The following is a 115,343-nucleotide window of genomic DNA, read 5'->3' on the forward strand; positions in this document are numbered from 1 at the left end:
CCGCGCGGGCATCTGCCTCGACGGCCTCAAGCGGTTTTGCGGCTTTGTCGGCGGCGACCTCTTCCAGTTTATAGGCTTTGATCTTGTCTAGGATTGTATCTGTCATGATGCCTCCGGGGTTGCCCAGTTTATGGCGGTTTGGCCTTGGGCCTGCAACCAGTCATTGCTGCGCGAAAAAGGGCGCGATCCGAAAAAACCACGCCGCGCAGACAGGGGGGACGGGTGCGGGGTTTCGATTTTAAGGTTCGCCTGCGGGTCGACGTCTTTGCCAACTTTCTGCGCATGTGCGCCCCACAGCAGATAGACACGGGGGCGATCCGACAGACGGTGCAAAATTTGCGTGGTCAGGGTTTGCCACCCAAGTTTCGCATGTGCGCCTGCAGTACCAGCGGGCACCGTCAACGTGGTGTTCAGCATTAATACCCCCTGTTGCGCCCAAAAATGCAGGTCTGCATTGGTCGGCGCATCACCGATATCCTCGCGCATCTCTTTGAAGATATTGGACAAAGATCGGGGTAGCGGGCGGGTGTCAGCCTCGGCTGAAAAGGCCAACCCGTGCGCGTGCCCCGGTGTGGGATAGGGGTCTTGACCCAAGATAACCACACGCACATCATCGGGCTGGGTCTGTTGCAGGGCTGCAAATACCTGATGACGGGGCGGCAGGATCAGCCGGTCGTCTTGCGCCAATGCGGCCTCAATCATTGGCAGGGTGTCGTCGAAAAACGGCAGATCGCGCCATGCGCCAAGGGCGGACAGATCAAACATCAACCGGCGTTCGAAATGCGGGCCACTTGGGTGATCTTGTCGCGGGCGGCCCCGCTGTCGATGCTGGTGCGGGCCATTTCCACGCCTGTTTTCAGGTCGGGGGCCGCATCTGCAACGACCAACGCTGCAGCGGCGTTCAACAGCACCGCATCGCGATAGGCAGAGGGCGCACCATCCAGCAATGCGTTGAAAGCAATCGCGTTTTCTTCGGGTGTGCCGCCAACGATATCCTCGAACGGATGTACCGGCAGGCCTGCGTCCTCCGGCGTGATCTCAAACTCGGTGACTGTGCCATCGGGGTTCAGGGCGGCAACCCAGCTGATGCCCGTAATCGTCAACTCGTCGGTGCCGTCGGACCCGTGTACAAGCCATGCCTTTTCAGAGCCCAAAGCGCCAAGGGTCTCGGCCATGGGCCGGATCAGGTCGCGGCGATACGCGCCGGTCAACTGCCGTTTCACGCCAGCGGGGTTGGTCAGCGGACCAAGGATGTTGAAAATCGTGCGGGTGCCCAGCTCGGACCGCGTTGGCATCACATGGGCGATGGCAGGATGGTGCATCGGGGCCATCATAAAGCCGATCCCGGCCTCGTTCAGGCACGCCTCAACCACTTTGGGGCCGACCATCACCTTGAGGCCCATCTGCGTTAGCGCGTCCGCCGCGCCCGATTTCGACGACAGATTGCGATTGCCGTGTTTGGCCACAACGACGCCAGCCCCCGCCACAACAAAGGCGGTCGCGGTGGAAATGTTCAACGTACCTTTGCCGTCGCCGCCGGTGCCAACGATATCCATCGCGCCCGCAGGGGCCACAACGGCGTTGCATTTCGCGCGCATCACATGGGCGGCGGCCGCGTATTCGTCCACCGTTTCACCACGTGTGCGCAGGGCCATTAGGAAACCGCCGATCTGGCTTGGCGTTGCTTCGCCATCGAACAAGATGCCAAAGGCTTCCTCGGCCTGATCGCGGGTCAGGGGGCCGTTCGCCGCGGCATCAATCAACGGTTTGAGACGTTCGCTCATGCGGGCACCTTTACGAGATCAAGGAAGTTTTGAAGCATTTTGTGGCCATGCTCGGACCGGATGGATTCGGGATGGAACTGAACCCCGTGTAAGGGCAGCTCGCGGTGTTGCAGCCCCATAATGGTGCCGTCTTCCAGCTCGGCTGTGATCTCCAGACAGTCTGGCAATGTCGCGCGATCAACCACCAGCGAATGATAGCGTGTCGCGGCAAAGGGCGAGGGCAGGCCGGCAAACACGCCTTTTCCTGTGTGGTGCATTTGCCCCATCTTGCCGTGCACAATATCATCGGCGCGCACGACCTTGCCGCCGAATGCCTGACCCAGCGTTTGATGCCCCAAACACACCCCGAACAACGGAATGCCAGCGCCTGCAGCGGCCTTGGTCAGCGACAGACAGATGCCGGCCTGATCGGGGTCGCAGGGGCCGGGCGACAGGATAATGCCCGCCGGGTTCAGCGCGATTGCGTCTTGAACCGAAATGGCGTCATTTCGCCGAATATCGACGTCGGCCCCCAAATCGCCTAGATAATGCACAAGATTGTAGGTGAAACTATCGTAGTTATCTATCAGTAGCAGCATAAGGCAATTCTTTGTATTCAGGCGGGGTTTTGGGGCTAGAGGAACGCCGCTAAACCACAGTACAATGTTCGCCAATACATGTTCAGGCTTAAGAGCCATCGTCAAGGGTGCCAGGCCCGCGTAGGGGCCAATGCAAGAACAAATAGCAGGAGTATTTCAGCCATGATCCGCGGATTTCTAGGGGGTATCTTGATCGGCGGCGCGTTCAGCGTTGTCTTGGCTGGAATCGTATCGTTCTTTATCCCGATCAGCACCGCGCCTGAAATTTCCGATGCAGGCCCCGCTGAAATCGACAGTGCCGAAGCTGCGGGTGTTGTGGCCGTTATGCCTGAAATGGACGACCCCCAACCCGTGGCAGAGCCTGTGACGGCGATGGAACCCCCAGCGGATGATGGTCTGGGTGATGTGGCCCCCGATATGTCGACTGCGCCGCTGACGCCGCCCGAGATGGTTCAAACGGTCGAAGCGCCGACACCGGGTGCCGTAAGCACAGCGCCGGAGATTTCGGGCGATGATCCCGTACTGCCCAACCCCATGGCCTTGGCCCCGATGGAGCCGCAAGCCCCCGATGTAGTAGAGGTGGAAACCCAAGCCGCTGATCCCGTTGCAGTCGTCGCCACGGAACCCGAGGAGGATGAAGCGGTTGTCGAGGTGCCCGTAGAGCCCGCGCCAGATACCGCTGACGCACCGGCCGAGACTGAACCGACCGTCGCGCCCATGCCGCTGCCCAAGATCAAGACAGTTGTCGTTGAGGCGGAAGAAACCCCCGCCGAGGAGCCCGAGACGCGCCGCGCCTATAGCGCCTTGCCCACCGTCACCCCGAATGCGACAGACGCGGATGCGGACCTGCCGCAAACCGGCAACAAGGTCACCGTAAACCGTTTGCCCACTGCCAGTTCCGTGGATCAGGTGCAGGCGGATGCAAGCCCGCTCCCGATACTTCGCCCGATTGACCTGTATGCCCAAGCTTTTGTGAACGAGGACCAAAAGCCGTTGATGAGCATTTTGTTGATTGATCAAGGCAGTGACCTTGAAGGTGGCGAAGTGGGGATCGCGGCCTTGCGCAGTTTTCCTTATCCGATCAGTTTTGCCGTTGATGTCACCTTGCCAGACGCTGCCGCGCGGATGGCGATTTACCGTGCCGAAGGGTTCGAAGTCTTGGCGATGGTGGACCTGCCCGAGGGCGCAGAGCCGTCAGATGCCGAAACGACCCTTGCCGTCGCGTTCCAACGCATGCCGCAGGTGGTCGGTGTGTTAGAGGGGCAGGGCGCAGGGTTGCAGCCTAGCCGCGATGTCGCGGATCAGGTGACCGAGATTTTGGCCCAAGGCGGCTATGGGCTGGTCAGTCAGGACAAAGGGTTGAACACCATGCCAAAGCTCGCGGTCAAAGAAGGTGTACCTGCCGCCCCGATTTTCCGCGACTTTGACAGCAAGGGTCAGACACCCACCGTGATCCGCCGCTTTTTGGACCAAGCCGCGTTTAAGGCAGGGATCGAAGGCTCGGTGATCATGCTTGGCCGGATGCGCCCCGAGACAATCTCGGCGTTACTGGTCTGGGGCTTGCAAGACCGCGCGGGCCAAGTCGCCCTTGCGCCGATCTCGGCTGTATTGCTGGCCGCAAACGGCGAATAACGCTAGATAATCTCGTCTTCGTCGAACAGCGGGTCGCTTTCTAGCTGGGTGATCATATCCTCGACCGTGTCGGCAACGGCACGGGGCATCAGCTTGGCAAGGTGAAATACTGCGTCGCCCTCATTCACCACAGGCAGGATCGCGCGGCCAATCAGGATGCCGTCAAACGGGGCTAGGATGTCTTCTTCGGTCTTGCCAAAGGGGTCGGATACCGTGGCAAGCGCATCGCCTGCCTTGACGGTTTCCCCCTCCGCACGAAAGGTGCGCAGCAGCCCGCCCACAGGTGCGCGCAGCCAAGTGGAGCTGGAACAGACATGCGATTGACGGCGCGATTGCGCGATGCCTTTGGCAGGCAACATGTCTTCGGCGCGCATCACACGCAGAATACCCGCGACACCGGCACGTACCGCCATTTCGTCAAAGCGCAACCCTTCGCCCGCCTCGTAAAGCAACACGGGCGTGCCCTTGGCCGATGCAACCGCGCGCAACGATCCGTCGCGCAGCGGGGATGTCAGCACAACGGGGGCGGCAAAGTTGATCGCCATGCGCCGTGTTACAGGGTCGGAGGGCGAAATGCGCACCTGTGGCAGGTTGGTGCGGTGGATCGCGGCGGAGTGCAGATCGATCCCGAAGTCGCAGCGCAGCACCACATCATTCAGGAATATATGCGCCAGCCGTGATCCCAGTGACCCGGAAGGATGGCCCGGAAAACACCGGTTCAAATCGCGGCGGTCGGGCAGATAACGTGACCGGTTCAGAAAGCCAAAGGAGTTCACGACGGGGATCACCAACAACGTCCCGCGCAAGGACTTGAGCTGCGGGGTGCGCAGCAGACGGCGCACGATCTCGACCCCGATCAATTCATCGCCATGCACGGCGGCACTGACGAACATGGTGGGGCCTGAGCGCTTGCCATGGATGACCTCAAGCGACAGACCAACTGGTGTGTGATCAGGCAGGATGGAAATCGGCAGATCGACTTGTTCACGGGTGCCGGGGGCAACCTTTTGACCTGCGATTTCAAAAGGCATTTGGTTCGGCATTGTCAGTTATTACCTTGTCCCGAGAAACGCGCCGCATCGGCAGCCGCACGGCGGATTGCATCGGATTTATGCACGGTTTCCATATATTCAGCCTCGGCATCACTGTCATAGACCACGCCGCCACCTGCCTGAATATACAGGGTTTTATCCTTGATCACGGCGGTGCGTAGGGCGATGCACATGTCCATATCGCCGCCCGCGCTAAAGTATCCGACACCGCCGCCATAAAGCCCGCGTTTTTCGGGTTCCAGCTCGTCGATAATCTCCATCGCGCGGACCTTGGGTGCGCCTGAAACGGTGCCCGCAGGCATGCCTGCAAAGAACGCATCCAGCGCATCACGGTCATCGCGCAGTTCACCCACCACGTTCGATACGATATGCATCACGTGGCTATAGCGTTCGACGATGAATTCCTCGGTCGGGCGCACGGTGCCGATTTTGGCGACACGGCCCACATCGTTGCGGCCCAGATCCAGCAGCATCAGATGCTCGGCCAGTTCTTTTTCGTCGGCCAGCAGATCGGCCTCTAGGGCGCGGTCTTCCTCGGGCGTGGCCCCGCGACGGCGGGTGCCTGCAACGGGGCGAATGGTGATTTCCTTGCCAAAGACCCGGACAAGGATTTCAGGGCTGGCCCCGACAACGTGGAAATCGCCAAAGTTGAAATAGAACATGAACGGCGACGGGTTGGTGCGGCGCAGACTGCGATACAGCGCGAAGGGCGGTTGCGAGAACCCCTGTGCCCAGCGTTGTGACGGCACCACCTGAAAGATGTCGCCCGCAACGATATAGTCGCGCGCCTTTTCGATGGCCGATTTATACCCCTCGCGGGTAAAATTGCTGACGGGGGCGGATTCCTCGTGCGCCTCGCCCAGATCGCGGCTGGTGCCGGGCATGGACCGTTCCAGATCACGCACCGCATCCATCACCCGCTCGCCCGCTTGGGCATAAGCGGCTTTGGCGGATTGGCCGTCGGACACCCATGCGGGCGACACGATTGTGACCTCGCCTTTGACACCGTCCAACACAGCAATCACCGACGGGCGTACCATCATCGCATCGGGCAGGCCCAGCGTGTCGGGGTTCACATTCGGCAGGTGTTCAACCAAGCGGATCATGTCATAGCCGAGATAGCCGAACAGACCAGCGGCGGCTTGAGGCAGGTCGTCAGGCAGATCGATTTTCGATTCCGCGATCAGCCCGCGCAAGGTATCCAGCGGGTTGCCGGGCACGTCCTCGAACGCGTCGCTGTCATAGCGCGCGGCGCGGTTTACGGCCGATGTCGTGCCATTGCAGCGCCAGATCAGATCAGGCTTCATTCCGATGATGGAATAGCGCCCGCGCACCTCGCCGCCTGTGACGGATTCAAGCACAAAGGCGTTTTCCGCAGCCCCCGTCAGCTTGAGCATCAAAGATACGGGCGTATCCAGATCAGCGGCCAGACGGGTGTACACGATCTGGTTTTTGCCTTCCGCATATCCTGCGGCAAAGCTGTCATAGTCAGGGGTCAGTGACATGGGCGGCCTTCGTTATGGGAAGTTCACATGGACGGCGTTGATCGCCTGTTGATCGACCGTCGGACCTGCACGGCGCACGACATCGCTTGCGTAAATCGCAAAGACATCTTGGCCAAGCTGTTGATCCAGCTGACCGGAGAGCTGTGCCAGAAGTTGTTGGTTTTGCGCGTTTTCCTGAGGGTCGGAAATTGCGTCAACACGCAAGATTACCACAGAACCGTCGCCATCGATGACGCGAATATCGCCGATGATGGCGTCAAAAACGGCCGTCATCATGTCGGCAGGTGCCCCATTGATCAGCGCGTCGCGGGTCAGGTCAGTCTGCACTGTGGGCGTCAGCCCCAGGCTTTCGAAATCTGCACCGCTCTCAAGCTCGGTCTTCAACGCCTCGGCTTGCGCGTGCAGCGCTTGCGAAACCTGATCGGCGGTCCATGCGGCCACAACATCGGCGCGCGCATCTTCAAACGGATTGGCGCGTTCGTCTAACGTACCGTCCAGACGCATGGCAAACACACTGCCGTCTTCAAGCTGATCAATCTTGGGGAAATCATCAGCGGTCAGGGCGGCGGCGGCCTCACGGAAACCGGCATAGGCGGCGATATCTTCGTCGCTGTCTTGGGTCCAGTCGATCTGGCCAAGGGTCATTTTCGTTTCTTCGGCCAGTTGCTCAAGCGTGGCACCGCCGGCAAGCTGGTCGTCCAGATCGCGGGCGCGGACTTCGACCTGACGGATGGCACGGTCACCTGCAAGGTCCTGTTGCAGGGCAGGGCGCGCTTCCTCGAATGTAGTGTTCAACGACGGCAAAACGCCATTGATGCGGAACAAGGCAGGGCCAAGGTTCGTGGGCACAGGCCCGATCACATCATTCACGTCACCCGCGAATATCGCCTCACCAGCTGCACCCAGGTCCTGCTGGGCGACATCACCCAGATCCACATCCTCAAGGGTCAGGCCACGGTCCAGAACGAGGGCTTCAAAGGTGGTGCCATTGACCTCAAGCGCTGCTGCGGCTTGATCGGCGCTGGCCTGATCGCCAAAGACCAGCCGTTCGACCAGACGTCGTTCAGGCTGGATATATTCGGCGGCGCGATCCTCATAGGCCTTTTGCAGATCGGCATCGGACACTTCGACCTCGTCCAGCAGATCACCGGGGGTCATCTGGATATAGGTGATGGATTTGCTGGCTGGCAGCATAAACTGGTCGGTGTTTTCATCATAATAGGCCTGCAATTGCGCGTCTGTGGGGGCAGGCACAGGCTCGGCCAGATCAACCTCGTTCAGGGCGGCCCAGGTAAAGCTGCGTTTCGCGCCGACATAATCGACAAGGGTCTTGGCATAGGCATCGGGCATGGCAACGCCGCCCATGATCGCGTTTTGCAACAGGGTGCGGCCCGCTTCTTCACGCAATGACACCTCGAATTCGGCTTCGCTAAGGCCAGATTGCTGCAGGGCAAAACGATACCCCTCGCGGTCGAAACCACCGTTGATCCCTTGGAAAGCAGGGATTTCGACGATCCGTTCGCGCAGGTTTTCATCGCCAATCGACAGACCCATCTGGTCGGCCTCGTTATCAAGGGCGCGCAGGCGGACAAGACGCTGCAAAACGGCGCGGTCCAACCCAATGGCCTGAGCCTGTTGAAAGGGCAGGGTTTCGCCGGTCTGGGATTCAATCGTGCGGATCTGCTGTTGCAACTCCCGAGCATAGTTATCGACCGAGATTTCCTTGTCGCCGACGGTGCCGACGGTGCGCACATTACCGGACAGATTGACCGCGCCAAAGCCGCCAAGGCCAAGGATCAGCAGGCCCATCAGTATCCAGACTGCGGTTTTCGTGAGGCTGTTGCCTTTGGCTTTCATGATCTTACCCTTTTAGCGCGTTTCGACCTTACTATGCGGTGCGCGGCAGGGGGGCAAGAGGGCCGTTAAAGCTGTGCCATTCTGTCAAACAGCACGCCAATACCGTCCGCATCCAGATTGGCAAATGCGATCCGCAACTGACGCGCCCCGCTGGGGTCGTCTTGGGGGCAAAACATCGTGCCGGGCAGGCATAGAATGCTGGCCTCGCGCACCATGCGCTGCGCTAATTGGTCCGATGGTTCCTCAAACGGATGCTCAAGATAGGCGAAATAACCACCTAGCCCCAACAGCTTCCACCCCTTGGCAGCCAGCTTGGGCATGTTGTCGGTGATTGCCTTGCGCCGCGCCAGTATTTCGTCGCGCTCGCCGGCCAGCCATTGCGACAGGTTCTGCATCCCCCACAAGGCCGCATATTGGCCGATCTGGCCCGGGCAAATGGCAACCGTGTCCAGAAACTTTTCAACCTCGGCCAGTCGCGATTGCGATGCGATCAGCGCGCCGACGCGGTGGCCTGTCAGGCGGTAGGCCTTGGAAAAGGAATAGAGATGGATCAGCGTGTCATCCCAATCGGGGTCTTGGAACAGGGCGTGCGGCGGGCCGGAACGGCTGTCAAAATCGCGGTAGGTCTCATCCACGATCAAGGCAATGCCATGGGCGCGGGCCAGATCAAAGAACGCCTGAACCAGCGCGGCAGGGTATTCAGCACCGCCGGGGTTATTTGGCGTTACAATGGCAATCGCCCGTGTGCGATCGGTAATTAACGCAGCAGCGGCGTCGGGATCAGGCAGCAAATCAGGCCCGGTTTTCAACGCGACGGCATTCACCCCCGACATATCAAGCCACATTTTATGGTTGAAATACCATGGCGTCGGCAGAATAACCTCATCGCCCTCGCTGCATAGTGTTGCGATGGCGGCGGCAAACGCCTGATTACAACCTGACGTAATAGCAACCTGAGCGGGGGCGCTTTGGCCAGCATAATGGGCCGAGGTTTGGGACGCTAACTCGGCTCGCAACTCTGACAAACCCAGAACGGGGCCATAAAGATGCGCCTCGTCATTCGTCAATGCAACCTGCGCCATCGCTTCGCGCAAGGGCTGCGGGGGCGGATCGACGGGGGCAGCCTGACTGACGTTGATCAAAGGGCGGTCTGCGGGAAACTCGACGCCGTCCAACCAGCGGCGGGCTTCCATGACAGGGGGGGCAAAGGTGGAAGCGGTGCGCGTCAACATCGGGTGGGGGTTCCTATGATCAAGGGCGGATGCCTTCGGCGAGGATATTTAAGAGCCAGAGAAGAGACCGGCGGTGCGCGTCTTCATTCCAAATGGTCTAAAATCCTCGCCGAAGGCATAGAATCTTTTTTGGCTCAGTCCTTGCCGCGGTATGGTTCGACATATTGCAGGGCCATGTCCCATGGAAAGAAAATCCATGTATCCTGGCTGACTTCGGTGATGAAGGTATCGACCTGCGGGCGGCCTTTTGGTTTTGCATAGACCGTGGCCAGATGCGCATTGGGATAAAGCTTGCGCACCACCTCTAGGGTTTTTCCGGAATCGACCAGATCATCGATGATCAAGATGCCGGTGCCGTCGCCCATCAGTTCAGCGTCTGGCGCTTTGAGAACGACAGCGTCGGATTGATCTTGGTGATCGTAGGATTTGATCGAAATCGTGTCCACGGTGCGAATATCCAATTCGCGGGCGGCGATCATGGCGGGGGCCATGCCGCCGCGTGTGATGGCAACGACCGCGCGCCAGGCACCATTATCCGGGCCCATTCCGTCCAACCGCCAGGCCAATGCACGGCTGTCGCGGTGGATTTGATCCCAGCTGATGTGAAAACCTTTTTCGTGGGGCAGGCGCGAGGGGTCTTTGCTCATCCGTTTAATCCTTTGCCATATCGGGGGCGTCGACTGCCTTCATGCCGACCACGTGATACCCTGCATCCACATGCAGGTTTTCACCCGTGGTGCCTGATCCCAGATCGCTGAGCAGGAACAGTGCCGATTTGCCGACTTCGTCAATCGTGACATTGCGGCGCAGCGGCGAATTATATTCGTTCCACTTCATAATATAGCGGAAGTCGCCGATGCCGGAGGCCGCAAGCGTTTTAATCGGGCCGGCGCTGATTGCGTTGACGCGGATACCGTCCTTGCCCAGATCCTCGGCCAGATATTTCACCGATGCCTCAAGCGCGGCCTTGGCGACACCCATGACATTATAATGCGGCATGACTTTTTCAGCACCATAATAGGTGAGGGTGACGGCGCTGCCGCCTTTGTTCATCATCTTTTCCGCACGCTGCATCACGGCGGTAAAGGAATAGACCGAAATATCCATCGACATGGCGAAATTGCCACGGCTGGTGTCAACATAACGGCCGCGAAGTTCGTTTTTATCGGAAAAACCAATGGCGTGGACGACGAAATCAATATTGTCCCACCGCTTTTTGATGCCGTCGAACAGGGCGTCAATCGACTCTTCCGATCCCACGTCGCAGGGCAAAACCATGTCGCTGCCCAATTGCGCGGCCAGTGGATCAACACGTTTTTTCAGCGCATCGCCCTGATAGGAAAACGCCAGCTCGGCACCCGCGTCTGCCAAGGCGCGTGCGACGCCCCAGGCAATAGACTTGTCATTCGCAAGACCCATGATGAGCCCACGCTTGCCTGCCATCAGGTCATTTGCCATTCTATTTCCTTCGAATTGCGCATTAAGTTTACGATGGTTTATGCGATTGATTGTTTTTCGGCAAGGCTGTGCATCTACAGTGTGTTGTAAGCAACCCATGCGAGCATTTATTGTTTTACGCGCGGCTTTTCGTTGTTTGACTTTGTCAAATGTTATAGACGGCTGCAAATACCGGCCTGAGCCTAGGGAGTGAGAGTTCATTGGGAGATATGGAGACACGCAAAGGCAAATTTGCGGGTGATAATCCGTTTGAATTGGCGCGCTGTTGGCTGGCTGAAGCAGACGCAGTGGAAATCAACGACCCCAACGCGATCGCGCTGTCCACGGTGGATGCGCAGGGCATGCCGAATGCCCGTATGGTGCTGTTGAAAGAGATCGAAGAAGACGCGTTTGTCTTCTACACCAATTACACAAGCGCCAAGGCCGGCGAATTGGATCATGCCGGCAAAGCCGCGTTCGTCATGCATTGGAAATCGCTGCGTCGCCAAATACGGGCGCGTGGTATTATTACCAAAGAAGATGGACCGAAAGCGGATGAATATTATAAGTCTCGGTCGCTGAAAAGTCGGTTGGGGGCCTGGGCCTCGGATCAATCTAGCCCGCTTTCAAGCCGTGCAGCATTGATGGCCGAGGTGGCAAAAGTGACTTTAAAACAAGGGACTGACCCACAGCGGCCACCATTTTGGGGCGGCTATCGGTTGGCACCGTTAGAGATTGAATTTTGGGCGGATGGTGAATTTCGCCTACATGATAGGTTCGTTTGGCGACGCCCAAATTTAGGATCAGACTGGACTGTCGCGAGGTTAAGTCCATAATAAGGCTTAAATGAGACAGAAAGTTAATTGATCCGTAGGGCAAGAATTTAGAGTACCAAAGGGCATTTGTGTCAGATTTAGATAATACCGCCCCCGTTGTTTCGGGAACAGTGAAATGGTTCGACCCTTCTAAGGGTTTCGGATTCGTTGTCTCCGATGAAGGCGGCGCTGATATTTTGCTGCACGTCAATGTTTTGCGAAACTATGGCCAAAGTTCGATTGCGGATGGGGCGCGGGTTGAGATTACCGCGCATGAAACCAGCCGCGGTGTTCAAGCCACGCAGGTTCACGCCATTCATCCGCCTGAGTCCGGGCAATCGGGCCCGCTGGAAGAGATCGTCGGCGTTGATCCCGCGATTGTGAAAGCAGCACCGATTGAACCGGCGCGGGTGAAGTGGTTTGATAAATCCAAAGGGTTCGGCTTTGCCAATGTGTTCGGCAAAAGCGATGATATCTTTTTGCATGTAGAAGTCTTGCGGCAGTCGGGGTTGTCGGATGTACAACCGGGTGAAGCATTGGCATTGCGCGTCATATCAGGTGAGCGCGGCAAGATGGCGGCAGAGGTATATGCATGGGAAACGGTAATTCTAAACAACTCGGACGCCGGATAGCTCAATCCCTCTTTTCAATGGTCATCGCTGGCTGTTTTGCGGGGCAGGCGGTAGCCGCGTGTTCCGAAGATACAGTTATGGTGCGGGGCGATTGGGGGCAGGCGCGATTCTCGGTCGAGGTCGCGGATGACGATGCAGAGCGCGCCCAAGGTTTGATGTTTCGCGAGTCTATGCCCAGCAGTGCAGGCATGTTGTTCGTCTACAAGCGTCCGCAGACGATGCGGTTCTGGATGCGCAACACGCTGATTCCATTGGATATGCTGTTCGTTGATTCCCGCGGGGTGATTCAACACATCCACGAAAATGCAGTGCCGTTGGACGAAACGATGATCTACGGCGGTAAAAATTTGCTGTCTGTGCTTGAGATAAATGGCGGTTTGGCCCGGCGAATGGGCATTAAAACAGGGTCAGAACTGCGTCATCCGGCCTTTGCGGCGCACAACCCGGCATGGCCCTGCTAATTCGGTCGATTTCTGTGAAGTTAGGGCTTTTCAATCAGATCACTTGTAGCTAAGTAGGCCGCAGTCGGGGCGTGGCGCAGCCTGGTAGCGCACCTGTTTTGGGTACAGGGGGTCGGAAGTTCGAATCTTCTCGCCCCGACCACTTTAAGAACCAACCACATATAGTGTTCCTGATCTGCTTTATGCAGATCAGAACGCTGTATTTGTGTGCGGTTGGTATCGCTTCGGTTGTGATCAATGACCGTCGGGCGGAAAACGCACCCCTCATCTTGTGTGCCGAATAATTTTTTATACCGCATGCTGATCTTTGAAATATCCCCAAGGGGGTGTGTGGTTCTTTGTGGATATCTCAAGTGATGGATGAGAGGTCGCTGCTAAACCTGCGCGTTTATTGACTTATCCACAGGTCGGCCTGCGCTTCTGAAATAATGAACACATGTGCATATCTGTGCGCTGAATCACCGCAGGGCCGGTCGCCTCAAACAATCCCAGTTCGGTCAAGTCTCAAGTTCAAAAAATTTGCGAAAATTTTCGTTGACCGAATAGGGTCTTCTACGTCAGTTTGTGTGGATTGACGGTCACGCCACTATATCTAGTGATTAACATTAGGCGGCGGACCGATGAGGCAGATGAGGCAAACGCAGCTTTCGCGCATGTTTGGACGCTTGTCACGGGCCCCCAATGGTCCTCATGTGATGCGTCCTCTGTTTTGGTCAATGGTGTTGGGGCGGGCTGCAATGTCAGACGCTGCCTTGTGTAGATGAGCTGAGAAAATGGGGCGACAGATATGAAAATCGAAAGAAAATTCACGACTTCCGGGCAAGACGCATACGCAAAACTGGATTTCGTGAGCACAGTTTCCGAAATTCGCAACCCGGACGGATCGGTGGTTTTCCATCTCGATAACGTCGAAGTCCCTTCCAGCTGGAGCCAAGTCGCCTCTGACGTCATTGCCCAGAAATATTTCCGCAAGGCCGGCGTGCCGTCGGCGACCAAAAAGATCAAAGAAGAGGGCGTGCCAGAGTTCCTGTGGCGCTCTGTTCCTGCCGATGATGCCACCATGGGCGGCGAGACGTCCTCTAAGCAGGTGTTTGACCGTCTGGCAGGCGCATGGGCCTATTGGGGTTGGAAAGGTGGCTATTTCACCACCGAAGCAGACGCCCAAGCCTATTACGACGAAATGCGCCATATTCTGGCATCGCAATCGGGTGCCCCGAACAGCCCGCAGTGGTTCAACACCGGCCTGCACTGGGCCTATGGCATCGATGGCCCCGCGCAAGGCCACTATTATGTCGATTACCAGACCGGCAAGCTGACCCGCTCGAAGTCGTCCTATGAGCACCCGCAGCCCCACGCTTGTTTCATTCAATCGGTTGCCGATGATCTTGTGGGCGACGGCGGCATCATGGATCTATGGGTCCGCGAGGCACGTTTGTTCAAATACGGCTCCGGCACAGGCACCAACTTCTCAAGCTTGCGCGGCGCGGGCGAGGGGCTATCGGGCGGTGGTAAGTCATCCGGCCTCATGGGCTTCCTGAAAATCGGTGACCGCGCTGCTGGTGCGATCAAATCAGGCGGCACCACGCGGCGCGCTGCGAAAATGGTGATCGTCGATGCGGATCACCCCGATATCGAAGACTTCATCAACTGGAAGGTCATCGAAGAACAAAAAGTGGCGTCCATCGTTGCCGGTTCCAAAATGCACGAACGTGAGCTGAACAAACTGTTCGCCGCGATCAAGGCATGGGACGGCGCGCAGGCCGATGCCTATGACCCTGCCAAAAACGAGCAGTTGAAAGCCGCGATCAAAGACGCAAAGAAATGCGCGATCCCAGAGACTTACGTCAAGCGCGTGCTGGACTATGCCAAGCAGGGCCACACGTCGATCGAATTCCCGACCTATGACACTGACTGGGATTCCGAGGCCTATTCCTCTGTGTCCGGCCAGAACTCCAACAACTCGATCCGCGTGACCAACGCTTTCCTGCACGCCGTTGAAAAAGACGCCGATTGGGAGTTGTTGGACCGTACCACCGGCCGCGTGTCGAAAACCATCCGTGCCCGCGATCTGTGGGAACAGGTTGGCCACGCCGCATGGGCCTGTGCCGATCCGGGTATCCAGTACCACGACACTGTTAACGAATGGCACACATGCCCCGAAGACGGCGCAATCCGCGGGTCAAACCCTTGTTCCGAATACATGTTCCTTGACGACACAGCCTGTAACCTCGCGTCGATGAACCTGCTGACCTTCCTCAAAGACGGCGAATTCCAGGTCGAAGACTACATGCACGCCTCGCGTCTGTGGACTGTGACGCTGGAAATCTCGGTGATGATGGCGCAATTCCCGTCCAAGGAAATCGCGCAGCGGTCCTATGACTTCCGCACGCTGGGTCTGGGCTATGCAAACATCGGCGGGTTGCTGATGAACATGGGCTATTCCTATGACAGCGACGAAGGCCGCGCGCTTTGTGGTGCTTTGACGGCGATCATGACCGGTGTTTCCTATGCCACGTCCGCCGAAATCGCGGGCGAGCTGGGCGCATTCCCCGGCTATAAGAAAAACGCCGACCACATGCTGCGCGTCATCCGTAACCACCGCAATGCCGCGATGGGCAAATCCGATGGTTACGAGGCCCTCGCCGTAAAGCCGGTGCCCTTGGATCACGCCAACTGCCCGCAGCAAAACCTGATCGCCGTCGCAACCTCCACCTGGGACGAAGCACTGCGCCTTGGCGAAAAGCACGGGTATCGCAACGCCCAAGTGTCGGTGATCGCCCCAACAGGCACCATCGGTCTGGTGATGGATTGCGACACCACTGGGATCGAGCCTGACTTTGCCCTTGTGAAGTTCAAGAAACTTGCCGGTGGCGGCTATTTCAAGATCATCAACCAATCGGTGCCAGCTGCGCTTGAAAAGCAGGGCTATGGATCGGCCCAGATCGAAGAAATCGTGGCCTATGCCGTGGGTCACGGCAGCATCGGCAACGCGCCGGGCATCAACCACACCACATTGGTCGGCCATGGTTTTGGCGCAAACGAATTGGCCAAGATCGACGCCGCATTGGCGCAGGCCTTTGACATCCGTTTCGTGTTCAACCAATGGACCCTGGGCGAAGAATTCTGCACCCAAGTTCTTGGCATCCCTGCTGAAAAGCTGAACGATCCAACATTTGACCTGCTCAAGTCCCTTGGTTTCTCCAAGAAAGACGTGGATGCTGCCAATGACCATGTTTGCGGGACCATGACGCTGGAAGGTGCGCCGCATCTGAAAGAAGAGCACTATAGCATCTTCGATTGCGCCAACCCCTGCGGTAAAAAGGGCAAGCGTTACCTGTCGGTCAACAGCCACATCTACATGATGGCAGCCGCGCAATCGTTCATCTCGGGGGCGATTTCCAAGACGATCAACATGCCCAACGATGCGACCATCGAAGATTGCCAAAAGGCCTATGAATTGTCCTGGTCCTTGGGTGTGAAAGCCAACGCGCTGTATCGTGACGGATCGAAACTGTCGCAACCTTTGGCCGCGTCCCTTGTCGAAGACGATGACGACGCCGCCGAAACGCTTGAATCCGGTAACATCCACGAAAAAGCCGTGGTTCTGGCAGAAAAGATCGTCGAGAAAGTTATCGTCAAAGAGATCATCAAATCGCACCGCGAAAAGATGCCTCAACGTCGCAAGGGCTATACCCAAAAGGCCATCGTCGGCGGTCACAAGGTCTATCTCCGCACGGGCGAATATGGCGACGGGACACTGGGCGAAATCTTTATCGACATGCATAAAGAGGGTGCCGGTTTCCGCGCGATGATGAACAACTTTGCCATCGCCGTGTCCGTGGGCCTGCAATACGGCGTCCCGCTCGAGGAATTCGTCGATGCCTTCACCTTTACCAAGTTCGAGCCAGCCGGCATGGTTCAGGGCAACGACAGCATCAAAAACGCGACCTCGATCCTTGACTACATCTTCCGTGAATTGGCCGTGTCCTATCTGGACCGCACCGATCTGGCGCATGTGAAACCCGAAGGGGCCACATTCGACACCATCGGCCGCGGCGAGGAAGAGGGCGTGCGCAACGTGTCCGAGATCTCCGAAAGCGCCGCAAACCGGTCTTTGGAAGTGCTCAAGCAGATCAGCTCAACGGGGTATTTGCGCAACCGCATGCCGCAAGAACTGGTGATGATGCAAAGCGGGCAGGGGATGGCTGATGTCGCGGTGATGGATGCCGGAACGGCGACCGTCGCCCAGTCTGTCACCACATCGGTGGAATCGACGACAGCAATCTCAAGCGGTGCGGTCGGGATCGACGCCCGGACCAAGGCCAAGATGCAAGGCTACGAGGGCGAAGCCTGCGGCGAATGCGGCAACTACACCCTGGTCCGCAACGGCACCTGCATGAAATGCAACACCTGCGGCGGGACGTCGGGTTGTAGCTGAGGAATCGGCGGGGCTTGAACGGCCCCGAAACATAGAGACCCAGAGCAGGTGCGCTTGCTCTGCATCCTGAACGGGCCGCAGGCACTGAACATATCGAGCGGTGAACCAATCGAGCCTGTTTCAGTAGACTAGAAGAGCGCCCTTTGGGCGCTCTTTTTTTCTAATTATGCGGGTGTGTTTATGCCCTGAGAGACAACGCTTAGTTACGCTGGTAGCGCAAGTGCACGGGGTTTTCGGGGTCTTTTGCCACCGACATATTATGCAGTTCCTGTGTGGGGACCGGTGAATTTTGCGTGCAAGTATTGCAGCCGCATGCCGAGTAACCTGGCCAGGCTGGTGGTGATTGATTGGTCCAACTGCCGCTCCATCCTCCGCTGTTCTGGCACAGCGGGGTGCAAACCTGACTGGCGCTGGTATTGGACGAGATGATGTCCGAGCTTTCCAAATCACAACTGCCTGAGAAATCGGTTTTTACCGTATCCCGTACGGTGCCGCCAAAGGTGTGAAAGGCCGTCCGATCCGTCGTGGGCATGACAACCAGCTCGGTCGGGCGGTCATTTAGAACGGTCTGCATCTGTTCGTAAGGCGGATAGGTGCGGGCAAGGTTTGCAAGAACGCTTTTGCGCGCGGGGAACAGATAAGAGACATCGGATGCAGATGGCGCGATTGACGCTTGCATGACGTCGGCACGCGTCATGAGATTGGCCAACAGATAAGGCGCGTCATTACCTTGCCCCAAAGCGGGCGAGGCGTTGTTCACACCCACCACGTCAGAGTAAAACATATTCTTGGTGCTGTCTGTCGTGCTCCACGGAAAGGCCTTGAGTTTGATAATATCAAGCGTGGCGTCGGACATTTGCGACATGCTTTCTGAGAACCCGATGGTGGTCCGGCCATAGCCGTCACTTAGATACCCGGCGCGGATATAGCTATTGTCGATATCGGGCAAGGGGGGGATCGCGCCGGTCAGGGCGTTGTAATAGCTCGACCGCAGTGACAGTTCGGTCAAGGCTGAAATGATCGTATCATCAAGCGCGCCTGTCATGGACGGGTACGCGCCGCTGTTGATGTAGCCGTAGATCATATAATCGACACCGGCAGTGGTTTTTCCGCTCATGTCATACATCGCGCCGGTATCGTCAAAGGGCACCGGGCTTTTGAAGATGTTTGATCCGTTGGTATCCAAATACTCGGTAAAGGTGGCGACATCATCAAGCCCGCCATCGCCTGACCGGTAGAACATGAGGTTGGTACAGCCAAGCATCGGCAGGGCGGTCATCGCATCGCCTGCGGTGACAAGCCGCGCGGTCGCGTAATCGGCAAAATCTCCGGCGTCAGTGATATAGTTGGCGGGCACGGGGGTCGTTTGGGATTCCCAATATTCCAGATACATCGCGTCATAGGTGAAAACGTCGATGGGGGTCTGGTTGCCGCTGCCATCCGTATAGACGGGGTTTGAGGTATAGCCCCCATCCCAGACGGTGCCATCTTTGATCAGGTAAAGCTGCTGATTGGGGGCCTCGTCCGTCCAAGCCGAACAGATCGCGTTCGCGAAGTCATCGATGTTTGGCACATAGGGGTAAAGGGCGGCCGCGACGCAATTCTGCTGGCCGGTTGTGCATTTTACATTGCAGGCATCTGCCAGTGCCGGGGGGGCGGCGCAGGCCAGTCCTGATATGATGATAGGAAGTGAAAAGCCGAAAATACGCATTTAAAATCCTCCGAAAAAATTGCTGTATAAAATTAAACTATAGGTTGTATTTATACATCGTGATGCTACCCGTCAACTTTTCTGGAGTTTGCAGAGGATTAACCCGTGAGGCGGGCAAAGCGTCTTTGCGGCTTATCCCACCAATGGGGGACGTCGATTGTTACCGAAGCACAAAGGCCAACAGAAGCAGGCAAAGGATCACGCTCACCAGCCAGATGGCGACCGAAATGCGCTGCCGTGAACTCAGATGCTTTAGCGGGTTAGTCATAGCTAAACCTTTCCGACAGGATGCGATGGGATGGCGTGCCGCGCTTGAGCAGATGGTCCTCTACGATGTCCATCATCACTGGCGGACCGCAGACCACAAAAACCCATTCGTCGAATACGTCCTGCGCGAACACCCGGTCCAAAAGAGGGCCGTCGATAAATCCGGTCTCGCCTTGCCAATCATCTGGCGGCTCGGACAACACCAGGGTCACGTCCTTTGCGCCCAGTTCATCGCGATATGCGATCTGATCGGCTGACCGGTTGCCGTAGACCAGTTTGACCTTTCGTGGATCACCGGTCAGGCGCAATTGCCTAAGAATTCCCAGCAGCGGGGCCAATCCGACGCCACCTGCGATCAAGGCAATGCCCGGCTCGTTGCGGCCATCAACGGACAGGCTGCCAAAGGGGCCGTCAAGATAGGCGATGGTACCCGGTTTTATCTTGCCAACTGTATTGGTAAAGTCGCCAAACCCCTTGATCGTAAATGATACTTCTGGCCCTGCGGCCGGTGCTGACGAAATCGAAAACGGGTTTTCCTTGATCGAAAAACTGCTGTGCCCCACATTCAGCCAAACGAATTGTCCCGCCTTGTAGTCCAGACCTGAATGGCCGTCGGGGGTTATGGTCACTTCCCATTGTTTTGGGGTGACCTCCCTCACAGAGGTCACGCGCCATGGTCGGGTCTTATCGCGAAGCGGCGCGATCAAGTACACATAGCAGAGCGACCCGACGGCTATTGCCGTCATTGCCACCCAGATACCGGTCATCAGGGGCTGCGATCCGTAGCGCCCGGCATAGACCGTGTGGTGCAGTAAAAGTGCAGCGATCAACAGGGCACCAAGACCATGCATAAGCCGCCAAGTCTCATATTTGACGTCCAGTTTGCTGCGCCCGATGGCAAGCAAGACGAGGCTGGGCAAAAGCAGGTATGCGGCAATGCCTGTGGACAGGTCAGCGATATCCGTGGTGATCACCAGCTGACGGGTCGGGTCCCAGGGTCGGGGGCCGCCCACGGGCGTGCCGCGGTATAAAAACGGATGCAACAGCGCAAACGCCAGTGCAACCCGCGCCATCATCTGGTGAAACCGCATCGTCACATCCATGCCGATGTCGTTCGAGATCGCCTTGAAACGACCGGACAGCACAAACTCCATCAGGATCATGGCAAAGGCCAGAATACCAAGGCCCGAGGCCAGCTCTTGGTGGAAGGCGCGCGCCGGGCCACCGACGATCCACGACAGCACCAAGGGAAACGCGACAGCAACGATATAGAAGATGATCAAAAACAGCGGCTTCATAGGTTTTTCTGATCCAGTTCGCATAACGGCACAAATTGATGTTGTCGTTTGTCGATCTTTCACGCTGCTTTGAGCCTTAAGGATGACATATATCAATTATGGCGCACACCGGGCCGGACCCGTGGCTATTCGGTCCGACGCACATCAAATTCCGGTGCCTTGTCATATTCAAAGCCCGATACACTGGATTTCATAGGCTCTGCCCGCTGATTGGATATCCAAGCGCTGCCATAGCCCCGGTTCGGCGGCTGTTACAAAAGTATAATCAAACCAACACAAAAGTGAATCGATAACTGCGTACCCACACGGCAACACGAAGGGGGCGTTATGCTGCAGTTTAATCAGGTCACGAAATCATTCGGTGCGAATACCGCCGTAGAAGCAGCGAGCTTTGTCGTTGATAAGCCGATGATGATCGGGATTATCGGGCGTTCCGGGGCGGGTAAATCGACGCTGTTGCGGATGCTGAACAGGCTGACGGATGCATCATCGGGCGAAATCACCTTTGACGGCTTGAACGTGACGGCCCTGCGCGGCGCGGCCAAGCGCAGCTGGCAGTCCCAATGCGCCATGATCTTTCAGCAATTCAACCTCGTGCCGCGCATGGATGTTGTGTCGAACGTGCTGCACGGCACCTTGAACCGGCGTTCGACCTTGTCGACCATGTTCAATCTTTACCCCGACGAAGACATCCACCGCGCCATCGACATTCTGGAACGGCTCGGGATTGCCCAGCACGCGCCAAAGCGCGCCGAGGCGTTGTCAGGGGGCCAGCAGCAACGTGTCGCCATTGCGCGCGCCCTGATGCAGGACCCGCGGATCATTCTGGCGGACGAACCGATTGCATCGCTTGATCCGATGAATGCGCAGGTGGTGATGCAATCGCTGCGCGACATCCACGAACAAGACGGCCGCATGGTGATTGCCAACCTGCATACCTTGGACACCGCGCGCCGCTATTGCGACCGCGTCATCGGGATGCGGGACGGCAGGATCGTCTTTGACGGCTTGCCCGAGCTGCTGACCACCGCTGCCGCCCGCGAAATCTATGGTGCGGATGCAAGCTTTTCCGAGGCAACAACATCGACCGAGATCGAAACGACCGACCCGGCCAAAGAACGACTGGCCGATATCGCAGCGCAATAGCGCGAAACGATTTACCCCGCACCCCATCGCTGGGTGCATCCATTCAAGAGAGACCAAAGATGAAAAAGACGATCACACTTGCCCTTTTGACAACGACGCTGGCAGGCGCAGCCTGGGCCGAGAGCCACGCCATCGACGAGTTCCGCATCGGCATTCTGGGCGGTGAAAATGCCCAAGACCGCATGAACAGCAACGAATGTTTGCGCGGTGCCATCGAAGACGCACTTGGCGTGCCAACCAAGCTGTTCGCGCCTGCCGATTATAACGGCGTTATCCAAGGGCTGTTGGGCGGTACGATTGATCTGTCGCTGATGGGCCCGTCGTCCTATGCGGCGGTTCATATTGCCGATGAAACGGCAGTGTCACCGATCCTTGTAAAGGTCAACGTTGACGGCAGCACCGGCTATTACTCTGTCGGTTTTGCGCGCGTCGATAGCGGCGTGCAATCGCTTGAGGATATGAAGGGCAAAGTGTTTGGCTTTGGTGATCCGAACTCCACTTCCGGGTATCTGATCCCGTCGGTTGAGATCCCCGGCCAGATCGGTGCCACCATGGAAAGCGGCGACTATTTCGGCGAAGTTAAGTTCACCGGCGGCCACGAACAAACCATCGTTGCGGTAAACAACGGTGACGCGGATGGCGGTGTGACCTGGACAGACGGTCAGGGCAACTGGGAAGACGGCTATACCTTTGGCGCGCTGCGCAAAGCGGTTGATGCTGGTCTGGTTGATATGAACGACATGGTCGAAATCTGGCGCTCGAAACTGATCCCGGGCGAGCCTGTTGTTCTGCGCAACGCCCTGCCTGACGACGTGCGCGCGACAGTGACCAACATCATCGACACCATGGGCGAAACCGATCCTGAATGTGCAGCGGCCCTTGCCGGTGGTGAAGTCAGCGGTTTCGATCCGATCACCCATGACGCCTATACCTCGATCGTCGCCGCCCGTTTGGCGAAATCCAATTAAATCAAGTGATTTTATAACGATTGCTGGCTCCGGAGTTTTCCGGGGCCAGATATTTATGCGGGGCAAACCATGGCAGACGAGACAATAACCGGCGGTGATGCCGCCACGCAGGCCAAGGCCTATCTTGAGCAGATCAAGAAAAAACGTTTGATGAATTTCATCATGCTGGTGGTGTTTCTGGCGCTTTTGGTGTCGGGCTTTTATACCGCTGATCAGCGAAACGCAGGCGGCTTTTGGGACGGGCTTTCCAACATTTTCGACTTTCCCGCCGCCATGTTCAGCGAGGCATTTGAACGCGCACCGTTGATGCCCGGTTATCTGGTTAAATATTTCCCGTCCTTGATTGAAACAATCAACATCGCCGCCGCGTCGACCCTGATCGGTGCCTTGCTGGGGTTGGGGATGTCACTGCTTGTCACGCGCGGTTTGGCACCGGTGCCATGGCTGGTGAACCCGCTGCGGCGGGTGCTGGATATTCTGCGCGCCATCCCTGAAATCGTCATCGCCTTGGTGCTGATCTTTATGCTGGGCGGCGGGCCTGTGCCCGCGATGATCGCGATTGCGCTGCATTCTGTCGGGGCTTTGGGCAAACTGTTTTCCGAGGTGAATGAAAATGCCTCTCTCAAGCCCATCGAAGGGCTGGCGTCGGTCGGGGCAAGCTGGACGCAGCGGATGTTGCTTGGTGTGATCCCGCAAGTCGCGCCGAACTATCTTAGCTACGCGCTCTTGCGGTTCGAGATTAACATTCGCGCCTCCGCCATCCTCGGTTTTGTCGGGGCAGGCGGCATCGGCTATGACCTGCGCAACACCATGAGCTGGGGCGTGGGCAAATACGACGAAGCCGCAGCGATCTTTATCCTGCTATTCTTGACCATTGTTGTTGTGGACCAGCTGTCCGGCATGCTGCGCAACCGACTGACCCATGGTGCCGCAAACTCACAGGTGATCCTATGACAACCGCAACCCTTCATGCCGCGACCCTTACGCAATTCAGCCGCAAGAAACGCCTGACCATAGCCGTGCCATTGGTCATTCTGGCGTATTTCGCCTATATCTTCGTGTCTTTCGACGTGGCGGGCCTTGGCGAGCGGATCAATCTGAACAACGCCCGTACGCTGATTTCTGACAGCTACAGCTACAAGACCCATGTCGCTCAAAATAACCGAAACGGGATGATCACCCTGTCGGTCGAGGGCGAGCGTAAGGGTCAATACCCCGATGGCACGGCACCCGATTGGGTCAGCTTGGGGGATACCACAGTGGTTGATCTGGGTAAGGGCCATGTGATCACCTTGGGGCCTCAGGTCAGCTATGACATTCCGGGGTACGGGCTGGTGACGGCGCGGCCTGACGGCACTGGCGTCCACGCGGTGTTTCCAGCCGGTGATCTGCCCGATTTCATCAACGCCTCAAAAAACCGCGTCATGATCGCCACGGATGCGGGGCGGTTCACCATCACCCGCGCTCGCGCCGAGGTTTTCAAATATAGCTTCGGCTGGGAGCTGTTCTTTTTCACCCTCGACAGCCCGTATTATGGCATGGGGCCTGTGCAACTTGCGCAGCATGCCATGAGCGGTGAAATGGGCGCGATCTGGCAGGAGTTCTGGACCAACAAGATGTGGCGGCACGGGGATGTGTTCTGGGCCTTGTTTGAGACGCTGCTGATGGCGTTTTTGGGCACATTTGGGGCGGCTATTGTTGCCTTGCCACTGGCATTTCTCGCAGCGCGAAACTTTACCCCTTTGGGCATCTTCCGCTTTGCGGCGCGACGCGTGTTTGATTTTCTGCGCGGTGTTGACGGGCTGATCTGGACCATTGTGCTTAGCCGCGCATTCGGCCCCGGGCCGCTGACCGGTTCGCTGGCGATCTTGCTGACGGACACAGGCACATTTGGCAAGATGTTCTCGGAAGCGCTTGAGAATGTGGACGAAAAGCAGATCGAAGGGATCACATCGACGGGGGCCAAGCCGATGCAACGCTATCGTTTTGGGGTCTTCCCACAGGTGTTGCCGGTCCTGCTTAGCCAGGTGCTGTACTACCTTGAATCCAATACAAGATCGGCGACCATTATTGGCGCGATCACCGGCGGCGGCATCGGCTTGCTGCTGACCCAAGCCATCACGACCCAAAAAGATTGGGAGGAGGTCACCTATTACATCGTCTTGATCATCCTGTTGGTCATGGCGATGGATACCCTGTCGGGCTGGCTGCGCCGCAAGCTGATCAAGGGTGATAGCTAATGGCACGATTGACAGCGGATGCGCCCTTTCTCCACCCTGACTGCGAGGTGACGGATGCCACGTTTGGAGCCTTTGTTGAGATCGGACGCAGCACCAGATTGGCGCATAGCCATTTCGACGACTACGCCTATTGCGACCGGTATTGTGACATTGCCAATGCCGCCGTGGGCAAGTTCGCCAATATCGCGGCCTTTGTGCGGATCGGGGCCACGGACCACCCGATGGAAAAAGCCAGCTTGCATCACTTTCACTACCGGTCAGGGGACTACTTTGACGATGCAGATCACGATGCGGCTTGGTTCGACCACAGACGCTCAAGGCGCGCTGTCATCGGGCACGACACATGGTTGGGCCACGGCGCGCAAGTCAGACCAGACGTAACAATCGGCCATGGCGCGGTGGTGGCAGGGGGTGCAATCGTGACCAAGGACGTTGCGCCCTATATGATCGTGGCCGGCATCCCCGCCGTACCGTTGCGGGCGCGGTTTCCCCAAGATATTGCAGATCGGCTGATGGATCTGGCGTGGTGGGATTGGCCCCATGACCGTCTGCGCCGCGCGCTAACGGATTTCCGCTCCCTCGGGGCAGAGGCATTCTTGGAACGTTATGAAGAATCGTGAAGGGGTGGGTCGCAGCGCTAGGTGTCTGACAGCGTTAAGGTGACCTTGTCCCCCGCAAACCATGTGCGCCCAACCTCAATCGGGCTGCCATCTGGGGCCACATTGATATTGATGGTGCGCAGAATGGGCGCGTTTTCGGCGATCCGCAGATGAAGCGCTTGGGTGGCGGTGGCGAGCTTTGCGTTCACCCGTGTCGAGGCCCGCGTGTAGTCCTCCACACCGCATTTGGCCAAAGCGGCTGTCACCGACGGATCGGCCCGCAGATAAGTCAACATTTCAGGAAAACGCCCGGCCGGAAAAACGCTTCGAAACAAGGCGATAGGCAGGTTTTCTGCCAGCGACAATCCTTCGTACACGTGCACTTTGGCACCATTGGCAATCTGCAGGGCCTCAGCCTCGGATGCATTGGCCGGGCGGGTTTCAAGCAACAGGGCTGTTTTCGCGGGCGCGCGACCGGCGGCGGTCAGATTTTGGTGAAACCGGACCCGACGGCCGATGGGATAGTCGGTTGGTGTTGTGGCGACAAAAACGCCCGCGCCACGCCTTGCGTGAACGATACCTTCCTCTGCCAAAGCCGCCAAAGCCTGCCGTACTGTGTGACGGTTAACGCCAAAACGTGCGGCCAGAACCGCCTCGGTCGGCAGTTTGTCGCCCTGGCGGTACACGCCTTCGGTGATGTCGCCGCGCACGGTGGTGGCAATGGCTTTCCAGATCGGCGTGCGGCGGGTCATGTCATGAAAACTTCACACTTTGGGGGGTTGGCGTGAGTGGGGTTGTTCAGTAGTATTTGTCTAGTTGTATAGACAACTAAAGAAGGTGTCTAGATGAATATGATGAGTGATCCAAACGCGTCGCGAAAAAGCTGGCTTGGTCTTTTGGCCAAATCTGCGGCCTCAGATGTCGCCCGCCATTGGGCGGCGCTGAACAGGGTGCCCGAGTATACCGTTTTGCGCAGCCCCGAGATTGGCGGCGTTATGGTACGGGGGCGGGCAGGGGCCGTTGGTGCCGCGTTTAACTTGGGCGAAATGACCGTCACCCGCGCCTCTGTCAGGTTGGCCGACGGGACGGTTGGCCATGGCTATGTGCAAGGCAGGGACAAAGATCATGCGCTCCACGCGGCCTTGGTTGATGCACTGATGCAAACGGGTGCGGCCGAAACGATCGAGGCAGCAGTATTGACCCCGTTGCGCGATGCCATGACGGCCCGCAAGACCGGGCGCGCGGCCAAAGCTGCGGCGACAAAAGTTGATTTCTATACCATGGTGCGGGGGGAAGACTGATGCAGGCACAAACCCTTGAAGGCGGCTTTGCCGATCTGCCCGTCGACGCATCCCACGCCTTTCGTGCGGTGATGACGGCGATGGCACGCCCCGGCGACATTGCCCGCGTGCAGGGCGCGCACCCTCCGGCCCCGATGAGCATGGCCGCCGGTGTTGTGGTCCTGACATTATGCGATCCGGAAACACCCGTTTTTCTTGCGGCCAGCCATGACACGCCGCAGGTGCGTGACTGGATTACCTTTCATACCGGTGCCCCCTTTACCGATGCGCGGGGTGCTATGTTCGCACTTGGCGCGTGGGATGACCTGCCGCTGTCGGATTTTCCGATTGGCACGGCGCAATATCCCGACCGGTCGGCCACCGTGATCGTCGAATGCCCGACATTGTCCAACGAGGGCACCGTTTTGCGCGGGCCGGGAATCAAGGCCGAAGCAACCTTATCCTTGCCCGAAACGCAGCGCTTTCAGACCAACGCGGCATTATTCCCGCTGGGGCTGGATTTCATTTTCACCTGCGGCGACCGCCTTGCGGCGCTGCCCCGCACAACGAGGGTCGGCTGATGTATGTTGCTGTAAAAGGCGGCGAGCGCGCCATTGACAATGCCCATGCGTGGCTGGCCGAGGAGCGGCGGGGCGATCCCGCAATCCCCGAGCTAAGCGTCGCGCAAATCCGCGCGCAGATGGCGCTGGCCGTCAACCGTGTCATGGCAGAAGGGTCGCTATATGATCCTGACCTTGCCGCCCTTGCGATCAAACAGGCGCGCGGCGATCTGATCGAGGCGATTTTTCTGATCCGCGCCTATCGCACCACCTTACCGCGTTTTGGCGGGTCGAACCCGATCGAGACCGAAGACATGGCCTGCGACAGGCGGGTGTCGGCGACCTTTAAGGACGCGCCGGGGGGGCAGGTTCTGGGGCCGACCTTTGACTACACCCACCGGTTGCTTGATTTCAAACTGGCCGCTGATGGCGAGGGCACAGATGTACCGACGGCCGCGCCTTCCGACATGGCGACGCCCCACATCATGTCCTTTCTGGACCGCGAGGGGTTGATCCAGACCGAACTAACCGGCGACGCTGTGCCAGATGATCTGACCCGCACGCCGTTGGAATTGCCCGCAAGCCGCGCCTTGCGCTTGCAATCGCTGACGCGGGGGGACGAGGGGTTTCTGCTGGGCATGGCTTATTCCACCCAGCGTGGCTATGCGCGCAACCACGCCTTTGTCGCTGAACTACGCATTGGTGCCGTAGCGGTCGAAATGGACATCCCCGAACTAGGTTTTGCGATCGAGATTGGCGAAATCACGGTGACGGAATGCGAGACCGTCAATCAATTCCAAGGCTCCAAAACGCAACCGCCGCAGTTCACGCGCGGCTACGGGTTGGTGTTCGGCATGACCGAACGCAAAGCGATTTCCATGGCCTTAGTCGACCGTGCGTTGCGCTGGAAGGAACTGGGCGAGGACAACCTTGGCGCGCCAGCGCAGGACGAAGAGTTCGTTTTATATCATAGCGATAACATTCAGGCGACGGGGTTTCTGGAGCATATCAAACTGCCCCATTACGTTGATTTCCAGTCCGAACTGGAACTGATCCGCAAGCTGCGACGCGAAGCGCAGGATAATATCAGCCGGGAGGCCGCGGAATGAGCGACTACAACTTTGCCTATCTCGATGAACAGACCAAACGCATGATCCGTCGTGCGATCCTCAAGGGGCTGGCGATCCCCGCTTATCAGGTGCCCTTTGCCAGTCGTGAAATGCCGATGCCTTATGGCTGGGGCACGGGCGGGGTGCAGGTATCGGCGGCGGTGCTGACGCCAGATGATACCTTCAAGGTCATCGACCAAGGGGCAGATGACACAACCAACGCCGTATCGATCCGCCGCTTTTTCCAAAAGACCGCAGGGGTCGCTGTGACCGAGGCCACTTCGCAGGCCAGCGTCATTCAGACGCGCCACCGCATCCCCGAGGAAGACCTGCGCGACGACCAGATCCTTGTGTATCAGGTGCCGATCCCCGAACCCTTGCGCTTTCTTGAGCCGTCCGAGGTCGAGACCCGCAAGATGCATGCGCTTGAGGAATACGGGCTGATGCATGTGAAACTGTATGAAGACATCAGCCAGCATGGCGATATCGCGACGGCCTATGCCTATCCGGTCAAGGTCGAGGGGCGCTATGTCATGGACCCGTCGCCTATTCCGAAGTTCGATAATCCCAAGCTTGAAATGGCGGGCATTCAACTGTTCGGCGCGGGGCGCGAGCAGCGGATCTATGCCATTCCGCCATATACACAGGTCGTCAGCCTTGATTTCGATGATTATCCTTTCCAGCCGACCAAGGCCGATCACGCCTGCGACCTCTGCGGTGCGACCGACAGCTATCTGGACGAATTGATCGTGGATGACGCGGGTGGACGCATGTTCATGTGCTCTGACACCGACTACTGCGCGACCCGCCGCAAACAGGGGCATGTGGGCGCGCAAGGAATACCCTACGAGGAGGACGCCGCATGACCCCGCTTTTGCAGGTTGAAAACATTGCCAAATTCTATGGTGCCCGCATCGGCTGCACGGATGTGTCGTTTGATCTTTATCCCGGCGAAGTCATGGGGATCGTGGGCGAAAGCGGCTCGGGCAAGTCCACTTTGCTGAACTGTCTGGCGGGGCATCTGACACCTGATCGCGGGGCCGTCCGTTTTGACACACGGGCCGATGGTCTGCGCGATACGATCACCATGTCAGAACCCGAACGCAGGATGCTGGGGCGTACCGATTGGGCCTTTGTGCATCAACACGCCCGCGACGGGCTGCGGATGAATGTCAGTGCCGGCGGCAATGTAGGCGAACGGCTGATGGCTGTGAATGCGCGGCACTACGGTGATATCCGCGCCGAGGCGATTGATTGGCTGGGGCGGGTCGAGATTACCGAAGACCGGATTGATGACCGTCCCACAGCCTTTTCCGGCGGTATGCAGCAACGTCTGCAAATCGCGCGCAATCTGGTGACGGGGCCGCGGCTGGTGTTCATGGATGAACCCACCGGCGGGCTTGATGTCTCGGTGCAGGCGCGGCTGTTGGATCTGTTGCGTGGCCTTGTACGCGAGATGAACCTCAGCGCGATCATTGTCACCCATGACCTTGCTGTTGTGCGCCTTTTGGCGGACCGGTTGATGGTGATGAAAGACGGCCACGTGATCGAGACGGGGTTGACCGATCAGGTGCTGGATGATCCGCAGCATGCCTATACCCAGCTTCTTGTTTCCTCTGTCTTGCAGGTGTGAGCCGATGATTTCTATCGAAAATGTTTCAAAGTTCTTTGTGTTGCACAATCAGGGTGCCGCTGAAATTCCGGTGATGCAGGGGGCCTCGTTAACCGTCTCTGCGGGGGAATGTGTGGCCTTGGTCGGGGCGTCCGGCGCGGGGAAATCCACGCTGATGCGGATGATCTATGGCAATTACCTGACAGCCTCGGGCCGGATCATGATTGGCGATATTGATGTGGCAACCGCCGCCCCGCGCGAGATTATCCAACTGCGCCGGCGCACGCTGGGCTATGTCAGCCAGTTCCTGCGCGTCGTGCCGCGCGTATCGACGCTGGAGGTTGTGGCAGAGCCGTTGCTGGCAACAGGAACGGCCCGCGATGATGCCATCGCACACGCCGAAAGCCTGTTGACCCGTCTGAATATCCCCCGCCGACTTTGGCAGCTTAGCCCGACAACCTTTTCGGGCGGCGAACAGCAGCGGGTGAACATCGCGCGTGGTTTTGCCTATCCCTATCCGGCGCTGCTGCTGGATGAACCGACCGCCAGCCTTGACCCAACGAACTGCGCCACGGTGCTGGCCATGATTACCGAGGCCAAGGCCCGCGGTGCCGCGATCATCGGGATATTCCATGACCACGCTGCGCGCGATGAAATCTGTGACCAGCAGTTTGACGTGACCCAGTTCACGCCGGGGCTGGCCGCATGAGCAGGGGGCGCTTTATCGCCGTTGTCGGTCCGTCAGGTGTTGGCAAGGACAGCGTGATGCAGGCAATGGCAGCCCGTGACCCGCGTATCGTGCTGGCCCGCCGCATGATCACCCGGCCAAGCGACGCGGGCGGCGAGGATTTTGACAACGTAACGGTCGAAGAGTTCCACGCGCTGCACGCCGCAGATGCCTTTGCACTCAGCTGGGCGGCGCATGGCCTGCACTACGCCATCCCCGCGACGGTTGACGCATATCTGCAAGAGGGGCGCGATGTGCTGGCAAATCTTTCCCGCGCGGTTCTGATCCGCGCCAAAGATCGTTTCGCGCAATTTGAGGTGATCAATTTGACCGCTGACCGTGATGTACTTGCTGCTAGACTGGCCGCCCGAGGCCGCGAAACCGCCGCGCAAATCGCCGGGCGGCTTGACCGTGCCACTACAGGCTTGCCCGATGGTATTTCGGCGCTTCATGTCGACAATAGCGGCCCGCTTGACCAGACGGTCCAAACCGCGCTCGACCATCTTTATCCGGCTGTCACCACACAGGCGGGCAGGGCCCCGCACAAGGTGAAATGATCATGAAAACCACCACATATCACCGGACGGCGAACGTTTGCCCCTTCAATCCCTCAAGTTCCCCGCAGATGCCGGACATCTGCCAAATCAGCGTGACATGCCCATGACCCAGCAGACAATTTTCGCCAATGCCCGCCTGATCTTGAAGGACGAGGTCATTACCGGATCTTTGGCCGTTGCGGATGGCGTCATCACGGATATCGCCCAAGGTGCCAGCGTGCCAAAAGGCGCAATTGATCTTGAGGGTGATTACCTGTCCCCCGGTTTGGTGGAGCTTCACACCGACAATGTAGAGCGCCATTTGGAACCGCGGCCCAAGGTAAGCTGGCCCTTTCGTGCGGCCATTCTGGCCCATGACCGTGAATTGGCAGGGGCAGGGATCACCACGGTTTTCGACGCGATCCGGATCGGCTCAATCGTGTCGGACACAGGGGCAGGCTACCCCAAATATGCCCGCCAGATGACCGACGAAATCATGGGGGTCCGCGCGGCGGGACTGCTGCGGATCAGCCACCATATTCATCTGCGTGCAGAGGTGTGTTCCGAAACCCTGATCGACGAACTTGATGAGTTTTCGGAGGAGGACCGCATCGGCATCGTGTCGATGATGGATCACACACCGGGGCAGCGCCAGTTCGTCGATATCTCAAAATTCGAGACCTATATTCGGGGCAAACGGGCGTACTCCGATGAACAATGGGACGGGTATGTCGATTTCCTCTACGGGCTTCAGGCGCGGCTTGGGGCAAAACACGAGGCCGCGACCGTTGCTGCCGCAAAACGGCTTGGCGCAACCTTGGCCAGCCATGATGACACAACAGCCGATCAAGTCGCCACAAGCCATTCTTATGGCGTGAGCGTGGCCGAATTCCCCACAACTGTTGCTGCAGCTGAAACGTGCCGCGCCAAGGGCATTACCACGATCATGGGGGCCCCCAACCTGATCCGCGGCGGGTCGCATTCCGGCAATGTCGCCGCGGCCGATCTTGCGCAGATGGACCTGCTGGATATCTTGTCATCGGATTATGTGCCTGCGGGGTTGCTGATGGCTGCGGTCCAGCTTGGCGATATCTGGGGCAACCTTGCGCGCGGGATGCAGACCGTCACAACCACGTCCGCACACTCCGTCGGGCTGATGGATCGCGGGGCATTAGAGGTAGGTCAACGGGCCGACATCATCCGCTTTGCCCTGCAAGACCAGACGCCCGTCCTGCACGAAACCTGGAGCGCCGGAAAGCGCGTGTCCTGAGGGGGACTACGGCTGGACGGGTGTGGTGAGGGGATTGAGTAGGGAAGGGCGTTGGCTTTGGGTGGGAGTGATGTGGGCGGAGCAGACCTTCGTTGCACTTGCGCAAGTGTCGGGTTTGGCGAACCCTTTAATATAAGGTCCCTTTTTGGAAAGTGGGTTGTGCAAGTGGTTGTCTCAAAAAATGTTTTCTGTCCACTTGACTTTCGTGCATTTAATACGTATTTATTACGTATGCGGGGGAAATCCTCCGCTTTATAATTAATATTATTCATACAATATCAGAGCAACCATGAACTGGGTTTGAAAAACCTGAAACACAATCAATGAATACCAATTCCATACTTGCTTACAAACCGAAGTGATTTTGCTCTGGATCACTAACCTGTAAGTACTCTGGCAAGCTTGGTGTTCAGGAGGGTAGAATGATGTATCTTTCATCAAACTTACCGCCTGAGCGTCTTAGCTGGCACTGCCCTCCACAGCTCGTGGAGAAGTGTCAGTGGAAGACAATCAGCGGAAAGAAGTAAAAATAGACGGAAGCTCACTTGAGCTTGATGCAAATTGGGTAAACGGCCAATCAGGGCTGTTCGGGTTCCTTTCGGAGCACGCACGGCACCATCCTTGGATTGTCGGTATCGTCGCGATATGCGGCACTGCGGTGCTAGTTCCAGCGGAGGCTGTCGGCTCAACAATTATTGGTTGTGTGGCGATCATATCAATTGCCGTCATTACAATTAAGATCACGAAAAGGAAATAACGTGCCTGCGAAAAACAGGATCAATTTGGTTGTATCAGATCGAACTAGAGACCAATTGTCTGAATTACAGAATAGACTGGATTCGAGCTCATTGACCGACACGATCAAGCGCTCAATAGAGCTCATGGATTTCATCAGTCAGTCGACCCTAAAAGGTGAAGACATCTTTTTGCGCGGTCCAAACGGCGATGAAACTAAGCTACAAGTTCTCTATTGAGATCTGAAATATCTGATGGGCTGTTATCTTACATAGGGTAGCAGCCCATCACCTTGAACTGAGGTCTGACCAGAAACGCCGTTCAGAACCTAATCAGTTGTTGAACGTTTTTGGCTACCTGATGATAGCAGTCATTCATCGTCGATGCAGCACCGATCAAAGCCGCGCCGCACCCCACATCAACACCTAGGTGTCTCCCAATCATATCTGCCTTGCCAAGCCACCCGCATCGCCCCATCCGCGTGTTTCGGTGTCTCTACGCGCACAAGGCGCTTAAAAAACAGGCAGGGCAACAAACTTGCCCCCATTCTCCACCCGATTAGATTTCCTATCCCGTACGCCTGCGCTACCCCAGATACGTGAGAAAAGATCTTCGTATCCTTGTCGTCGAGGCAGATACCGCCAAAGCGAAAAACATCATCGACGCGCTGCTTGAGGCAGGGTGGAGCGATGTGCATGCGATTGCCCAAGTGTCAGGTCTTGAACAGTCGGTCCTGAAACATGCCCCCGATATCGTGTTGATCGACATGGCCAACCCGGATCGCGACACCTTGGAACATATCGGCGTGGTGTCGGATACCAAATCGCGCGCGGTGGCGATGTTTGTGGATCAGACCGACCAGGATTTGACCCAAGCGGCGCTGGCTGCGGGCGTCAGCGCCTATGTTGTGGACGGGCTGCAAATGAACCGCATCAAATCGGTGATCGAGACGGCGATCGCGCGGTTCCAGATGATGCGGCAGATGCAATCAGAGCTGGAGGCGGCCAAGCAGGCGCTTGAGGATCGCAAAACCATCGACCGGGCCAAGGGCATCCTGATGCGCCGCCGTGATATGTCCGAGGACGCGGCCTATAAGCTGTTGCGCAAGGCGGCGATGGATCAGGGGCGTAAGGTGATTGATGTGGCCCACGCGTTGGTGACAGCATCGGATCTTTTGACATGAGCCGCACCGTTCTGAATTGCGGTTATGTGCCGCTGATGGACAGCGCGCCGCTGATCATCGCGCGCGAATTGGGCTTTGCGGCTGAGGAGGGGCTGGACCTTAACCTGATCCGGCAGCCGTCATGGTCGGCCTTGCGCGATATGCTGGCCTTGGGGCATCTGGATGCGGCGCAGATGCTGTCGCCGATGCCGGTTGCGATGTCGCTGGGGCTGGGCGGGTTGCCTGCGAAAATCGACAGTCTGATGGGGTTGTCGGTGAATGGCACGGTGTTTGGTGTGTCGCAAAAACTGGCGCATGATCTGGGGCCTGTGCCGTTTGGCGATCCGCATGCGTTGCTGCGCGCACTGGCAGGGCGTGGGGGCAGCCCCTTGCGCGTCGGGGTGCCGTTCCCGTTCTCAATGCACCGGTTGTTGCTGTCTTACTGGACCCAATTCGCCCCCGATCTTGCTGTTGAAGTGGTCACCGTTCCGCCGCCGCGCATGGCCGATGCGGTTGCCGACGGGCATGTCGACGCCTTTTGGGTCGGTGAACCCTGGGGCAGTGCCATTGTCGGGCGCGGTGTCGGCAGCATTTTGATGGCGGGGCGGCATGTTTGGGGGTTCGCGCCTGAAAAAGTGCTGGCCGCGCGCCATGACTGGATTGCCGACAATCCCGACCCCACGCGGCATTTGATGCGGGCCGTGTACCAATCCGCCCGATGGCTCGACATCGAAAAGAACAAACCGCTGGCGGTCGAGATTTTGGGGCGCAGCGAGCATCTGAACCTGTCGCAAGAGGTGATCGAGCCTGCGCTTACGGGGCTGTTGACGCTGACCCAAGGCGGCTCGCCGGTGATGGTCGACCAGTTTTTGATGTTTCATAATCACGCCGCATCTTTCCCGTGGCGCAGTCAGGCGGCGTGGATTGCCGCACGGCTAGGCGCGGATGCCGCTGGTATTGCGCTGGCCAAGCAGTGCTTTCGCAGCGATCTGTATCGCAAATACCTTGGCGCGATTGGGGCGGACCTGCCCGGTGCATCGGAAAAAGTCGAAGGGGCCATCGCCGAAAAGACCGCCGTTGCGTCGTCTCGTGGTCAGATGATTCTTGCCCCTGATGCGTTTTTCGACGGTAGAATGTTCGATTTTGCAGCAACTGGTGATGAATAATTGTGCAGTTTGCTGCGGAAGCCCGAAATTTCATGCGGCAGTGCAGAAAAATTGTTGAACGCGCGTCGGGATTGATAAATCCTTAAATCAACGTTTCGGGCACTGCTGCCTGAATTCTTTCCGCCAATGATGGTGGAAACCTTCCAAGAGCAAAGCCGCTCGTAAGAAACACGGATTTTTCGTGATGCTTACGTGCGGCTTTTTTTATTTTGGCGACACAGCCCCAACCAGACACAGGATACCAAAGATGATCAGAAAACTTCCCCTTACGCTCGTCGCCTCAGGCCTTTTGGCCAGCACGGCTTATGCTGAAATGCTTGATCTTGAAAAGGACGAACTGACCGTCGGCTTTATCAAGCTGACCGATATGGCTCCTTTGGCTGTCGCCTATGAGAACGGGTATTTCGAGGACGAGGGCCTGTTTGTGACCCTTGAGGCGCAGGCGAACTGGAAGGTTTTGCTGGACGGTGTGATCGACGGGCAGCTTGACGGCGCGCATATGTTGGCAGGTCAGCCGCTGGCCGCGACCATCGGCTATGGCACCAAGGCGCATATCATCACGCCCTTTTCCATGGACCTGAACGGCAACGCCATCACCGTCTCGAACGAGATTTGGGAGAAGATGAAGCCGAATGTGCCCAAGATGGATGATGGCCGCCCGCAGCATCCGATTTCCGCCTCGGCTCTCAAGCCGGTGGTTGAGGATTACAAAGACCAGGGCATCCCGTTCAACATGGGCATGGTTTTCCCGGTTTCCACGCACAATTACGAACTGCGCTACTGGCTGGCCGCGGGCGGTTTGCAGCCGGGCTATTACTCTGATCAGGACATCTCGGGCCAGATTGGTGCGGATGTATTCCTGTCCGTGACGCCGCCACCGCAGATGCCTGCCACGATGGAGGCCGGTACGATCTTTGGCTATTGCGTCGGCGAGCCTTGGAACCAACAGGCGGTGTTCAAAGGCATTGGCGTGCCTGTCATCACCGACTACCAGCTGTGGAAGAACAACCCCGAGAAAGTCTTTGGCATCAGCGCCGAGTTCGCCAAAGAGAACCCCAACACAACGCTGGCCATGACCAAGGCGCTGATCCGCGCTGCGATCTGGCTGGACGAGAATGAAAACGCCAACCGTCCAGAGGCGGTGGAGATGCTGTCGCGGTCCGAATATGTGGGCGCGGATTACGAAGTGATCGCCAACTCCATGACAGGCACTTTTGAATTCGAAAAGGGCGACAAGCGTGAAATCCCTGATTTCAATGTCTTTTTCCGCCACAATGCGACCTATCCCTATTACTCGGACGCCATCTGGTACCTGACGCAGATGCGTCGCTGGGGTCAGATCGCCGAGCCGAAGTCGGATGAATGGTTCGTCGATACCGCCAAGGAAGTTTACCGCCCCGATCTTTACCTTGCTGCCGCGAAAATGCTGGTGGACGAGGGCACGGCCGACGCGGCGGATTTCCCATGGGACAGCGACGGCTTCAAAGCGCCAACACCTGCCGAGGATATCATTGACGGCATCGCTTACGACGGGCGCGCACCCAACGCCTATCTTGATAGCCTGCCCATCGGCCTGAAAGGCGACCAGATGATCATCGACAACCAGATCAAGGGCTAAGCCCTGCGCCCCGCGCGGCATCTGTCGCGCGGGGCACCCCCCATGTTTGCCCAGAACACAGGATACCCCCCATGTCTGTCACCGACCCCGATACATTGTCCGCCGTCACCTTGGACAAAGAGGCCAAGCGCGCCCGCCTTTTCACCCGCATCAACAAGGCTGACAACTGGTTTCAGGTGCTGGGGTTGGCCTGGCTTACGCCGATCCTGAAAGCGGCCGCTGGCGACAACCCCAAGGCGCAGATCGGCGAAGTCTGGCGTTTGCTGGGTGTCCCTGTTTTGGCAATTGTGATCTTCCTGCTGGCATGGGGTGCGTTGGCCCCCAAGGTACAAACCTCGCTGGGTGCGGTGCCGGGCCCGGTGCAAGTCTGGGAACAAGCCATCAGCCTGAACGCCGATGCTATCCGCGAACGTGAAAAAGCGGCAGCGTTTTACGAGCGTCAGGATGTGCGGAACGCAAAACTGATTGCGGACGGTCGCGCGGATGACGTCAAACAGCGCGTCTATACTGGCAGGCCCACCTATTACGCGCAAATCTGGACCTCGATCAAAACGGTTTTCTTCGGCTTTCTGATTGCGTCGATCATTGCCATCCCGCTTGGTATCGCGGCGGGTCTGTCACAGACGGCGAACGCCGCCCTGAACCCGCTGATCCAGATTTTCAAACCGGTCTCGCCGCTGGCGTGGCTGCCGATTGTGACAATGATCGTCTCGGCAGTATATGCCAGCAATGATGGCATGTTTTCCAAATCCTTCCTGATCTCGGCCATCACGGTCACGCTGTGTTCGCTTTGGCCCACGTTGATTAACACCGCCCTTGGCGTGTCAAGCATCGACAAAGATCTGGTCAGCGTGTCGCGGGTTCTGAAAATGAACACATGGACCAAGATCACCAAACTGGTGCTGCCCTCGGCGCTGCCGCTGATCTTTACCGGTCTGCGACTGTCGCTGGGCGTGGGCTGGATGGTGCTGATCGCGGCGGAAATGCTGGCGCAGAACCCCGGCCTTGGCAAATTTGTCTGGGATGAATTCCAGAACGGATCGTCCCAGAGCTTGGCCAAGATCATGGTGGCTGTCTTTACCATCGGGATCATCGGCTTCTTGCTGGACCGCGTGATGTACGCGCTGCAATCCATGTTCACCTTCTCGGCAAACCGGTGACCCGCGCCAAGCGGCGAAGCGTTAGCGCATAAAGGAAAAACCATGAGCATTCTGTCCATCAAAAATGTGAACAAGGGTTTCGGCGTCGGCACCCACCGCGCCGAGGTTCTTAAAAACATCAACCTCGAGGTCAAAGAGGGGGAATTCCTTGCGATCCTCGGGTTTTCGGGCACGGGAAAATCCACGCTGATGAACCTGATCGCAGGGCTTGAGACACCTGATAGCGGTAGCCTGACCTTCAAAGGCGCGCCGATCACCGAACCGGGGCCGGAACGTGGCCTGATCTTTCAAAGCTATTCCTTGATGCCGTGGTTGACAGTGGGCGGCAATGTGGGGCTCGCGGTCGATGCTGTGTTCCCCAAGCTGTCCAAATCCGCACGGCAAGAGAAGATCGATCATTACGTAAGCATGGTGGGCCTGTCGCACGCCACGGCGCGGCGGCCGGCTGAATTGTCAGGCGGGATGCGCCAACGGGTCGCCGTAGCGCGCGCACTGGCGATGAACCCCGAAATGCTGCTGCTGGACGAGCCGCTGTCGGCGCTGGACGCGCTGACGCGGGCCAATCTGGCGGATGAGATCCTTGATATTTGGGAGCAGGATAAAAAGACCTGCATCCTGATTACCAATGACGTGGACGAGGCGATTTTGCTGGCCGACCGCATCGTGCCGCTGAATCCTGACGGGACGCTTGCCGACCCGATCGAGGTGAACATCCCGCGCCCCCGTGACCGGATGGCCATGAACAACGACGATACCTTCAAGGCGCTGCGGGCGAGCGTCACGAAATACCTGATGGATGTGGGGATCGAGGCGAAGGTCGAAGAAACCAAGACCCTGCCGGGGGTCACGCCCATCCACGCGGTGCCACGTGCGGTGGCCGCAGCACAGCACAGCCCGATTGAAGAGCGGTATCTGAATTTCTCGCAGCTTCACAAAGTCTATCCAACGCCTAAAGGGCCGCTGACGGTGGTCGAGAATTTCGATCTCAAGGTCAACAAGGGGGAGTTCATCTCGCTCATCGGGCACTCGGGTTGCGGCAAATCCACGGTGCTGACCATGGCGGCTGGGCTTAACCCGATTTCCAAGGGTGCGATCCGGCTGGACGGCTGGAACGTGGAGGGCGCTGACCCCGAACGCGCTGTTGTGTTCCAATCGCCCAACCTTTTCCCATGGCTCACGGCCAAGGAGAACGTCGCCATCGGTGTGGACAAAGTATACCCCAAGGCCTCTCAGGCAGAGCGGCAGGACGTGATCGAATACTATCTTGAACGCGTCGGTCTGGCCGACAGCATGGACAAGGATGCGGCGTCGCTTTCAAACGGCATGAAACAGCGTGTCGGCATTGCGCGGGCCTTTGCGCTTTCGCCGAAATTGCTGCTGCTGGATGAACCTTTTGGCATGCTCGACAGCCTGACCCGTTGGGAGCTTCAGGAGGTTCTAATGGAGGTCTGGTCGCGCACCAAGGTCACCGCCGTTTGCGTTACACATGACGTAGACGAGGCGATCTTGCTGGCCGACCGCGTCGTCATGATGACCAACGGGCCACAGGCGACGATAGGCAAGATCACGGATGTAAAGCTGCCCCGACCGCGCACCCGCAAAGCGCTGTTGGAGCATCCCGATTACTACACCTACCGGCAGGAGGTTCTCGATTTCCTAGAGGAATACGAGCATGGCAACACGTCCAAAAACGCCAAAACCCCGGCCCCAAAACCCATCGCAGCGGAGTGACGATATGAAACAGATGCTGATCATCATCGGGGCAGGGATGGCCACCGGACGCGCGTTGGAGACGTTGCTGGAAACCGCACCCGACGCCTATGAGGTGACCCTGTTCAACGCCGAGCCGCGCGGCAATTACAACCGCATCATGCTGTCGCCCGTCTTGGCTGGCGACAAAACCTATGCCGAGATCGAGACCCATAGCGCGCAATGGTACGCCGACAATAATGTGACCTGCCGCTTTGGCGAACGGATCGCCAGCATTGACCGCGCGGCCAAAACGGTGACGGCCCAGAATGGCGATGTGCTGCCCTATGACAAGCTGATGTTCGGCACCGGTTCCAACCCGTTTATCATCCCGATGCCCGGTCATGATCTGGAAGGTGTGATTGCCTACCGCGATCTTGAGGACACGGAGCGGATGATGGCCCTTGGACCAGACAACACATGCGTTGTCATCGGGGGTGGTCTGCTGGGGCTTGAGGCGGCAGCTGGCATGGCGGCGCGCGGTGTTGACGTCACGGTTGTCCATATCATGGGCCACCTGATGGAGCGTCAGTTGGACGAAGCGGCGGGCTATCTGTTGCGCAAAGCGTTGGTTGATAAGGGCATCACGATCAAATGTTCCGCCAACTCCAAAGAAATACTCGGCAAAGACGGTCATGTCCGTGCCTTGCTGCTGGATGATGGCACCGAATTGCCCTGCGATCTGTTGGTCATGGCCGTGGGCATCCGCCCGAATGTTGCCTTGGCGTCCGAGGCGGGGCTGGCCGTGGGGCGCGGTATCCATGTCGACGACCAAATGCTGACCTCCGACCCCGATATTCTGGCGGTCGGTGAATGCGTTGAACATGATGGCGCGATTTTCGGGCTTGTTGCACCCTTATACGATCAGGCCAAGGTCGCCGCCCAAACCTTGCTGGGGGCCGAGGCCGCCTTTGTGCAAAAAGAGCTGTCGACCAAGCTTAAGGTGACGGGGTGTGATCTGTTCTCGGCGGGTGATTTTGCCGATGGGGAAGGGCGCGAGGACATCGTGTTCCGCGACCCCGCGCGTGGTGTGTACCGTCGTTTGGTGATCGAAAATAACATTGTCATCGGGGCGGTGATGTATGGCGATACCGCCGACAGCAACTGGTTTTTTGGCCTGATCCGCGACAAGACGGATATCAGCGACATGCGCGATACGCTGATCTTTGGCCCGGCCTATCAGGGGGGAACCCAGCTGGACCCGCTCGCAGCCGTTGCAGCCTTACCGCGTGACGCGGAAATCTGTGGTTGCAACGGCATTTGCAAAGGTCAGATCGAAGACGCGATTGCCGCAGGTGCGGGCGATCTGGCGGCGATAAAAGCGACCACCAAAGCATCGGCATCCTGTGGCACGTGCACGGGGTTGGTCGAACAGGTTCTGGCCGCCACGCTGGGGGATGACTTTGTGCTCCCTGCCGCCGCGTCGATTTGTGCCTGCACAGACATGACCCACGAGGACGTGCGCCGGATGATTAAATCACAGCGCCTGACCTCAATGCCGGCGGTCTGGCAGGAATGCGGCTGGAAGACCTCTTGCGGCTGCCACGTTTGCCGCCCTGCGCTTAACTTCTATCTGCTGGCCGATTGGCCGCTGGACTATGCCGATGATCCGCAAAGCCGTTTCATCAACGAACGCAAGCACGCCAACATCCAAAAGGATGGCACGTTCAGCGTCGTTCCGCGCATGTGGGGCGGGATCACCACGCCGGACGAATTGCGCGCGATTGCCGACGCGGCGGATAAATATATGGTGCCCACGGTCAAGGTGACCGGCGGGCAACGGATCGATCTGCTGGGCGTTAAGGGTGAGGATCTGCCCGCGATCTGGAAGGACCTGAACGACGCAGGCATGGTCTCGGGCTATGCCTACTCCAAAGGGCTGCGCACGGTGAAAACCTGCGTGGGCACCGATCATTGTCGCTTTGGTACCCAAGACAGCACCGGCCTTGGTATCAAGCTGGAAAAGACCCTGCACGGTTCGTGGACACCGCATAAATTGAAACTCGGCGTCTCTGGCTGCCCGCGCAACTGCGCTGAGGCGACGTGCAAGGATATTGGCGTGATCTGTGTCGACAGCGGCTTTCAGATCAGCATCGGCGGCGCGGCTGGTATGGATGTCAAAGAAACCGAACTGCTGATGCAGGTCGCGACCGAGGACGAGGCCATCGCGGTGATCAAGGCCGTGACCCAGCTGTACCGCGAAAACGCCAAGTATCTGGACCGTATATATAAATGGATGGCCAAGGTTGGGCTGGACTGGATCAAAGAGCGTATCCAAGACGACCTCGAAGGGAGTGCGGCATTGGTCGAACGTTTCGAGCTAAGCCAAAGCATCTATCGCCATGATCCATGGGCGGCCCATGCCAAAGACAAGGCGGCAAGCTATCAGCCGTTGGCGCGCTTTGATCTGGAGGCGGCGGAATGAGCAAGTGGATCGACATTGCTGCCCTAGAGGATATTCCAAAGCGGGGCGCGCGGGTGGTCAAGACGGCGCAGGGCTGTGTCGCCGTGTTCCGCACAGCCAGCGATGAGGTCTTTGCGCTGGATAACAGTTGCCCGCACAAGGGCGGCCCCTTGGCCGAGGGGATCGTGCATGGTTCCTCGGTCACATGTCCGTTGCACAACTGGGTGTTTTCGCTGGAAACCGGCGTAGCGCAGGGTGCGGATGAAGGGCAGGTGGGCACCTATCCCGCACGTGTCGCAGGCGGGCGGATCGAGCTTGACGCCGCGTTTCTGGCCGCACGGTCCGCCGCATGAGCCTGACGCGCACCACCTGTCCCTATTGTGGCGTCGGATGTGGTGTGCTGGCCGGGGCCGATGGCACCATCAAGGGCGACCCGGACCATCCTGCAAACTTTGGCCGCCTGTGTTCCAAAGGCTCGGCGCTGGGCGAAACCATTGATCTGGACGGCCGCCTGTTGCATCCGCAAATCGCGGGGCAGCCGGCCACATGGGACCGCGCGCTCGATCAGGTCGCTACCACGTTCAGCGACGCGATCCGCGACCACGGCCCCGACAGCGTCGCGTTTTATGTTTCGGGCCAATTGCTTACCGAAGATTACTATGTCGCCAACAAGCTGATGAAAGGTTTCATCGGTGCGGCCAATATCGACACCAATTCGCGGCTGTGCATGGCGTCATCCGTGGCAGGGCATAAACGCGCCTTTGGCACCGATACAGTCCCCGGCACCTATGCCGATCTGGAGGAGGCTGATCTGATCGTGCTGGTCGGGTCCAACCTCGCGTGGTGCCATCCGGTGCTGTACCAGCGCATCGCGGCGGCCAAGCAAGCGCGGCCCGAAATGCGCGTCGTCAACATTGATCCGCGCAGAACGGCGACCTGCGATCTTGCAGATATGCACCTGCGCATTGCCCCCGATGGCGATGTGGCCCTGTTCAACGGTTTGCTGACGTATCTGGCGGATCAGGGCCAGCTTGATATGGAGTATGTCACCGCGCATGTGGGCGGCTGTCAGGCGGCGCTGGCGACGGCGAGGGCCAGTGATCCGTTGCAGTCCGGTGCGGCCCCCGAAGACATCGCACAGTTTTTCCAACTATGGGCGGGCACGAAAAAGGTCGTGACGGTGTATTCACAAGGGGTGAACCAGTCGCAATGCGGCACCGACAAGGTCAACGCGATCCTGAACTGTCATCTTGCGACGGGGCGCATTGGCAAGCCGGGATGCGGGCCGTTTTCGGTCACCGGTCAACCCAATGCCATGGGCGGCCGCGAGGTCGGTGGCCTCGCGAATATGCTGGCAAATCACCTCGATATTGAAAACCCAGACCACCGCGACACCGTACAAACCTTTTGGAACAGCCCGACAATTTGCACGCAGGCCGGTTTCAAGGCCGTCGATCTGTTTGATGCCTGTGCGGCTGGCAAGATCAAGGCGCTGTGGGTGATGTCCACCAATCCTGCGGTCTCAATGCCGAACGCCGAGAATGTCGCGCAGGCGATCAAAAACGTGCCCTTTGTGGCCGTCTCGGACATTATGGCGCGGACGGATACCGGCGATTTGGCCGATGTGCTGCTGCCCGCTACGGGATGGGGCGAAAAGGACGGTACGGTCACCAACTCGGAGCGGCGGATTTCGCGGCAACGCGCCTTTCTGCCCGCACCCGCCGAAGCGCGCCCCGATTGGCGCATCATCAGCGATGTGGCCGCGCGCATGGGTTTCGCCGACGCCTTTGCCTATGACAGCCCCGCAGATATCTTTGCCGAATACATCGCGCTGGACGCTGCCACACGGCCCTTTGCCCGCGATCTGGACCTAAGCATTTTTGCCGATGCTGATTATGCGAAACTGATCCCGACCCAATGGCCACGCAACGATACACGGTTCTTTGCCGACGGGCAGTTTTACCACGCGGATGGCAAGGCGCGGATGTTGCCGGTTCAAGCACCGGTGGCGCAGCAGACGGGCCTGACCCTTAATACAGGCCGTAACCGTGATCAGTGGCACACGATGACGCGCACCGGAAAATCACCGAAACTGGGCGCGCATTTGGCAGAGCCGTATCTTGAGATACATCCCCTTGATGCCGCAGAGATCGGCACCGCCCATGGTGATCTGGTCGAGGTGCACAACGTGCAAGGCCGCAATATCCTGCGGGCGCTGGTCACCGACCGTGTAGCAAAGGGACAGCTTTTTGCGCCCATGCACTGGACCCGTCAGACGGCGCGGGGTGCGACGGTCAATGCCCTTATGGCACCCGTGACCGACCCGTTTTCCGGCCAGCCTGCACTGAAGCGGGGCGACGTTTCTGTTCAACCGTTTAAGGCAAAATGGTACGGGTTTCTGGCGTGTTTGCATCAGCCCGAGGCCCAGACACCCTATGCCGCGATTGCGCGGACGACGACCGGTTGGCAGGTCGAAATGGCAGGCAGTGAGGTGCCTGACAGCTGGACCGAAATGCTGGGCACCATGATCCGTTCACCCGACACGGAAACATCTGTTTTTGAAGACCGCGCGGATGGCACGATCCGTGTCGCGCTGCACCGCGAGGGCGTGATACAGGCCGTGTTCTTTGCTGCACGGACACCGGTGATCCTGTCACGCTCTGCCGCGATTTCGCATGTGGGGACAGTCACGCCGCCGCTTGAGGCGCTGGCCGGACGGATGCGCCAAGATCAACCCGATCCGGGCGTCGTGATTTGTGCATGTTTTAACGTGGGGCGCAACACGTTGCAGGCGGCGATTGATGCCGGTGCATTTTCGGTTCAGGCACTGGGCGAGGTCACATGCGCCGGCACCAACTGCGGTTCGTGCAAACCCGAATTGGCCGATCTTATTGCCCAAAACACAGTTCCGGTGGCAGCAGAATGACCCTCGCACCCTTTGTCAGGATCGTCGCACAAGGCAAGGGCCGCGCCCGCGCCCTGACGCTGGATGAGGCGCAAGAAGCGATGAGCGTGATCCTTGAAGGGCGTGCCGCCCCCGAGGCCGTCGGGGGGCTTCTTATGGTGCTGCGCTTGCGGGGCGAGGAACCCCAAGAGATTGCAGGCTTCACCGCAGCCTTGCGCGCGCATGTCTCGGGCGCGTTGCCTGCCGCTGATCTGGATTGGCCCAGCTATGCCGCCGGTCGCAGCCGTGGCGCGCCGCTATACCTGCTTGCGGCGCGTCTGGTGGCACAAAGCGGTGTACGGGTCTCAATGCACGGGCATAACGCCTATCAGAGTAGTACGATGCGCCCGCAAGACATCCGCGCGCTGGCAGGGCCGCAAGTGCGCTATGATCCGTTGGCTAATCTATGTCCCGAAGCCTTTGGCTTGCTGGGTTTGCGGGCTGATCTGGGGCTTCGGTCCTGTATCAACACGGTGCTGCGGATGTGGAACCCGTCCCGCGCGAAAGCCACCGTTCAGGGGGTTTTCCACCCCTCTTACCGCAGCCTGCAAGCGCAGGCGGCTGAGATGTTGGGGCAGCAAACCCTGACCATCATCAAAGGCGGCGGCGGAGAATTCGAGCGGCATCCCTCCAAGGATATCGTCTGTTTCGGGCTGCGTTCGGGTCAGCATATCCAGCACAACGCGCCCGCGCTGCTGTCGGAAACCCGCCGTTTGCACGAAGAGAATGCAACGGTTGATCCCATGGCGCTTTGGCGGGGCGAAACGCGTGATCCTTTCGCCGAAGCGACAGTAACGGGCACTGCGGCACTTGCGCTTTGGACGCTCGACCCCGACGCAACATTGGCGCAGGCCCAAGCCACGGCGGATGCGCTGTGGTCGAACCGCGCCGCATATGAAGGATGCCTCGCATGAAAACCTTTCCCATGTTTATCAAGATGGCGGGCCGTCGGGTCGTGATTGTGGGAGGCGGTGAACAGGCCGCGCAAAAGACGCGCCTGATGCTTAAGACCGACGCACAGATCGTTGTGCTGAGCGACATGCTTGACGACGAGCTGGCAGCATTGGCGGCCTCTGGCCGGATCACGCAAGAGCGCGGGGCCATCACCGCCCGCGATTTTGAACAGACAGCGTTGGTTTTCATCGCAACCGGATGCCCGGGGGCAGACAGCGCACTGCATGGTGTGGCCAAGGCTGCGGGGGCGACCGTGAACGTCGTTGACCAGCCGGCCTTATGTGATGCAATCACCCCGTCCATCGTGGATCGTGACCCCGTTGTGGTTGCCATTGGTACAGAGGGCACGGCCCCGGTTCTGGCCCGTCAGATCAAGACGCAGGTCGAACAGATGTTGGAGCCTAATCTGGGTGATCTGGCTGCCCTTGCCGGACGGCTGCGCGCCAGTGCTGCGCAGCATCTTGCGCCGCGCTTGCGTCGTGACCTGTGGCGTTGGGTCTTTGGCGATGCGCCGCGCCGCAAATACACAAGCGGCGGCGTGCGTGAGGCCGCGCAAATGATCAAGCAGGCCATCGCCACGGGTGATTTTGAACATGACACCGGCGGAAGCGTCGCGTTGGTTGGTGCTGGCCCCGGTGCCAAAGACCTGATTACCCTGCGCGGGGTACAACGGCTGCAAGAGGCCGATGTGATCTATTACGACCGCTTGGTTGATCCTGAAATCCTAGAGCTGGCCCGAAGAGATGCGCAACGTGTCTATGTCGGCAAGCGACCCGGATGCCACAGCTGGCCGCAAGAGAAAATCACCCAAACGATGCTGGCCGCTGCCAAAAGCGGGGCGCGCGTGGTTCGGTTGAAATGCGGCGATCCGGGCGTCTTTGCCCGCAGCTTGGAAGAGATCGACGCCCTGCGTGACGCCGATATCCCGTTTGAAATCGTCCCCGGTGTGACCGCGGCTTGCGGTGCCGCAGCGGCTGTGGGCCAGACGTTGACGGAGAGAGAGGCGATTGACACGCTGATCCTGACAACTGGGCATTTTACAGACGGGTCCGCGATACCTAACGCGGTGAAAAACCTTAGCCCCGGCAGTTGTGTCGCACTTTACATGGCGGTCGCCGCCGCACCGGAGATCAGCACATATCTGTCGGCACGGCACGCCGCAGAGCTGATCAGCGTTACCATCGTCGCAAATGCGCAAACCGACGCGCAGATCGTCGCCACCTGCGATATCGCGTCACTGCCTGCGACGCTTGCGCAGCACGGCATAAAAAACACCGCGACGCTGCTGCTGAAACTGCGCAAAAATACGGTGCCCGTAAAATCTGCTGTGCTGCCGCATACGGCCAAGGCCGCGGCGCTCAGCGTGGTCGGTCGCGCTTAAACTTCGACGAGCACCTTATCGCCGATGCGATGCACCACGGGATCGGTGTCGAAGACCTCTCTTAGCAGTTCTGCGTTCAGGATATCGCTGGGTGTACCGGTTGCCGCGATGCGCCCATCTTTCATCGCGACGATCTGGTCGGCATAGGCGGCGGCATAATTGATGTCGTGCAGCACGATGACGATGGTGCGCCCGTGTTGCGCGGCGAGGTTGCGTAGCACGGCCATCAGCGCGCGGGACGCCGCGATGTCGAGGTTGTTCAACGGCTCATCCAGCAGGATATAATCGGTATCTTGGGCAAAGGTCATGGCGACTTGCGCGCGCTGGCGCTGCCCACCAGACAGCGTATCAAGCCGCCGCTCGGCAAGGTCTTGCAACCCAAAAGCCTCAATCGCGGCGCTGACTTTTTCGCGGTCTTGGGCCGTGGGGCGGCCCTTGTGATAGGGGTAGCGGCCAAAGCTGACCAGTTCGCGCACCGTCAGCAGGGGGGCGGCGTCGGTTGATTGGGGCAGGATGGCAAGCTTGCGCGCCAATACGTCATTCGCACAGGCACCGATGCGCAGGTCATCCACCGTGATCTGTCCCTGCTGGATCGGGATCAGCCGTGAAATAAGCGCCAGCAGGGTCGATTTCCCGGCCCCGTTCGGCCCGATCAGCGCGGTCACGCCGCCGGCGTTCAGGGTCAGGTTGATGTCGCGCAGAGTAGGGGTGCCGTCCCTGTCATGGTTCAAACCGGTAATGGTGATCATCGCGGTTTCCTCCGCAAAAGTAGGGTCAGAAAAACAAGGCCGCCAAGGACATCGACGACCACGATCAGGGGTGTGCTAAGCTGCAACAGATGCTCCAGCAGCAATTGGCCGCCGACCAGAGTAATGGCCGAGACAAGAGCCGCCGAGGGCAGCAGCACCGCATGGGACACGGTCGGCGTGATCTGGCGCGCCACGCTGACGACCAGCAACCCCAGAAAGGCCAGCGGCCCGACCAACGCGGTAGAGACCGAGACCAGAACCGATACGATCACCAGAACCGTGAACATGCCCCGGCGCGGGTCTTCGCCAAGGTTGGTTGCAGCCTCGGGGCCAAGGGACAGCACGTCGAGCTTGTGGCGCATACGCCAAGCCGCAATAAGGGCCACCACGGTCAGCACCGCCGCCAAGGTCAGCAACCCGATGTCGATCCGCGAAAACCGCGCAAAGGATGCAGATTGCACCACGACATAGTCATTGGGATCGATCAGCCGTTGCAGAAAGCTGGTGACTGACCGAAAAAGGCCGGCAAAGATGATCCCGGTCAAGATCATCCGGAACAGGTCGGTTCCGCCACGGCTGAGCAGCGTGCCGAAAAGCGCCAGCGCCGCCCCCATCGTCAGCACGGTGTTCAGCAGGAATTGCCCAAGCTCAGGCAGGCGCACGAAATCCTGCGCGCCCAGCATAAACACCAGCACCGTGAGAATCAGCAGATACAGCGCATCAAACCCCATGACCGCAGGCGTCAGGATTTGGTTTCGCGTGACCGTCTGGAACAGCACCGTGGCCGTTGACACCGACAGGGCGACCAGCAGCAGCGCGGCAAGCTTGTTGGTGCGGAACGCCAGCACAAAGCCCCAGTTGCCCCGTGACCCCAGCAACAGATACCCGGCCACACAAAGGGCCAGCACCGTTGCGAGTAGGAAGAGCCGCTTATGAAACATGGCGTTTCGGGGCATAAAGCAGCCAAAGGAACAGGCAGGCACCGATCACGCCAAAGATCGTGCCGACAGGAATTTCGTAAGGGTAGCGCAGGATGCGCCCTAGGATGTCACTGGCCAGCACCAGCACCGCACCTGTCATTGCCGTAAGCGGCAGGGTTCGGCGCAGGTTATCGCCCGACATCCGCGCGACGATGTTGGGCACGACCAAGCCGACAAAGGGGATCATGCCAACGGTTACCACCGTCAGCGCCGTCACGATCGACACAGCCAGCAGGCCCAGCAGCGTGGTCTGGCCGTGGTTCAGCCCGAGGTTGATGCTGGCCGTGCGGCCCATGCCGATGATCGCGAATTGATCCGCCGCAAAATAGGTCAGCGCCGCGACAAGGGCCACGAGCCAGAGCAGTTCATAACGCCCCTGTAGCACGCCGGAAAATTCGCCGTTCATCCAGATGTCGACATATTGCAGCAGGTCGGCCTGATAGGCGACAAAGGTGACGCAGGCCCCGATGATGCCGCCATAGATCAGGCCGACAAGGGCCACGAGCAATGGTTGCGTCGGCGGCAGACGGTGCACGATGGCCAGAAAACCCGCACCGGCAATCAGCGCGGTGAGCGAGGCCAGCGTCATCTGTACCAAGATCGACGCCCCCGGCGCGAAAAGTGTGACCAGCAGAATGCCAAGTGCCGCGCCCTGTCCGGTGCCGGCGGTCATCGGTTCAACAAAGCGGTTGCGCACCAACATCTGCATGATCGCCCCGCTGACGGCCAAGGCACCGCCGGAAATCACCACCGCAATGGTCCGTGGCGCGCGGCTGATGGCAATTAGCTCAACCGCGCCGGGATCGGACCAGAGTGCGGCAAAGGAGATGTCGATCACCCCGACAAAAAGCGAAGTGATCGACAGCAGCACAAGCGCCAGACCAAGTGCGATTGCCATCATTCTACTGGTCTGCCAATGCGGCGAGGATTTCGTCAAGGGTCAGGGTCATCGACTGGATACCACCCCCGGCGATATAGATCGGTGCGGCGCTGAGATGGACCACTTGGCCGGTTTTCCACGCGGTCGTTTCATGCACCAAGGCGTTGTCCAGCGTCGCTTGGGCACCTTCGCTTTCCTGACCGATTGCCGCCATGCGGTCGATCACAAAAAGAATGTCGGGGTCGGCCTGCCGGATGAATTCAAAGCTGATCGCCTCGCCGTGGGTGGTGGTTTCCACGCGTTCCACCGCTTCGGGCAGGTTCAGCGCCTCGTGCAGCCAGCCAAACCGACCGCCCGCACCATAGGCGCTGATCTTGGGGCCATTGGTCATCACGATCAACGCGCGGCCCTTGGTTGAAAGGGCGGATTTCGTCTGGGCAAGCTTGGCGCGAAAGGCCTGCGTTAGCGCGTCGGCTTCGGCCTCTTTTTCAAAGATCGTGCCATAGGCGGCCAGTCGGGCCAGCCCATCCTCGACGGTATCAGCCCAGATGGTCATGTCCAGCGTCGGTGCGATCCGCGCCAGATCCGCCAGATGTTCCGAACTGCGCCCACCGGCGATGATCAGATCGGGTGCCATGGCGAACACGGCTTCGAAATCCGGTTCAAACAGCGATCCGACCGGTTCGGTGGGGGCGGCAGCGTCTTCGAGATATGAGAGATATACCGGACGTACCAACCCCTGCGGGCGCACGCCCAACGCATCAAGGCTGTCAAAAGCTGCCAGATCGAACACGGCAATTTTTTGTGGCGTTACGGGCACCTCGGCGGGGCCTGAAAAGGTTTGCACCGTGACGGTCTGCGCGTTGGCGGGAAGGGCAAAGAGAAGGGCCAGCAGGCCGATTATCCTAAGCATGCGGGGTGTCCTTGTGTGACAGATGAGGCGGGTTTACGAGCGGAGCAGGCGCGGTTAGGCATTGGGGGCAATTTACAACTGGAGTGCTCAAGATGCCAACAACCACAGGACATTACCGGACTGAAAACGGGTCGAAATATCTGCAACAGCTGTGCAAACATTTCGGGCACAAGGTCGAGACCTCGTTCGATGCGGAAAAGGGCTGGGTCGCGTTCGTGATGGGCACCGCGCATATGACCGCCGACGCCGACGGGCTGACCGTCACCTGCACCGTCAAAGACCCCGAGGAAGTCGCCATTGTTCATAATGTGATTGACCGGCATCTGGAAAAATTCGCCTTTCGCGAAACAGACAAAAACATGACGTGGACGACCGAATAAGGGACCGTCCCCGAGAACAGCGGAACCCGGCGCATCTTGCGACGCGCCGGGTTCGAGCCGGAGTTGCCTCCGGCCCTTTTTCTCAGAGTGATTAGAAAACCAACTCGGCGCTCAGGCGGATGGAACGGCCCGGCTCGTACAGCGACTCGACGGTGCCGAATTCCTGCCCGTAGGTGGCGCGGCTCACATATGCCTCGTTAAAGATATTGTTCACCTCTGCCCGCAGGGTCAGGTTTTCCCGTTGTTTGGGGGAATATTCCATAAAGGCATTGGCAACCGCATAGCCGTCAATCTTGGGTCCTTGGGTGCCGGTATCGGAATCGTAGGTGTTGTCGTAATCAAACGCCACCTGTACGTCGCCACCCAACAGCAGACCGTTGTTCAGACGGTGTGCGACTTGGAAGGTCAGGAAATCACCCAAAGGCATGGTCAGGTAGTTGCCCGTGTAGGAATCCGAGGGGCGTCCGTTGATTTCTGTATCGACCCGCGCAAATCCGGCGCGAAAGAAACCATCCTCCCATGCGGTGCCGAGACCCAGTTCAAAACCACGCGACTGCACGTCCACCGACACCGCAGGCCCGTTGCGATAGCTGGCCGCGCGGGCATCGTCGATATCGGTGGCAAAGATCTTGCCGTCGATGATCCAGGAACCGATCGTGTAGTTGGCAGCAATGTAGGTGCTGTCGGCGGTGGTTGGTGTGATCCCTTCGGCAGGATAGGTCCAGTTGGCGTTGAGAATGTAATTCTCGGCCAGTTCCAAACCACCCCAGACGTGGGAATAGCCCGCGCTGACTGTGAATTGATCCGTGACGTCAAATTCACCGGAAATGTTGCCCGACAGGCCGGATTCCGATTGTTTGGAGCCGTTTGTGCCTTCGAAGTCTTGGAAATCAGCACGACCCCCAAAGGAAAGGCGCGACCGGTCGCTCGGTTCCATCCGGGCTTGGGCGAAAAGACCGATGTTGCGCAGCTTTTCCACCGTAGGGGTGACAGGTGCTGTGCTTGCCAGTACGCGGTATTCAAGATCGCCTTCGTCGTCATAGAAGTCGAGACCGGCGTTAAGCTCGCCCCAACCCAGTTTAAAGCGGTTTGAAATCTCGCCGTTCAGGCTTTTCGTTTGGCCGCGCGTGGTCGTGTTTGTCGAAAGATTGCTCTCGTCATTGAACAATTCCGTAGCGCTATAGGCGATCCGGATCGTCGGGTCCCACATGGCTGTGGGTGTCGTGTCGCTATAGCTTAGCACCACATTTGTGCGGTCCAGCTCATAGGGGCGTTCTGCCGGAAGGGGCCGCCCTGCGGTGATGAGCCCGATATTGGCACGGTAGGGGCGGGTTTCGTCGTCGATGACGCGCTCATAAGAAAACTCGACCCGTTCGCCGGCCTCTGTCTCATAGGCGACCTTGCCAAGCCCGCTGACAAGGCCCGTGCCGGACCCGCGGATATCTGTGCCGTTGCCGTCTTCGCGCAGACCACCATCGGCAGCCTTGAGGAAGCCAAGATATTCGAAATTGCCGTTGCGCCCGAACATCGTGATGTTGTTCGAGAAGATGTCGCCGTTGCTGTCATATTCGAACTTGTACATCCCGCCGGATGTCTGACCCGGCTCAAGAAGATCGGCAGCGTCCTTGGTCTCGTAGGCCAAGGCACCACCCAGAGCGCCCGGTCCCGCGTCCGCAGGTGCCACGCCGGGATCGATGCGGATCGCCTTGAGCAGGGCGGGGTCGATCAATGTGGTTGTGTTGTGGTGGAAAACCTTGTTGTTCTGACGCGCGCCGTCGATGGAAATCGCAAGGTTGTTTTCTTCGATCCCGTTTACATAGACTTTTTGGGACATAGGGATTGAGCTGCCGACGGCGATGGTCGGTTCAGCGACGAAAAGCTCGGACAGGTCCGCGGGGTTGCTAAGCGCAATGCCTTCGCTGGTGACCGAGATCGCATCCTCTTCAAGTCCGGGCACTGTTGGCATCGATAGAACGATTGTCCCCAAAAATGCCCCGTCTTCGTTACTCTGAGCAAGGCCGGCAGCGGGCACCAGACCCATAGCCAGACAAGCAAACGCATGTGTTTTGTTCATCCCAATTCCCCTAGGAAAGTCTTTCGTTAACAAGCCACGGGGGATCGTCCCATCGCCGCTTGGCAGATTCCCTATAGATTTAGTCGGGAATATCAAGAGGTGGGTAATGCATTTGTTTGAATTGGTGATTTTGTGAATGAAATAAAGAGCTTGAGGCGCGAAGATGATGTGAAAAGGCGTGCAACCTTAAGGGCAGTTGCGCGGCCACATACTCGGTTTTTGGCGCACCCTAGCGTTGGGGCAACAAGGCCTGCGAATCCTTTAGGTTTAGTGCGGTGCCGTCCGCGCAATGGCGATGTTCAGCAACACTTGCCGACGCTCGTTTATGGCCACTGAAACCGCACGTTCAAGGGCGGAAGGCAGGTCTGCGCCATCGGTGACCGTCTCGGTATAGGCGCGGCTGGCACTGGCGGTTTGGGTGAAATCCGGGCTGGGGCGCAGTGACGTCAGCGGCACCTCATTGGCGGCGCGCACGGCACCGTCGGGATAAAGCCCCTCGACCGAATGGCGCACGGCCCCCCATTCCTCGTTGTTGAGTACCAGAATGATGACGGGCAGCTCATGCGCCTCGGCCACCAGATGACAGGCCGTGGGGTTGGCAAACATATAGCTGCCATCCCCCATGGTGGCGAAAATCAACCGGTCCGGGTCGGCCATCTGCGCGCCAATCGCGGCAGGCAATCCCCAGCCAAGCCCGCCGGAATGCGGCTCTTGAAAATAGCTGTCGGGCTGTTCCAGATCAAGCGGTGACAGGGGGCAGCCAAGCTCGTGAAAAACGGTGGCGCGGCGTCCGTTTGCGGTTTGCGATTTGATCACCTGCCCAAGGCAATGGCTGACCCAGTCTTTGCTCATCGGCGCGGCACAGCCTGCTTTGGCATGGTCCACCACCTGCGTCCGTGTCTTGTCGGACGCTGCTGTGATGCGATCTCGCCGCGCGCTTATCTTGGCGTCGTCAGGTGTTAGGACGGCCATCTTATGCGCCAGCCCTTTGATCACCGTCTTGACCGGCCCGGCCAAGGTGACCGCCGCGGGGAAATTGCGCACCGGCGTGCGCGAAAACAGCGGGTCTGGCCCGGCTTGGATCACGGTCACATCATCGCGCAGGGTGACCTTGTCCGGAAACCACGGGGCAAGCGCATCCAGCACCAAGACGACATCGGCTTGCTCCAACCACGGGGTAGGGTCCGCGCCGACCTGCATCGGGTGCGACAGCGGGATCGCCAATTGGTTTGACCAGTAATGCGACAGGGGCAGGGCGTATTGATAGCAAAGCGCCTGAAGGGCCGCGAAACCAGCTGCGCCCCCCGCACCGCGCTGCGCGATAATCAGCGGGTTTTCGGCCTTCATCAGCGCACAGGCCGCCCGCACCAAGCTGTCGGGATCGGGGGCCGTAATCACGGGTGCCATGCGTGATGGCGCGTCAAGGCCCGCATTAGGGCAGGGGTCGCACAGAACCTCGCGCGGAAGACTTAGGTAAACGGGGCCTTTCGGTGTCGAATTGGCGATGGCCCAGGCACGGTCCATCAGCTCTGCAATCTGGTCGGCAAAGCGCAGCTCGTAATTCCATTTGGTTGTTTCACGGATCAGCGATTCCTGATCGAACATTTCTTGCCCCCAGCCGATGGGCACCGTGCGCGCGCCAAAGCGGGAATGTTCGGTCACGGGCGTGCGACCTGACATCAAGATCATCGGCACCTGGTCGCACCACGCGTTGATTGCCGCCGTGGCCCCGTTCGCCAGACCCACATTGGTGTGCAGCAAAACCGCCTGTGGCCGCCCTGTGATTTGCCAATAGCCATGCGCCATCGACACCGCCGCATGTTCATGTGGGACGGTCACGGGTATGGGCAGGTCGATCCCGGCGCGGCGCGCTTCGACCAGCCCTTCGATGATGGGCGGGAAATCTGTGCCGGAATTGGTGAAAACATAATCGACGCCAAGCGCCTTGAGCTTGCCAAAGATCGCGCCGCCCGCCGTGATGGAGCCAAGTTCGCTCATCTGTTTATCCTTTCATCCATCGGCACATAATCACACCGACATGCCGCCATCGGCCATCAACAAATGACCCGTGGTAAATCCCGACTGTGCCGAGGCGAGGTAGAGCACGGAGGCCGCGATTTCCTGCGCCGTGCCGTGACGGCCCATGGGGATCATTTCATTAAAGAACTCGGTCCCGTCGCGACCAATCTCTGCACCCAGCCCGTCTTCGACCCGCTGCTGGAAATCGTTTCCAATCGGGCCGGGTGCAATCGCATTTACCCGGATACCGCGCGGGGCGAGGTCTTTTGACAGGACCCGCATCAACCCCGTTAACGCATGTTTCGCGGTGATATAGGCATAGACGCCCGGATCGCCGCGCGTGGCAGCGACGCTAGACGTGAACACGATAGTGCTGCCCTTAGGCATATGCGGCACCGCGTATTTCGACATCAAAAACGCGCCCCGCACATGCACGGCAAGAACGCTGTCAAAAACCTCGGTGGGGTAGTCTTCAATCGGTGCCACCGTGCCAAAGTTGCCCGCGTTGGAGAACAGCACGTCAATACCGCCGAAATGTTCGACCGTGCGCGCGATGGCCGCGCGGACTTGGGTTTCGTCCGACACATCTGCCGCAAGGCACAACACCTCGGCAGGGACCGCGCCAAAGGCGGTCTGCGCCACGGTTTCCAACGCTGGCAGATCAAGGTCGATCAACACCAGACGTGCACCTTGTTCGCGCAACAGCCGGGCCGCGGCCATCCCCAATGATCCTGCGCCACCTGTGATGACACAGACCTTTCCCTCAAGATTGAACATGGGATTTGGCATCAGATCGGGTAATGTGGTTGGCCGTCTTGGATCGTGATCCAACGCAGCGTGGTGAATTCTTCGATTGCGGCAATCCCGCCAAAGCGGCCATAGCCGGAGTCTTTTACCCCGCCGAACGGCATCTGTGCCTCGTCATGCACGGTGGGCCCGTTGATGTGGCAAATGCCGCTTTCGATCCGCTTGGCCACATTCATCGCGCGCACGGTATCGCGGCCAAAGATGCTTGCCGACAGACCGTATTCGGTGTCGTTGGCGACGCGCACGGCCTCGTCTATGCTGCTGACACGCACAACGGATGCGGTGGGGCCAAAGCTTTCTTCGGTGTAAATCCGCATGGAGGGCGTCACGCCGTCGATCAACGTTGCCTCCATCAGTACGCCCTCGGCATGGCCGCCTGCGACGATTTTCGCGCCTTTTTCTTCGGCGTCGCGCACCAATGACATCACCCGATTCACGGCACCGATATCAACCACGCAGCCCAATGCAGTGTTGCCTTCACGGGGGTCGCCCACGGTCAGGCTGCGCACCTTCGCGGCGAGCTTTTCAACAAAGGCGTCGGCGATGGCTTCGTGCACCACAAGCCGTTCTGTGGACATGCAAATCTGGCCTTGGTTCATATAGGCACCAAAGGCGGCGGCGGCGACGGCGGCATCCAGATCGGCATCGTCCAAGACGATCATCGGGGCCTTGCCGCCCAGCTCTAGCAGGGCGGGTTTCAGGTTCTCGGCAGCGAGCTTGGCAATGATACGGCCAACGCGGGTGGAGCCGGTGAAATTCACGCGGCGCACAGCGGAATGGGCGATCAACGCTTCGACAATCTGGCTGGCGTCTTCGGGGGCGTTGGACAACACGTTCAGCACACCCTTGGGAAAGCCTGCTTCCTGTATCGCTTCGACGATCAGCGCATGGGTGCGCGGCGAGAGTTCGGACGATTTCATCACGACGGTATTGCCACAGGCCAGCGGCATCGCGATGGACCGCACACCAAGGATCACGGGCGCATTCCACGGTGCCATAGACAGAACCACACCGGCGGGCTGGCGGATTGCCATCGCAAGCGAACCGGGACGGTTCGACGGGATGACTTCGCCTTTGATCATGGTGGTCATCGACGCGGCCTCGCGCAGCATACCTGCCGACAGCATCACGTTGAAACCGGCCCAAGCCGCTGTGGCCCCCAGTTCGTCCGCCATCGCCTTGGCAATGTCGCCCCCCCGCGCTTCTAGGTTATCTGCGGCGGCCAGCAGCAGGCGACGCCGCTCTGCGGGGCCGGTGTTCGACCATTCGGGAAAGGCACGTGCGGCGGCATCTGCAGCGCGGTTGGCATCCTCGACGGTGGCGGCTGCGGCCTCGGTCGCCACCTCGCCGGTTAAGGGGTTGTTACGGGTAAAGGTGCGGCCACCTGTGGCTTTTACTTTTTCACCCTCAATCAAAAGGTCCAAAACGCTCATGTTGTTCTCCATTATATATCGCCGCCCAAAAAGGCGTGTCTGACAGCCGCGTCGTTCATTAATTCATCCGAAGTGCCAGAGCCGGTGATGCGACCCGCCTCTAGCAGATAGCCGCGATCCGCGTAACGCAGGCTGATTTTCACATTTTGCTCGACGATCAAAAGACCAACGCCAGTTTCGCGCACCCGTGCGAGGGCCTTGAACATATCCCCGACGATGATCGGGGCGAGGCCGAGGCTCGGTTCGTCCAGCAAGAGAAAGTCGGGTTTCGACATCATCGCGCGGCCGATGGCGACCATCTGCTGTTCGCCCCCCGACATAGTGTGAACGAATTGCCCGCGCCGTTCTTTCAGCCGTGGAAAGATGTCAAAGACCTGCGCAATCGTGTCTTCCTCAAAGGCGCGTGCACGCGGGGGCGTCGCGCCAAGGCGCAGGTTTTCTTCGACCGTCATACGACCCACCACGCCGCGCCCTTCGGGGACCAGTGCGATGCCTTTGTTCGTCACCTGATGGGCTGGCACACCGGTCAGCGTCTCGCCATCAAGGGTGACCGATCCAGTCGCAACGGGCACCATGCCGGCCACTGCTTTCAGCATCGTCGATTTACCGGCACCATTGGCCCCAAGCACCACGACGACCTCGCCCTTGGAGACGGAAAAGCTGACGTTATCGACGGCCAGATGTTTGCCGTAGCGGACGGTCATATTCTTAAGCTCAAGCATGGTCGTCCCCCAGATAGGCTTTGATCACGGCGGGGTCTTGCAGCACTTGCGCACTTGGCCCTTCGGCAATCACCTCGCCCGCGCTCATCACGATACAGCGCGAACAAAGCGCGCGCACCGCTTCCATAATATGTTCAACCAGCAAGATGGTCATGCCTTGGCCTTGCAAATGCTGCACCAGATCGATGCCGATGCGCAGCTCGGACGGGTTCAACCCCGCAAGCCATTCATCCAGCAACAACAGATCCGGTTCAGAGGCGAGCGCGCGGGCCATCTCCATCCGTTTTTGGTCAATGTAGGTCAGGTTGCTGACCTTTTCGTCGCCACGTCCGGCCAGCCCGACAAAGGCCAGCTTTTCTTCGACCAGATCACGCGCCTCGCGGCCCCAATGCCGCTTTTTGCCATAGGCCAGCGACAGCAGCACATTTTCGGCCACGTTCAGGGTGGGCAGGGGGCGCACAAGCTGGAACGTCCGTGCGACGCCCTGTTTGGCCACCTTATGTGGTTTCATCTTGGTGATGTCGGTGCCGTTTATGCGCACCGTGCCACCATCGCAGGGCAATGCACCCGAGATCATGTTCATTACCGTGGTCTTGCCGGACCCGTTAGGCCCCAACAGGCCAACAACCTCACCGGGGCTTAGATCAAACGACACGTTATTGACCGCAACCAGCCCGCCAAAGCGTTTGTGCAGGTTTTTGATTTCAAGCTGCGCGCTCATGTCCGGCTTCCTTTCCGCAGGTCATCGATTTTGGCCAGAACGCCGTTCGGCATGACAAAAACGATGAGGATGAACAACAGCCCAAGGATGATCGAGAAGTGATCTGGAAAGCGGCCGGAAAGCCATTCAAAGAGCAGAAACAACGGCACAGCGCCCACCAGTGGCCCCCAAAGCCGCATCGCGCCACCCAGCAGCGCCATGATCAGCGTCATGAAGCTGACCGTTGGGTTAAACACGATGGACGGCTCGATATAGGTCCAGCGCGGCGCCTGAATAGCGCCAACAAGGGTGATGATCGTGGACGAGATCACAAAGAGGAACAGCTTGATCCGCGTGACGTCGACACCCGCATGGGCGGCTACAGTTTCGTCATCGCCAAGCGCCTTGAGCGCCAGCCCGATACGCGAACGTCCGATGCCCCACGAGATGAGGAACGTCACCGCAGCCAAGGCGAGCAACTGCCAATAGATATGGCGGCCCTCGAAAGGCAAGAACACATAACGACCCATGGTGTAGGTGATGTTGACCTCCCACCAGCTGACGGTTTGGCGCACCAGTTCAGCAAGGCCAAAGGTGAAGATCACGAAATAGACGCCCGCAAGGCGCAAGGTGGACAGACCGACAACCAAGGCCATGATCATGCCGATGCCCGCCGCGCATACCAGCACCAGCGGATAGGGCATGACCTCGTTCAGGACCGCGACCGTATAGGCACCGACCCCGAAAAAGGCGACCGTCGCCAGCGACACATAGCGCGTAGGGCCCGAGAACAGCGCCCAAGCGGTGGCCAGCGTCACGTAGCCGGTCATGCCAAGCAACACACCCGTCCAATAGTCAGGCAGGAAAAACGGCGCCGAGGCGAGCACGGCAAGAACAGCAGCCGCCAAGATAAATGCAGAAGAGGTTTTCATCTTTATGCCTTTCCAAACAGGCCGTTGGGCCGCACCAAAAGGAGCAAAAGAAACACGGTATAGACCGCTGCCAAGGTCAGACCGGGATCGACATAGGCGGCGACAAAGGTCTCAACCAGACCCAACAGCAGCCCTGCAGCGATTGCGCCGGGGATGCTGCCCTTGCCGCCCAGAATGACGACGATCAGCGCTTTCATGGTGAACACCACACCTGCCGTGGCGGTAAAGGTCTGGAACATTGATACGACAACGCCCCCCGTCGCCGCCATCGTGCCGCCGATTGCAAAGGCGGTACGCGCGGCGCGGTCGGTGTCGATGCCAAACAACGGCGCGCTTTTGGGGGCCAGTGCCACGGCGCGCAGGATCATGCCCCAGCGGGTGCGGTACAAAACCACGACCAGCGCAGCACCGATCAAAAGGCTTAGAACAAGGGCCAGCAATCTGTTGCCTGCCACCACCGTGCCCAGCACGTTAACCGGTGTGTTCAGAAAGCTGTAGCTGAAGTAGCCGCCGCCAAAGATCATCAAAAGAATACCTTGGATCACGAACAACAGACCAAAGGTCAAAAGGATGCTGTCCACCTCGAGGGCCCCTTCGTCAGGGGCGCGGGCGACCAGCGGTTTCATCATCACGCGGTAGATGCCAAGGCTGAGCGCATAGCTGGCCGGCAGGACGATCAAGAGCGCCGCGATGGGGTTGATCCCGAAGGTCGAGAAAAGAACGTAGGTAGCGAAACAGGCAGCAATGATCGTATCCCCGAAGCTGAGGTTCATGATCCTTGCGATCCCGTACTGCATGGTCAGCCCCATCGCGACAAGCGCATAGGTGCCACCGAGCACGAGCCCGTTGATGACGTGTTCAAGCATGAGTTGTCCAGTTTTGTTTGAAAGCGAGGCGGCGAGACATCCCGCCGCCTTCAGCTTAGTTTTTGTCAGCTATGACCGGGGTTTATTCCCAGTCGGGCTTGGGCAGTTTGACCGCAGCCGTGCCGTTGCCGCCGTCTTTGGACACTGCAACGAACTGGCCGTCCTGCCATTGACCAACCCAGTTGATCGCACGCAGTTGGTTGTCCTCAAGGCGCGTTTGCGCACCCAGCACGGTCGAGAAGGTTCCTGTCGAAATCTCTTCGGCCACGGCGGCTTTGTCCAAGCCTACACGTTCAATCGCCTGTTCCAAAATCTGAAGCGATGCGTAGATCAGCACGGAACCCCAGTAGTCAGGCGCGCGGCCAACGACTTCTTGGTGCTTGTTACGATAATCCGCATTCAGCTTGTTGTTCGGATCGATACCGCCAAGGCTCATGGTGCCTTCAACAGATCCACCGGCGATCTTTGGATAGATCGGGAACCCTGCGCCCACACCCAGATAGAACACAGGCGGGTTAAAGCTGGCCACTTTGGCCTGCTTTGTCAGGGCGAAAGTGTGCGGCGGATAGGTGAAGGCCACAAAGGTGTCCGCCTCGGAATTGGATGCTTCGCCAACAATCGTGGCGAAATCCGATGTCTGAGGGGGGAAGGTTTTGTCATAAGCGATGTCAAAACCCGCCGCTTCAAAGCTGGGGCGCGCGGCCTTGACCAGATCGATGCCGAAACCATCGGCAACGGAAATCATGGCGATCTTGTCATTGATGCGCCCGGCCTCGCGTTCGGCCACAAGGATGTCGGTAAAGGCCGATACGTAATCGGCGCTGCCGCCCATGAACCAAAAGCTGGTATCCCAACGTTTGACAAAATCAGACGCTTTGTCGGTCACGGCGGCACCGGCAAGATGCGGATAGCCGAATTTGGCCATCAAAGGTGCGACGGCAAGGTTAAAGCCTGTGCCCCAAGGCGGCAGAATGAAATCCACCTTGTCTTGTGTCGCAAGACGTTCGACCGCGCGCACGACTTCTTCGGCGGATGACCGGTCGTCATAGGCGACCACTTCGATCGGCAACTGGCTGCCGTCTGGCATCTTAAGACCACCAGCCGCGTTCACTTCTGCGATCCACAGCTCGTAGTTTGGCGTGACCGTCATGTCTGCGCCGCCCGCGTTGGGGCCTGATTTCGAAATGGCGTAACCGATGGTAACCTTGTCGCGGTCTTGTGCGATGGCACTGGTCGCGCCTGCTGTAATGGCAAGTGCCGCAACGGCACATGTGGTGAGATGGCGGGCCGCGCGAACGGCCCCCTCAAACGAACTCTTCATGGTATTCCTCCCAATATGTCACGGGGTTTTTACGGCCTGATCGACCGTCCTCCCCCCCGATTCCGCGCTTCTCCCACGCGGTGCGTGTGGCAAGGGTAGGCGCAGTGAGGGCCAAGGATAATAGACAATTTGAGGGAACAATGGTACTTTTGACGGGAAAATACCCGCCTGATCTAGGAAGTCATCGATTTTGGAACGTCAAACCATCCAAGCAGAGCGCATCAAAAGCGCCCTGACCAATACGGAATTTGCGACCTCGGGCGGGCGCGCGACCTTTATGTTGCTGGTCTCGGGGCAGGGGGTTTTCGTATCAGACGAGATCGAGCGTGACGTGATTGGCCCCTGCATTATTTGGGCCCCAACGGGGTGGTCCACGCGCATTACGCTGGCGGCGGGCACACGCGGTTTTTTGATCCGCATCCCCGAACGCATTCTGGGCCGCGCCCTGCCGACGGATTTAATCTCGGCCCATGTGCGTCAAGTGGTTAGCCGCCGTATTTTCCTGTCAGAACTGCCCAAGCCGATGATGGAATCCCTTGTCGGGCTGTTCAATAAGGTCGAAACCGAAACCCACGATATGGAGCCGGGGGCCGAGACGGTATTACTGCATTGCGTGTCGCTGCTGTTGATCGAAATTTGGCGCGCTGCGGCACCGCCGCTTCAGGCGACCGCACCGCCACCGCACCGGATTTCGGATAACTTCTTCAATCTGGTCGAGCTTCATTTGCAAAACCACTGGACGGTTGGCGAATACGCATCGCGTATCGGCGTCTCGCGTGACCGGTTGAACGAAGCAGTGCGCCGCGCCATAGGCATTCCGCCGCACCAGCATATTCAGCGTAGATTGGTAGAGGAAGCCAAGGCGCTGTTGGTCACGACCAATCTTCAGGTGGCTGAAATCGGCTATAAGCTGGGTTTTGACGACGCCGCCTATTTCACGCGGTTTTTCCGGCGTCATGAAAAGCTCGCCCCAAGCCAGTTCAGACGCACCTTTACGCCGATCTGGCGGTCGCGGTCGGAAGAGGTGTCTTTTGCGGAATGGCCATGAGACGAAAGGGCTGGGTTTCAATGGCTTTTGCGGCACCGTGACACCCATTTTGGTGTCTGGCTTTGCCACCCCTGAAAGGGGCCGCTGGCCAGCTATGGAAGCGCAATTATGAGAGCTTTACCAAAGGCAAATGACACAATTGCGCCATAGTTAAGAATGGGTTAGGCTCCGCCGAACATATATATTTGACTGACAACTTTAAATAGAAATTTTTAACACCTCCAACTTGGCTAATCGCACTGACCTATGTTAACGAAGGTTGGTAGGGCGATCACTTGAAACGGTTTCTACACAAGCGGGTCGCTATCGTCTTGCTTAGGTCAAATTTTGACCACAACCGCGTGATTTTTATCGCCTGAAAAGTTGAGGTTTAGGCAAAAACGATGATGACATGCTTTGATGGAATACTGATGAACCCGATTTTCTTGGGGGTTCTTGGTGTCGGTGCCGTGGCTGCATTTGTCATGGTGTGGATGTTGAAATTCCAAAGATTTAGCGCAAAGCCTTATTATGCAATGGCTTTTGTTGCTTTGATCTGGACGCTGGTCGTTGTCGGTGCCGAAGCTGCCTCGGACGATTTTGAATGTCAGTTCCAACTGGCCGTATTGGCGTGGTTGGGCAATGCGACCGTACCGGTTGCGTGGTGTTTCTTTGTTTTTGGCTATGTCGATAACGCGGCTTGGGTCAGAAAACCCAAGTATTATTTGGTGCCCCTCGTCGTCACAATCTCTGTCTTTACCTTTGCCGCGACAAACCAGTGGCATCACCTTGTCTATGATGAAGCGACACGGATGTTGCCGGGGCAGGACCACGTCACTTATGTCCACGGGCCGGGTTTTTACGCGATCATCGCAACGATGTATTCCTTCGTGCTTGCAACCCTGTGGTGTCTTCTGCGGGGGTTTTTCCGGTCCGAATACTCCGCCTGGCCGCTGCTGGGCACATTGGTCGCGGTGACGCTGACGCCGCTGGCGACAAATGTGGCTTATATCACGTTGGGCTTCACGATTTTCGGCCTCGATCCCACGGCCTTTATGTTCATCTTTGCCGTCATCGCGTTTAGCTCATTGCTTGTGATGAACAAAACGCTGGATATGGCCACTGTGGGGCCGTCGATCTTGTTCGATACGATGACCGAACCTGTCGTTTTGATTGATCGAACCTACAACATCGTGCAGATGAATACGGCGGCGAAACGCAGCGGATTGCATGACGGGGCAGGTCACCTGCTGAACGACGTGCTAAAGAACATCGAACGTTCGAATGTCTCGGCAGAAGTCGAAAACCTTCAGATTGGCGAACGCTTCTATGAGCCAAGAATTCAGGAGGTCGCAAGCCCGCTTGATCCGACCAGTGGCATCCTTGGCTGGAGCGTTACCTTTGTCGACATCACCGACCGTATGGCCATCAGCGCGGCGCTAGAGAAGGCCCTGGAAGCCGCAGACGAGGCGAATGAGGGTAAGGACGAGTTTATTTCGGTGGTCAGCCACGAGATGCGAACGCCGCTGACCTCGCTTACCGGGGGCTTGGCGCTGGCGCTAAGCGACCGGTTCGGCGATGTGTCCGCCCCTATGAAATCCCTGCTAGAGATCGCCCACCGCAACGGCGTGCGATTGTCGCGGTTGGTTGATAATATCCTGCTGGCGCAAAAGATCGACATCGGGGCCTTGCCCCTGGATGAAAAGCACGTGGACCTTGCCGATCTGCTGGACGAGAGCCTTGAGGAAAACAAGATGTTCGCGTCAACGCGGGGCGTGCGTTTTGTCACCGCGAAAAACGACGACTCGGCCATCATTGTCGGGGACGCATTTGCCTTGCGTCAAATCGTCGATAACCTCGTTTCCAATGCCATCAAATTCTCCAAGGAGAATGGCGTGGTCGAAGGAGCGTTGAGGATCGAGAACGGGCGCGCCAGATTGTCGATCAAGGATTCAGGCCGCGGTATCCCCGACGGCATGGAAAGCCAGGTTTTCGGCCATTTTGAACAGGTCAAAAATGGCGGGCAATCGTCGACGCAAGGGTCGGGGCTTGGTCTGCATATTTCAAAGAAACTTGCCCAGCAGATGTCTGGGGATGTTTTCTATGACAGTGAGGTCGGTGTTGGGTCGACCTTCCATGTTGAATTCCAGCTGGTGGATGACGCCGACGTCGAACCTGCGCAATTGGCTGGCTGAAACGGCATGCGTGCGCGAACCACTGTCCTGAAATAGCGGTCTAACAGCGCCAATTTACCGCCAAGCGGACGCCAACCCCTCAGGGCCAGCCAGAAAATCCAGAAAGCTGCGCATTTTGGCCGGCATATAGCTGCGGTCGGCATAGATCGCGTGCATTTGCAGCGTGGGCCAATCGATCTGTGGCAGCACCGCCTCTAATCGCCCGGCCTCAAGGTCCGTGCGGGTCAACCAGTCGGGTAACATGGCAAAGCCCATGCCGGCAGTTGCGCATAGATGAAGCAGGCTTTCATTGCCGCTGACCATCATGGGCGTCATTTTCACATCCATGCCGTTCTCACCGCCGAAACGCAGCCGTCCGTCCGCTGCGACCTGAGAATAGGCCAGAAAGGGTGCGTCGGTCAGGTCCTCCGGTGTTTGCGGGCGGGTGAACTGATCCAGAAAATCGGGCGATGCGACCAGTTTGAATGTAATCCCGGTCAGCTTGCGCGCGATAAGCCCCTCATCCAGCTTAAACGCGACCCGCAGCGCCAAATCGATACCTTCTTCTACCATGTTGGTCTTGCGACCGCTGAGGTCCAAATCAAGGATCACATGGGGGTTCGCCCGATGATAGGCGGCCAGCACCGCTGCAAAGGCGGGGGTACACATCCATATGGGGATCGAAATGCGCAACCTGCCTTGGGGGGATAGGGTGTCTGTCCTTAGCTGTGCTTCGGCTTCGTCCAACCCTTCTAGCATGGGGCGGACGGTCAACAGGTACTTTGCCCCGGCTTCGGTCAGGCTGACATTGCGGCTGTTGCGGTTCAGCAAACGCGCACCCACCCGCGCCTCGATATGCTGCACATGTTTGCTGGTCATGGCCGGCGAAAGCCCCAGCCGGTCGGCCGCGACGGAAAAGCTTTTGTGCTCGGCGACTTCGGCCAGCACGCGGAGGCTCAGAAGGGTGTCCATGATTATCAACCCACAGTTAATGGTTCATCAAATAATACACCAATGATCATCTGAAAGAAAACGCTTAGTTATGCGACCATCAACACATGTACCGCCGCTTGGGCGGCTTTAGGAAAGTAGAAAAATATGGCTTCGATTGATGCAAAGATGACAGCGCCCAGCAAAGGCTGGAACATTGGCCTTTGGGTGGCGCAGGCGGCACTGGCCGCGATGTTCTTGATGGCCGGGTTTATGAAACTGACCACGGCACCGGCTGAAATGGTCACAATGGGGATGCTTTGGGCCGAAAACACGCCTGTGGCCCTGATCCGCTTTATCGGTCTGGCCGAGGTATTGGGCGCAATTGGCCTTATCCTGCCAGCCGCAACGCGCATTATGCCCCGCCTTACCAAACTGGCGGCGCTTGGCTTGGCCGTGATCATGGTTTTCGCCTTTGGCCTGCACAGCGTCCGCGGCGAATTCGAAGTGTTGCCGATGAACGTGATCCTGTTTGCGCTTGCCGTTTTGGTGATCTGGGGCCGTACCAACAAGGCACCCATCACACCGCGCGGCTGATTGATCCCGCGCTGCGCCCCGGCATGTTTCGTCGGGGCGCGGCACCACAAAAGCCCCCTTTATCCGAGATTTCCCCAAATGACAGACCTAACCAGCGGCCCGACCACGGTGCCTGACCCACAAGCCGACCGCCTGTCGTGGGGTGTTATCGAGCTTCAAGTGACCGACATTGATCGGGCGGCCTGGTTCTGGACAACTGCTTTGGGGTTGATTGAACGCGATCACGCCGCACCCGGCATCGCGTTGGGCACACGCAAGCAGACGCTGTTCATTCTGCATTCAGGGGCGGAAAAGCCTGTCGCACCTTCCTATACAGGCATGTATCACGTCGCCATTGGCGTCCGCAGCCAGCTTGATTTTTCCCGAATTCTGGCCCGTTTGCTCCACATGAACATACAGGTTGGCCCGACCGATCACTTGATGGCCAAATCGCTATATCTGACCGATCCCGACGGGCTTGAGATTGAGATCACCCTAGAAACGCCCGAGCGGTTCGGCAGCTTTGGTGACATGTCCAAAGGGTTGATCCTATATGACGTTGATGGCCGTCCGCACAGCGGGCGTGGCCCTCTGGACGTGGGGGCCGAACTTGACCCTGCAAAGGGCGCCGATCTGATGGCCCCATTGCCGGATGACACATATATTGCGCATTTGCATTTCAAAGTACCCAGCATCGAACCTGCGTTGAAGTGGTTCGAAACCCTCGGGTTCGAGCGGCACCTGACGCTAGAGGGCTGGGGCTTTGCCGATATGGGCGCGGGCAAGCCAAACTCACACCGCTTGGCCATGAACATCTGGGCCGGCCCGTACCGCCCCGCAGCGCCCAAGAACATGGCGCGATTGGTCCACTACGAGCTGATCGCGCACGATCCGGACGTTCTGGCTCGCGTCCAGAAAAATGGCGCTGACGCGTTGAAGGGGCAAGATCCGACCGGCGTATACTATACCCTCCGCGCGGCGTAGGGCTGAAAAGAAACGGTTTTATCTCCCGTTGGCATAGCTACTGCCTGCTTGGTTTATTCTGAGGGGGTGTTGCCGTGAAGACTTTTGGGCCGGTTCACACATATGTGGACCGGCCCAAAAGCGTTAAGGGCCAAGCCTAAACAAAACAGCTCGACCGTTCGGTTCTTACCGCTGTCGCCCCGTCAAAATGATGAGCATGTCGCTAAAACCAAAAAAGCCACCAAGCTATTGAGCTTAGTGGCTTTTTATGGCTCCGACGGTAGGGATCGAACCTACGACCAATTGATTAACAGTCAACTGCTCTACCGCTGAGCTACGTCGGAACGGTCTGGGCGATATAGCAGTGGTATTTTGTGCCGTCCAGTGGGTTTGGGCAGTTTTTTCCAGCTTTTTCACAATTGATTTCAGATCAGCCTAAATTCAGCGTCCGCAGAGAGGGTTTTTACAGGCGAAACCCGATTTTTTCCCGTAAGATCAACAAGGTGGGCCAGAACATTGCGGGTGGCGGCCCCCAGAAGGGCGGGCGGTGTCTGGGTATAGATTTGCGCCGCGAGTGTATGTGCGGTTGCCGGGCCAGCGGACAGGGCCGTTAAAATGTCTGCCTCCCTGGATTGGCGGTGCGCGACAAGCCAGGCCAAGCGCCCCGCCGGATCGTCGATTGCGCCGCCGTGACCGGGGTAAAACGCCCGCCAGTCGCGGTCTTGTAGCCGCGCGCAAGAGGTCATGAAATCGGTCAGATCACCATCGGGCGGTGACACAAGCGAGCTGGCCCAGCCCATCACATGGTCTGCGGTAAAGCAGGCGTCCTTCCAGCCAAGGCTGATGTGGTTGCCGATGTGGCCGGGGGTGTGGATCACCTCTAGGGACCAGCTGTCGCCGTGAATATGGTCGCCGTCCTGCACGATTTGGTCGGCGCGAAAATCTTCATCGATGCCTTCGCCGCCACCGATCTGTGCGCCTTTGGCCAGTTGGGTCATAACAGATGACCGGCCCGCTGACGCATCACCAAAGGCTAGGATCGGCGCGCCGGATGCTTGGGCCAGATCGCGTGCAAGGGGGGAATGATCAAGATGGGTATGGGTGACGATGATGTGGCTGATGTGCTGGTCCGGCGCGACGGCCGCCAGAATCGCATCCAGATGCGTCGGCGACGCTGGGCCGGGATCAATCACCGCCAGCCCACGTGATCCAAGCAGATAGGTGTTGGTGCCCCGATAGGTCATGGGGGAGGGGTTATCGGCCACAATTCTACGCAAACCGGGTTCTAAACCTTCGGCGATTCCTACGGGCGGGTCAAAGTCATCGGGGGGCAGCATGGTTTGGCCTTTCGTAGGGGCAGGGGTCTGGCTAAGGTCTACAACATGTTCTTTACCTGGCTCAAACGATATATGCCCCGTGGCATCTATGGGCGCGCGGCGCTGATCTTGCTCTTGCCGGTTGTGATTTTGCAGCTGGTGGTGACGGTGATCTTTGCGCAGCGCAACTATGAAGGGGTGACAACCCAGATGACCACCACCGTTCTGCGCGAGGTGGCGCTGGTGCTGAACGTGGTCGAAGATGCCGGATCACCCGAAGCGATTGCACCGATGGTAAATGCGCAATTGGCCCCCTTGATGATGCGGGTGGCTCCGGTCTCGTTGGATGAGGTGCCCGGCCAGAACACCCTTTCATGGTATGACTATTCGGGCCGCGTGATGATCAAGCTGTTCAACGCGCGCTTGTCCGGTTTTCAAGCGCTTGATCTGACCGATCCGGGCGCGGTGCATTTGTTTGCCGACACAGATATGGGGCCGATCAGGATCAGCTTTGACCGGCGGCGCATTTCGGCGGCGAACCCGCATCAGCTGTTTGTCTACACCTTTACCTTTGGCTTCCTGATGACGTTGATTTCGTTTGTTTATCTTCGCAATCAATTGCGACCGATCAAACGTTTGGCCCGCGCGGCAGAGGCATTCGGTCGGGGCCGTCATATTCCCTATAACCCCGCAGGTGCGGTCGAGGTGCGCGCGGCGGGCAGCGCATTTGTCGACATGCGCGCCCGAATTGAACGGCATATCGAGCAACGTACCTTGATGTTGTCGGGGGTGAGCCACGATTTGCGCACCCCCCTGACGCGCATGCGGCTGAGCCTGTCGATGATGGACAACGACGAAGTCGGCCCGCTGTTGCAGGATGTCGATGATATGCAGCGGATGTTGGATGAGTTCCTTGATTTCGCCAAAGGTGCCGCAGAGGGCGAGTTTGAAAAGCTGGACCCACATGTCTTGCTGAAAGGTGCCGTGGCCGAGGCGCAACGGGCAGGACGCAACGTGACGTTGCTTCCCGCAGAAGGGGACGGTGCGGGGACGGTGCGTTTGCGCAAGGGGGCGATCTTGCGGGCGGTGGATAACCTGATCTCGAACGCGGTGCGGTACGGTACGCGGGCCGAGGTGTCCGTAATGCTGACCGACAAGACCCTGCGTATCCGGGTCGAGGATGATGGCCCCGGCATCCCCGAGGCGCGCCGCCAAGAGGCCGTGCGCCCGTTTTCGCGGTTGGACCCGGCCCGGAACCAGAACGTAGGTGGTGTTGGTCTTGGTCTTGCGATTGCGACCGATATTGCGCGCGCTCATGGCGGCGTGCTGCGTTTGGGGGTGTCAGAGAGGCTTGGTGGTCTGCGCGCTGACATTGTGATCGCACGTTAGACGGTTTTACGTAGGGTCAAGTGCGGCCTCCCGAAAATGACGCCAAATCACTGAATATGTTTTGGATTTTGGCGAACCGGATGCTATAAATCAGCCAATGGTTTGCGGATCTTCGGATGTCTCGGGCATTTTGAGATTCGTGTTATGGTTGCGGTTTCGGCCCGGTTGGCCTTTCAACGAAATGGAATTGTTGAGCGTACCGCCGGTTAACGATGCGGATTCGCACGACATCCAAGCAATACGATCTCTGGGGCGGCTAAAAATACTTATAAAACAGATTGTTAAATGAACGAAGATACGCATTATCTGGCTGGTCGAGATAGTGCAGAAAATATGCCCAGAATTTGGCAATGCCAAAATCACGGTGGGGGGGAAGGCTACGGAGGAAAGAAGACCGTCAATCAAATTGGATATGACGGCAAATATTCCATAGCCTCTACAGGGAATTCTACAAATATGATCAATAGATTCAAAAACTATTTAGCTTCAAAATCATTTCTTTTGATGGCCGTTATCGTGATCGGCAGTGTGTCGGGCATCGGCTATACCATCATTAAACTGGACCGTGACAGCCACTTGGCGACGGTAAAACGCGACGTTGAAAACGGGCTATACGCGACGGCCGAGCAGGTTCAACTGCGGTTCTTTGAAACCGTTCTGATCGCAAAGAGAATTGAAAATATACTCAGCATTTCTGGCGGGGACGTTGATGCGCAGGTCGTCAAAACCGTCGAGCAGTTCCAAAAGGACTCGCCAGAAATTGTCGCGGTTGCCTTGGCACCGGGGCTTGAGGTTACCCATAGTTTTCCGCTGGGCGATGATGAAACAGCAATTGGCCTGAAATATTGGCAAGTGCCCGAACAGATGGCCAGTGTCGCGCGGGCATATCGGGGGCAAAGTGCTGTCGTTGACGGGCCGATGCCCCTGCTTGGCGGCGGCGCGGGCTATATCCTGCGCTATCCTGTTTTTCTGCCCCGTCCGGATCGGGACGTAGATCACTTTTGGGGGATTATCTCGATCGTGGTCGAGGCCGATAGCCTGCTCAGCCCCGAACGCCATGATTTTGGCGATGCATCAAAATACCTGTTTGAACTGAACGAGATACCAGCCTCGGGTTTGCCGGTGGCCCCCAGCGGGAATGGCAGTGTGTCTTGGCGTTTTGAACCTGTCGTTGTCGAATTCAGCATGCTGGGTAACCGCTGGCAGGCGATGGCGCGGCCTGCGGACGGCTGGCCATCCTATTCGCCACAAAGCAGCTATTTGGTGGCCTTTTCCCTGTTTTCCGCAGTTGTTTTGCTGGTCGTGTTGTCGGCCTATCGCAGGCTTGCGGTGAAAAAGGACGATGCGCATGCGCTACTGGCCGAAGCAGTTGGCTGTATTAGCGAAGGATTCATTGCCTTTGACGACAAAGAACGGCTGATGATCGTGAACCAGAAATACCTAGATTATCATAGCGATATTGCCGATCTGGTTGTGCCGGGCATGACGATGGATGAATTGGCTCGCATTTCCGCGACCCATCAGCCAACGCCGCTTGGCCCCATGGAAAGGGAGACATGGATCAAAAACCGGATGGAAAATTTCCGCAATCCCGGTGAATCCTTTCTGCAGCAGATCGGCGATGAGTTTTGGCTGAAGGTCACAGAGGCCAAGACCCCGCACGGCTATACCGTGGGTATCTGGACAGACGTCAGCGCCGAAAAACATGCGCAAGGTGTGGCCGAGGCCGCAGACCGCGAGAAGACTGATTTCTTGAACAACGTGTCCCATGAACTGCGCACCCCGTTGACGGTGATTTTCGGGCGCGCGACCTTTATGCGGAACAGTGACAGGCTGCCCCAATCCAAACAGCTGGCCAAAGCGATCAGCGCCGATGGTACGCCAAGCCCTGAAGTCACCAGCGCGATCAAGAAGTACCAAGACTTCATCTCGGAACAAGGGGCGGGGATCGCGGATTCCGCGCAGCACATGATCCGCCTTGTCGAAGATTTACTGGACTGGACCAAGGTCGCCCGTGGAAAGTTGGAGCTGGACATGCAGCTTTTGCAACTGGACGAATTGGCCCGCTCGGTCGTTGAGGATTTGCAGCCCAATGCCGAAGCAAAAGGGTTGGCGCTGAGCTATGAAGGCGACAGCACCGCCGAGGCGGTTGCTGACAAAGTCAGGTTGAAGCAAATCCTGTACAACCTGATCAACAACGCGATCAAATTCACCGATACGGGGACAATCCATTTGGCGATGACGCGTGAAAAGGGTCAAATTGTTTTCAATGTAACAGACACAGGCCACGGCATTTCAGAAGAGAATATGGAGCGGGTTTTCCAGCGTTTCCAGCAGGTTGACGGATCTATGTCACGCAAAAGCGGCGGTCTGGGCCTTGGCTTGGCGATCTCGGAACAACTGGCCGCGCTGCATGGCGGGACCTTGTCGCTGACCAGTAAAATCGATCAAGGCAGCACGTTCACCCTGAAAATGCCAAGCACGGATCGCCGCGAAAAGAGCAGCGAGAATACCGAGCAAAACAGCATCACCATCGAACACGTCGCCTAAGTCGATAGGGCAACCGCCGACTGCGCGACCCCGGCTGGTATATGCATTAGCTGCGATAAGGCTCGATCCTGTCGGCGGATAATGCATAGCCAATTTCCGCCAGCTGGGTCGAGACGGACGAGACGCCGAACATACCGATCACATTCACGGCCTCGAACAACCCTTTGTTTTCATAAGGGGTGGGGGTCGTGACAAAGACCAACTGATTGGCGGGCGGCGGCGGGACGTGCACGCAGGCCCCAACATAAGGCACGAGGATAAAGGCGGTAACCCCGGTGCCGTTATGGTCAATCGGCACGATGTATCCCGGCAAGCGCACGATCTGGCCGTTCCAGTCGGTCCTGACACCCGTTGAAGCAGGCTGTTCACGCGAGAGCATCATATCTTCGTCATGGGGCAGCAAACTGCGCAGCGCGTTGGGCAAGGTTGCTTGGTCTTTTGGCAGCAGGTCTTCCCACTCTAGGTCGATATAATCCTGAGCCTGTGCCACGCGGGGCAAACCCATGGTTGTTGCCAGTCCGGCAAGAACGGTGCGGCGTTGCAATCGTCGTTTCACCATTCGAAAACCTTCATATCGTCGGCGGTCAGTGAATACCCGGTTTGCCCGAGTTTCGTCGATTGCAATTGCGTGCGCATCGTGCCGGTCACCCAAACGGCATCCCAAAGCTGATCGCCCGGCCACGGTTTGGCGCTGTCGACCATGACCAGCTGGTTCGCAGGCGGGGGCGGCGTGTGGATGCAGGCACCGACATAAGGCACCAGCATAAAGCTGGTGATGCCCTTGGCGCTGATATCAAAGGGAATGATGAAACCCGGCATGGTGATATAGGCCCCGTTCAGGGCCTCGTTCAGCTTGACCGCATTGGCGTCGTATATCGGGTTCCACGTGTCATTGATCGCGTCGATTTCGCCTTCGCCGATAATCTCGGCATAGGGGAGGCCGGGCGGAATCAGATCATCCCACATGATTTGCCGGGGCGTTGCCGCAAAACCCGCCTTGGGGGCGAGGGTCGCCCCAGACAAAAGCATCAATGCAGTTCTGCGGTTTAACATTGCATAACCCCTATGGTGAGTATCAGGTTTTAACCATCATACCATCAGCAACAGACATTCTGTAAGCCCTCAACGCGGGCAAAAGGCTCACGATTGCGCCAGCGCAGATGACACCGATGATCACCCAAAGCTCGCGCAGCGTCGGTGCTTCAATCGGTAACCACAACCCGTAAGAGGCGTCGAGGATTGGCTGCGCGACGGTCAGCCCGACATACAAAAACACCAGACCAAGCATGGCCCCAACGGCCGCCATCACCATCGCCTCGAGCACGAGCATGCTGAGGATCGTAAAGGGCCGCGCGCCCATGGCCCGAAAGATTGCCATCTCGCGGCGACGCTCGTTCAGGCTGGAAAAGATCGTGGCCATCATCCCGATCAGCGCGGTAACGACCACCATGGCCGACACCGCAAGCAGCGCGGTTTCGGCGATGCCGACAATTCCCCACAATTCTTGCAGGGCGACGCCGGGCAGGATGGCAAGCAATGGTTCTTGTGGGTATTCATTGATGGCCCGCTGCAGCGCAAAGGTTTGCAAGGGGCTTTCCACCCCGATCAGCGCGGCGGTCACCGATTTCGGGGTCAGGTCCATCTCGCGGATCACATCGGCTGGCGTTGACCTGCCGGGCACCTGCGCGCCGCTTTGCCAGTCCACGTGGATCGCCTCGATCGCTTCCATGCTGACAATCACGGTGCGGTCAACGGGTGTGCCGGTCTTGGCCAGAATACCCGAGACGCGAAACGGTTGATCCTTGTGCTGGGTAAAGGACGCCAGCCCATGCGCCACGACGATAGGATCCCCGATGCGATAGCCCAATGTTGTGGCGACATCGGCCCCAATGACGGTGTCGAAAAGGTCATCCATGATGACACCATCTGCCACTTCCAGCGCTCTGCCTTGCCGGTATTTGTAATGCTCGAAAAAGGCTTGGGTGGTGCCCATCACGCGGAACTGGCGGTGGCTGTCCCCCAACGAGATTGGCACGATCCAGTCGACATCAGGGCGCGCCGCAATGTCCTGATAGCTTTCCCACGTTACGTTGTTGGTCGCATTGCCAATCCGAAAGACTGAATACAGCAACAGCTGAACCGCCCCCGACCGCGCGCCAACGATCAAATCAGTGCCCGAGATCGTATCGGCAAAGCTGGCCTTGGCCCCTGTCCGTATCTTTTCAACACCCAGAAACAGCGCCACGGACAAAGCGATGGCGAGGATCGTCATACCAACGGTCAGCGCACGGGCAAAAAGCGACGCAATGGCGAGCCTAAAGATCATGACACCGTCCTTTCGGCATGGGCGATGTCTTCCATGTTGATCACCCGATCAAACCGCGCGCCAAGGCGGGGATCATGGCTGACCATCAACAGCGTTGTTTCATGGGCCTCGGTCTGGGCGAACAGCAGATCAAGAAAGGCTGCTTGGCTGGTGGCATCCAACGCCGAGGTTGGTTCATCGGCGATAATCAGCGGTGGCTGTCCAATCAGTGCGCGTGCCACAGCGACGCGTTGTTGCTGCCCAACGCTTAGCGCCGTGGCTTTTGCGTTCAAGACATCGTCGGGCAACCCAAGGGCGGTACAAAGCGCAGCCGCCGCAGCTGCGGGGGCATGCACGCCTTTGCGCCGCGCCGGGGCAAAGCGAAGGGGGAGCAGAATGTTATCGGCGACAGAGCCAAAGGGCAGCAGGTTAAACTGCTGAAAAATAACGCCGATATGTTCGGCGCGGTACTTGTCGCGGGCACCACCTGACAGCATGGTAATGTTGCGCCCCGCGATGTTGACCTTGCCCCGATCCGGCACAATCGTTCCGCAGATCAGCGACAACAGCGTCGATTTTCCCGATCCGCTCTCGCCCAGCAGCAACACGGATTCACCCCTTGCGATCCTTAGGTGAGGCACGGCCAGCGCGAAACCAGCCCGCCCCGGCCAACGATAGGAAACGTCAGAGAGTTCGAGAACCGCGTCAGACACTTTTGGTCAACGCCCCAGATCAAGCAGGGGGGCTGCGCGTTCGACTTCAAAGGCCTGTGCGCCTGATGCGGTGATGATCTGTACCTCGACCTCTTGTGCGTTGGGGAAGGTTTCAAAATAGCCAAAGTTGATGGCGGTCAGCGCGTCGGGCGTGTCGCAGGTTAATCTGTAGGTGGCATGGAACGCCGTGTGGCCGGCGTCGTCGGCGTAATCCGCATGATCATCATCTCCATGGTCATCATGATCATGCTCGGCGTGCTCTTCATGATCGTCGTCATCGTGACCATCGTGATGCTCTTCGTGCTCGTCATGCCCATCTTCGCCTTCAAGCTCGGCCTTGGCATCGACCACAGTGCAGCCCGCCGCGTCAGGCATCACAAACAGATCAAGCGGCGCGCCAAGTGTGGCGAGCGCCTGCGCAATCGTCGCCCGATCGGCGTCGCTTGTTGCTGCGTATTCAAACCCGACGATATCCGCACCCGGTGCTTCAAAGGCCATGCCGACGGTTCTGCCTTCAATCGCGATGTCCAGCGTGCCGACGCCATGTTCATGGGCGTCAAGCTGGCGGGTCTCTTCGGCAAGGGCGGGCAGGGCTGCGACGAGCGCGATAAGGGAGAGTGCTTGTTTCATGATCTATCCGTGTTTTGAGAAAGAGAGGTCAGTCTGCGCAGGTGCCGCATTGCCCGTGAATTTCAACAATATGGCGCGCGGCCTGAAAGGCGCTTTGATCCGTGAGGCGCGTGAGTGTCGGCAAAAGATCGCTTCCGTCATGTTCCTCGACCGATCCGCAGTCTTCGCAGATGGCAAGGACGGGTACGCTTTCGACGTGGTTACAGCGACACGGCACAAACGCCTTGATTGATTCCAGCCGGTGCGCGTGCCCCTGATCGGTGAGGGCAGACAGCGTGCGATACACCGTAGGTGGCGCAATGTCGGGTTCACTTACTTGAAGTTGTTCAAGAATTTGATAGGCGGTCATGGGTCTGTTGGATGCATTCAGTACCGTTAAAACGTCTGATTGCCGGGCGGCTGCGCGCTTTCTCATCGGTCGACCTCCATCGTTGGTGAGAATATTATTTTATAAAGTAACAAAAATCAAGATCGGAACTGAGGGCAGGCTGAAGAGGCGGGCGGATGCCCTTGTGGTCTGGTTCCTGTCAGGTATCGTCGGCGCGAAATTATCCCCAAGGAGGCTCCGGCCCGTATGTCGAAATTTGATCTGGTAATCTTTGACTGTGACGGGGTTCTTTTGGACAGTGAATTGATTTCATCCGGAGCAAATGCCGAAGCTTACACCCGTTTGGGTTATGCGATTACGCGTCATGAGGTCGTAGCGCGCTTTACCGGTATGCCTGACGAGGCCGTTGATGCAGAATTGATGTCCGAGATCGGCAAACCGCTTCCACCGGGGTTTCGGGACGACATAAAACGAGACGTTTTGGCGAAATACAGGACTGAACTGCAAGCGGTTGAGGGTGCGGCGACGCTGTTATCATCGTTAAGAACAGCCAAATGCATCGCGTCCTCATCATCCCCCGCAAAGCTGGCACTGGGGTTGATCGAGACCGAGATGTTCGAGCTGGTCTATCCGAATATTTTCTCGACAAAACTGGTCGAAAGGGGGAAGCCACACCCCGATATTTTCTTATACGCCGCCCAAAAAATGGGTGCGTCGCCGCCGCGTTGTATGGTGGTCGAAGACAGCGTTGCGGGCGTCACTGCTGCGAAATCGGCGGGGATGATATGCGTCGGGTTTACTGGCGGCTCGCACTGCATGGAGGGGCATGCAGAGCGGCTGTATGCTGCGGGGGCGGATGCGGTTGTTGATCGGCTTGATGGGGTCAATTCATTTGCTGAGTGACTGATAGATCGTCATGCTATCAGGCGCAGCTGGCTCCGTTCACTTTGCAGGCGCTGTTGGGAACGCCCGCAAAGCTGGTTCAGATCACGTTATGCGGCCTGCTCAACCTTGATTTCACCGTCATGTAGGAAACATCTTTTGTCGAACAGCGACAGATCGACGCGATTTGGCAGCCGGACGTCATCCACGCTTGGCATGCCTTTAACCGAAAGTTCAAAACGTCGGTCGATCTGCGAAAGCAGGATGACGGTCGCACCTTGCGCGGTCGCAAACGCCTTGAGCCTGCGAATTTGTGTGTCGAGCGGGGGATTGCTGCGTTTTTGGTCGAGCAGTTGCAGGTAGTCGACAAGGATCAGCGCAGGCTTCGCCGTGTTGTCGACGCGGGTTATGATATGGTCGGCGCAGATATCATCGGAGGTGTCGATGGTGACGGACCGGCCAAACCCGTCGGGATCAATGCCAAGCTTGTCCAAGCGGTCCCGTATGTCCAGGACGGTGTCGCTGAGGGTGAAGAAATACGCCGCCCGGTTGGATTTTCCTGCCATGGCGACCAGCTCTAGCCCCAGCAGCGTTTTGCCGTGGCCGGGACGTGCGGCGATTAGGGCCATGTCGCCCGCATCAAGCTGCTGCAGAATGGCCTTGGCTGGCGTGGTTTTGGTATAGACCGAGGCCAAATGCCCCCAGTCCTGAAACCCCTCGCGACGTGCGACTTGGTCAAGCGCTTGGTGGAGTTTGATCTCGGTGCCGCGCGTCAGCAATTTCGCCTCACGCTTCAGTGTGTAGATGGGTGATGACAGTTTCATCTTGAACCTCCTCTTTCGAGCGGTCGACGCAATCCCCCCTTATGCGCGTGCTCGAACAGGATCAGTTCGACATGATACCGCTCTGCATGGGAAATGCTGCCCCGATGGAGGGAGGAGGCCCGAGCAAGGCCTGAATAAGATGCTACCGTGGTCGATGGAAACGCGCAATCGGGTTTCGCTTTTATTGGTGCCGTAGTGCTTCGATCGGGTCCAGCCTTGCCGCACGCCGCGCGGGGAAATAGCCAAAGATCACCCCGACCACCGCCGAAAACAGGAACGCGCCCCCCACAACGGCGGGGTTTGGCTCGAACGGGATGGCCATCAGGTTTGAGGCAAAGACAGCCAGTACCAGACCAAGGATGATGCCAATCAAGCCGCCGATCACGGACAAAACGATTGCTTCGACCAGAAACTGCATCAACACTTGGCTTGATTGCGCACCCACCGCCAACCGGATGCCGATCTCGCGGGTGCGTTCGGTGACGGACACCAGCATGATATTCATGATGCCGATACCGCCGACCAGCAGACTGACCGCCGCCACCGCCGACAAAAGGCCGGTCAGCACGTCGGTAATGCCAGACAGCATTTCAGCGATCTGCTTCATATCCATGACCGTGAAATCATCATCTTCGCCTTCGCTGATGCGACGTCGTTCGCGCATCAACGCTTCGATCTCGCTCATGGCGCGGTCGGATGATGTGCCGTCCCGCAGCGCCACAAAAATCATTGCAACATCGCTGTTGCCGGAAATGCGGCGCTGAAAGGTTTTCATGGGCAGGCCAATCACATCGTCCTGATCGGTGCCAAAAGACGACGCGCCTTTGGCCTCTAACAGGCCGACAACCTCGCAGGTCAGCGAACTGAGGCGGATCGTTTCCCCGATGGGGCTGGTGTTGCCGAAAAGGTTCTGGCGCACGGTTTCACCAATGATGCAGACCGGTCGGCCCGATGTCTCCTCGGTGCTGAGGAACGCGCGTCCCATCGCCAGCGGCCAATCGACAGCATCCAGATAGCGGTTGTCGGTGCCGACCACCTGCGTTGTGGTGCTTTCGGGGCCGTATATCGCTGTCATGGATGTTTGGGCATAGGGGGCGGCGGTGTCGACGCTGCCGATCTGGTCGATAAGGGCTTCGACGTCTTTCAGTTTGAACGCCTTGGCGACAGATTGCGTGCCGGGCCCCTGATCCATGCCGCCGGGCATAATCATCACAATATTTGTACCCAACTTTTCGACATCTGCGGTGACCTGACTGGACGACCCTTCGCCCACCGTGACCATCGCGATGACGGCGGCCACGCCGATGACGATCCCCAGCACGGTCAATACCGACCGCATGGTGTTGCGAAAGATCGCCTGAACCGCCAGCCGTATGGTTTCCCAGATCATCGTTTGCCGCCTCCGCCGCTTGGCTTTCCGTCCCGCTCGACCTTGCCATCGACCATCCAGATCAACCGGTGGGCATATTCGGCCATGTCCTCTTCGTGGGTTACCATGATGATCGTCATCCCCTCGTTATCATTAAGATCGCAGAGCAATTCCATGATTTCACGCGACATTTTGGTATCAAGGTTCCCCGTCGGTTCATCGGCGAGGATCACATCAGGGTTGCCGATCAACGCGCGCGCAATGGCCACGCGTTGCTGCTGACCGCCCGACAGTTCAGACGGGGTATGATGCTCGCGACCCTTCAGACCGACCTTGTTCAACGCCTCTAGCGCGCGTTGTTTCCGCTCGGCGCGGGCCACGCTCTTGTAGATCAGGGGCAGTTCCACGTTCTCAAGCGCTGAGGCCCGTGCCAGCAGGTTATAGCCTTGAAAAACAAAGCCCAGATAGCTGCGGCGCAGGAGGGCGCGCTGGTCGCGGCTTAGGCTGGCGACGGGCACACCGTGAAACAGGTATTCCCCAGACGTGGGGCTGTCGAGACACCCGATCAGGTTCATAGCTGTGGATTTTCCCGACCCCGAAGGCCCCATGATCGCCACGAACTCTCCGGTCTCAATCTTGAAACTGGCACCGTCCAAGGCGCGCACTTCTGCTTCGCCGTGACCATAGATTTTGGCAACCTCGCGGAATTCGATCAGCGGTGCGGTGTCGACCACGTCACGTGCCCTCGGTCATGTCGACGATCACCCTGTCACCCTCGGCGATATCGCCTGACAGGATGCGGGTCATCTGGCCGTCTGTGTCACCCTTTTCGACAGGCACCTCGATGGCGACACCGTCGCGCAGCACCCAAACGGTGCGGGTCGACCCGGCCGTATTTGCGTCATCGCGGGATGGAATAAGCAACCCCAGCAGTCCGCCGCCTTTGGCCTTGTCGTCGTCACTGTCGTCCACCACCTGCGGCGGGGCAAAGCGCAGGGCGGCATTGGGCACCACAAGCGCGTTCTGGTGTTCAGCGACGATGATATCCGCCGTAGCGGTCATGCCCGGGCGGAGCATCAACGCCGCATTATCGATTGACAGGATCGCCTTGTAGGTAACCAACCCGTCAATGGTTTCAGAGGCATAGCGCACCATTGAGATAACCGCCGGAAATGTCCGATCGTCATAGGCGTCGACGGTGAATGTCGCCAACTCGCCCGGTGCGACACGTCCGATATCCGCTTCGGACACGTCAACCTGAAGCTCCATCTTTGTCAGATCCTCGGCGATGGTGAACAAGATCGGGGCAGAGAGCATGGCGGCCACGATCTGCCCTTCGTCCACATTGCGTTGCAGCACCAACCCTTTGATCGGCGAGCAGATACAGGCCTTGTCCAGTTCGGCCTGCTGCGCGTCAAGCTGGGCTTTGGTCAGGTCCATATTTGCGGTGGCACGGGCCAAATCCGCCTTTGCGCGGGCCAACTGAGCCTCTGCCGCGTTCATGTTGGTGCGGGTGGTCACGCCGCGTTCGTCCAGTTTTCGGACCGTGTCGTAATTTAACTCGGCCTCCAACAGGCTGGCCTTGGCGCTGGCGACCTGTGCTTCGGCCACTGCATGGGATGCCTTTTGCACGGCCAGTTGTGCCTCCAGCTGGGTCGTGTCGAGCTGTGCCAAAAGCTGCCCTTCCGACACCGTGTCGTTGTAATCAACCAGCACCTTTTTCATCGTGCCTGACAGCTCCGAGGAAATCTCGACCAGGTTTGTCGGCTCGATAGAGCCTGTCGCCGTCACCGTGACGCGCAAATCTGCCCGGCTGACCGCTTCGGTCTGATAGCTGACGGCCCGCCGCGTCGCGGCCTCGGTATTCCACCAGTACAGGCCGGCCCCAAGGACGACCACAGCCGCGATGTAGTAAGCCCAACGCGGAATTGGATGCCGATGGCCGCCAACCCCAAGTGTCGCTTCGATTTCACTTTTCTTATCAGCCATAGCTATGCTCCGATGCGGATATGCTGGCCTTGTACCACCGCAACGCATTGCATCGGCTTGATGCATGTCAAACCTGTGGATAGATCGCGCAATTTATGGTAGAGACTGAGGGCAGCACTTGGTCGGAAACCCATATAAACAGCAACATTAATGACACGATTGCGAATTCGATGAGGCGGTCAGGGGAGTAGCAATTGACCGAAAATTCCCGCGATTATATCCTTTTGGGAACAGTTATTTGGCTAACATACCGAAACCGCTCGTTTTTAATGTCGATTGAAAAGAAAAGCTCGAAAGGAAATTTAGATGGCACGGATTTCCGAGTTTGAACAATCTGGCGGTGACCGGTTTGAGATCGCAATCAGCCCCGATGAATATGTGGACCTTCTTAGCGGTTTGCAGCTTCGTATTACGGCCTTTGATGAAAACGGAAATGAGGCAGCCGATACCGTAAATGGTGGGACGCTGAGCTTTCTTTTACCGACAGATCAGGCGCAATGGACGCAGGATGCCACCACGGGCGAATATGTCTATGTCCAGACAGTGGTCGGCGGCGGTTTCAATGACAACAACCATAATGTGCAGTATCAAGGGGTTGTTCTGAGTTCGGTGAACGCATCGGGCTACGATACCGTCGAACAGGCCCTCATGATCGGTGGGTTCGGTGAAACCTACGATACAAATTTTGCCAGCACGATCAATTCCTCTACCTTTATTGAGCCGGGCACAGATTTCACCGCTGTGGACCAATCAAACGTGGTCTGGACAGGTGGGGGAAACAACGATGCGACGGTAAAATGGGACGCGCCGGATATTAACACGCCGGTTGTGACCCGCGGATCGGGATTAGGCGACAGTGGATCAACGCCGCCGCCGTGTTTCGTCGCAGGAACAATGATTGCCTGCGAGGACGGGGAACGCCGGGTTGAGGCCTTGAGGGTGGGCCACAGGGTACAAACCCAGCAGCACGGGCTGCAAACGATCCGGTGGATCGGGCACCGGTATTTCTCGAATGATGAAATCGTCGCCGATGAAAAATTACGCCCGGTCCGTATCGCTGTCGACGCATTGGGCCCCAGAATTCCCGAACAGGATCTACTGGTATCGCGTCAGCACCGGATCGTGATGGAATCCACTGCCGTGGCCGAACTTGCTGATACAGACCGTGTGCTGATCGCTGCGCATCATTTGTCACAGCTTCAGCGTATATCCTGCGTTTGCCCCGCCAAGGGGGTGACATATTATCATATTCTGTTTGATCGCCACGAGGTGATATTTGCCAATGGTGTCGCCGCTGAAAGCTTTTACCTCTATAAATCGGCAGAAAGCGCTAAATGTCTGTCTGCTGACGATCTATTGGAGCTTGAGGAAAGCGGTCTGTTGAACGATCTTGTGCCACCCGCTTGGCCAATTCCCGATAACAAGACGCAACGCGAGATCGTCAAGCAGCACGCGGCACGGGCGCGCAAGTTTGCACTGCCACTGGCAGCGCGGAATGTTCAGATGAAAGAGCTTACCTGAGCAATCAGCATCAGCGCTATGAACCGCACGCGCCATGGCTGGGTCAGGTCATGCTGGCCGGGAATATAAGGTTGTATTGCCTAAAATCGGCAAGAACTTATGGTTGCGCTTAACAGCTTGCAAAGACTTTTCCTCTTAAAGGGACCGGCCGGTAGTTGGGCCGACACACCATTAAGAGGTCTTTCTAGTGCTGACCGTATTGCGCGCGATAACGTTGATCTTTGGCTTTGTAGGCGGGGCCGCATCTGCCGCGAATACGGCAGAAGAAAACGCAGTGGCATATGTTCTGGCGCAGATCGTTAACCTTGAAAACGAGGGGTCGATCTGGGCGGCGCTTGCGAAAAGCAACTATCGAAATATGAACTTGAATGCTCAGGAAATACTGGCCCAAGATGACCGGTGGCGCGCGGAAATCGGAACCGGCAGGCCGGAACTTATTGGTCATGTCACCTCGGCTGCTGCGTCGACCTATCTGCGCGCATTGGTCGAAGGATCAGGGGGGCGCATTACCGAAATTATCGTGATGGATGCGACCGGCCTGAACGCGGCCATCAGCAATGTCACCAGTGATTATTGGCAAGGGGACGAAGCCAAATTCCTTGAGACGTTCCCACAAGGTGCCGGTGCGATCCATCAAGGTGAAATCGAATTTGATGAATCTGCGAATACCTATCAGCGGCAGATTTCGATGACTTTGGTTGACCCGATCATGCGCACCCCTGTTGGCGCAGTGACTTTTGGCATTGATGCCGCCGCCTTTCCCTAATTTTCCGAGTTTGTGAGAGCCAGAAAATGCCGATGCCAAAACGCGTGAATATTCTGCATTCAGTTGCGACAAAGTTTGCACTCGCCGCTGTGCTTTCCATCTCGATTGTGGTGCTGCCGCTGCTTGTTTTGCAGACGGCCTCACTTGGCTATCTGGCAAGTGAAACCTTGGGAACCCAAGCCGAAGATCGCGGTCAATTGCTGGCATCGGCTTTGCCTGCGCCGGTTGCCTACCAAAGATATGCCGATATCGATGGCTTGTTCCGTCAGTTCGACGACCGCGATGAAAGCGCCTTTATCAGCTATGTGGTTGTGGGTGCTGATGGCGCGATTGTCGCTGAATATGGTCCGAACACAGATGCAGCATTGGCTGATTTCGCCCGCAGCGCTATCGGTTCCGAAACCCATGTGGTGTCGAAAAAGACCCATCTGGCGGCTTTCCCGCTCATACATGGAAAAACCCGAAACGTTGGTGCGTTTGCAATGCGCTGGTCTGCGGACCCGCTTGCCGATTTTCTGGCGGCCACCCAGCTGAAATCGTTAATGGCCACCGGTATTATCGGCCTTATTGCGGTGGTTGCGACTTTCTTGGCGTTCCACGGCATCATCCTTAGGCCGATGTCTACATTAACAAAAACGGTTGAGGCGTTGCGCCAAGGCGATTTCAAGACAGAAGTTGTAAGCGCCGCGCGGCACGACGAATTTGGAACGATGGGCAAGGCCGTAGAACACCTGCGCGCCGATCTTGAAGATGCGGCTGATGGGGCCCGCGAAGCAAGTTTTAAGCGTGAAGCGTTCAACAACTCCTCGGCAGCCCTGCTGCTTGCATATCAAACAGGAGAGATATTCGCCGTTAACCCGGCTTTTGAAGAGCTTTGCCAAAACCGCATCACACAGTTTCAAAACAAGTTTTCCGGCTTTGATCCGAAAGATTTGGTCGGCCGGTCGTTGGAACTTTTTGACGTTCTATCCAACAAAATGTTGGCGGAAATCGGGGCCGATGATGACGCGGCATTTGCGACGACGATTTCAATGGATGACGTCCGTATCTCTCTCAAGATCAAGCCGATCCGCGATACTAAAGACAATAAAATCGGCTTCGTTCTTGAGTGGCAAGACGTCACAGATGTCTGGAAAAGCACCGCACTGATCAACGAGATCAACGCGACCCAGCTTCGGGCCGAGTTTTCACCAGAAGGGACATTACTCGACGAAAACAAGATTTTCTCGGCGACCATTGGCAGGGCCAAAGGCATGCCAGGGAATGTGACACTGGCGTCGCTTATGTCAAAGGACGCGGAAAATCTGGTGGCGAAACTCAAGAAAGGCCGGTCTTTCATCGGAAAAATGGTGTTTCGCGGCGTCGACGGCAGCGATGTCATTGTTGAGGGCAGCATTACATCGGTCATTGGCACCGATAATAAACCTTACCGTCTGTTCTTGTTGGGGCGCGACATCACCGAGGCAACACAAGCCGCAGAACAAGCCCAGTGGGAGCGTGCGGAGCTGAGCCATGAGCGGGCGAAAGTCGTTGATACGCTGCGCGTCGCCTTTAAACGACTGCGAGACGGTCATTTGCATGTGAACCTATCTGAACCCTTCGCGGATCGATTTGAAGAGTTGCGTCAGGACTATAACAATGCGGTGGGTCAGCTCTGCCAGGCGCTTTGCGGCATCGCCAGCCGCGCTGAGACCATTCGAAATGAATCGCAGGACATTAGCGGCACGACAGAGGTATTATCGCGCAGGACAGAAGGGACCGCCGCCACGTTGGAGCAGGCGGCCTCCGCTCTGGATGATCTGACTGCTGCCGTTCGTGGTACCGCTGAAGGTGCCCAGAAGGCTGATACCATCGTCGCAGAAGCAAAGAAAAATGCGGAAAAGAGCGGTGTCGTTGTTCTGAAAACAGTGACAGCCATGGATGAGATTTCAACCTCCTCCAAAAAAGTTGCATCCATCGTTAAGGTCATTGATGACATCGCTTTTCAGACCAATCTGTTGGCCTTGAACGCAGGTGTCGAGGCGGCGAGGGCCGGCGATGCCGGGCGCGGCTTTGCCGTAGTCGCCTCTGAAGTCAGGGCCTTAGCCCAACGTTCATCCGAGGCGGCAACCGAAATCAACGGTCTCATCGCGCAGTCGGTTGCCCAGGTAAAAATCGGTGTGGATTTGGTTGGCGAGACGGGCAAGTCCTTGGAGGAAATCGCGACCTCTGTACATGATATCTCAACACAGGTTTCCGAAATCGCGATTTCTGCCAGCCAGCAATCTTTGAACCTAGAAGAAATTAACGGTTCGGTCACGAAGCTTGATCAATCGACGCAGCAAAACGCGGCGCGGCTGGAGGAGACAACCGCCGCAAGTGATGCCCTCAAACGGGAAGCGGCGGCGTTGGTGGAAACCATCTATCACTTCCAATTGGCGGAACAGGTTGTCGACTTTGCCAAACCCAAACCCAAAGCCAGCGCCGGAACCGTCCAGAAACCAAAAATGGGAAAAATTGAACGTATGAAACCGCCTGTGAAACAAGCGGTTGAGAGCGCGGCCACGGGCACATGGACAGATTTCTGATGCGGATAATGATCATGTGCATGGACATTCAGGAAAGGATCGTTCGATGGCGCTATGTCTAAGCGATCCGTCTATTTGGCCGGATCAAACCCAAGAGTTTTTTGTCGCCCAAGGTGAGTTCCAAGTGAGTGACGCACCTGATGTGGTTCTTAAAACACTGCTGGGGTCCTGTGTGGCGACATGCCTTTTCGATCCTGTGGCGCGTGTTGGCGGGATGAACCATTTCCTGCTGGCGACGGGGCCGGATGGGGGCACCCATTCAGAACGATATGGGCTTTTCGCGATGGAGATATTGATCAACGGGTTGCTGAAGCTTGGGGCCAGAAAATCACGATTGCGCGCCAAAATTTTCGGCGGTGCGACAATGTCGGGACGCATGGGCCATATCGGCGCGAAGAATTGCGAGTTTGCGATCAGCTTTCTTGAGATTGAAGGCATGCCCGTGGTCGCAAGCAGCTTGGGCGGGGGGCAGGCGCGGGCGATACGTTTTACACCGACGACAGGGCGGGTCAGCCAATTGTTGGTCGATGATGACGACACCGGCGTCTTGACGCAGCACGCGCCAAATCGGTCTTTGGAAGATATTCAGTTTTTCGGGAAATGATGTGATGGCCTGTACAATAATGCTCCCCGATAGATTGCACTCTGGCAAGGCAAACGACCTGATCCAGTTGCTTGCCAACCACAGCGGCCAAGACATCAAAATCGACGGTCGAAAGGTTCTCTCGGTTGGTGCGCGGGCTGCAGAAATACTCATGCGCTTTCAAAAGTTTTGCCTGTCGTCCGGACATAGCTTCCAAATTGAAGCCTCCGCAGATTTTAAAGACGATTTGAGGCTTTTGGGAATGGCTGGCGCATTACTAGGAGAGGAACGGCCGCTATGAGCATTTGTATTCTGGCGATTGATGATTCCCGGACGATGCGTGATCTGCTGCGCATGACCCTGGAGGACGCGGGGTTTTTCGTCACGACGGCAGAAGACGGTGCCGATGGCGTGCAAAAACTAGCTGACGCAAACCCTGATGTGATTATCACGGACATAAATATGCCGGTTATGGATGGGTTTGGATTTATTGAAACCGTCCGTGGGTCTGGTCGGAATAAATCCGTGCCCATTCTTGTCCTAAGCACGGAAAACAGCGCCGAGCTCAAGGACCGGGCACGCAGTGTTGGCGCGACGGGTTGGATCGTAAAGCCCTTTAACGACACCCGGTTGGTCTCGGCGATCCGTCGCGTTGCAAGGTTGTGAACATGTCCTCACTTACTGAACTACGCCAAATATTTTTCCAAGAATGTGAGGAACAGCTTGAGGATCTGACCGATGGTTTGAATGCGTTAGAGGCGGTCGCTGACGGTTCAAACCCCGACCCCGATGAGGTCAATAGCATGTTTCGCGCGGTACACTCGATCAAGGGGGGCGCCGCGTCTTTTTCCCTTGATGCGATTGCACAGTTTGCGCACGCGTATGAAACTATTTTAGATGAATTGCGAGGTGGGCAGCTTTTAATATCTTGTGAAGTGTTACCAATTTTTTACCGCGCAGCAGATTATCTGGCGGATTTGATTGCGCTAGGTGCGGCGGGTTCAGAACCTGATCCGGATGCTCTGGCACTTCAGATGTCCGAGGTGAAAGCCCTATCCCAGACAGCGCTGGTGCCAGAGCCTGAGGATGATTTGCTCGCCGCTTTTGTGCCGCTCGCGATGGGGGATGAGGGGCCTTTGCCCGCTGATGTTGAGTTGGAAGGGCCCGCTTTCGAAATCTCATTCGCGCCGACGGCTGCGTTATATGCAAACGGGCATGAGCCCGCCCATCTATTTCGTGAACTTGAAACGCTGGGGCGGCTGATAACGCGCGTGGAGTTAAGCGGCCATGGGCAGTGGGACGATCCCGAGCCGGCGATAACATGGCGGTTGAGCCTTTCCACGGATCGGTCCGAGCGAGAAATTCGCGAGATATTTGAGTTTGCGGAGCCATATGCTGAGTTTCATATTTCAACCAATACCGGCACGGAGGCTGTTAGTCCGCCGCCCTTGATGGAAGCTGATGTCGAAGGGGCCGAGATTGATGATACGTCGATCAAGGCTAAAACCGACAGCCTAGCCGCAAGTCCGGCAGAGCAGACACCCAAACCGCGCACATCGCATAAATCGACGGTTCGCGTCGATTTGGGCCAGGTTGACGAGCTGATCAATCTGGTTGGGGAGTTGGTGATAACCCAATCTGTGATGACCCAATCGCTTTTGGAGCACAGCGGTGTGGTCAGCAGAAAGGTGGCGGCGACGCTGGACGATTTCAAATCCCTCACAAGAACCATTCAGGAGGGGATCATGGCAATTCGCGCGCAATCGGTGAAGCCATTGTTCCAGCGGATGGCCCGTATTGTACGCGAAACAGCGCAAATCGCGGGCAAAGAGGTGCGGTTCGCGGCGGAGGGAGAGGATACCGAGGTCGATCGCATAATGATCGAACGCTTGGTTGATCCTTTGACCCACATTTTAAGAAACGCGGTGGATCACGGCGTTGAAGCGGGGCCACAGCGGATCCAATCTGGAAAAGACGAAGCTGGATGCATTACGCTAACGGCGGCGCATCGGTCCGGTCGCGTGGTGATCGAAGTCTCTGACGACGGTGCTGGCGTACAGAGGGACAAAGTTTTGGCCTCGGCCATCGCCAAGGGTCTTGTGCCCGCGACGGCCCAGTTAAGTGATGGTGAAATAGACCGGCTGCTTTTCATGCCAGGGTTTTCGACTGCGGACGAGGTAACAAATCTTTCCGGGCGCGGCGTCGGGATGGATGTCGTGAACAGTGAAATCCGCCGTCTTGGCGGCCGGGTTGCGATCATTTCACACCCAGGAAAAGGGACGACCATTTCCATAAGCTTGCCGCTTACACTTGCGGTTCTTGACGGGATGATCGTTGAAGTGGGCGAAGAAACCTTAGTGGTGCCCATTTCGGCGATCCTTGAAACCATTCGCCCTGATGCATCGCAGATTCATCAAATCGGCCCGTCCTCTCGTATGGTGGCGGTCCGCGATATGATGGTTCCCATCATCGAGCTGGGGCAGGTCTTTGGATATCAAAGCGGCTCTGCCCCTCGCCACGGACATATCTTGTTTATTGTCGAGGATGAAAAAGGAACGCTTTTCGCGCTTGCCGTTGATCAGATCCGGGATCAGCGGCAAGTCGTTATTAAAAGCCTTGAATCGAATTATGGTCACGTGCCTTTCGTCGCGGCGGCTACAATATTAGGGGACGGTCAAATCGCCCTTATCGTCGATTTAGACGAAATCACCCACCGAATATCCAACACAACATCGACTTCTGTGAAGCACAAGAGGGCATACGCATGAGTTTTGAAGAGCGAAGAAAATCCATGAAGAAGATTGAATTCATTACGTTTTCAATCGGCGAGCAAGATTTCTGCATGGACATCATCCTGGTGAGAGAGATCCGCGGCTGGAGTAAGGCCACAACGCTTCCGCACTCTCCTGCGGACGTGTTGGGGGTGATGAATTTGCGCGGCGCTGTTGTGCCCATTGTCGATCTGTCGGCGCGTTTGGGTCTGGGGCGATACGACGCTACTGATCGTGACGTGATTATCATTACGCTCATCGGGAACCAGACTGTCGGGTTCGTTGTGACCGCCGTGTCCGACATTGTGGAGCTGTCACATGACAACATTCAGCCGATGCCAAATATCGGCGAGGGCACCGAAAACAGGTTCGTAAAAGGGATTGTCACATCTGACGACAAAACCCTGCGCGTTTTGGACATTAACAACATAGGGGACTCTATGGCCCAAGCGTGTGAAATTGCATGAGAAGCAAAGTCACCTCCATAGCCATGGGTCGCGGTGAAATACTGTTGTCGACCACTGCATTTAACGGCATCCGCGCGCTTCTCAAAAGCAAAACGGGGATCCATCTTGAGGAAAGCTCAAACAGTTTGATCCTGTCACGGCTTTCGTCCCGCGTGCGGCGTCAGAAATTGCCGGATTTTGATGCTTATCTTGAGCATGTTTGCACCCCAGGTGGCGCGCAAGAACTGGTTCAGATGATCAATGCATTGACGACCAACACCACGCGGTTTTTTCGTGAGCCCGGCCATTTTGACCTGCTCAAAACCGAGGTGCTGCCGAATTTGATTGAAAAGGCGAAACGAGGTGAGCGCATAAGGCTCTGGTCGGCGGCATGCGCAAGCGGTGAAGAGGCATATAGCATTGCCGCGCTTGTTCTCGACATTTTTCCTGATGCGCTGGATTTCGACATCCGCATTTTGGGAACCGATATCGATACGCATATGTTGCAGCATGCGAAGACCGGTATTTACCCTAAAAGGTCAATGAATGGGGTGTCCGAGCCCTATATCGGTACACTATTCGAGGCTGATCGGGGCGACGGAAAGCTGCATATCCGCCAATCGTTAAAAGACATGACGACATTCCGGTACCTAAACTTTGTGGAACCGTGGCCGGTGCGCGGCCCATTTCACGTGATTTTCTGTCGAAATGCCGCGATTTATATGGACCCTGAAACGCAGTCGCGCATTTGGCAGGGCTTGGAAAACGTTTTGGATCAAGAGGGTACGCTTTTTATCGGTCACTCTGAACGCATTGGTGCTGATTTGGCCCTTCAACTTGAGCTGTTCGGCCCGACGTCTTTTCGCCGACCGTTAAGCTTTTTAGGGCAGAACATGAGCAAAAAGGAGCGCGGCGATGTCACTACGTGAAACTGTAAAAATACTCGTCGCTGATGATACAAGCGTAAGCCGGGGGCTTATTTGCAATGCATTGTACGAGATCGGTTTTACAAATGTAGATGTTTGTAATTCGGGTGACGCTGCCTTTGTCAAAGCGACGCGAGAGGGGTTTCATCTGGTGATTTCGGACCAGAATATGCCGGGTATGTCGGGGTTGGAGCTATTGGCGAACCTGCGGTCACAGAAAAACACCGCGCGGATCGGTTTTATATTGATAAGCGGTGCTATGAACCGGGAAACTCTTGTCGCGGCCCAAAAATGGGGGCTGAACAATTTCCTGACCAAGCCGTTTGATACGCCCAAAATGAAGGCCTGCCTTGAAACCGTGATTGGCCGCCTGTGACTTCGGTGGCGTTGACATGGGCTGAGCTTTTTCAGGGTCTTGAGAGTGAGTTAACCAATGTTGAACACATGGCGCGCCGGGTAGATGAAACAATGATGGCAGTGTTGATGCGAGGCGAAAAACTGCCAGATGATCAAGCTACAGTGCTGCAAGAAATGGATGTTCTCATCCAGACGGTGGAAGACCTCAGAAATTTTTCGGCACATCTGAAAACCGAAATGGTTACCTGTCAAAGCATTGAAATTGCATCTGCTTTAGAGGTTTTACGCCTTGCTCGCGTTCGGGCTAATTTAAGTCAGGTTAAGCACGATAAAACATCGGATCATGGGCAAGTTACCATTTTCTGAGCGTCACTCTCCACACTTTCTAAACTCTTTTGGACAATGCTGACGTTCATGCGGGTTGCCCATCTGCGTTGATGAATGAGCAGGCGACAGGCCCCCACATAAGCCGACCCTATTGCCGTCAGCATCTTGATGAAAACGGTCGGGTCCGAAAAATGGAGTCTGTGAGTAATTGACTGGTTTAGCTGAAATCCGGCGAACAACAGGCGGCAGGACAACAGGTCCGCTCTTTGCATGTGCGCCATGGATTCTGGCCGCGTTTTGTCTGGTGGTATTTGTCGGGCCATTGACATCTATCCTATCGAACGCGGGGCGGCTTGACCGGCAGGACCTGTATATCGTCTTGTCATTTGGTGTCTCTGATCGCTTTCAAGAACAACTTGATCGGGCAGGTGGCAGGGAAGTGGGGCCGGTTCGCCCCTTGTTTAGTCAGTTTGTCACCGTCTCTCCGGCGGGGCATTCCCGATTGATGCTGGCAGGGTATCGTCTGCTCCCAGCGGGCCTATTGGCCGATATTTGTGGCGTTTCAGGTGACGTATCGTTGCCGGTGGTACGGAACTCGTGAAAATGGAAATTAATTCACTCAGGGCGTCAGTGAAAATGGTCTTTGCGCTTGCGATCGCCTTGGTCCCTTGCGTCCTGATCGCCGCGTTTGTGGTGGGGGGCAACTATATTTGGGCTGTCTCCGTCTCTCTTTGTTTTTTGGTTTTCGGTGCCTTGATGGCGCGCGGGCAGCGATTGTTGACAACCATTGGGGCCGCACTTGCCCTGATGGGGCAAGCCATTGCTTTGAATGGGGCTTTTCAGGGACATGCGTGGCAGATTGATAGCCATATGCTGTATTTTGCGCTGCTTGCCTCATTGGTCATTTTACGCAGTATACCTGCTTTGCTTTTCGCGGCAGCAATCATCGCCCTTCACCACGCATCGCTTTCCGTGTTGATGCCTTCCCTGATTTATCCCACCGGCGGGCTATGGGAAAATATCGAGCGGACCTTGCTTCACGCTGGAATTGTCGTGTTGGAAACGGTGGCGCTCGTGATCACTGTCTTACAGCTGGTACGTCTGGAGCGCGCGACGCAACTGAAGACGAATGAACTGCTGGAGAGCTTGGCAGTTTCTGATGCTGCACGCAAAGAGGCGCAACTCTCTCAAAAGCAAGCCGAAGAAGCCAAGCAAGACGCGCAGCAGGCGCAGGAACGGGCCGAGGCAACTGTGCTTCAACTCGAGGCCGCAGAGGTGACTCGGCAGTCAGCTGAGATTGAAAAGCATAAGATTCAGAAAAATCACGACGAACGAGATAAGGCAAAATCGCAAGAGCAGGCCTTGGTCGTTGAGGCATTGCGCATCGCGTTGAGGCGGTTAGGAACGGGTGATTTGACCGCGCGTATCTCTCGGTCGCTGCCAAAGGAATATGACGAACTGAGAGATGGCTTTAATGCCGCTGTCCGCTCGCTCGAGGAAATGGTGTCTGAGGTTGCGACGCGGTCGATGCAGATGGATGCGGAGATTCACGAAATTTCTATGTCGACCAACGATTTGGCTCTTCAGACTGAACAGCAGGCCATGACGCTTGGCAGCACGTCTTTGGCATTGGGTGCATTAACGCGGATTGTCAAAGAAAACGCCGATAGCGTTGATGAGGTGAACGGTTCGTCGCAAAGCGCCCAATTGAGCGCGAAACAAAGCGGCGAAATTGTATCTGATGCGTCCGTTGCAATGCAATTGGTCATGGGTGAAGCGCAGGAAATCGCTAAGATTGTCGAGGTTATTGATGCCATATCATTTCAAACCAATCTTCTTGCGCTAAATGCGGGGGTTGAGGCGGCGCGGGCAGGCGATGCTGGCCGCGGCTTTGCCGTTGTCGCATCAGAAGTGCGCGCGCTGGCGCAACGTTCCGCAGAAAGTGCGACGGATATCAGGACAATAATCAGCCGTTCTGAGGAGCAGGTGGCAAGGGGGTCGAACAAGATCTCGGACAGCGTGTCGGCACTTGAGAAAGTGGTGGCGGCTGTGCAGGGGATAACAGAGAGAATGGAGCTTATCGCAGGCAGCACGCAACAACAAAGCGTGGAGATATCATCAGTCAATGCGTCGGTTGGTGATCTGGGCGCTGCGACCCAGCGAAATGCTGCGCAGTTCGAGCAAACGAATGCTGCCTGCCTCAGTCTTGCTCAAAATGCCAGTACCTTGCGGGAACTGACGGAGCGTTTCAAAACCGCCAAGACGGAGATGGAGAACTGGAAAGTAGCTTAGGGACTGGCGGGCATAATCTGGTGCCGTTAGAAAATGTCGCTACGTTTGCCCCTTCATTGCCCCCGTCTAAGATGGGTCGCAAGACGCGCGACATCTGAGGTGATTGCGTAAATATGAGAGTGTGATCTGCGGACTGCTTCGCACTTATCGAATATTCCTAGAGTTGTGTTTCGCTTGCTCCGGATCACCGGTTTTGCGTTCTCCTTATGTGACAGGGCAGGCATGAAATAGTCTCGCTCAGCTGCGAAATATGCCCCACCAAAAGCGGGACGCACCGTGCCTTAGCGCCTGGGTATCGAAGTCGCTGACCATCCAATGGACGTACCAATTGCACAAGGGACGCCGCGTACTCGCAGAACACCGATCTGAGGGTTATAGATCAGAAGTCAATATTTTCCGCGCGTTAAAATCTGGATGGCGACATTCGCTTTTCTTTACCCTAGTGTTCGGTTGAGCGCAGGTAAGGCAAGGAAAAGAAGCGATGGCAAAACCCGAGATTCACACGATGGAAGAGCTGTCAGCGGCGATTGGCGTTTCGCGGCCAACCTTGTCGCGGTATTTTCAGGATCCGACCAAGGTCAGCAAATCCTCGGTTGAGCGGATCCGCCGCGGGTTGGAGCAGGTTGAATATATTCCGAATTTCTTTGCGACGCGGATGAACAGAAAGACGACGGGGATGATTGGCGTCATCATTCCCTACCTAAACGACCTGTTTTTCACACGTTTGCTTGAATCGATTGAGCGCGCGGCCATGCGGGCGGGGTACACTGTTATTACGCAGTGCTCGCATTCCGACCCCGAGATCGAGGCCCGCGCTGCCGAGACATTTTTATCGATGAATGTGGATGGGGCCGTTGTGGCACCTCTTGGAAACCACAGCGATCTTAATGTGTATGAAAGGCTGAATTCGCGGCTGCCTTTTGTGTTGATGGATTCGCGCCCGGCGCGGCTGTCCGGTGTGGACTTTGTTGGCACGGATCATGTTCAAAGCACTGGCCTTATTACCGAATATCTGACGCGCGTGGGCGGCCCGCCGGTGTTTTTGGCGATGCCGCGGGTGAACTTTAACGCCCTTGAACGCGAGATGGCATATACATCCAAAATGGAAGAATTGGGGCTTGAGCCGACCATCATCGGCATGGAGTCCCTGAACGCGGAGGGGCATTTTGAGGCGCATGGCCTTGCCGTGCTCGATCACTATTTTTCCAAGGGGGACTTCATAAACGCGTCGATCCTATGCGCTAATGACCGTGTGGCGATTGGTGCATTGCGGGCTGCAGCACAGCATGGGCTTGAGCCTGGGACCCTGCGCCGCGGCGGTTTGCGAATCGCTGGCCACGACGATTATCCGCTTTCGGAGTTCATGATTCCGACATTAACGACCGTCGCACAGAACGTTCAGGCGATCGGGCAGGCGGCTGTGGACCGATTGATAGAAAAGTTGCGCGTGGAAAAACCTCAGTCCAATCAAACGGTTCAACTTATGGACGGTGTTTTAAAGGTGCGCCAATCCGCTTAACACTGTTTGGATTGCTGCGTTGCAGCGTCTAAACCTGAAATATTAAGTTGACGAAATGTAAATTTGCTCCCTATTCTTAACACGTGTAAAAAACGTCTTTGGGAGGACAACCATGAAACTCAAGCATCTTTTGCTGACCTCTGCGGTCGGCTTTGGCCTGTCTGCTGGCATTGCCGCCGCAGATGCGCACGGCACGACCATTACAATCGCAACAGTTAACAACGGCGACATGATCCGCATGCAGGGTCTGACCGAAGACTTTAACGCCAAGCACCCCGACATCACAGTCGAGTGGGTCACGCTGGAAGAAAACGTATTGCGTCAAAATCTGACGACAGACATTTCTACTGGTGGTGGTGCGTATGACGTCATGACCATCGGCACATACGAAGTGCCAATCTGGGCCAACAACGGTTGGCTGGTGTCGTTGAACGAAGGCATGGCCGACGATTACAACAAGGACGACCTGTTGCCTGCCATCGCTGGCGGTCTGACCGTCGACGGAGAGCTTTATGCCTCGCCGTTTTATGGTGAATCCTCGATGGTCATGTATCGCACCGACCTGATGGAAAAAGCCGGCCTTGAAATGCCCGACGCGCCAACATGGACATTCATCCGTGAAGCGGCGGCCGCAATGACAGACCGTGACAACGACATCAACGGCATCTGCGCACGCGGCAAAGCGGGCTGGGGCGAGAACGGTGCCTTCCTGACGGCGATGTCCAACTCCTTTGGGGCGCGCTGGTTTGACGAAGACTGGAATGCACAGTTTGACAGCCCAGAATGGGCCGAAACGCTGAACTTCTATCTGGACATGATGAATGAATCTGGCCCAGCGGGTGCCGCAAACAACGGTTTCAACGAAAACCTGACGCTGTTCCAACAAGGCAAGTGCGGCATGTGGATCGACGCAACCGTTGCGGCATCCTTTGTAACTGGCGCAGATTCCACCGTTGCGGATAAGGTCGGTTTCGCACTGGCACCTGACAATGGTCTGGGCAAGCGCGGCAACTGGCTCTGGGCATGGTCCTTGGCGATTCCGTCCTCCTCGGAAAAGCAAGACGCAGCCAAGACGTTCATCTCTTGGGCAACTGGCCCGGCCTATGCCGAACTGGTTGCGGGTAACGAAGGTTGGGCAAATGTGCCTCCGGGCACACGTACATCCCTGTACGAAAACGCCGACTACCTTGCCGCTGCACCCTTTGCGCAGATGACATTGGAAAGCATCCTGTCTGCGGACCCAACGAACCCAACTGTGAAACCAGTGCCATATACAGGCGTACAGTTTGTTGCGATCCCGGAATTTGCAGGCATCGCAAACCAAGTGGGCCAGCAGTTCTCGGACGCTCTTGCGGGCAACCAAACAGCTGAGCAAGCCCTTGCAAACGCACAAGAACTGACCACAGAAGAAATGGAAGCAGCAGGCTACTAAGCCGCAGTATCCAAGGGGCGGCGCGTTCGGCGCGCCGCCTGCCTATCTCGAACAGCACTTAACCAAAGACTGGCATTTTCGTGAGGTCCATGTGACCTTTCGCAAGCGCCACCCCCATTTGTTCTTCATACCTAACCGTCAGGAGCTTTGTTATGGCGACAGCACATTCAAAATCCGCAGCCCGTTATATGATCGCGCCGGCTGTTTTTGTCTTGCTGGTGTGGATGCTGATCCCGCTGTGCATGACGCTCTATTTCTCGTTTGCCGATTACCGCCCGATGCGCGGTGTGTTCGACGCGTGGATCGGGTTTGACAATTACGTGCGCTTTTTCAGCTCAAGCTCCTTTATCAAATCGCTGATGACGACGCTTTGGATGGTGGGCAGCATCTTGCTGATCACGATCACCGGCGGCGTTATGATGGCGCTGCTGTTGGACAAGCCGATGTTCGGGCAGGGGATCGTACGCATTCTGGTGATCGCGCCGTTCTTTGTCATGCCCACGGTGTCGGCGTTGGTGTGGAAGAACATGTTCTTTAACGTCGACAACGGTCTGTTTTCATACGGGTACAAGTTCTTTGGCCTGCAACCCTATGATTTCCTTAGCCAATCACCGCTGTTTTCGATCATCGTGATTGTTGCGTGGCAATGGCTGCCCTTTGCGACGCTGATTTTGCTGACGGCGGTACAGTCGCTGGACAGTGAACAGCTTGAGGCCGCCGAGATGGACGGTGCCCCCGCAGTGGCGCGGTTCCGCTTTATCATTCTGCCCCATCTTAGCCGCGCGATCACCGTTGTGATCTTGATCCAGACGATCTTTCTGTTGTCGATCTTTGCTGAAATTTTCGTCACCACCAACGGTGCTTTCGGGACCCGCACATTGACCTATCTGGTCTATCAGCGGGTGCTGGAAAGCCAGAACATCGGGCTTGGGTCCGCTGGTGGTATCGTCGCTGTCATCCTGGCCAACATCGTCGCGATCTTCCTGATGCGGATCGTTGGCAAGAACCTCGATAACTGAGGAAAAGGAGAGCCCCATGGCCCGTGCCATTACAACTCAGAAAAAGGTCATGTGGACCGCGCTTGCGTGGGCATTTGGTCTGATGATGTTCTTTCCGATCCTCTGGACATTCGTGACATCGTTCAAAACCGAAGCCGCGGCAATTTCCGATCCGCCGGTGTGGTTGTTCTTTGACTGGACGCTTGAGAACTATGCCGCCGTTCAGGAACGGTCGAACTATCCCAAGGCGTTGATGAATTCGATCATCATTGCGGTCGGGTCGACCTTGCTGGGCATCCTGATCGCTGTGCCTGCCGCTTGGGCGATGGCCTTTGTGCCCGGTCGCAAGACCAAGGACATCCTGCTTTGGATGCTCTCGACCAAGATGTTGCCTGCCGTTGGTGTGCTTTATCCGCTGGTGTTGCTGGCCAAATGGCTGGGCGTCATGGACAGCCGGATTCTGCTGATCGTCGTGCTGATGCTGATCAACCTGCCGATCATTGTCTGGATGCTCTACACCTATTTCCGCGAAATCCCGGGCGAGATCCTAGAGGCCGCGCGCATGGACGGCGCGGGCCTGCGGTCCGAGATTATCTATGTACTGACGCCGATGGCGTTGCCGGGCATCGCATCGACCATATTGCTGAATATCATTCTGGCCTGGAACGAGGCGTTCTGGACTATTCTGCTGACAACCGTGAACGCGGCCCCTTTGACCGCCTTTATCGCCAGCTTTTCGGCCCCAGAAGGGTTGTTTTATGCCAAGCTCTCGGCGGCTTCGATGATGGCCATTGCGCCCATTCTGATCATGGGCTGGTTCAGCCAAAAGCAGCTTGTGCGCGGTCTTACCTTCGGTGCGGTCAAGTGATGTTGCCGCGCCATCCATTCAAATCCACGTCGGTCAGCGACCGGCTTGGGGTCTGTCATAGACCCCGCTTAACGGGAGAACTTTCATAATGGGCAAGATATCCCTGAACCAAGTCACCAAAAGCTTTGGCGATGTGCAAGTCATCCCGCCGCTTGATCTTGATATTAACGAAGGTGAGTTTGTCGTTTTCGTCGGGCCGTCTGGCTGCGGTAAATCCACCTTGCTGCGTCTGATTGCGGGTCTGGAAGACACCACATCCGGCCATATCAGCATCAATGACCAAGACGCGACCACCTTGCCCCCGGCAAAGCGCGGCCTTGCGATGGTGTTCCAGTCTTACGCGCTGTATCCGCATATGTCGGTGCGCAAAAACATCGCCTTTCCGATGCGTATGGCGGGTGTGGACGAGGCAACGCAAAAGGCCAAAATCGACGCGGCTGCTGCGGCGTTGAACCTGACCGATTACCTTGATCGCAAACCCGGCCAACTGTCTGGCGGGCAGCGCCAGCGTGTGGCCATTGGCCGTGCGATTGTGCGCGAACCGGCGGCGTTCTTGTTCGACGAACCGCTGTCGAACCTTGATGCCGCCCTGCGCGTCGGCATGCGGCTCGAGATTATGGAGCTTCATAAAAAGCTTGAAACCACCATGATCTATGTGACCCACGATCAGGTCGAAGCCATGACAATGGCCGATAAAATCGTCGTGCTGCAGGCCGGGGTAATCGAACAGGTTGGATCGCCGCTTGAGCTTTATCACAGTCCGCGCAACAAATTCGTTGCGGGCTTTATCGGCTCTCCCAAGATGAACCAGATCGAAGGGCCAGAGGCCGCGAAACATGATGCGACCACCATCGGTATCCGCCCCGAACACCTGACCGTTTCCAAAACCGAAGGCGCTTGGAAAGGCCGGGTTGGTGTGGCTGAACATCTTGGCTCTGACACCTTTATCCACGTGCATGACACCGGGCTGATGGACATGATGACCGTCCGCATCACCGGCGACATCGAAGCGCGCCACGGCGACACCATCTATCTGACGCCGATGGAGGATCAGATGCACCGCTTTGACGCCCAAGGGTTGCGCATCGGATGAAACGTCTGTCGGGGAAATCGGCCCTGATCACCGGGGCCGCGCGCGGCATTGGCCGTGGCTTTGCAGCGGCTTTTGTCGCTGAGGGCGCGCAGGTGGCGATCGCTGATATCAATCTTGAAGCGGCACAGGCAGCGGCAGCTGAACTGGGCGATGCCGCCTATGCCGTGCAGATCGACGTGACCGATCAGGCCAGCATTGATGCGGCGGTGGCATCGGTGGTTTCGCAGGCGGGCAAGCTGGATATTTTGGTGAATAACGCCGCACTTTTCGACGCGGCTGAGACGGTCAACATCACCCGCGACAGCTTTGACAGGCTGTATGCGGTGAATGTGGCCGGTACGCTGTTCACCATGCAGGCCGCCGCCGCGCAGATGATCAAACAGGGCCATGGCGGCAAGATTATTAACATGGCCTCCCAAGCGGGCCGCAGAGGCGAACCGCTGGTGCTGGTCTATTGCTCGACCAAGGCCGCCGTGATCTCGATGACGCAATCGGCGGGGCTGGATTTGATCCGCCACGGCATCAACGTCAACGCCATCGCCCCCGGCGTGGTGGACGGCGCGCATTGGGATCATGTCGATGCGATGTTTGCCAAGCTGGAAAACAAGAAACCCGGTCAGAAAAAGGCCGAAGTCGCAGCAGGGGTGCCGGCAGGCCGCTTTGCTGTTCCCGCGGATTTGACGGGCATGGCGATCTTCCTCGCGTCGCCTGACGCAGATTACATCGTGTCCCAAACATATAACGTCGACGGTGGCCAGTGGATGAGCTAAGCGCGTCCGGCATTACCCCCTTAACCGGAGAATTTGATGGCTAAGCCGTTGACTCTAGATACTATTAAAGACCTACCCGCAGACATCCGCGTGCCATCTTATGCGCGTGCAGACCTGTCACCGGGCATCGTGCATATCGGTCTGGGCAACTTTCACCGGGGCCATCAGGCGTGGTATCTGCACCGGCTTATGGACATGGGGCTGGCCCATGACTGGGCGATCATCGGGGCTGGGGTCCGCGCCGCTGACACAGCGCAGCGTGAGCGCCTAAAGGCCCAAGATTACCTGTCGACCCTGATCAAGCTGGACCCTAACGGCAAATCGGCGGAAATCACCGGCTCCATGATCGGGTTCGTTCCGGTCGAGGATGACAACGCGGCGCTGATTGCCCAGATGGCCGACCCGGCGATCCGCATTGTGGCGCTGACCGTGACCGAAGGTGGTTATTACCAGAACGGGGCAGGCGGGTTTGACGCGGCCCATGCTGATATTATGCATGACGCGGCCCATCCTGTGACGCCCAAAACCGCCTTTGGCGCGATGATTGCCGCGTTGAAACTACGCCGCGATGCGGGTCATGGTCCGTTTACCTGCCAGTCTTGTGACAACTTGCAAGGCAATGGCGCGATCCTGCGCCGGACGGTCGTGGGGTTGGCGAAACTGTCTGACCCTGATCTGGCCGCTTGGATCGATACAAACTGCACCTTTCCCAATGCGATGGTTGATTGCATCGTGCCTGCCACGGGGCTTGCCGAACTGGCGCTTGCCCGTGAATTTGGCGTGGTTGATATGGCCCCCGTCACCCATGAAAACTTTCGCCAATGGGTGATCGAAGACGATTTTTGCGCCGGTCGCCCCGATTGGGACCTTGCTGGTGCTACCTTTACCGATGATGTGCACGCGTTCGAGGCAATGAAACTGCGTTTGCTGAATGCGGGCCACCAGATCATCGCGAACCCCGGCGAAATCCTGAACATTGAAACCATTTCGGAATGTATGGCGCATCCGACAATTCGTGCGTTCCTGCGCAAGGTCAGCCTGACTGAAAGCGCACCCCATGTGGATGCGGTGCCGGGGATGAGCGCGGAGGCCTATATCGATCTGATCGATACAAGGTTCAGCAACCCTGAAATCCGCGACACTGTGCGCCGCGTGGCCTTTGACGGGGCGTCGCGTCATCCTGGGTTTGTGCTGCCCATCATCCGCGATGCGCTTGCGGCGGGGGCAGCCATCGAAGGGCTGGCCCTAGTCGAGGCACTTTGGGCGCGGATGTGCGAGGGGACGCGCGAAGACGGCACCGTAATCGCCCCCAACGATCCCTATTGGGATGATCTGCAAGCCGTTGCACAGGCGGCCAAAACCAACCCGCAAGCGTGGTTGGATCAGGCGCGGGTATATAGCGGTCTGGGCCAATCCGAGGTCTTTGCCATGGCCTTTGACCGATGGCTCAGGATGATCTGGGAAAAGGGCGCGACAGCCGCCATGCAACGCTATATCGACAGCTGATCTAAGGCTGGCCATCGGTTGGGCAGGGTACGCCCCCCAGTTCAATATGCGTTTGCTTGTTTATTGTGCAGCTGGCTTTGCCGATAAAACCATAGCGTGTTGCGCGGTGGTTTGTCTTGACCGTTTGGTAAAATACTCCTTGACCGGTCCATTGCTTCCAAAGCAGGCTTTGAGCAATCAAACACCAATGGGGAACAATTACGATGGCAAAACTGAATTCTCGGATCGGTCGGCGCGGCTTTTTGGCGACAACCGCTGCGGCCGCTGTACTGGCTGGAACACTTGGCGCACCGGCCTTTGCAGCCGAACCGATCAAGGTCGCGGGTATCTATACGGTGCCTGTTGAACAGCAATGGGTCAGCCGCATTCACAAGGCGGCGATGGCAGCACAAACCCGTGGCGATATCGAATATGTCTATTCGGAAAATGTCAGCAACACCGACTATGCCCGGGTTCTGCGTGAATACGCCGAGGCGGGCAATACGCTGATCATCGGCGAGGTTTTCGGCGCAGAGCAAGAGGCCCGTGAGGTCGCGGCCGATTACCCTGAAATCGCGTTTCTAATGGGATCAAGCTTTAAGGAAGACGCGGCGCTGCCCAATTTCGCAGTCTTCGATAACTACATTCAAGACGCGTCATATCTATCTGGTATCATTGCAGGTGCCATGTCTGAAAGCGGCAATATTGGCATGGTTGGTGGCTTCCCAATTCCGGAGGTGAACCGCCTCATGCATGCCTTTATGGCCGGTGCCAAGGAGATGAACCCTGACATCAAATTCCAGGTCAGCTTTATCGGGTCGTGGTTCGATCCGCCCAAGGCCAAGGAAACCGCATTCGCGATGATCGAAAACGGTGCGGATATGCTGTATGCCGAACGTTTCGGTGTGTCGGACGCGGCCAAGGAAAAGGGCGTGCTGGCGATTGGCAACGTGATCGATACGCAGGCCGAATACCCTGAAACCGTCGTCGCCTCGGCGATCTGGAACTTTGAACCGACCTTGGACAAGGCCATTGCCGAAGTACAGGCAGGCACGTTCATGGCGGCCGATTACGGCGTTTATTCCTTTATGAAGGAAGGCGGCACAGTGTTGGCCCCATTGGGCACTTTCGACGGCAAAGTTCCGCAAGCGGCACTTGATCTGGTGAACAAGCGCCAAGCTGAAATCATGTCGGGCGATTTTGTGGTCGAAATCAACGATTCCGAACCGACATCGTCGTAACCACATGACCGGCAAGGCAGAGATCGTTCTGCGCCTTGACGCCATTACCAAACGCTTTGGCAAACTGGTCGCGAATGACGCGATCAGTTTGTCTTTGCATCGGGGGGAGGTCGTGGCGCTGCTGGGCGAAAATGGCGCGGGTAAAACCACGCTGATGAACATCCTCTTTGGCGGTTACACAGCCGACAGCGGGTCGGTTCAGGTGTTTGGTCAAACTCTGCCACCGGGCAATTCGCGCGCTGCATTGGATGCGGGCGTGGGCATGGTGCATCAGCATTTCACCTTGGCGGATAATCTGACGGTTCTTGAAAACATCGCGCTCGGCGGGCAGTCGTTGAAAGCGCTTCGGCTAAGGAAGCAGGAAACCTATAATAAAATCAAGCGACTGTCGGATGAGTTTAATCTAAAAGTTGACCCGTCGGCGCGTGTTGGCAGCTTAACAGTTGGTGAACGCCAGCGGGTTGAGATTCTTAAGGCGTTGTATCGTGATGTGAAAATCCTGATCTTGGATGAACCCACCGCCGTTCTAACCCCGCAAGAGGCAGATGATCTGTTTGCTACCTTGCGTTTGGGGATTCAAAACGGGCTATCAATCATCTTCATTTCCCATAAGTTACATGAGGTTATGGCGATATCTGACCGTGTGGCCGTGCTGCGCCACGGCAAGCTCGTCGCAGAAACCAAGACTGCTGATACAGATAAGACTGCGTTGTCGGCATTGATGATGGGATCGGCAGCAAAAGCCCCTGATATCACCGCAGCTACGCCCGGTAAGGTGTTGCTTTCGTTGAAAGATGTATCCACACCCGATATTGCGAATAGCCCCGGGTTAAAGTCTGTCTCGCTTGAGCTGAAGGCAGGGCAAATCGTCGGACTGGCTGGTGTGTCCGGCAATGGGCAAGCGGCATTGGCCGATGTGGTTGGCGGGATGCGGATGCCGTCCCAAGGGGCGTTGGTGTTGAACGGCAAGACACTGACCCAGTGGTCGCCGCGTGCAGCGGTTCAAAATGGCATCGCACGCATTCCCGAAGACCGCCATAAAACCGGTACCATCGCTGACTTTGACCTGACCGAGAACGCGATACTTGAAGGCTACGAATCCGCGCCGTTCAGCAAGGGCGGGTGGATATCCTGGGTCAAAGCCAAGGGTTTTGCCACTGATATCATTGAAAAATACGATGTGCGCTGCCCCGGTCCGGACACCCGTATCAGGTTGCTGTCGGGCGGGAATATGCAAAAGCTGATCCTTGGCCGTGTGCTAGAGGCTGATCCACAGATTGTGTTGGCCAACCAGCCCGTGCGCGGCCTTGATATCGGCGCGGTGAACTATGTGCACAGCCAATTGCTGGCGGCGCGGGATCGCGGGGCGGCGGTGTTGCTAATCTCGGAAGATTTGGATGAAATCATGAGCTTATCGGATGTTATTCACGTCATTGCGGGGGGGCGTCTTTCGCCCGGCTTTGATCGCGGTACGATGACCCCGGCAGAGCTGGGGATTTGGATGGCCGGCCAAGGGTTTGACGCGCAGGTGGCCCATGCGTCTTGAACCCATCGCGAACCCATCCTTGGCGCGCAGCTTTACGCCGCCAGCAATCGCAATCATCGCAACGGTGGTGATCGCGTCGCTACTGGCAATGGTTGCGGGGGCCAATCCGTTTGCCGTGCTGGGGTTGATACTGAAAGGCGCATTCGGATCGCAGTTTGCGCTGCTTGAGACGTTGAACCGCGCGACGCCGCTGATCTTTACCGGTTTGGCCATCGCGGTCGCGTTCAAGGCCAAGTTCTGGAACATCGGAGCCGAGGCGCAGCTATACGCAGGTGCATTGATCACGGTGGTTTTGGGGACGGGCGCACTGCCTTGGCCGAGCTTCGCCTTGATCCCCGCGCTGGCGATCGGCGCGGTGCTGGCCGGGGCGATTGTGCTGCTGGTGCCTGCGATCCTTAAAACCCGCTTCGGCGTGGACGAGGTCGTGACCACCTTGCTGTTCAACTTTATCTTTCTGTTGTTCATCTCAATGCTGCTCGAAGGGCCGCTGAAAGACCCGATGGGCATGGGTTGGCCCAAATCTGCGCGTCTGATCCCCGAGGCGCGCTTGCCACGGATTGTTGACGGGCTGCGGCTGCATTGGGGGTTTGCGCTGGCGATACTTTGCGCCTGCGCGGTGTGGGTGATTCAGACGCGCAGCACCTTGGGATACGAGATGCGCGCGGTGGGGCTGAACCGCGACGCGGCTGCATTTGCAGGCATTCCGGTGAACGCGGTGCTGGTGAAGACGGCACTGCTGTCGGGGGGACTTGCTGCCTTGGCGGGGTTTTCCGAGGTGGCTGGGCTGAAGGGCAGCCTGACGCTCGATCTGTCGCCGGGGTTTGGCTATACGGGGATCATCGTGGCGATGCTGGCGCTGCTAAACCCGCTGGGTGTCATCGTATCGGCCCTGTTTGTCGCGGGGATTTTCGTGGGCGCTGACAGCATGAGCCGCGCGGCAGGTGTGCCGACCTATCTGGCAGATATGATGCTGGCCACGGCGCTGCTGTTGATGGTGCTGGCAATCATGCTGACGCGGTTTCGGGTGGTGCGCGACTGATGGAAATTCTTGATATTCTGATTTCTGCCAGTTTTTGGGCCGCTGCCATCCGCATCGCAACGCCGCTGATCCTTGCCACGATGGGCGAATTGATCTGCGAACGCGCGGGCGTGCTGAACCTTGGCATCGAAGGGATCATGGTCGCGGGGGCCTTTGCCGGTTGGATGGCCGTGTATTCTGGTACCGGGCTCTGGGTTGGTGTGGCCGTGGCGATGGTGGTCGGCATGGGCTTTGGCCTGCTGCACAGCGTGCTGACGGTGCCGTTTGGCCTGTCGCAGCATGTGGTGGGGCTGGGGGTGACGTTGCTGGCCACGTCGTCGACCTATTATGCGTACCGCTTGGCGTTGCCGCAGGTGACCAGCCCGCCCAAGATTGACGCGTTCCAGCCTTATGAAATCCCGCTGCTGTCCGATATTCCACTGCTGGGCCAAGCGCTGTTTTCGCAAACGCCGTTTACCTATCTGGCGTTCGCGTTGGTCGCGGCAACCAGCGTGATGTTGTACCGCACGCCTTTGGGCCTTGCGGTGCGCGCAGCAGGCGAAAGCCCGGCAGCGGTGGCTGCACAAGGTCTGTCCGTGACGGCGATCCGCATGGGGGCCGTAATCGTGGGCAGCGGGTTCATGGCAATGGGCGGCGCGTTTCTGACCATGTCCGCCTTTGACAGCTTTTTCTTTGAAATGGTGAACGGGCGCGGTTGGATCTGTATTGCTTTGGTGGTGTTCGGATCGTGGATGCCGGGCAAGGCGTTGCTGGGCGCGGTGTTGTTCGCCGCCTTTGACGCGTTGCAAATTCGCGTGCAGCAAACCAGCTTTGGCGCGGATATCCCCTATCAAATCTTCCTTATGGCGCCGTATATCTTGTCCATCATTGCCTTGGTGCTGGTGTCACGCCGCGCCCAAGTGCCCGCCGCCTTGATGGTGCCGTTCAACAAAGGAGAACGCTGATGTTTGATCTGATCGTAAAGGGCGGCACGCTGCCGGACGGGCGTGTGACGGATATTGGCGTCGCGGGTGGCAAGATTACCGCGATGGATCAGTTGGGCGATGCGCAGGCGGGCGAAGTGATTGATGCGACCGGCGATCTGGTCAGTCCGCCCTTTGTCGATCCGCATTTTCATATGGATGCAACGCTGAGCTACGGCATTCCGCGCATCAACGCTTCGGGTACGCTGCTGGAGGGGATCGGCCTCTGGGGTGAGTTGAAGCAGGTGATGACTCAAGACGAGGTGGTCGCCCGCGCGCTGACCTATTGCGATTGGGCGGCGTCCATGGGGCTGCTGGCGATCCGGTCCCATGTGGACACCTGCGATGACAGGTTGCTGGGGGTAGAGGCGCTGTTGCAGGTGCGCGAGCACGTCAAGGATTACATCGACCTGCAACTGGTCGCGTTTCCGCAAGACGGGTTTTACCGTGATCCAACCGCCCGTGAAAATACCATCCGCGCGCTTGAGATGGGCGTGGATGTGGTGGGCGGCATCCCGCATTTTGAACGCACCATGGCCGACGGGGCCGCATCGGTGCGCGACCTGTGCGAAATCGCCGAGGCGCGCGGCCTGATGGTGGACATGCATTGTGACGAGACGGATGATCCGATGTCGCGGCATATTGAAACGCTGGCGTATCAAACGACGCGCTTGGGTCTTGAAGGCCGCGTGGCGGGGTCGCATCTGACCTCGATGCATTCGATGGACAATTACTATGTGTCCAAGCTGCTGCCCCTGATCGCAGAGGCACAGATTAGCGCGATACCGAACCCGCTGATCAACATTGTGCTGCAAGGGCGCCATGATACCTATCCCAAACGCCGTGGGCTGACGCGGGTCAAGGAAATGCTGGCCATGGGGATCAACGTCGGTTGGGGGCAGGATTGCGTGCTGGACCCGTGGTATTCGCTGGGGACGGGCGACATGCTGGATGTGGCATTCATGGGCCTGCACGTGGCGCAGATGACCAGCCCTGACGAGATGCGCAAATGTTTCGACATGGTGACAACGGCCAATGCGCGCACCATGGGGTTAGAGGATTACGGGTTGCACGTGGGGGCCAAGGCGTCGCTGGTGGTGCTGGATGCCGGCGACCCGATCGAGGCGCTGCGCCTGCGCGCCAACCGGTTGTGCGTCATCGCCAAGGGCAAGGTGATCGCACGGGGGCCACGGTCTGACGCGTCGCTGACCCTGCCGGGGCGTCCGAACAGCGTGGTGCGGCGGCATAGAACGCTGGGGTGAAGGCGCTGGCTTGATATGGCGCTAGCTTGACCGTGTGAAATCCAGCCAGATTGGCAGGTGATCCGACCCGCGTTGTGCATCGTGCGTTTCAATGACGCCGCCGCCGACCACGGTCAGGTCGTCATCTATCGCGATGCGGTCTAGCGCGGCCACGGGCATGCGCGCGTGAAAGCTTTTGCCCGGCGCGTGGATGGTAAAGTGATGCGCCAAACGGCCAAGGCCCACAGTTTGCGACCATTCGTTCATATCACCGGCGATCAGGGTCGGGCGCCGGTCACGTTCGTCCAGATGGGTGATCAAGGCGGTCAATTGTGCGCGACGCGCCCAACGCATCAATCCCAGATGGGTGGCAATAATGCGCAGCTCGACGCCCGCGATGTCGGCATCCACCACCATCGCACCGCGCGGTTCGGCCCCGGGAAGGTTGATATGCTGCACATCTTGTATGTCGGCGCGCGGCGTCAGCAAAACTGCGTTGCCATGCCAGCCAATGCTGACGGGGCTGGGGACGGGCACGGGGATCAGTCCGGTTTCAACTGTCAGCATATCCATAGGCAGGGCCGAGGGGCGCTGCCCCATGCGCATGTCGGCCTCTTGCAATACGACAATTTCGGCGTCCAGATCGCGGATAATGCGCATGATCCGGTCGGGGTCGCGCTGGCGGTCGGTGCCCTTGGCCTTGCGCATATTATAGCTGGCGATACGAAGCGTGGGGTGGGTCACAGAATGGGCGCTCCGATGCGAAAGACCCCTTCGGCCAGACGGCGCGGCAGGTGGGGGTGGGGGCTGTTGGTGTGGCAATCTTTTTGCCGGGCCATAAACCAGTCGGCAACCTGCGTGACCGATCCGGCATCATATAGAAATATCATCGCCTCAAAGTTCAAGAGCATACTGCGCACATCAAAATTGGCGGTGCCCACAACGGCGACATCATCAATGACTGACGCTTTGGCGTGGATCATGCGGGGGGTAAAGTAATACACCTTTGCCCCTGCGGCTTCGGCATCGCGCAGATATCCGCCACGGGCGAAGTCAGCGATATGCTGGTTGGATTTCTGCGGCACAATGATACGCACATCAACACCGCGCAGGGCTGCAATCCGGATCGCGTTCGCCAATGGTTCGGTGGGCACGAAATAGGGCGTCGCGATCCAGATGCGTTTATGGGCCAGATGCAGCGCGCGGATCAGCCCGTCATGCAGCGGGTCTTCGACGATATCGGGGCCAGAGGGGATGAGCTGCAGCGTTGAATTGCCAGCGGTGTCGGGGGCCTTGGTGATCGCTTCGACGTCTTTGCCGCTCGCGACCTCCCAATCGGAGCGGTAAACATCGCAAAACGCCTGAACGCTCATGCCTTCGATGGTGATGGCCAGATCAACCCAGTGATCATCGGCGGGTGCGTCGGTCATGTAGTGGCAGCCGATGTTCATCCCGCCCGAGAACACGCGCGCATTATCGGCAATGATGATCTTACGGTGGTTGCGCAGGTTCAGGTGGCCGGTACCGGGCAATTGCAGGAACGGAGAGAAATACAGCACATCCCCGCCAGCCTTTTTAAGCGCATCAAGTGCTTTGTGCGGCCCGCGCATGGTGCCAAAGCGGTCCATCAACAGGCGCACTTTGACGCCAGCCTTGGCCTTGTTGGTCAGGGCGTTCACAAAACGGGCCCCGGTATCGTCATCGGCGACAATATAGAACAGACAATCGATACTATGCTGCGCGCTTTCAATCGTTTGCATGACGGCCTCGAACGCCGCCTGCGGGGTTTCGAGCAGCTTGAAATGCTGTGCCTCAAGGGCGGGGGGCATTTCGAAGTTCTGAAAGGTGTGATCAAGATCATGCACCGGGGTCTGGTGGTGTTCACGGCGCGTGAAACGGATCGGCGCATAGCGTTTGCCCTGTTTGCGGAAACCCAATCCGACAAATACCGGCACAGCCACATAGGGCAGCAAGACAAGGAACAGAATCCATGCGGCAGTGGATTGCGGGCTGCGGCGTTGTTGCAGCAAGACAAAGGCCACCATCAGCGTCAGCAGGGTGACGCCGACCACTTCGATATGGGCAATGATGAAGTCGATCATGGATGTCTCCGCCAAAAGTCCGGGCGTGGGGGCCACATGGCAGCCCCCGCTTTCCCAGACTTAGCAGAGCATCCGTTGAAGTCACGGAGAGAGTTGCACCTTAGGCGGGCAGGTGGATGTTGAACCTTTCGCGGATCATTCGGTCTGTCTGCGGATCAAACCGGGCGGTGGCACGTTGCGCCAGAATTTCCTCTTTGCGGGCGGTCGCCTTGGCCAACAGGTCGGGCCGCCCCAGTTCGGCCCATTCTTTGGGCGATGTGCGGTCTGCCAGCGTTGGATAGATATATTCGGTCTGCATCAGGCTGAGCGTTTGGTCAGACCCCAGATAATGCCCCGGCCCGCCGATACAGGTGGCGCGGATCACCTCAAGGCTAACGCTGTCTTCGGTCACCTCAATCCCGCGCACGCAGCGCAGGGCCTGACCGATCAGATCATCGCCCAAGATCAGCGATTCAAGGCAGTACCCTAAGAGGGACGCATGCATGCCCGCAGCCTCGTAGACCATGTTCAGGCCGGACATGCCCGCCATCACATTTGACATCGCCTGTTCCCAACCGGCTTGCATGTCGGGCAGCTTGGCATCTGCAATGCCAGCCGCGGCACCACCGGGCAGATCGTAATAGCGGTGCATCTGTGCGCATCCGGCGGTCAGCAACGCCTGTTCGCCCGATCCGCCCGACATCGCGCCAGTGCGCAGATCACTGACAAAGGGCCAGGTGCCGAAAATCGCGGGATGTCCCGGCTTGACCGCGTTGACATAGACAAGACCGGCCAGACATTCGGCAACGGCCTGTACGATGGCACCGGCAATGGGGGCAGGGGCGGTGGCACCGGCCTGACCCGCCGACAGCAGCAAAATCGGCATGCCACCTTCGATCAAGGCCTCCATCACCAGACAGCTTTCGGTGGCGAATTTCATGGGCGGCACGACAAAGCAGTTAGAATTGGACACGAAAGGCCGCTCGCGCCATTTGTCCTCGCCACCTGCGATCATGTGCAGCAGCTCCAGCCCGTGTGGCACGAACGAAGGCTCGGTAAAGGAAACACCGACATGTTTGGTCGTGCCCGCACAGCAGGCGTAGATCGAGTTCAAATCCATCTCGAGGTTGTCAGGAATGTCGCGGCAGACCATAGGGCGTTGCACGAAATGCAGGTTGTCGAGCTGGTCCGCGATGCGGGCGGCATCATGCAGGTCTTGCACACCACATTCGCGGTATGTGCGCCCATCGACGTCAACCAGATGCACGGCAGCACCGGCGGTGCCGTAATGAACACGCGTGCCAGACAGCTCCAGATCATGCTTTGGATCGCGGGCGTGTAAGGTGACAGAGCGGTTGGCACGGGCAATCGTGTCTTCGATCAAGGCACGCGGAAAGCGCAGCCTGCCATCATCGCCCAAAATCGCCCCGGCACCCGTCATATAAGCAACGCCAGAAGGGGGCGCGTCTGCAAGGCCTATTTGTTCCAACGCGTCCAGGGCAGCATGGTGAATGCGTTCCATCGCGGCGGGGGACAGCGGATTAAAGGTGCCGCCGGACATGCCTGGGCGGACGGGGCGCAGATGATCGGCAAGGGGGGCGGCGCGGGCCGCACGGCGTGCAGCGCGACCACCAGAGCGGTGAGGTGTTTGTATGGTCATAAACGGTTCCAGCAAGTGAGGGAAAAAGGGGTGGTGGTTGCTAGCCCCTTTCTGGCGCGCCTCGTGCGGCGCGGCCCCGTTCAGCCCCGATGGTGCGGATGATACAGACGATGATGCAATGCTCTGTTTTCATGCAGCTTCCCTCCGAATGGTTCCAATGCTGCGCAGATAAATTTGGGCCATCTGTCTTGTTTGCGACGCCTATTCTGTTTGCGACCCAATGTTTGCTGGGCGAGGGCGGCAAATCACCGCCGATACGGTGGCGCAAATCAGCAACAAATGACCTATCACCAACCCGTTACTGGGATCAGGTGAACCCAATCCCTAGATGCAGCGTTGTGTAACCGAGGCGGGATGACCCGCTGAGTAATTACGAGAGATCAAGGAGTTATGATCATGAAACGTTCAATGAAATACACAACGCTCGCCGCAGCAGCTACTTTCGCCATGGGCGGTTCCGCCTTTGCAGGCAGCTTGGAAGATCCAATCGTTGAGCCGGTGATGACTGCGCCTGTTGTTGTGGCCGATATGGGCGGCAACTGGACAGGTTTCTATACTGGTCTGCAGCTGGGTTACGCTGACGCAGACGGCCAAGGCGCACTGGACGGCGACAACGGTTCCTACGGTTTCCACGCCGGGTACGACTATGACTTTGGCAAGTTCGTTCTGGGTGGTGAACTTGACTATGACAAAACCGACATTGATCTGGGTGGTGCGGCGACAATCGACTCCGTTGCGCGTGCCAAAATCAAAGGCGGGTATGACCTGGGCAACACATTGGTTTACGCGACCGGTGGTTATGCATTGGCTGATACATCCGGCGGCGACGAAGACGGTGCGTTCTACGGTATCGGCATGAGCTATAAAGTGTCCGAGCAGTACACCGTTGGTGCAGAGCTTCTTGAGCACCGCTTTACCGATCTGGGTGGTACAGCCGGTAACGATCTGGACGCCACAACCTTCACCGTGCGTGGTTCCTACCGCTTCTAAGCGAAACGTCTAAATAATACTGGCGGTGTGCCGTTTGGGGGTGTCTGGAAAAGGCGCCTCCGGCGGGGATATTTAAAAGCCAGAGAAAAGGGACCGGGGTGTATTCTCCGGTCCCTTTTTCGTTGTCGTCTATGGTTGTTACTTGGCGCGGCTTTCGGCGAAGGTACACAGTGTCTTCAACGCCTGTGCGAATGCGGTGTCTTCGATGGTCATGGCAACCCTAATATGGCCAGCGGCGGCGGTGCCAAAGCTTTCGCCCGGCATGACGGCGATATGATGCGCGTCCAGCAATGCATAGGCAAAGTCTTCGCCAGACATGCCTGTGCTGCGTATATCCAGCATCAGATACATTGCGCCATCGGCGGGCACCAAGGTAACGGCGTTTTGCTGTGCGATGATGTCTTGCGCCAGTATCCGACGGCGCTGGAACGGTGCCGCAATTTCAGTTTCGAACGCTGTGCCTTGGTTCAAGGCGAATTCGGCGGCGTCTTGGATATAGCCGGGGACACCGTAAGTTGTGTGTGTGGCGAGATTTGTCAGATGTTCAACGGCATCCTCTGGCCCGATGATCCAACCGCAGCGCGACCCGGTCATTGCGTGGCTTTTCGACATTGACCCAACCACAAGCGTTCTATCCGCCATATCCGGCAACGCGCGCGGCGACAAATGGGTGCCGCTCCAGACTTGGGTATCGTATACCTCGTCCGAGATCAGCCAAAGATCGTTGTCCTTACAGACCTGTGCAATCGCGTCGAGCGTTGGGCGGGTATAGACCACACCCGTGGGGTTGTTGGGCGAGTTGATCAGCAGCGATTTTGCCCCCGGTGCGGCGGCAGCGATTTCGTCGCCTTGGGGTTGGAATGCATCCCTAGCATGCGCTGGGATCGCCTTGGGAATTGCGCTGACCCCGCGGATGGTGCCGGGATAGGTCGCGTAATAGGGATCAATGAACAGCGCCGTATCGCCGGGGTTGGTCGCCGCAGCGTGGGCGGCAAACAGCGCGGACTGACCACCGGGGGTAATCACCACGTTGTCGCGGGTTGTTTTCACGCCTGTGCGGTTCTGCACGCGCTGGGCCACGGTATCGCGCAGGGTCGTTGTA

The 115,343-nt window shown here is 57.6% G+C and carries 104 protein-coding genes and 2 tRNA genes (2 of these 106 cut by a window edge); 63 read left to right on the top strand and 43 right to left on the bottom strand.

The features are described from left to right. The 4 genes in view from trpC to WNY39_RS13805 are tightly spaced (each overlapping or abutting the next) and all read right to left on the bottom strand, a layout consistent with a single transcriptional unit that may run on beyond the window. A protein-coding gene (trpC, locus tag WNY39_RS13790; protein WP_342846326.1) for an indole-3-glycerol phosphate synthase TrpC crosses the window boundary here: on the bottom strand, positions 1-106 show its beginning. 707 nt of this gene lie to the left of the window's left edge; the window shows 106 of its 813 coding nt (coding positions 1-106); its start codon is at positions 104-106; its stop codon lies off the left edge, out of view. Then, positions 103-765 (bottom strand): uracil-DNA glycosylase, encoded by a 663-nt coding sequence (locus WNY39_RS13795; RefSeq protein WP_342846328.1) that lies wholly within the window; start codon positions 763-765, stop codon positions 103-105. The genes trpC and WNY39_RS13795 overlap by 4 nt, the downstream gene beginning before the upstream one ends. Continuing rightward, positions 765-1,784 (bottom strand): anthranilate phosphoribosyltransferase, encoded by a 1,020-nt coding sequence (gene trpD, locus WNY39_RS13800; protein WP_342846330.1) that lies wholly within the window; start codon positions 1,782-1,784, stop codon positions 765-767. Before trpD ends, WNY39_RS13795 begins: the two co-directional genes overlap by 1 nt. Continuing rightward, positions 1,781-2,362, bottom strand: a complete 582-nt coding sequence (locus tag WNY39_RS13805) for an aminodeoxychorismate/anthranilate synthase component II (protein WP_342846332.1) — start codon at positions 2,360-2,362, stop codon at positions 1,781-1,783. Before WNY39_RS13805 ends, trpD begins: the two co-directional genes overlap by 4 nt. Positions 2,363-2,524: 162 nt before the next feature. Between WNY39_RS13805 and WNY39_RS13810 the strand changes: the two genes are divergently transcribed. Next, positions 2,525-3,994, top strand: coding sequence for a divergent polysaccharide deacetylase family protein (locus WNY39_RS13810; protein ID WP_342846333.1), 1,470 nt, complete (start codon positions 2,525-2,527; stop codon positions 3,992-3,994). A 2-nt stretch (positions 3,995-3,996) separates the two neighbouring features. On the opposite strand, the gene WNY39_RS13815 is transcribed toward WNY39_RS13810, so the two are convergent. The 6 genes from WNY39_RS13815 to fabI form a co-directional block, all read right to left on the bottom strand. Further along, positions 3,997-5,037 carry a succinylglutamate desuccinylase/aspartoacylase family protein gene (locus WNY39_RS13815; RefSeq protein WP_342846335.1) on the bottom strand — a complete coding sequence of 347 codons (1,041 nt, stop codon included), beginning with the start codon at positions 5,035-5,037 and terminating at the stop codon, positions 3,997-3,999. 2 nt (positions 5,038-5,039) lie between these two features. Continuing rightward, positions 5,040-6,551: an anthranilate synthase component I gene (trpE, locus tag WNY39_RS13820; RefSeq protein ID WP_342846337.1), complete on the bottom strand. Its 1,512-nt coding sequence runs from the start codon at positions 6,549-6,551 to the stop codon at positions 5,040-5,042. A gap of 12 nt (positions 6,552-6,563) precedes the next feature. Then, positions 6,564-8,408: a peptidyl-prolyl cis-trans isomerase gene (locus tag WNY39_RS13825; RefSeq protein WP_342846339.1), complete on the bottom strand. Its 1,845-nt coding sequence runs from the start codon at positions 8,406-8,408 to the stop codon at positions 6,564-6,566. 65 nt (positions 8,409-8,473) lie between these two features. Continuing rightward, positions 8,474-9,640, bottom strand: a complete 1,167-nt coding sequence (locus WNY39_RS13830) for an aminotransferase (protein WP_342846341.1) — start codon at positions 9,638-9,640, stop codon at positions 8,474-8,476. Positions 9,641-9,774: 134 nt separating this feature from the next. Then, complete coding sequence (gene gpt / locus WNY39_RS13835; RefSeq protein ID WP_342846343.1) at positions 9,775-10,287, bottom strand: xanthine phosphoribosyltransferase; 513 nt, start codon at positions 10,285-10,287, stop codon at positions 9,775-9,777. A 4-nt stretch (positions 10,288-10,291) separates the two neighbouring features. Next, positions 10,292-11,098, bottom strand: a complete 807-nt coding sequence (gene fabI, locus WNY39_RS13840) for an enoyl-ACP reductase FabI (protein WP_093916036.1) — start codon at positions 11,096-11,098, stop codon at positions 10,292-10,294. 209 nt (positions 11,099-11,307) lie between these two features. On the opposite strand from fabI, the gene pdxH reads away from it, so the two are divergent. The 5 genes from pdxH to WNY39_RS13865 all read left to right on the top strand — a co-directional run bounded on the left by pdxH (position 11,308) and on the right by WNY39_RS13865 (position 17,423). Next, positions 11,308-11,913 (top strand): pyridoxamine 5'-phosphate oxidase, encoded by a 606-nt coding sequence (gene pdxH, locus WNY39_RS13845; protein ID WP_342846346.1) that lies wholly within the window; start codon positions 11,308-11,310, stop codon positions 11,911-11,913. Between the two features lie 68 nt (positions 11,914-11,981). Further along, positions 11,982-12,524, top strand: coding sequence for a cold shock domain-containing protein (locus WNY39_RS13850; RefSeq protein ID WP_342846347.1), 543 nt, complete (start codon positions 11,982-11,984; stop codon positions 12,522-12,524). A gap of 77 nt (positions 12,525-12,601) precedes the next feature. After that, on the top strand, positions 12,602-12,985 hold the full coding sequence (locus tag WNY39_RS13855) for a DUF192 domain-containing protein (protein WP_342846348.1): 384 nt from the start codon (positions 12,602-12,604) through the stop codon (positions 12,983-12,985). A gap of 65 nt (positions 12,986-13,050) precedes the next feature. Then, positions 13,051-13,127 (top strand) — tRNA-Pro (locus tag WNY39_RS13860). Positions 13,128-13,772: 645 nt separating this feature from the next. Further along, positions 13,773-17,423: a vitamin B12-dependent ribonucleotide reductase gene (locus tag WNY39_RS13865; protein WP_342846350.1), complete on the top strand. Its 3,651-nt coding sequence runs from the start codon at positions 13,773-13,775 to the stop codon at positions 17,421-17,423. A 199-nt stretch (positions 17,424-17,622) separates the two neighbouring features. On the opposite strand, the gene bcmE is transcribed toward WNY39_RS13865, so the two are convergent. Then, positions 17,623-19,134 (bottom strand): thiamine pyridinylase, encoded by a 1,512-nt coding sequence (gene bcmE / locus WNY39_RS13870; protein ID WP_342846352.1) that lies wholly within the window; start codon positions 19,132-19,134, stop codon positions 17,623-17,625. A 260-nt stretch (positions 19,135-19,394) separates the two neighbouring features. Continuing rightward, on the bottom strand, positions 19,395-20,699 hold the full coding sequence (locus WNY39_RS13875; protein ID WP_342846354.1) for a ferredoxin reductase family protein: 1,305 nt from the start codon (positions 20,697-20,699) through the stop codon (positions 19,395-19,397). A gap of 327 nt (positions 20,700-21,026) precedes the next feature. Here WNY39_RS13875 and phnC point away from each other — a divergent pair, with 327 nt between their 5' ends. The 5 genes from phnC to WNY39_RS13900 all read left to right on the top strand — a co-directional run bounded on the left by phnC (position 21,027) and on the right by WNY39_RS13900 (position 25,673). Then, positions 21,027-21,845 carry a phosphonate ABC transporter ATP-binding protein gene (gene phnC, locus WNY39_RS13880; protein WP_342846356.1) on the top strand — a complete coding sequence of 273 codons (819 nt, stop codon included), beginning with the start codon at positions 21,027-21,029 and terminating at the stop codon, positions 21,843-21,845. Between the two features lie 59 nt (positions 21,846-21,904). Continuing rightward, on the top strand, positions 21,905-22,813 hold the full coding sequence (gene phnD, locus WNY39_RS13885) for a phosphonate ABC transporter substrate-binding protein (RefSeq protein WP_342846358.1): 909 nt from the start codon (positions 21,905-21,907) through the stop codon (positions 22,811-22,813). A gap of 69 nt (positions 22,814-22,882) precedes the next feature. Then, complete coding sequence (phnE, locus tag WNY39_RS13890; protein WP_342846360.1) at positions 22,883-23,767, top strand: phosphonate ABC transporter, permease protein PhnE; 885 nt, start codon at positions 22,883-22,885, stop codon at positions 23,765-23,767. Beyond that, positions 23,764-25,053 carry a phosphonate ABC transporter, permease protein PhnE gene (gene phnE, locus WNY39_RS13895; RefSeq protein WP_342846362.1) on the top strand — a complete coding sequence of 430 codons (1,290 nt, stop codon included), beginning with the start codon at positions 23,764-23,766 and terminating at the stop codon, positions 25,051-25,053. The genes phnE (WNY39_RS13890) and phnE (WNY39_RS13895) overlap by 4 nt, the downstream gene beginning before the upstream one ends. Next, positions 25,053-25,673, top strand: a complete 621-nt coding sequence (locus tag WNY39_RS13900) for a chloramphenicol acetyltransferase (RefSeq protein WP_342846364.1) — start codon at positions 25,053-25,055, stop codon at positions 25,671-25,673. The genes phnE (WNY39_RS13895) and WNY39_RS13900 overlap by 1 nt, the downstream gene beginning before the upstream one ends. A 17-nt stretch (positions 25,674-25,690) precedes the next feature. On the opposite strand, the gene phnF is transcribed toward WNY39_RS13900, so the two are convergent. Then, positions 25,691-26,404, bottom strand: coding sequence for a phosphonate metabolism transcriptional regulator PhnF (phnF, locus tag WNY39_RS13905; protein ID WP_342846366.1), 714 nt, complete (start codon positions 26,402-26,404; stop codon positions 25,691-25,693). A gap of 93 nt (positions 26,405-26,497) precedes the next feature. On the opposite strand from phnF, the gene phnG reads away from it, so the two are divergent. From phnG to cysG, 19 genes are all read left to right on the top strand, one after another. Further along, complete coding sequence (gene phnG, locus WNY39_RS13910; protein ID WP_342846368.1) at positions 26,498-26,953, top strand: phosphonate C-P lyase system protein PhnG; 456 nt, start codon at positions 26,498-26,500, stop codon at positions 26,951-26,953. Continuing rightward, complete coding sequence (phnH, locus tag WNY39_RS13915; RefSeq protein ID WP_342846370.1) at positions 26,953-27,513, top strand: phosphonate C-P lyase system protein PhnH; 561 nt, start codon at positions 26,953-26,955, stop codon at positions 27,511-27,513. The genes phnG and phnH overlap by 1 nt, the downstream gene beginning before the upstream one ends. Further along, positions 27,513-28,601, top strand: a complete 1,089-nt coding sequence (locus tag WNY39_RS13920) for a carbon-phosphorus lyase complex subunit PhnI (protein WP_342846371.1) — start codon at positions 27,513-27,515, stop codon at positions 28,599-28,601. Before phnH ends, WNY39_RS13920 begins: the two co-directional genes overlap by 1 nt. Then, positions 28,598-29,467, top strand: coding sequence for an alpha-D-ribose 1-methylphosphonate 5-phosphate C-P-lyase PhnJ (locus WNY39_RS13925; protein WP_342846373.1), 870 nt, complete (start codon positions 28,598-28,600; stop codon positions 29,465-29,467). The genes WNY39_RS13920 and WNY39_RS13925 overlap by 4 nt, the downstream gene beginning before the upstream one ends. After that, positions 29,464-30,234: a phosphonate C-P lyase system protein PhnK gene (gene phnK, locus WNY39_RS13930; protein ID WP_342846375.1), complete on the top strand. Its 771-nt coding sequence runs from the start codon at positions 29,464-29,466 to the stop codon at positions 30,232-30,234. The genes WNY39_RS13925 and phnK overlap by 4 nt, the downstream gene beginning before the upstream one ends. A gap of 4 nt (positions 30,235-30,238) precedes the next feature. Beyond that, the gene (phnL, locus tag WNY39_RS13935) at positions 30,239-30,922 is read left to right on the top strand and encodes a phosphonate C-P lyase system protein PhnL (protein ID WP_342846377.1); all 684 of its coding nucleotides are present in this window, start codon (positions 30,239-30,241) and stop codon (positions 30,920-30,922) included. After that, positions 30,919-31,497 carry a phosphonate metabolism protein/1,5-bisphosphokinase (PRPP-forming) PhnN gene (gene phnN / locus WNY39_RS13940; protein WP_342846379.1) on the top strand — a complete coding sequence of 193 codons (579 nt, stop codon included), beginning with the start codon at positions 30,919-30,921 and terminating at the stop codon, positions 31,495-31,497. The genes phnL and phnN overlap by 4 nt, the downstream gene beginning before the upstream one ends. A gap of 103 nt (positions 31,498-31,600) precedes the next feature. Next, positions 31,601-32,746, top strand: coding sequence for an alpha-D-ribose 1-methylphosphonate 5-triphosphate diphosphatase (locus WNY39_RS13945; RefSeq protein WP_342846381.1), 1,146 nt, complete (start codon positions 31,601-31,603; stop codon positions 32,744-32,746). Between the two features lie 499 nt (positions 32,747-33,245). Then, a complete protein-coding gene (locus tag WNY39_RS13950) occupies positions 33,246-33,503 on the top strand; it encodes a hypothetical protein (RefSeq protein WP_342846383.1) in 258 nt (85 codons plus the stop codon). Positions 33,504-34,079: 576 nt separating this feature from the next. Further along, positions 34,080-34,664, top strand: coding sequence for an ANTAR domain-containing protein (locus tag WNY39_RS13955; protein WP_342846385.1), 585 nt, complete (start codon positions 34,080-34,082; stop codon positions 34,662-34,664). Beyond that, positions 34,661-35,809: a CmpA/NrtA family ABC transporter substrate-binding protein gene (locus WNY39_RS13960; RefSeq protein WP_342846387.1), complete on the top strand. Its 1,149-nt coding sequence runs from the start codon at positions 34,661-34,663 to the stop codon at positions 35,807-35,809. The genes WNY39_RS13955 and WNY39_RS13960 overlap by 4 nt, the downstream gene beginning before the upstream one ends. A 247-nt stretch (positions 35,810-36,056) precedes the next feature. Continuing rightward, on the top strand, positions 36,057-37,427 hold the full coding sequence (locus WNY39_RS13965; RefSeq protein WP_342846389.1) for a CmpA/NrtA family ABC transporter substrate-binding protein: 1,371 nt from the start codon (positions 36,057-36,059) through the stop codon (positions 37,425-37,427). A 71-nt stretch (positions 37,428-37,498) separates the two neighbouring features. Then, on the top strand, positions 37,499-38,587 hold the full coding sequence (locus WNY39_RS13970; protein ID WP_175498487.1) for an ABC transporter permease: 1,089 nt from the start codon (positions 37,499-37,501) through the stop codon (positions 38,585-38,587). A gap of 42 nt (positions 38,588-38,629) precedes the next feature. After that, the gene (locus WNY39_RS13975; protein WP_342846392.1) at positions 38,630-40,318 is read left to right on the top strand and encodes an ABC transporter ATP-binding protein; all 1,689 of its coding nucleotides are present in this window, start codon (positions 38,630-38,632) and stop codon (positions 40,316-40,318) included. A gap of 4 nt (positions 40,319-40,322) precedes the next feature. Further along, positions 40,323-42,761 (top strand): nitrite reductase large subunit NirB, encoded by a 2,439-nt coding sequence (nirB, locus tag WNY39_RS13980; protein WP_342846394.1) that lies wholly within the window; start codon positions 40,323-40,325, stop codon positions 42,759-42,761. Next, positions 42,758-43,093 (top strand): nitrite reductase small subunit NirD, encoded by a 336-nt coding sequence (nirD, locus tag WNY39_RS13985; protein ID WP_342846396.1) that lies wholly within the window; start codon positions 42,758-42,760, stop codon positions 43,091-43,093. Before nirB ends, nirD begins: the two co-directional genes overlap by 4 nt. Beyond that, positions 43,090-45,666, top strand: coding sequence for a molybdopterin-dependent oxidoreductase (locus WNY39_RS13990; RefSeq protein WP_342846398.1), 2,577 nt, complete (start codon positions 43,090-43,092; stop codon positions 45,664-45,666). Before nirD ends, WNY39_RS13990 begins: the two co-directional genes overlap by 4 nt. After that, entirely contained in the window at positions 45,663-46,598 is a 936-nt protein-coding gene (locus WNY39_RS13995) for a glycosyl transferase family protein (RefSeq protein ID WP_342846400.1), read from the top strand. The genes WNY39_RS13990 and WNY39_RS13995 overlap by 4 nt, the downstream gene beginning before the upstream one ends. Next, complete coding sequence (cysG, locus tag WNY39_RS14000; protein ID WP_342846402.1) at positions 46,595-48,019, top strand: siroheme synthase CysG; 1,425 nt, start codon at positions 46,595-46,597, stop codon at positions 48,017-48,019. The genes WNY39_RS13995 and cysG overlap by 4 nt, the downstream gene beginning before the upstream one ends. Here the strand turns inward: cysG and WNY39_RS14005 are convergent. The 4 genes from WNY39_RS14005 to WNY39_RS14020 are packed head-to-tail and all read right to left on the bottom strand — an operon-like array spanning position 48,016 to position 51,541. Beyond that, positions 48,016-48,768 (bottom strand): ATP-binding cassette domain-containing protein, encoded by a 753-nt coding sequence (locus WNY39_RS14005; protein ID WP_342846404.1) that lies wholly within the window; start codon positions 48,766-48,768, stop codon positions 48,016-48,018. The genes cysG and WNY39_RS14005 overlap by 4 nt on opposite strands. Continuing rightward, on the bottom strand, positions 48,765-49,724 hold the full coding sequence (locus tag WNY39_RS14010; protein ID WP_342846406.1) for an iron chelate uptake ABC transporter family permease subunit: 960 nt from the start codon (positions 49,722-49,724) through the stop codon (positions 48,765-48,767). The genes WNY39_RS14005 and WNY39_RS14010 overlap by 4 nt, the downstream gene beginning before the upstream one ends. Then, positions 49,699-50,646 (bottom strand): iron chelate uptake ABC transporter family permease subunit, encoded by a 948-nt coding sequence (locus WNY39_RS14015; protein ID WP_342846650.1) that lies wholly within the window; start codon positions 50,644-50,646, stop codon positions 49,699-49,701. The genes WNY39_RS14010 and WNY39_RS14015 overlap by 26 nt, the downstream gene beginning before the upstream one ends. Positions 50,647-50,650: 4 nt before the next feature. Next, on the bottom strand, positions 50,651-51,541 hold the full coding sequence (locus tag WNY39_RS14020) for a siderophore ABC transporter substrate-binding protein (protein WP_342846408.1): 891 nt from the start codon (positions 51,539-51,541) through the stop codon (positions 50,651-50,653). Between the two features lie 92 nt (positions 51,542-51,633). Here WNY39_RS14020 and WNY39_RS14025 point away from each other — a divergent pair, with 92 nt between their 5' ends. Further along, on the top strand, positions 51,634-51,921 hold the full coding sequence (locus WNY39_RS14025) for a DUF2218 domain-containing protein (RefSeq protein ID WP_342846410.1): 288 nt from the start codon (positions 51,634-51,636) through the stop codon (positions 51,919-51,921). 91 nt (positions 51,922-52,012) lie between these two features. Here WNY39_RS14025 and WNY39_RS14030 read toward each other — a convergent pair whose 3' ends face one another. The 9 genes from WNY39_RS14030 to WNY39_RS14070 form a co-directional block, all read right to left on the bottom strand. Further along, the gene (locus WNY39_RS14030) at positions 52,013-53,995 is read right to left on the bottom strand and encodes a TonB-dependent receptor (protein WP_342846412.1); all 1,983 of its coding nucleotides are present in this window, start codon (positions 53,993-53,995) and stop codon (positions 52,013-52,015) included. A gap of 267 nt (positions 53,996-54,262) precedes the next feature. After that, the gene (locus WNY39_RS14035) at positions 54,263-55,993 is read right to left on the bottom strand and encodes a thiamine pyrophosphate-requiring protein (RefSeq protein ID WP_342846414.1); all 1,731 of its coding nucleotides are present in this window, start codon (positions 55,991-55,993) and stop codon (positions 54,263-54,265) included. A gap of 30 nt (positions 55,994-56,023) precedes the next feature. Continuing rightward, positions 56,024-56,791, bottom strand: coding sequence for an SDR family oxidoreductase (locus WNY39_RS14040; RefSeq protein WP_342846416.1), 768 nt, complete (start codon positions 56,789-56,791; stop codon positions 56,024-56,026). An 11-nt stretch (positions 56,792-56,802) separates the two neighbouring features. Further along, entirely contained in the window at positions 56,803-58,254 is a 1,452-nt protein-coding gene (locus tag WNY39_RS14045) for an aldehyde dehydrogenase (RefSeq protein ID WP_342846418.1), read from the bottom strand. Positions 58,255-58,265: 11 nt separating this feature from the next. Continuing rightward, on the bottom strand, positions 58,266-58,976 hold the full coding sequence (locus WNY39_RS14050) for an ABC transporter ATP-binding protein (RefSeq protein ID WP_342846420.1): 711 nt from the start codon (positions 58,974-58,976) through the stop codon (positions 58,266-58,268). Then, complete coding sequence (locus WNY39_RS14055) at positions 58,969-59,697, bottom strand: ABC transporter ATP-binding protein (RefSeq protein ID WP_341235431.1); 729 nt, start codon at positions 59,695-59,697, stop codon at positions 58,969-58,971. The genes WNY39_RS14050 and WNY39_RS14055 overlap by 8 nt, the downstream gene beginning before the upstream one ends. Continuing rightward, entirely contained in the window at positions 59,694-60,608 is a 915-nt protein-coding gene (locus tag WNY39_RS14060; RefSeq protein ID WP_342846423.1) for a branched-chain amino acid ABC transporter permease, read from the bottom strand. Before WNY39_RS14060 ends, WNY39_RS14055 begins: the two co-directional genes overlap by 4 nt. A gap of 2 nt (positions 60,609-60,610) precedes the next feature. Next, positions 60,611-61,474 (bottom strand): branched-chain amino acid ABC transporter permease, encoded by an 864-nt coding sequence (locus tag WNY39_RS14065; protein WP_341235429.1) that lies wholly within the window; start codon positions 61,472-61,474, stop codon positions 60,611-60,613. A gap of 82 nt (positions 61,475-61,556) precedes the next feature. Next, complete coding sequence (locus WNY39_RS14070; protein WP_342846425.1) at positions 61,557-62,795, bottom strand: amino acid ABC transporter substrate-binding protein; 1,239 nt, start codon at positions 62,793-62,795, stop codon at positions 61,557-61,559. A 190-nt stretch (positions 62,796-62,985) separates the two neighbouring features. Here WNY39_RS14070 and WNY39_RS14075 point away from each other — a divergent pair, with 190 nt between their 5' ends. Continuing rightward, positions 62,986-63,843, top strand: a complete 858-nt coding sequence (locus WNY39_RS14075) for a helix-turn-helix domain-containing protein (protein WP_341235427.1) — start codon at positions 62,986-62,988, stop codon at positions 63,841-63,843. A 410-nt stretch (positions 63,844-64,253) separates the two neighbouring features. Beyond that, the gene (locus tag WNY39_RS14080) at positions 64,254-66,017 is read left to right on the top strand and encodes a histidine kinase N-terminal 7TM domain-containing protein (RefSeq protein WP_342846427.1); all 1,764 of its coding nucleotides are present in this window, start codon (positions 64,254-64,256) and stop codon (positions 66,015-66,017) included. 54 nt (positions 66,018-66,071) lie between these two features. On the opposite strand, the gene WNY39_RS14085 is transcribed toward WNY39_RS14080, so the two are convergent. Beyond that, positions 66,072-66,968: a LysR family transcriptional regulator gene (locus tag WNY39_RS14085; protein ID WP_342846429.1), complete on the bottom strand. Its 897-nt coding sequence runs from the start codon at positions 66,966-66,968 to the stop codon at positions 66,072-66,074. Between the two features lie 126 nt (positions 66,969-67,094). Here WNY39_RS14085 and WNY39_RS14090 point away from each other — a divergent pair, with 126 nt between their 5' ends. Together WNY39_RS14090 and WNY39_RS14095 are read left to right on the top strand one after the other, a co-directional pair. After that, positions 67,095-67,523: a DoxX family protein gene (locus WNY39_RS14090; RefSeq protein ID WP_342846431.1), complete on the top strand. Its 429-nt coding sequence runs from the start codon at positions 67,095-67,097 to the stop codon at positions 67,521-67,523. A gap of 78 nt (positions 67,524-67,601) precedes the next feature. Beyond that, positions 67,602-68,486: a VOC family protein gene (locus WNY39_RS14095; protein WP_342846433.1), complete on the top strand. Its 885-nt coding sequence runs from the start codon at positions 67,602-67,604 to the stop codon at positions 68,484-68,486. 248 nt (positions 68,487-68,734) lie between these two features. Here WNY39_RS14095 and WNY39_RS14100 read toward each other — a convergent pair. Continuing rightward, positions 68,735-68,809 (bottom strand) — tRNA-Asn (locus WNY39_RS14100). Between the two features lie 81 nt (positions 68,810-68,890). Then, positions 68,891-69,802 (bottom strand): MBL fold metallo-hydrolase, encoded by a 912-nt coding sequence (locus WNY39_RS14105; RefSeq protein WP_342846435.1) that lies wholly within the window; start codon positions 69,800-69,802, stop codon positions 68,891-68,893. 45 nt (positions 69,803-69,847) lie between these two features. On the opposite strand from WNY39_RS14105, the gene WNY39_RS14110 reads away from it, so the two are divergent. Together WNY39_RS14110 and WNY39_RS14115 are read left to right on the top strand one after the other, a co-directional pair. After that, on the top strand, positions 69,848-71,170 hold the full coding sequence (locus WNY39_RS14110; RefSeq protein ID WP_342846437.1) for an ATP-binding protein: 1,323 nt from the start codon (positions 69,848-69,850) through the stop codon (positions 71,168-71,170). Positions 71,171-71,674: 504 nt separating this feature from the next. Then, positions 71,675-73,720 carry an ATP-binding protein gene (locus tag WNY39_RS14115; RefSeq protein ID WP_342846439.1) on the top strand — a complete coding sequence of 682 codons (2,046 nt, stop codon included), beginning with the start codon at positions 71,675-71,677 and terminating at the stop codon, positions 73,718-73,720. 46 nt (positions 73,721-73,766) lie between these two features. On the opposite strand, the gene WNY39_RS14120 is transcribed toward WNY39_RS14115, so the two are convergent. From WNY39_RS14120 to WNY39_RS14145, 6 genes are read right to left on the bottom strand one after another with little or no spacing between them, the layout of a single operon-like run. Beyond that, positions 73,767-74,279, bottom strand: coding sequence for a DUF3299 domain-containing protein (locus WNY39_RS14120; protein WP_342846441.1), 513 nt, complete (start codon positions 74,277-74,279; stop codon positions 73,767-73,769). Further along, positions 74,273-74,773 carry a DUF3299 domain-containing protein gene (locus WNY39_RS14125; protein ID WP_342846443.1) on the bottom strand — a complete coding sequence of 167 codons (501 nt, stop codon included), beginning with the start codon at positions 74,771-74,773 and terminating at the stop codon, positions 74,273-74,275. Before WNY39_RS14125 ends, WNY39_RS14120 begins: the two co-directional genes overlap by 7 nt. Positions 74,774-74,795: 22 nt before the next feature. Next, complete coding sequence (locus WNY39_RS14130) at positions 74,796-76,046, bottom strand: ABC transporter permease (protein ID WP_342846445.1); 1,251 nt, start codon at positions 76,044-76,046, stop codon at positions 74,796-74,798. Further along, the gene (locus WNY39_RS14135; protein ID WP_342846448.1) at positions 76,043-76,738 is read right to left on the bottom strand and encodes an ABC transporter ATP-binding protein; all 696 of its coding nucleotides are present in this window, start codon (positions 76,736-76,738) and stop codon (positions 76,043-76,045) included. Before WNY39_RS14135 ends, WNY39_RS14130 begins: the two co-directional genes overlap by 4 nt. 6 nt (positions 76,739-76,744) lie before the next feature. Next, positions 76,745-77,368: a DUF2796 domain-containing protein gene (locus WNY39_RS14140; protein WP_342846450.1), complete on the bottom strand. Its 624-nt coding sequence runs from the start codon at positions 77,366-77,368 to the stop codon at positions 76,745-76,747. Between the two features lie 28 nt (positions 77,369-77,396). Further along, positions 77,397-77,783, bottom strand: coding sequence for a Fur family transcriptional regulator (locus WNY39_RS14145; protein ID WP_342846452.1), 387 nt, complete (start codon positions 77,781-77,783; stop codon positions 77,397-77,399). 159 nt (positions 77,784-77,942) lie between these two features. On the opposite strand from WNY39_RS14145, the gene WNY39_RS14150 reads away from it, so the two are divergent. Next, the gene (locus tag WNY39_RS14150) at positions 77,943-78,599 is read left to right on the top strand and encodes an HAD family hydrolase (RefSeq protein WP_342846454.1); all 657 of its coding nucleotides are present in this window, start codon (positions 77,943-77,945) and stop codon (positions 78,597-78,599) included. An 89-nt stretch (positions 78,600-78,688) separates the two neighbouring features. Here WNY39_RS14150 and WNY39_RS14155 read toward each other — a convergent pair whose 3' ends face one another. From WNY39_RS14155 to WNY39_RS14170, 4 genes are all read right to left on the bottom strand, one after another. Next, entirely contained in the window at positions 78,689-79,402 is a 714-nt protein-coding gene (locus WNY39_RS14155; RefSeq protein ID WP_342846456.1) for a DNA helicase, read from the bottom strand. 181 nt (positions 79,403-79,583) lie between these two features. After that, a complete protein-coding gene (locus tag WNY39_RS14160; RefSeq protein WP_342846458.1) occupies positions 79,584-80,792 on the bottom strand; it encodes an ABC transporter permease in 1,209 nt (402 codons plus the stop codon). Next, on the bottom strand, positions 80,789-81,505 hold the full coding sequence (locus WNY39_RS14165; RefSeq protein WP_342846460.1) for an ABC transporter ATP-binding protein: 717 nt from the start codon (positions 81,503-81,505) through the stop codon (positions 80,789-80,791). The genes WNY39_RS14160 and WNY39_RS14165 overlap by 4 nt, the downstream gene beginning before the upstream one ends. A gap of 1 nt (position 81,506) precedes the next feature. Further along, positions 81,507-82,760 (bottom strand): efflux RND transporter periplasmic adaptor subunit, encoded by a 1,254-nt coding sequence (locus WNY39_RS14170; protein ID WP_342846462.1) that lies wholly within the window; start codon positions 82,758-82,760, stop codon positions 81,507-81,509. A 306-nt stretch (positions 82,761-83,066) separates the two neighbouring features. Here WNY39_RS14170 and WNY39_RS14175 point away from each other — a divergent pair, with 306 nt between their 5' ends. From WNY39_RS14175 to WNY39_RS14290, 24 genes are all read left to right on the top strand, one after another. Continuing rightward, on the top strand, positions 83,067-84,281 hold the full coding sequence (locus WNY39_RS14175) for a Hint domain-containing protein (protein WP_342846464.1): 1,215 nt from the start codon (positions 83,067-83,069) through the stop codon (positions 84,279-84,281). Positions 84,282-84,468: 187 nt separating this feature from the next. Beyond that, positions 84,469-85,047, top strand: coding sequence for a hypothetical protein (locus WNY39_RS14180; RefSeq protein WP_342846466.1), 579 nt, complete (start codon positions 84,469-84,471; stop codon positions 85,045-85,047). Between the two features lie 26 nt (positions 85,048-85,073). Continuing rightward, positions 85,074-87,614 (top strand): methyl-accepting chemotaxis protein, encoded by a 2,541-nt coding sequence (locus tag WNY39_RS14185; RefSeq protein ID WP_342846468.1) that lies wholly within the window; start codon positions 85,074-85,076, stop codon positions 87,612-87,614. A 46-nt stretch (positions 87,615-87,660) separates the two neighbouring features. Then, positions 87,661-88,218, top strand: a complete 558-nt coding sequence (locus WNY39_RS14190) for a chemotaxis protein CheD (protein WP_342846470.1) — start codon at positions 87,661-87,663, stop codon at positions 88,216-88,218. A 19-nt stretch (positions 88,219-88,237) separates the two neighbouring features. After that, positions 88,238-88,498, top strand: coding sequence for a hypothetical protein (locus tag WNY39_RS14195; protein WP_342846472.1), 261 nt, complete (start codon positions 88,238-88,240; stop codon positions 88,496-88,498). Beyond that, a complete protein-coding gene (locus tag WNY39_RS14200) occupies positions 88,495-88,863 on the top strand; it encodes a response regulator (protein WP_342846474.1) in 369 nt (122 codons plus the stop codon). The genes WNY39_RS14195 and WNY39_RS14200 overlap by 4 nt, the downstream gene beginning before the upstream one ends. 2 nt (positions 88,864-88,865) lie before the next feature. Beyond that, complete coding sequence (locus tag WNY39_RS14205; RefSeq protein ID WP_342846476.1) at positions 88,866-90,965, top strand: chemotaxis protein CheA; 2,100 nt, start codon at positions 88,866-88,868, stop codon at positions 90,963-90,965. Then, complete coding sequence (locus tag WNY39_RS14210; protein ID WP_342846478.1) at positions 90,962-91,435, top strand: chemotaxis protein CheW; 474 nt, start codon at positions 90,962-90,964, stop codon at positions 91,433-91,435. Before WNY39_RS14205 ends, WNY39_RS14210 begins: the two co-directional genes overlap by 4 nt. Before the next feature lie 23 nt (positions 91,436-91,458). Beyond that, a complete protein-coding gene (locus WNY39_RS14215) occupies positions 91,459-92,343 on the top strand; it encodes a protein-glutamate O-methyltransferase (protein WP_342846652.1) in 885 nt (294 codons plus the stop codon). Then, positions 92,330-92,716 carry a response regulator gene (locus WNY39_RS14220; RefSeq protein ID WP_342846480.1) on the top strand — a complete coding sequence of 129 codons (387 nt, stop codon included), beginning with the start codon at positions 92,330-92,332 and terminating at the stop codon, positions 92,714-92,716. Before WNY39_RS14215 ends, WNY39_RS14220 begins: the two co-directional genes overlap by 14 nt. Positions 92,717-92,721: 5 nt before the next feature. Next, positions 92,722-93,063 (top strand): hypothetical protein, encoded by a 342-nt coding sequence (locus tag WNY39_RS14225; protein WP_342846482.1) that lies wholly within the window; start codon positions 92,722-92,724, stop codon positions 93,061-93,063. Positions 93,064-93,627: 564 nt separating this feature from the next. Beyond that, complete coding sequence (locus WNY39_RS14230) at positions 93,628-95,316, top strand: methyl-accepting chemotaxis protein (RefSeq protein ID WP_342846484.1); 1,689 nt, start codon at positions 93,628-93,630, stop codon at positions 95,314-95,316. 481 nt (positions 95,317-95,797) lie between these two features. Then, a complete protein-coding gene (locus WNY39_RS14235; RefSeq protein WP_342846487.1) occupies positions 95,798-96,835 on the top strand; it encodes a LacI family DNA-binding transcriptional regulator in 1,038 nt (345 codons plus the stop codon). A 112-nt stretch (positions 96,836-96,947) separates the two neighbouring features. Beyond that, a complete protein-coding gene (locus tag WNY39_RS14240) occupies positions 96,948-98,267 on the top strand; it encodes a sugar ABC transporter substrate-binding protein (RefSeq protein ID WP_342846489.1) in 1,320 nt (439 codons plus the stop codon). A gap of 152 nt (positions 98,268-98,419) precedes the next feature. Then, positions 98,420-99,286, top strand: a complete 867-nt coding sequence (locus WNY39_RS14245) for a sugar ABC transporter permease (RefSeq protein ID WP_342846491.1) — start codon at positions 98,420-98,422, stop codon at positions 99,284-99,286. Positions 99,287-99,302: 16 nt separating this feature from the next. Next, the gene (locus WNY39_RS14250; RefSeq protein ID WP_342846493.1) at positions 99,303-100,133 is read left to right on the top strand and encodes a carbohydrate ABC transporter permease; all 831 of its coding nucleotides are present in this window, start codon (positions 99,303-99,305) and stop codon (positions 100,131-100,133) included. 88 nt (positions 100,134-100,221) lie between these two features. After that, entirely contained in the window at positions 100,222-101,226 is a 1,005-nt protein-coding gene (locus tag WNY39_RS14255) for an ABC transporter ATP-binding protein (RefSeq protein ID WP_341235377.1), read from the top strand. Then, entirely contained in the window at positions 101,223-101,996 is a 774-nt protein-coding gene (locus WNY39_RS14260) for an L-iditol 2-dehydrogenase (protein ID WP_342846496.1), read from the top strand. The genes WNY39_RS14255 and WNY39_RS14260 overlap by 4 nt, the downstream gene beginning before the upstream one ends. Before the next feature lie 36 nt (positions 101,997-102,032). Next, positions 102,033-103,502, top strand: coding sequence for a mannitol dehydrogenase family protein (locus WNY39_RS14265; RefSeq protein ID WP_342846498.1), 1,470 nt, complete (start codon positions 102,033-102,035; stop codon positions 103,500-103,502). A gap of 203 nt (positions 103,503-103,705) precedes the next feature. Continuing rightward, on the top strand, positions 103,706-104,722 hold the full coding sequence (locus WNY39_RS14270) for a BMP family protein (protein WP_342846500.1): 1,017 nt from the start codon (positions 103,706-103,708) through the stop codon (positions 104,720-104,722). A gap of 4 nt (positions 104,723-104,726) precedes the next feature. Next, entirely contained in the window at positions 104,727-106,268 is a 1,542-nt protein-coding gene (locus WNY39_RS14275) for an ABC transporter ATP-binding protein (RefSeq protein ID WP_342846502.1), read from the top strand. Beyond that, complete coding sequence (locus tag WNY39_RS14280; RefSeq protein WP_342846504.1) at positions 106,258-107,307, top strand: ABC transporter permease; 1,050 nt, start codon at positions 106,258-106,260, stop codon at positions 107,305-107,307. The genes WNY39_RS14275 and WNY39_RS14280 overlap by 11 nt, the downstream gene beginning before the upstream one ends. Then, entirely contained in the window at positions 107,307-108,251 is a 945-nt protein-coding gene (locus WNY39_RS14285; RefSeq protein WP_342846506.1) for an ABC transporter permease, read from the top strand. The genes WNY39_RS14280 and WNY39_RS14285 overlap by 1 nt, the downstream gene beginning before the upstream one ends. Then, entirely contained in the window at positions 108,251-109,531 is a 1,281-nt protein-coding gene (locus WNY39_RS14290; protein WP_342846508.1) for an amidohydrolase family protein, read from the top strand. The genes WNY39_RS14285 and WNY39_RS14290 overlap by 1 nt, the downstream gene beginning before the upstream one ends. A 21-nt stretch (positions 109,532-109,552) precedes the next feature. Here the strand turns inward: WNY39_RS14290 and WNY39_RS14295 are convergent, their stop codons facing one another. The 3 genes from WNY39_RS14295 to WNY39_RS14305 form a co-directional block, all read right to left on the bottom strand. Beyond that, positions 109,553-110,254, bottom strand: a complete 702-nt coding sequence (locus tag WNY39_RS14295) for an endonuclease/exonuclease/phosphatase family protein (RefSeq protein WP_342846510.1) — start codon at positions 110,252-110,254, stop codon at positions 109,553-109,555. Next, a complete protein-coding gene (locus tag WNY39_RS14300) occupies positions 110,251-111,612 on the bottom strand; it encodes a phospholipase D-like domain-containing protein (protein ID WP_342846512.1) in 1,362 nt (453 codons plus the stop codon). The genes WNY39_RS14295 and WNY39_RS14300 overlap by 4 nt, the downstream gene beginning before the upstream one ends. A 100-nt stretch (positions 111,613-111,712) precedes the next feature. Continuing rightward, positions 111,713-113,251, bottom strand: coding sequence for a trimethylamine methyltransferase family protein (locus WNY39_RS14305; protein ID WP_342846514.1), 1,539 nt, complete (start codon positions 113,249-113,251; stop codon positions 111,713-111,715). A 396-nt stretch (positions 113,252-113,647) separates the two neighbouring features. On the opposite strand from WNY39_RS14305, the gene WNY39_RS14310 reads away from it, so the two are divergent. Next, the gene (locus tag WNY39_RS14310; protein WP_341235366.1) at positions 113,648-114,241 is read left to right on the top strand and encodes an outer membrane beta-barrel protein; all 594 of its coding nucleotides are present in this window, start codon (positions 113,648-113,650) and stop codon (positions 114,239-114,241) included. A 138-nt stretch (positions 114,242-114,379) separates the two neighbouring features. Here WNY39_RS14310 and WNY39_RS14315 read toward each other — a convergent pair whose 3' ends face one another. Next, on the bottom strand, positions 114,380-115,343 hold the 3' portion of the coding sequence (locus WNY39_RS14315; protein WP_342846517.1) for a pyridoxal phosphate-dependent aminotransferase. Its footprint extends 209 nt past the window's final position; 964 of the gene's 1,173 nt are visible here — the last part of the coding sequence; its start codon lies beyond the right edge, outside the window; it ends in the stop codon at positions 114,380-114,382.

The sequence above is a fragment of the Sulfitobacter sp. AS59 genome (assembly GCF_038899995.1).
Lineage (GTDB): Bacteria > Pseudomonadota > Alphaproteobacteria > Rhodobacterales > Rhodobacteraceae > Sulfitobacter.

Coding starts and splice junctions, on each gene's coding strand:
- WNY39_RS14150 (WP_342846454.1), top strand. CDS start 77,943: ATGTCGAAATTTGATCTGGTAATCTTTGACTGTGACGGGGTTCTTTTG.
- WNY39_RS14210 (WP_342846478.1), top strand. CDS start 90,962: ATGAGTTTTGAAGAGCGAAGAAAATCCATGAAGAAGATTGAATTCATT.
- WNY39_RS14035 (WP_342846414.1), bottom strand. CDS start 55,993: ATGAGCGAACTTGGCTCCATCACGGCGGGCGGCGCGATCTTTGGCAAG.
- WNY39_RS13970 (WP_175498487.1), top strand. CDS start 37,499: ATGTCTGTCACCGACCCCGATACATTGTCCGCCGTCACCTTGGACAAA.
- WNY39_RS14265 (WP_342846498.1), top strand. CDS start 102,033: ATGGCTAAGCCGTTGACTCTAGATACTATTAAAGACCTACCCGCAGAC.
- WNY39_RS14215 (WP_342846652.1), top strand. CDS start 91,459: ATGGGTCGCGGTGAAATACTGTTGTCGACCACTGCATTTAACGGCATC.
- WNY39_RS13875 (WP_342846354.1), bottom strand. CDS start 20,699: ATGAAGCCGCTGTTTTTGATCATCTTCTATATCGTTGCTGTCGCGTTT.
- nirD (WP_342846396.1), top strand. CDS start 42,758: ATGAGCAAGTGGATCGACATTGCTGCCCTAGAGGATATTCCAAAGCGG.
- WNY39_RS13900 (WP_342846364.1), top strand. CDS start 25,053: ATGGCACGATTGACAGCGGATGCGCCCTTTCTCCACCCTGACTGCGAG.
- phnG (WP_342846368.1), top strand. CDS start 26,498: ATGAATATGATGAGTGATCCAAACGCGTCGCGAAAAAGCTGGCTTGGT.
- WNY39_RS14080 (WP_342846427.1), top strand. CDS start 64,254: ATGAACCCGATTTTCTTGGGGGTTCTTGGTGTCGGTGCCGTGGCTGCA.
- WNY39_RS14130 (WP_342846445.1), bottom strand. CDS start 76,046: ATGATCTTTAGGCTCGCCATTGCGTCGCTTTTTGCCCGTGCGCTGACC.
- WNY39_RS14175 (WP_342846464.1), top strand. CDS start 83,067: ATGGCACGGATTTCCGAGTTTGAACAATCTGGCGGTGACCGGTTTGAG.
- WNY39_RS13825 (WP_342846339.1), bottom strand. CDS start 8,408: ATGAAAGCCAAAGGCAACAGCCTCACGAAAACCGCAGTCTGGATACTG.
- WNY39_RS14105 (WP_342846435.1), bottom strand. CDS start 69,802: ATGCTGCCCCCCGATGACTTTGACCCGCCCGTAGGAATCGCCGAAGGT.
- WNY39_RS14290 (WP_342846508.1), top strand. CDS start 108,251: ATGTTTGATCTGATCGTAAAGGGCGGCACGCTGCCGGACGGGCGTGTG.
- phnE (WP_342846362.1), top strand. CDS start 23,764: ATGACAACCGCAACCCTTCATGCCGCGACCCTTACGCAATTCAGCCGC.
- WNY39_RS14195 (WP_342846472.1), top strand. CDS start 88,238: ATGCTCCCCGATAGATTGCACTCTGGCAAGGCAAACGACCTGATCCAG.
- WNY39_RS14065 (WP_341235429.1), bottom strand. CDS start 61,474: ATGCTTGAACACGTCATCAACGGGCTCGTGCTCGGTGGCACCTATGCG.
- WNY39_RS14280 (WP_342846504.1), top strand. CDS start 106,258: ATGCGTCTTGAACCCATCGCGAACCCATCCTTGGCGCGCAGCTTTACG.
- WNY39_RS14090 (WP_342846431.1), top strand. CDS start 67,095: ATGGCTTCGATTGATGCAAAGATGACAGCGCCCAGCAAAGGCTGGAAC.
- WNY39_RS14110 (WP_342846437.1), top strand. CDS start 69,848: ATGTTCTTTACCTGGCTCAAACGATATATGCCCCGTGGCATCTATGGG.
- WNY39_RS14095 (WP_342846433.1), top strand. CDS start 67,602: ATGACAGACCTAACCAGCGGCCCGACCACGGTGCCTGACCCACAAGCC.
- cysG (WP_342846402.1), top strand. CDS start 46,595: ATGAAAACCTTTCCCATGTTTATCAAGATGGCGGGCCGTCGGGTCGTG.
- WNY39_RS14030 (WP_342846412.1), bottom strand. CDS start 53,995: ATGAACAAAACACATGCGTTTGCTTGTCTGGCTATGGGTCTGGTGCCC.
- WNY39_RS13865 (WP_342846350.1), top strand. CDS start 13,773: ATGAAAATCGAAAGAAAATTCACGACTTCCGGGCAAGACGCATACGCA.
- phnD (WP_342846358.1), top strand. CDS start 21,905: ATGAAAAAGACGATCACACTTGCCCTTTTGACAACGACGCTGGCAGGC.
- fabI (WP_093916036.1), bottom strand. CDS start 11,098: ATGGCAAATGACCTGATGGCAGGCAAGCGTGGGCTCATCATGGGTCTT.
- WNY39_RS14045 (WP_342846418.1), bottom strand. CDS start 58,254: ATGAGCGTTTTGGACCTTTTGATTGAGGGTGAAAAAGTAAAAGCCACA.
- WNY39_RS14120 (WP_342846441.1), bottom strand. CDS start 74,279: ATGGTGAAACGACGATTGCAACGCCGCACCGTTCTTGCCGGACTGGCA.
- WNY39_RS14275 (WP_342846502.1), top strand. CDS start 104,727: ATGACCGGCAAGGCAGAGATCGTTCTGCGCCTTGACGCCATTACCAAA.
- WNY39_RS14025 (WP_342846410.1), top strand. CDS start 51,634: ATGCCAACAACCACAGGACATTACCGGACTGAAAACGGGTCGAAATAT.
- WNY39_RS14235 (WP_342846487.1), top strand. CDS start 95,798: ATGGCAAAACCCGAGATTCACACGATGGAAGAGCTGTCAGCGGCGATT.
- WNY39_RS14125 (WP_342846443.1), bottom strand. CDS start 74,773: ATGTTAAACCGCAGAACTGCATTGATGCTTTTGTCTGGGGCGACCCTC.
- WNY39_RS14050 (WP_342846420.1), bottom strand. CDS start 58,976: ATGCTTGAGCTTAAGAATATGACCGTCCGCTACGGCAAACATCTGGCC.
- WNY39_RS13995 (WP_342846400.1), top strand. CDS start 45,663: ATGACCCTCGCACCCTTTGTCAGGATCGTCGCACAAGGCAAGGGCCGC.
- phnL (WP_342846377.1), top strand. CDS start 30,239: ATGATTTCTATCGAAAATGTTTCAAAGTTCTTTGTGTTGCACAATCAG.
- bcmE (WP_342846352.1), bottom strand. CDS start 19,134: ATGCGTATTTTCGGCTTTTCACTTCCTATCATCATATCAGGACTGGCC.
- WNY39_RS14115 (WP_342846439.1), top strand. CDS start 71,675: ATGGCCGTTATCGTGATCGGCAGTGTGTCGGGCATCGGCTATACCATC.
- WNY39_RS14170 (WP_342846462.1), bottom strand. CDS start 82,760: ATGGCTGATAAGAAAAGTGAAATCGAAGCGACACTTGGGGTTGGCGGC.
- WNY39_RS13975 (WP_342846392.1), top strand. CDS start 38,630: ATGAGCATTCTGTCCATCAAAAATGTGAACAAGGGTTTCGGCGTCGGC.
- trpE (WP_342846337.1), bottom strand. CDS start 6,551: ATGTCACTGACCCCTGACTATGACAGCTTTGCCGCAGGATATGCGGAA.
- WNY39_RS14250 (WP_342846493.1), top strand. CDS start 99,303: ATGGCCCGTGCCATTACAACTCAGAAAAAGGTCATGTGGACCGCGCTT.
- WNY39_RS14060 (WP_342846423.1), bottom strand. CDS start 60,608: ATGAAAACCTCTTCTGCATTTATCTTGGCGGCTGCTGTTCTTGCCGTG.
- WNY39_RS13990 (WP_342846398.1), top strand. CDS start 43,090: ATGAGCCTGACGCGCACCACCTGTCCCTATTGTGGCGTCGGATGTGGT.
- WNY39_RS13920 (WP_342846371.1), top strand. CDS start 27,513: ATGTATGTTGCTGTAAAAGGCGGCGAGCGCGCCATTGACAATGCCCAT.
- WNY39_RS14240 (WP_342846489.1), top strand. CDS start 96,948: ATGAAACTCAAGCATCTTTTGCTGACCTCTGCGGTCGGCTTTGGCCTG.
- WNY39_RS14270 (WP_342846500.1), top strand. CDS start 103,706: ATGGCAAAACTGAATTCTCGGATCGGTCGGCGCGGCTTTTTGGCGACA.
- WNY39_RS13795 (WP_342846328.1), bottom strand. CDS start 765: ATGTTTGATCTGTCCGCCCTTGGCGCATGGCGCGATCTGCCGTTTTTC.
- phnC (WP_342846356.1), top strand. CDS start 21,027: ATGCTGCAGTTTAATCAGGTCACGAAATCATTCGGTGCGAATACCGCC.
- phnN (WP_342846379.1), top strand. CDS start 30,919: ATGAGCAGGGGGCGCTTTATCGCCGTTGTCGGTCCGTCAGGTGTTGGC.
- WNY39_RS14145 (WP_342846452.1), bottom strand. CDS start 77,783: ATGAGAAAGCGCGCAGCCGCCCGGCAATCAGACGTTTTAACGGTACTG.
- WNY39_RS14285 (WP_342846506.1), top strand. CDS start 107,307: ATGGAAATTCTTGATATTCTGATTTCTGCCAGTTTTTGGGCCGCTGCC.
- WNY39_RS14040 (WP_342846416.1), bottom strand. CDS start 56,791: ATGTTCAATCTTGAGGGAAAGGTCTGTGTCATCACAGGTGGCGCAGGA.
- WNY39_RS14085 (WP_342846429.1), bottom strand. CDS start 66,968: ATGGACACCCTTCTGAGCCTCCGCGTGCTGGCCGAAGTCGCCGAGCAC.
- WNY39_RS13815 (WP_342846335.1), bottom strand. CDS start 5,037: ATGCCGAACCAAATGCCTTTTGAAATCGCAGGTCAAAAGGTTGCCCCC.
- WNY39_RS14205 (WP_342846476.1), top strand. CDS start 88,866: ATGTCCTCACTTACTGAACTACGCCAAATATTTTTCCAAGAATGTGAG.
- phnE (WP_342846360.1), top strand. CDS start 22,883: ATGGCAGACGAGACAATAACCGGCGGTGATGCCGCCACGCAGGCCAAG.
- WNY39_RS14310 (WP_341235366.1), top strand. CDS start 113,648: ATGAAACGTTCAATGAAATACACAACGCTCGCCGCAGCAGCTACTTTC.
- WNY39_RS14020 (WP_342846408.1), bottom strand. CDS start 51,541: ATGCTTAGGATAATCGGCCTGCTGGCCCTTCTCTTTGCCCTTCCCGCC.
- WNY39_RS14260 (WP_342846496.1), top strand. CDS start 101,223: ATGAAACGTCTGTCGGGGAAATCGGCCCTGATCACCGGGGCCGCGCGC.
- trpD (WP_342846330.1), bottom strand. CDS start 1,784: ATGAGCGAACGTCTCAAACCGTTGATTGATGCCGCGGCGAACGGCCCC.
- WNY39_RS14190 (WP_342846470.1), top strand. CDS start 87,661: ATGGCGCTATGTCTAAGCGATCCGTCTATTTGGCCGGATCAAACCCAA.
- WNY39_RS13855 (WP_342846348.1), top strand. CDS start 12,602: ATGGTGCGGGGCGATTGGGGGCAGGCGCGATTCTCGGTCGAGGTCGCG.
- WNY39_RS14245 (WP_342846491.1), top strand. CDS start 98,420: ATGGCGACAGCACATTCAAAATCCGCAGCCCGTTATATGATCGCGCCG.
- phnF (WP_342846366.1), bottom strand. CDS start 26,404: ATGACCCGCCGCACGCCGATCTGGAAAGCCATTGCCACCACCGTGCGC.
- phnH (WP_342846370.1), top strand. CDS start 26,953: ATGCAGGCACAAACCCTTGAAGGCGGCTTTGCCGATCTGCCCGTCGAC.
- WNY39_RS14055 (WP_341235431.1), bottom strand. CDS start 59,697: ATGAGCGCGCAGCTTGAAATCAAAAACCTGCACAAACGCTTTGGCGGG.
- WNY39_RS14155 (WP_342846456.1), bottom strand. CDS start 79,402: ATGAAACTGTCATCACCCATCTACACACTGAAGCGTGAGGCGAAATTG.
- WNY39_RS13810 (WP_342846333.1), top strand. CDS start 2,525: ATGATCCGCGGATTTCTAGGGGGTATCTTGATCGGCGGCGCGTTCAGC.
- WNY39_RS14220 (WP_342846480.1), top strand. CDS start 92,330: ATGTCACTACGTGAAACTGTAAAAATACTCGTCGCTGATGATACAAGC.
- WNY39_RS14255 (WP_341235377.1), top strand. CDS start 100,222: ATGGGCAAGATATCCCTGAACCAAGTCACCAAAAGCTTTGGCGATGTG.
- WNY39_RS14230 (WP_342846484.1), top strand. CDS start 93,628: ATGGAAATTAATTCACTCAGGGCGTCAGTGAAAATGGTCTTTGCGCTT.
- WNY39_RS13960 (WP_342846387.1), top strand. CDS start 34,661: ATGAGCCGCACCGTTCTGAATTGCGGTTATGTGCCGCTGATGGACAGC.
- WNY39_RS14200 (WP_342846474.1), top strand. CDS start 88,495: ATGAGCATTTGTATTCTGGCGATTGATGATTCCCGGACGATGCGTGAT.
- WNY39_RS13925 (WP_342846373.1), top strand. CDS start 28,598: ATGAGCGACTACAACTTTGCCTATCTCGATGAACAGACCAAACGCATG.
- WNY39_RS14140 (WP_342846450.1), bottom strand. CDS start 77,368: ATGAAACAAGCACTCTCCCTTATCGCGCTCGTCGCAGCCCTGCCCGCC.
- WNY39_RS14305 (WP_342846514.1), bottom strand. CDS start 113,251: ATGACCATACAAACACCTCACCGCTCTGGTGGTCGCGCTGCACGCCGT.
- WNY39_RS14185 (WP_342846468.1), top strand. CDS start 85,074: ATGCCGATGCCAAAACGCGTGAATATTCTGCATTCAGTTGCGACAAAG.
- WNY39_RS14015 (WP_342846650.1), bottom strand. CDS start 50,646: ATGGCAATCGCACTTGGTCTGGCGCTTGTGCTGCTGTCGATCACTTCG.
- WNY39_RS14005 (WP_342846404.1), bottom strand. CDS start 48,768: ATGATCACCATTACCGGTTTGAACCATGACAGGGACGGCACCCCTACT.
- WNY39_RS13965 (WP_342846389.1), top strand. CDS start 36,057: ATGATCAGAAAACTTCCCCTTACGCTCGTCGCCTCAGGCCTTTTGGCC.
- WNY39_RS13805 (WP_342846332.1), bottom strand. CDS start 2,362: ATGCTGCTACTGATAGATAACTACGATAGTTTCACCTACAATCTTGTG.
- WNY39_RS13945 (WP_342846381.1), top strand. CDS start 31,601: ATGACCCAGCAGACAATTTTCGCCAATGCCCGCCTGATCTTGAAGGAC.
- WNY39_RS14160 (WP_342846458.1), bottom strand. CDS start 80,792: ATGATCTGGGAAACCATACGGCTGGCGGTTCAGGCGATCTTTCGCAAC.
- phnK (WP_342846375.1), top strand. CDS start 29,464: ATGACCCCGCTTTTGCAGGTTGAAAACATTGCCAAATTCTATGGTGCC.
- WNY39_RS14070 (WP_342846425.1), bottom strand. CDS start 62,795: ATGAAGAGTTCGTTTGAGGGGGCCGTTCGCGCGGCCCGCCATCTCACC.
- WNY39_RS14010 (WP_342846406.1), bottom strand. CDS start 49,724: ATGCCCCGAAACGCCATGTTTCATAAGCGGCTCTTCCTACTCGCAACG.
- gpt (WP_342846343.1), bottom strand. CDS start 10,287: ATGAGCAAAGACCCCTCGCGCCTGCCCCACGAAAAAGGTTTTCACATC.
- WNY39_RS14300 (WP_342846512.1), bottom strand. CDS start 111,612: ATGATCGACTTCATCATTGCCCATATCGAAGTGGTCGGCGTCACCCTG.
- WNY39_RS13830 (WP_342846341.1), bottom strand. CDS start 9,640: ATGTTGACGCGCACCGCTTCCACCTTTGCCCCCCCTGTCATGGAAGCC.
- pdxH (WP_342846346.1), top strand. CDS start 11,308: ATGGAGACACGCAAAGGCAAATTTGCGGGTGATAATCCGTTTGAATTG.
- nirB (WP_342846394.1), top strand. CDS start 40,323: ATGAAACAGATGCTGATCATCATCGGGGCAGGGATGGCCACCGGACGC.